This is a genomic window from Paraburkholderia sp. J41 (genome assembly GCF_905220235.1).
GTDB lineage: Bacteria > Pseudomonadota > Gammaproteobacteria > Burkholderiales > Burkholderiaceae > Paraburkholderia.
On the sequence record NZ_CAJMZE010000013.1, the window covers coordinates 1 to 111898 of the forward strand.

General features: G+C 64.7%; 113 protein-coding genes and 1 pseudogene (1 of these 114 cut by a window edge). 54 read left to right on the plus strand and 60 right to left on the minus strand.

Annotation, left to right across the window (positions count from 1 at the left end):
- Positions 1–715 (plus strand): endonuclease/exonuclease/phosphatase family protein (locus U5805_RS15355; RefSeq protein WP_322104338.1); only part of this gene is annotated, 715 nt, incomplete at its 5' end.
- An 11-nt stretch (positions 716–726) separates the two neighbouring features.
- On the opposite strand, the gene U5805_RS15360 is transcribed toward U5805_RS15355, so the two are convergent.
- Entirely contained in the window at positions 727–1869 is a 1143-nt protein-coding gene (locus U5805_RS15360; RefSeq protein WP_322104339.1) for a purine nucleoside permease, read from the minus strand.
- A 337-nt stretch (positions 1870–2206) separates the two neighbouring features.
- Here U5805_RS15360 and U5805_RS15365 point away from each other — a divergent pair, with 337 nt between their 5' ends.
- From U5805_RS15365 to U5805_RS15375, 3 genes are read left to right on the plus strand one after another with little or no spacing between them, the layout of a single operon-like run.
- Positions 2207–2824, plus strand: a complete 618-nt coding sequence (locus U5805_RS15365; RefSeq protein WP_322104340.1) for a DUF2760 domain-containing protein — start codon at positions 2207–2209, stop codon at positions 2822–2824.
- Complete coding sequence (locus U5805_RS15370; protein ID WP_322104341.1) at positions 2821–4662, plus strand: Hsp70 family protein; 1842 nt, start codon at positions 2821–2823, stop codon at positions 4660–4662. The genes U5805_RS15365 and U5805_RS15370 overlap by 4 nt, the downstream gene beginning before the upstream one ends.
- Before the next feature lie 18 nt (positions 4663–4680).
- Positions 4681–7566: an Hsp70 family protein gene (locus tag U5805_RS15375; protein WP_322104505.1), complete on the plus strand. Its 2886-nt coding sequence runs from the start codon at positions 4681–4683 to the stop codon at positions 7564–7566.
- On the opposite strand, the gene U5805_RS15380 is transcribed toward U5805_RS15375, so the two are convergent.
- Positions 7547–7699 (minus strand): hypothetical protein, encoded by a 153-nt coding sequence (locus U5805_RS15380; RefSeq protein ID WP_322104342.1) that lies wholly within the window; start codon positions 7697–7699, stop codon positions 7547–7549. The genes U5805_RS15375 and U5805_RS15380 overlap by 20 nt on opposite strands.
- Here U5805_RS15380 and U5805_RS15385 point away from each other — a divergent pair.
- Positions 7698–8438: a YceH family protein gene (locus U5805_RS15385; protein ID WP_322104343.1), complete on the plus strand. Its 741-nt coding sequence runs from the start codon at positions 7698–7700 to the stop codon at positions 8436–8438. The genes U5805_RS15380 and U5805_RS15385 overlap by 2 nt on opposite strands.
- A gap of 175 nt (positions 8439–8613) precedes the next feature.
- Here the strand turns inward: U5805_RS15385 and U5805_RS15390 are convergent, their stop codons facing one another.
- From U5805_RS15390 to U5805_RS15400, 3 genes are all read right to left on the minus strand, one after another.
- Positions 8614–9468, minus strand: coding sequence for an alpha/beta hydrolase (locus U5805_RS15390; RefSeq protein WP_322104344.1), 855 nt, complete (start codon positions 9466–9468; stop codon positions 8614–8616).
- Between the two features lie 128 nt (positions 9469–9596).
- Entirely contained in the window at positions 9597–9983 is a 387-nt protein-coding gene (locus tag U5805_RS15395) for an SgcJ/EcaC family oxidoreductase (RefSeq protein WP_322104345.1), read from the minus strand.
- A 21-nt stretch (positions 9984–10004) separates the two neighbouring features.
- Complete coding sequence (locus tag U5805_RS15400; protein ID WP_322104346.1) at positions 10005–11024, minus strand: D-cysteine desulfhydrase family protein; 1020 nt, start codon at positions 11022–11024, stop codon at positions 10005–10007.
- 227 nt (positions 11025–11251) lie between these two features.
- On the opposite strand from U5805_RS15400, the gene U5805_RS15405 reads away from it, so the two are divergent.
- Positions 11252–11461, plus strand: a complete 210-nt coding sequence (locus tag U5805_RS15405) for a hypothetical protein (protein WP_322104347.1) — start codon at positions 11252–11254, stop codon at positions 11459–11461.
- Positions 11462–11807: 346 nt separating this feature from the next.
- Here the strand turns inward: U5805_RS15405 and U5805_RS15410 are convergent, their stop codons facing one another.
- Entirely contained in the window at positions 11808–12446 is a 639-nt protein-coding gene (locus U5805_RS15410; protein ID WP_322104348.1) for an SDR family NAD(P)-dependent oxidoreductase, read from the minus strand.
- A gap of 93 nt (positions 12447–12539) precedes the next feature.
- Between U5805_RS15410 and U5805_RS15415 the strand changes: the two genes are divergently transcribed.
- Positions 12540–12698 (plus strand): hypothetical protein, encoded by a 159-nt coding sequence (locus U5805_RS15415; protein WP_322104349.1) that lies wholly within the window; start codon positions 12540–12542, stop codon positions 12696–12698.
- A 266-nt stretch (positions 12699–12964) separates the two neighbouring features.
- On the opposite strand, the gene asnB is transcribed toward U5805_RS15415, so the two are convergent.
- From asnB to U5805_RS15435, 4 genes are all read right to left on the minus strand, one after another.
- Positions 12965–14797, minus strand: coding sequence for an asparagine synthase (glutamine-hydrolyzing) (gene asnB, locus U5805_RS15420; protein ID WP_322104350.1), 1833 nt, complete (start codon positions 14795–14797; stop codon positions 12965–12967).
- Between the two features lie 1183 nt (positions 14798–15980).
- Positions 15981–16208 carry a hypothetical protein gene (locus U5805_RS15425; RefSeq protein ID WP_322104351.1) on the minus strand — a complete coding sequence of 76 codons (228 nt, stop codon included), beginning with the start codon at positions 16206–16208 and terminating at the stop codon, positions 15981–15983.
- 37 nt (positions 16209–16245) lie between these two features.
- Positions 16246–17025 (minus strand): dienelactone hydrolase family protein, encoded by a 780-nt coding sequence (locus U5805_RS15430; RefSeq protein WP_322104352.1) that lies wholly within the window; start codon positions 17023–17025, stop codon positions 16246–16248.
- Positions 17026–17193: 168 nt separating this feature from the next.
- Positions 17194–18672, minus strand: a complete 1479-nt coding sequence (locus U5805_RS15435; protein WP_322104353.1) for an HD domain-containing phosphohydrolase — start codon at positions 18670–18672, stop codon at positions 17194–17196.
- Positions 18673–18831: 159 nt separating this feature from the next.
- Here U5805_RS15435 and U5805_RS15440 point away from each other — a divergent pair, with 159 nt between their 5' ends.
- The gene (locus tag U5805_RS15440) at positions 18832–19416 is read left to right on the plus strand and encodes a DUF308 domain-containing protein (protein ID WP_322104354.1); all 585 of its coding nucleotides are present in this window, start codon (positions 18832–18834) and stop codon (positions 19414–19416) included.
- Here U5805_RS15440 and U5805_RS15445 read toward each other — a convergent pair.
- The 4 genes from U5805_RS15445 to U5805_RS15460 form a co-directional block, all read right to left on the minus strand.
- On the minus strand, positions 19375–19965 hold the full coding sequence (locus U5805_RS15445; protein ID WP_322104355.1) for a nuclear transport factor 2 family protein: 591 nt from the start codon (positions 19963–19965) through the stop codon (positions 19375–19377). The two genes, U5805_RS15440 and U5805_RS15445, sit on opposite strands and share 42 nt — an antisense overlap.
- A gap of 69 nt (positions 19966–20034) precedes the next feature.
- Positions 20035–20661 (minus strand): hypothetical protein, encoded by a 627-nt coding sequence (locus U5805_RS15450; RefSeq protein WP_322104356.1) that lies wholly within the window; start codon positions 20659–20661, stop codon positions 20035–20037.
- Positions 20662–21247: 586 nt separating this feature from the next.
- Positions 21248–22039, minus strand: coding sequence for an SDR family oxidoreductase (locus tag U5805_RS15455; protein ID WP_322104357.1), 792 nt, complete (start codon positions 22037–22039; stop codon positions 21248–21250).
- Positions 22040–22312: 273 nt separating this feature from the next.
- A complete protein-coding gene (locus tag U5805_RS15460) occupies positions 22313–23218 on the minus strand; it encodes a LysR substrate-binding domain-containing protein (RefSeq protein ID WP_322104358.1) in 906 nt (301 codons plus the stop codon).
- A gap of 102 nt (positions 23219–23320) precedes the next feature.
- On the opposite strand from U5805_RS15460, the gene U5805_RS15465 reads away from it, so the two are divergent.
- The gene (locus U5805_RS15465; RefSeq protein WP_415914606.1) at positions 23321–24508 is read left to right on the plus strand and encodes an alpha/beta fold hydrolase; all 1188 of its coding nucleotides are present in this window, start codon (positions 23321–23323) and stop codon (positions 24506–24508) included.
- Positions 24509–24534: 26 nt separating this feature from the next.
- Here the strand turns inward: U5805_RS15465 and U5805_RS15470 are convergent, their stop codons facing one another.
- From U5805_RS15470 to U5805_RS15485, 4 genes are all read right to left on the minus strand, one after another.
- Positions 24535–24840: an NIPSNAP family protein gene (locus U5805_RS15470; protein ID WP_322104359.1), complete on the minus strand. Its 306-nt coding sequence runs from the start codon at positions 24838–24840 to the stop codon at positions 24535–24537.
- A gap of 111 nt (positions 24841–24951) precedes the next feature.
- Entirely contained in the window at positions 24952–25461 is a 510-nt protein-coding gene (locus U5805_RS15475; RefSeq protein WP_322104360.1) for a DUF1697 domain-containing protein, read from the minus strand.
- Positions 25462–25473: 12 nt separating this feature from the next.
- Positions 25474–26196 (minus strand): Pr6Pr family membrane protein, encoded by a 723-nt coding sequence (locus tag U5805_RS15480; RefSeq protein WP_322104361.1) that lies wholly within the window; start codon positions 26194–26196, stop codon positions 25474–25476.
- A gap of 353 nt (positions 26197–26549) precedes the next feature.
- Entirely contained in the window at positions 26550–26966 is a 417-nt protein-coding gene (locus tag U5805_RS15485; RefSeq protein WP_322104362.1) for a hypothetical protein, read from the minus strand.
- 417 nt (positions 26967–27383) lie between these two features.
- Between U5805_RS15485 and U5805_RS15490 the strand changes: the two genes are divergently transcribed.
- Entirely contained in the window at positions 27384–27614 is a 231-nt protein-coding gene (locus U5805_RS15490; RefSeq protein WP_322104363.1) for a DUF3079 domain-containing protein, read from the plus strand.
- Positions 27615–27757: 143 nt separating this feature from the next.
- On the opposite strand, the gene U5805_RS15495 is transcribed toward U5805_RS15490, so the two are convergent.
- Positions 27758–28660: an SDR family oxidoreductase gene (locus U5805_RS15495; protein WP_322104364.1), complete on the minus strand. Its 903-nt coding sequence runs from the start codon at positions 28658–28660 to the stop codon at positions 27758–27760.
- A 254-nt stretch (positions 28661–28914) separates the two neighbouring features.
- On the opposite strand from U5805_RS15495, the gene U5805_RS15500 reads away from it, so the two are divergent.
- From U5805_RS15500 to U5805_RS15540, 9 genes are all read left to right on the plus strand, one after another.
- Positions 28915–29142 carry a DUF2795 domain-containing protein gene (locus U5805_RS15500; protein ID WP_322104365.1) on the plus strand — a complete coding sequence of 76 codons (228 nt, stop codon included), beginning with the start codon at positions 28915–28917 and terminating at the stop codon, positions 29140–29142.
- Positions 29143–29336: 194 nt separating this feature from the next.
- Complete coding sequence (locus U5805_RS15505; protein ID WP_322104366.1) at positions 29337–29873, plus strand: ferritin-like domain-containing protein; 537 nt, start codon at positions 29337–29339, stop codon at positions 29871–29873.
- A 43-nt stretch (positions 29874–29916) separates the two neighbouring features.
- Positions 29917–30837 (plus strand): manganese catalase family protein, encoded by a 921-nt coding sequence (locus tag U5805_RS15510; RefSeq protein ID WP_322104367.1) that lies wholly within the window; start codon positions 29917–29919, stop codon positions 30835–30837.
- Positions 30834–31343, plus strand: a complete 510-nt coding sequence (locus tag U5805_RS15515; RefSeq protein ID WP_322104368.1) for a ferritin-like domain-containing protein — start codon at positions 30834–30836, stop codon at positions 31341–31343. Before U5805_RS15510 ends, U5805_RS15515 begins: the two co-directional genes overlap by 4 nt.
- A gap of 317 nt (positions 31344–31660) precedes the next feature.
- Complete coding sequence (locus U5805_RS15520) at positions 31661–32830, plus strand: zinc-dependent alcohol dehydrogenase (RefSeq protein ID WP_322104369.1); 1170 nt, start codon at positions 31661–31663, stop codon at positions 32828–32830.
- A gap of 357 nt (positions 32831–33187) precedes the next feature.
- Positions 33188–34984, plus strand: a complete 1797-nt coding sequence (locus tag U5805_RS15525) for an ATP-dependent DNA helicase RecQ (RefSeq protein WP_322104370.1) — start codon at positions 33188–33190, stop codon at positions 34982–34984.
- A 143-nt stretch (positions 34985–35127) separates the two neighbouring features.
- Positions 35128–37635, plus strand: coding sequence for a DNA ligase D (gene ligD, locus U5805_RS15530; protein ID WP_322104371.1), 2508 nt, complete (start codon positions 35128–35130; stop codon positions 37633–37635).
- A 77-nt stretch (positions 37636–37712) separates the two neighbouring features.
- Complete coding sequence (locus U5805_RS15535) at positions 37713–38636, plus strand: Ku protein (protein WP_322104372.1); 924 nt, start codon at positions 37713–37715, stop codon at positions 38634–38636.
- Positions 38637–38665: 29 nt separating this feature from the next.
- Complete coding sequence (locus U5805_RS15540) at positions 38666–39472, plus strand: tetratricopeptide repeat protein (RefSeq protein WP_322104507.1); 807 nt, start codon at positions 38666–38668, stop codon at positions 39470–39472.
- Positions 39473–39617: 145 nt separating this feature from the next.
- Here the strand turns inward: U5805_RS15540 and U5805_RS15545 are convergent, their stop codons facing one another.
- Complete coding sequence (locus tag U5805_RS15545) at positions 39618–40013, minus strand: hypothetical protein (RefSeq protein WP_322104373.1); 396 nt, start codon at positions 40011–40013, stop codon at positions 39618–39620.
- A gap of 223 nt (positions 40014–40236) precedes the next feature.
- Positions 40237–40548 carry a hypothetical protein gene (locus U5805_RS15550; protein ID WP_322104374.1) on the minus strand — a complete coding sequence of 104 codons (312 nt, stop codon included), beginning with the start codon at positions 40546–40548 and terminating at the stop codon, positions 40237–40239.
- Positions 40549–40596: 48 nt separating this feature from the next.
- Between U5805_RS15550 and U5805_RS15555 the strand changes: the two genes are divergently transcribed.
- Positions 40597–40956, plus strand: coding sequence for a hypothetical protein (locus U5805_RS15555; protein WP_322104375.1), 360 nt, complete (start codon positions 40597–40599; stop codon positions 40954–40956).
- A 263-nt stretch (positions 40957–41219) separates the two neighbouring features.
- Positions 41220–41540, plus strand: coding sequence for a hypothetical protein (locus tag U5805_RS15560; protein WP_322104376.1), 321 nt, complete (start codon positions 41220–41222; stop codon positions 41538–41540).
- Here U5805_RS15560 and U5805_RS15565 read toward each other — a convergent pair.
- From U5805_RS15565 to U5805_RS15580, 4 genes are read right to left on the minus strand one after another with little or no spacing between them, the layout of a single operon-like run.
- Complete coding sequence (locus U5805_RS15565) at positions 41478–41861, minus strand: VOC family protein (protein ID WP_322104377.1); 384 nt, start codon at positions 41859–41861, stop codon at positions 41478–41480. The two genes, U5805_RS15560 and U5805_RS15565, sit on opposite strands and share 63 nt — an antisense overlap.
- Positions 41862–41892: 31 nt before the next feature.
- Positions 41893–42357 carry a helix-turn-helix transcriptional regulator gene (locus tag U5805_RS15570; protein WP_322104378.1) on the minus strand — a complete coding sequence of 155 codons (465 nt, stop codon included), beginning with the start codon at positions 42355–42357 and terminating at the stop codon, positions 41893–41895.
- A complete protein-coding gene (locus U5805_RS15575) occupies positions 42358–42615 on the minus strand; it encodes a helix-turn-helix transcriptional regulator (RefSeq protein ID WP_322104379.1) in 258 nt (85 codons plus the stop codon).
- A gap of 44 nt (positions 42616–42659) precedes the next feature.
- Complete coding sequence (locus U5805_RS15580; protein WP_322104380.1) at positions 42660–42827, minus strand: hypothetical protein; 168 nt, start codon at positions 42825–42827, stop codon at positions 42660–42662.
- Between the two features lie 63 nt (positions 42828–42890).
- Here U5805_RS15580 and U5805_RS15585 point away from each other — a divergent pair, with 63 nt between their 5' ends.
- From U5805_RS15585 to U5805_RS15600, 4 genes are all read left to right on the plus strand, one after another.
- Positions 42891–43580, plus strand: coding sequence for a YoaK family protein (locus U5805_RS15585; protein ID WP_322104381.1), 690 nt, complete (start codon positions 42891–42893; stop codon positions 43578–43580).
- Positions 43581–43618: 38 nt separating this feature from the next.
- Positions 43619–44914 (plus strand): Gfo/Idh/MocA family oxidoreductase, encoded by a 1296-nt coding sequence (locus U5805_RS15590; RefSeq protein WP_322104382.1) that lies wholly within the window; start codon positions 43619–43621, stop codon positions 44912–44914.
- Positions 44911–46725, plus strand: coding sequence for a glycoside hydrolase family 15 protein (locus U5805_RS15595; protein ID WP_322104383.1), 1815 nt, complete (start codon positions 44911–44913; stop codon positions 46723–46725). Before U5805_RS15590 ends, U5805_RS15595 begins: the two co-directional genes overlap by 4 nt.
- A gap of 173 nt (positions 46726–46898) precedes the next feature.
- Positions 46899–47189 (plus strand): hypothetical protein, encoded by a 291-nt coding sequence (locus U5805_RS15600; RefSeq protein WP_322104384.1) that lies wholly within the window; start codon positions 46899–46901, stop codon positions 47187–47189.
- Positions 47190–47454: 265 nt separating this feature from the next.
- Here U5805_RS15600 and U5805_RS15605 read toward each other — a convergent pair whose 3' ends face one another.
- From U5805_RS15605 to U5805_RS15615, 3 genes are all read right to left on the minus strand, one after another.
- On the minus strand, positions 47455–48201 hold the full coding sequence (locus tag U5805_RS15605) for an SDR family NAD(P)-dependent oxidoreductase (RefSeq protein ID WP_322104385.1): 747 nt from the start codon (positions 48199–48201) through the stop codon (positions 47455–47457).
- A gap of 35 nt (positions 48202–48236) precedes the next feature.
- Positions 48237–49103: an alpha/beta hydrolase gene (locus U5805_RS15610; protein ID WP_322104386.1), complete on the minus strand. Its 867-nt coding sequence runs from the start codon at positions 49101–49103 to the stop codon at positions 48237–48239.
- A gap of 222 nt (positions 49104–49325) precedes the next feature.
- A complete protein-coding gene (locus U5805_RS15615; protein ID WP_322104387.1) occupies positions 49326–50075 on the minus strand; it encodes a glucose 1-dehydrogenase in 750 nt (249 codons plus the stop codon).
- A 257-nt stretch (positions 50076–50332) separates the two neighbouring features.
- Between U5805_RS15615 and U5805_RS15620 the strand changes: the two genes are divergently transcribed.
- The gene (locus U5805_RS15620; RefSeq protein ID WP_322104388.1) at positions 50333–51217 is read left to right on the plus strand and encodes a LysR family transcriptional regulator; all 885 of its coding nucleotides are present in this window, start codon (positions 50333–50335) and stop codon (positions 51215–51217) included.
- A gap of 229 nt (positions 51218–51446) precedes the next feature.
- Positions 51447–51860, plus strand: coding sequence for a RidA family protein (locus tag U5805_RS15625; RefSeq protein ID WP_322104389.1), 414 nt, complete (start codon positions 51447–51449; stop codon positions 51858–51860).
- Positions 51861–51938: 78 nt separating this feature from the next.
- Here U5805_RS15625 and speB read toward each other — a convergent pair whose 3' ends face one another.
- The 8 genes from speB to U5805_RS15665 form a co-directional block, all read right to left on the minus strand.
- Complete coding sequence (gene speB, locus U5805_RS15630) at positions 51939–52871, minus strand: agmatinase (protein WP_322104390.1); 933 nt, start codon at positions 52869–52871, stop codon at positions 51939–51941.
- A 33-nt stretch (positions 52872–52904) separates the two neighbouring features.
- A complete protein-coding gene (locus tag U5805_RS31825) occupies positions 52905–53450 on the minus strand; it encodes a cupin domain-containing protein (protein WP_415914613.1) in 546 nt (181 codons plus the stop codon).
- A 378-nt stretch (positions 53451–53828) separates the two neighbouring features.
- Entirely contained in the window at positions 53829–54527 is a 699-nt protein-coding gene (locus U5805_RS15640) for an urea carboxylase-associated family protein (protein WP_322104392.1), read from the minus strand.
- Between the two features lie 46 nt (positions 54528–54573).
- Positions 54574–55839 carry a M20 family metallo-hydrolase gene (locus U5805_RS15645; protein ID WP_322104393.1) on the minus strand — a complete coding sequence of 422 codons (1266 nt, stop codon included), beginning with the start codon at positions 55837–55839 and terminating at the stop codon, positions 54574–54576.
- Entirely contained in the window at positions 55836–56732 is an 897-nt protein-coding gene (locus U5805_RS15650; RefSeq protein WP_322104394.1) for an amino acid ABC transporter ATP-binding protein, read from the minus strand. The genes U5805_RS15645 and U5805_RS15650 overlap by 4 nt, the downstream gene beginning before the upstream one ends.
- Entirely contained in the window at positions 56729–57382 is a 654-nt protein-coding gene (locus tag U5805_RS15655) for an amino acid ABC transporter permease (protein ID WP_322104395.1), read from the minus strand. Before U5805_RS15655 ends, U5805_RS15650 begins: the two co-directional genes overlap by 4 nt.
- A 16-nt stretch (positions 57383–57398) precedes the next feature.
- On the minus strand, positions 57399–58061 hold the full coding sequence (locus U5805_RS15660) for an amino acid ABC transporter permease (protein WP_322104396.1): 663 nt from the start codon (positions 58059–58061) through the stop codon (positions 57399–57401).
- 33 nt (positions 58062–58094) lie between these two features.
- Positions 58095–58949, minus strand: coding sequence for a transporter substrate-binding domain-containing protein (locus tag U5805_RS15665; protein ID WP_322104397.1), 855 nt, complete (start codon positions 58947–58949; stop codon positions 58095–58097).
- 421 nt (positions 58950–59370) lie between these two features.
- Between U5805_RS15665 and U5805_RS15670 the strand changes: the two genes are divergently transcribed.
- Positions 59371–59829, plus strand: coding sequence for an amidohydrolase family protein (locus tag U5805_RS15670; protein WP_322104398.1), 459 nt, complete (start codon positions 59371–59373; stop codon positions 59827–59829).
- A 39-nt stretch (positions 59830–59868) separates the two neighbouring features.
- On the opposite strand, the gene U5805_RS15675 is transcribed toward U5805_RS15670, so the two are convergent.
- Positions 59869–60642 carry a GntR family transcriptional regulator gene (locus tag U5805_RS15675; protein ID WP_322104399.1) on the minus strand — a complete coding sequence of 258 codons (774 nt, stop codon included), beginning with the start codon at positions 60640–60642 and terminating at the stop codon, positions 59869–59871.
- A gap of 57 nt (positions 60643–60699) precedes the next feature.
- Here U5805_RS15675 and U5805_RS15680 point away from each other — a divergent pair, with 57 nt between their 5' ends.
- The 5 genes from U5805_RS15680 to U5805_RS15700 all read left to right on the plus strand — a co-directional run bounded on the left by U5805_RS15680 (position 60700) and on the right by U5805_RS15700 (position 65087).
- On the plus strand, positions 60700–61431 hold the full coding sequence (locus tag U5805_RS15680) for an enoyl-CoA hydratase/isomerase family protein (RefSeq protein WP_322104400.1): 732 nt from the start codon (positions 60700–60702) through the stop codon (positions 61429–61431).
- Positions 61432–61465: 34 nt separating this feature from the next.
- Positions 61466–62872 carry an MFS transporter gene (locus U5805_RS15685; RefSeq protein ID WP_322104401.1) on the plus strand — a complete coding sequence of 469 codons (1407 nt, stop codon included), beginning with the start codon at positions 61466–61468 and terminating at the stop codon, positions 62870–62872.
- Positions 62873–62890: 18 nt separating this feature from the next.
- A complete protein-coding gene (locus U5805_RS15690; protein ID WP_322104402.1) occupies positions 62891–64402 on the plus strand; it encodes an aldehyde dehydrogenase in 1512 nt (503 codons plus the stop codon).
- Positions 64403–64600: 198 nt separating this feature from the next.
- On the plus strand, positions 64601–64717 hold the full coding sequence (locus tag U5805_RS15695; protein WP_415914607.1) for an SDR family NAD(P)-dependent oxidoreductase: 117 nt from the start codon (positions 64601–64603) through the stop codon (positions 64715–64717).
- Entirely contained in the window at positions 64704–65087 is a 384-nt protein-coding gene (locus U5805_RS15700; RefSeq protein WP_322104403.1) for an SDR family NAD(P)-dependent oxidoreductase, read from the plus strand. The genes U5805_RS15695 and U5805_RS15700 overlap by 14 nt, the downstream gene beginning before the upstream one ends.
- Before the next feature lie 21 nt (positions 65088–65108).
- Here U5805_RS15700 and U5805_RS15705 read toward each other — a convergent pair whose 3' ends face one another.
- Complete coding sequence (locus U5805_RS15705) at positions 65109–65753, minus strand: LysE family translocator (RefSeq protein WP_322104404.1); 645 nt, start codon at positions 65751–65753, stop codon at positions 65109–65111.
- 262 nt (positions 65754–66015) lie between these two features.
- Here U5805_RS15705 and U5805_RS15710 point away from each other — a divergent pair, with 262 nt between their 5' ends.
- A complete protein-coding gene (locus tag U5805_RS15710; protein ID WP_322104405.1) occupies positions 66016–66306 on the plus strand; it encodes a DUF4148 domain-containing protein in 291 nt (96 codons plus the stop codon).
- Between the two features lie 112 nt (positions 66307–66418).
- On the opposite strand, the gene U5805_RS15715 is transcribed toward U5805_RS15710, so the two are convergent.
- Genes U5805_RS15715 through U5805_RS15730 form a run of 4 tightly spaced genes read right to left on the minus strand, consistent with a single transcriptional unit; the run spans position 66419 to position 70820 of the window.
- A complete protein-coding gene (locus tag U5805_RS15715; protein ID WP_322104406.1) occupies positions 66419–67558 on the minus strand; it encodes a porin in 1140 nt (379 codons plus the stop codon).
- A 27-nt stretch (positions 67559–67585) separates the two neighbouring features.
- Complete coding sequence (locus U5805_RS15720) at positions 67586–68425, minus strand: ABC transporter ATP-binding protein (RefSeq protein ID WP_322104407.1); 840 nt, start codon at positions 68423–68425, stop codon at positions 67586–67588.
- Complete coding sequence (locus U5805_RS15725; RefSeq protein ID WP_322104408.1) at positions 68425–69591, minus strand: iron ABC transporter permease; 1167 nt, start codon at positions 69589–69591, stop codon at positions 68425–68427. Before U5805_RS15725 ends, U5805_RS15720 begins: the two co-directional genes overlap by 1 nt.
- 2 nt (positions 69592–69593) lie before the next feature.
- Complete coding sequence (locus U5805_RS15730) at positions 69594–70820, minus strand: ABC transporter substrate-binding protein (RefSeq protein WP_322104409.1); 1227 nt, start codon at positions 70818–70820, stop codon at positions 69594–69596.
- Between the two features lie 192 nt (positions 70821–71012).
- Here U5805_RS15730 and U5805_RS15735 point away from each other — a divergent pair, with 192 nt between their 5' ends.
- Positions 71013–71738 carry a response regulator gene (locus tag U5805_RS15735; RefSeq protein ID WP_322104410.1) on the plus strand — a complete coding sequence of 242 codons (726 nt, stop codon included), beginning with the start codon at positions 71013–71015 and terminating at the stop codon, positions 71736–71738.
- Between the two features lie 23 nt (positions 71739–71761).
- A complete protein-coding gene (locus tag U5805_RS15740) occupies positions 71762–73168 on the plus strand; it encodes an ATP-binding protein (protein WP_322104411.1) in 1407 nt (468 codons plus the stop codon).
- Here U5805_RS15740 and U5805_RS15745 read toward each other — a convergent pair.
- From U5805_RS15745 to U5805_RS15755, 3 genes are all read right to left on the minus strand, one after another.
- Positions 73165–73578: an ester cyclase gene (locus U5805_RS15745; protein ID WP_322104412.1), complete on the minus strand. Its 414-nt coding sequence runs from the start codon at positions 73576–73578 to the stop codon at positions 73165–73167. The genes U5805_RS15740 and U5805_RS15745 overlap by 4 nt on opposite strands.
- Positions 73575–74051: a VOC family protein gene (locus tag U5805_RS15750; protein ID WP_322104413.1), complete on the minus strand. Its 477-nt coding sequence runs from the start codon at positions 74049–74051 to the stop codon at positions 73575–73577. The genes U5805_RS15745 and U5805_RS15750 overlap by 4 nt, the downstream gene beginning before the upstream one ends.
- Before the next feature lie 162 nt (positions 74052–74213).
- The gene (locus U5805_RS15755) at positions 74214–75086 is read right to left on the minus strand and encodes an oxidoreductase (protein WP_322104414.1); all 873 of its coding nucleotides are present in this window, start codon (positions 75084–75086) and stop codon (positions 74214–74216) included.
- Between the two features lie 113 nt (positions 75087–75199).
- Between U5805_RS15755 and U5805_RS15760 the strand changes: the two genes are divergently transcribed.
- The gene (locus U5805_RS15760; RefSeq protein WP_415914608.1) at positions 75200–76153 is read left to right on the plus strand and encodes a LysR family transcriptional regulator; all 954 of its coding nucleotides are present in this window, start codon (positions 75200–75202) and stop codon (positions 76151–76153) included.
- A gap of 13 nt (positions 76154–76166) precedes the next feature.
- Here the strand turns inward: U5805_RS15760 and U5805_RS15765 are convergent, their stop codons facing one another.
- Positions 76167–76592 (minus strand): GFA family protein, encoded by a 426-nt coding sequence (locus U5805_RS15765; RefSeq protein ID WP_322104415.1) that lies wholly within the window; start codon positions 76590–76592, stop codon positions 76167–76169.
- On the opposite strand from U5805_RS15765, the gene U5805_RS15770 reads away from it, so the two are divergent.
- The 3 genes from U5805_RS15770 (at position 76591) to U5805_RS15780 (ending at position 80077) form a co-directional block, all read left to right on the plus strand.
- The gene (locus U5805_RS15770; protein ID WP_322104416.1) at positions 76591–76728 is read left to right on the plus strand and encodes a hypothetical protein; all 138 of its coding nucleotides are present in this window, start codon (positions 76591–76593) and stop codon (positions 76726–76728) included. The two genes, U5805_RS15765 and U5805_RS15770, sit on opposite strands and share 2 nt — an antisense overlap.
- Positions 76729–76758: 30 nt before the next feature.
- Positions 76759–78186, plus strand: coding sequence for a tetratricopeptide repeat-containing glycosyltransferase family protein (locus tag U5805_RS15775; RefSeq protein WP_322104417.1), 1428 nt, complete (start codon positions 76759–76761; stop codon positions 78184–78186).
- A gap of 259 nt (positions 78187–78445) precedes the next feature.
- On the plus strand, positions 78446–80077 hold the full coding sequence (locus U5805_RS15780; protein WP_322104418.1) for a tetratricopeptide repeat-containing glycosyltransferase family protein: 1632 nt from the start codon (positions 78446–78448) through the stop codon (positions 80075–80077).
- Between the two features lie 12 nt (positions 80078–80089).
- Here U5805_RS15780 and U5805_RS15785 read toward each other — a convergent pair.
- A pseudogene (locus U5805_RS15785) lies at positions 80090–80658 on the minus strand (transposase).
- Positions 80659–81100: 442 nt separating this feature from the next.
- Here U5805_RS15785 and U5805_RS15790 point away from each other — a divergent pair.
- Both U5805_RS15790 and U5805_RS15795 read left to right on the plus strand, forming a co-directional pair.
- Positions 81101–81631, plus strand: a complete 531-nt coding sequence (locus tag U5805_RS15790; protein ID WP_322104419.1) for a hypothetical protein — start codon at positions 81101–81103, stop codon at positions 81629–81631.
- 899 nt (positions 81632–82530) lie between these two features.
- On the plus strand, positions 82531–84366 hold the full coding sequence (locus tag U5805_RS15795; protein ID WP_322104420.1) for a tetratricopeptide repeat-containing glycosyltransferase family protein: 1836 nt from the start codon (positions 82531–82533) through the stop codon (positions 84364–84366).
- A 281-nt stretch (positions 84367–84647) separates the two neighbouring features.
- Here U5805_RS15795 and U5805_RS15800 read toward each other — a convergent pair whose 3' ends face one another.
- Together U5805_RS15800 and U5805_RS15805 are read right to left on the minus strand one after the other, a co-directional pair.
- On the minus strand, positions 84648–85577 hold the full coding sequence (locus U5805_RS15800; protein WP_322104421.1) for a glycosyltransferase: 930 nt from the start codon (positions 85575–85577) through the stop codon (positions 84648–84650).
- Between the two features lies 1 nt (position 85578).
- Positions 85579–86367: a hypothetical protein gene (locus U5805_RS15805; protein WP_322104422.1), complete on the minus strand. Its 789-nt coding sequence runs from the start codon at positions 86365–86367 to the stop codon at positions 85579–85581.
- Between the two features lie 296 nt (positions 86368–86663).
- Between U5805_RS15805 and U5805_RS15810 the strand changes: the two genes are divergently transcribed.
- Entirely contained in the window at positions 86664–87104 is a 441-nt protein-coding gene (locus U5805_RS15810; RefSeq protein ID WP_322104423.1) for a hypothetical protein, read from the plus strand.
- A gap of 219 nt (positions 87105–87323) precedes the next feature.
- On the opposite strand, the gene U5805_RS15815 is transcribed toward U5805_RS15810, so the two are convergent.
- From U5805_RS15815 to U5805_RS15825, 3 genes are all read right to left on the minus strand, one after another.
- Complete coding sequence (locus U5805_RS15815; RefSeq protein ID WP_322104424.1) at positions 87324–89357, minus strand: tannase/feruloyl esterase family alpha/beta hydrolase; 2034 nt, start codon at positions 89355–89357, stop codon at positions 87324–87326.
- Positions 89354–90463, minus strand: a complete 1110-nt coding sequence (gene opgC, locus U5805_RS15820; protein ID WP_322104425.1) for an OpgC domain-containing protein — start codon at positions 90461–90463, stop codon at positions 89354–89356. The genes U5805_RS15815 and opgC overlap by 4 nt, the downstream gene beginning before the upstream one ends.
- Before the next feature lie 474 nt (positions 90464–90937).
- Complete coding sequence (locus U5805_RS15825) at positions 90938–91435, minus strand: GAF domain-containing protein (protein ID WP_322104426.1); 498 nt, start codon at positions 91433–91435, stop codon at positions 90938–90940.
- On the opposite strand from U5805_RS15825, the gene U5805_RS15830 reads away from it, so the two are divergent.
- Complete coding sequence (locus U5805_RS15830; RefSeq protein WP_322104427.1) at positions 91434–91640, plus strand: hypothetical protein; 207 nt, start codon at positions 91434–91436, stop codon at positions 91638–91640. The two genes, U5805_RS15825 and U5805_RS15830, sit on opposite strands and share 2 nt — an antisense overlap.
- Positions 91641–91656: 16 nt before the next feature.
- On the opposite strand, the gene U5805_RS15835 is transcribed toward U5805_RS15830, so the two are convergent.
- From U5805_RS15835 to U5805_RS15845, 3 genes are all read right to left on the minus strand, one after another.
- A complete protein-coding gene (locus U5805_RS15835; RefSeq protein ID WP_322104428.1) occupies positions 91657–94455 on the minus strand; it encodes a putative bifunctional diguanylate cyclase/phosphodiesterase in 2799 nt (932 codons plus the stop codon).
- A 305-nt stretch (positions 94456–94760) separates the two neighbouring features.
- Positions 94761–95840, minus strand: coding sequence for a catalase family protein (locus U5805_RS15840; RefSeq protein WP_322104429.1), 1080 nt, complete (start codon positions 95838–95840; stop codon positions 94761–94763).
- A gap of 98 nt (positions 95841–95938) precedes the next feature.
- Entirely contained in the window at positions 95939–96310 is a 372-nt protein-coding gene (locus U5805_RS15845) for a hypothetical protein (RefSeq protein WP_322104430.1), read from the minus strand.
- A 167-nt stretch (positions 96311–96477) separates the two neighbouring features.
- Here U5805_RS15845 and U5805_RS31830 point away from each other — a divergent pair, with 167 nt between their 5' ends.
- Positions 96478–96918, plus strand: a complete 441-nt coding sequence (locus U5805_RS31830; protein ID WP_415914609.1) for a hypothetical protein — start codon at positions 96478–96480, stop codon at positions 96916–96918.
- A gap of 98 nt (positions 96919–97016) precedes the next feature.
- Here U5805_RS31830 and U5805_RS15855 read toward each other — a convergent pair whose 3' ends face one another.
- On the minus strand, positions 97017–97763 hold the full coding sequence (locus U5805_RS15855) for a GNAT family N-acetyltransferase (protein ID WP_322104431.1): 747 nt from the start codon (positions 97761–97763) through the stop codon (positions 97017–97019).
- A 429-nt stretch (positions 97764–98192) separates the two neighbouring features.
- Positions 98193–98969 carry a hypothetical protein gene (locus U5805_RS15860; RefSeq protein WP_322104432.1) on the minus strand — a complete coding sequence of 259 codons (777 nt, stop codon included), beginning with the start codon at positions 98967–98969 and terminating at the stop codon, positions 98193–98195.
- Between the two features lie 457 nt (positions 98970–99426).
- Between U5805_RS15860 and U5805_RS15865 the strand changes: the two genes are divergently transcribed.
- Positions 99427–100431, plus strand: a complete 1005-nt coding sequence (locus U5805_RS15865) for a hypothetical protein (RefSeq protein WP_322104433.1) — start codon at positions 99427–99429, stop codon at positions 100429–100431.
- 43 nt (positions 100432–100474) lie between these two features.
- Here U5805_RS15865 and icmH read toward each other — a convergent pair whose 3' ends face one another.
- The 3 genes from icmH to tssJ all read right to left on the minus strand — a co-directional run bounded on the left by icmH (position 100475) and on the right by tssJ (position 103333).
- A complete protein-coding gene (gene icmH / locus U5805_RS15870) occupies positions 100475–101260 on the minus strand; it encodes a type IVB secretion system protein IcmH/DotU (protein WP_322104434.1) in 786 nt (261 codons plus the stop codon).
- Positions 101257–102603, minus strand: coding sequence for a type VI secretion system baseplate subunit TssK (gene tssK, locus U5805_RS15875; RefSeq protein WP_322104435.1), 1347 nt, complete (start codon positions 102601–102603; stop codon positions 101257–101259). The genes icmH and tssK overlap by 4 nt, the downstream gene beginning before the upstream one ends.
- Positions 102604–102718: 115 nt before the next feature.
- Positions 102719–103333 (minus strand): type VI secretion system lipoprotein TssJ, encoded by a 615-nt coding sequence (tssJ, locus tag U5805_RS15880; RefSeq protein WP_322104436.1) that lies wholly within the window; start codon positions 103331–103333, stop codon positions 102719–102721.
- A 328-nt stretch (positions 103334–103661) separates the two neighbouring features.
- Between tssJ and U5805_RS15885 the strand changes: the two genes are divergently transcribed.
- The 8 genes from U5805_RS15885 to tssH form a co-directional block, all read left to right on the plus strand.
- Positions 103662–104351, plus strand: coding sequence for a tetratricopeptide repeat protein (locus tag U5805_RS15885; RefSeq protein ID WP_322104437.1), 690 nt, complete (start codon positions 103662–103664; stop codon positions 104349–104351).
- A gap of 85 nt (positions 104352–104436) precedes the next feature.
- Positions 104437–104988 (plus strand): type VI secretion system contractile sheath small subunit, encoded by a 552-nt coding sequence (gene tssB / locus U5805_RS15890; protein ID WP_322104438.1) that lies wholly within the window; start codon positions 104437–104439, stop codon positions 104986–104988.
- Positions 104989–105003: 15 nt separating this feature from the next.
- Positions 105004–106497 carry a type VI secretion system contractile sheath large subunit gene (tssC, locus tag U5805_RS15895; protein ID WP_322104439.1) on the plus strand — a complete coding sequence of 498 codons (1494 nt, stop codon included), beginning with the start codon at positions 105004–105006 and terminating at the stop codon, positions 106495–106497.
- Between the two features lie 211 nt (positions 106498–106708).
- Positions 106709–107212 carry a type VI secretion system tube protein Hcp gene (locus U5805_RS15900; RefSeq protein WP_322104440.1) on the plus strand — a complete coding sequence of 168 codons (504 nt, stop codon included), beginning with the start codon at positions 106709–106711 and terminating at the stop codon, positions 107210–107212.
- Between the two features lie 73 nt (positions 107213–107285).
- On the plus strand, positions 107286–107765 hold the full coding sequence (gene tssE, locus U5805_RS15905; protein WP_322104441.1) for a type VI secretion system baseplate subunit TssE: 480 nt from the start codon (positions 107286–107288) through the stop codon (positions 107763–107765).
- 37 nt (positions 107766–107802) lie between these two features.
- Positions 107803–109641, plus strand: coding sequence for a type VI secretion system baseplate subunit TssF (gene tssF, locus U5805_RS15910; RefSeq protein ID WP_322104442.1), 1839 nt, complete (start codon positions 107803–107805; stop codon positions 109639–109641).
- The gene (gene tssG / locus U5805_RS15915) at positions 109605–110690 is read left to right on the plus strand and encodes a type VI secretion system baseplate subunit TssG (RefSeq protein ID WP_322104443.1); all 1086 of its coding nucleotides are present in this window, start codon (positions 109605–109607) and stop codon (positions 110688–110690) included. The genes tssF and tssG overlap by 37 nt, the downstream gene beginning before the upstream one ends.
- 37 nt (positions 110691–110727) lie before the next feature.
- Positions 110728–111898: the 5' end (the start) of a type VI secretion system ATPase TssH gene (gene tssH, locus U5805_RS15920; RefSeq protein ID WP_322104510.1), read on the plus strand. 1508 nt of this gene lie beyond the right edge of the window; only the first 1171 of its 2679 coding nucleotides appear in the window; the start codon lies at positions 110728–110730; its stop codon lies off the right edge, out of view.

Sequence of the window (111898 nt, forward strand, 5' to 3'; positions counted from 1 at the left end):
CGCCGACCACGCCGACCACGCCGACCACGCCGACCACGCCGACCACGCCGACCACGCCGACCACGCCGACCACGCCGATCACGCCGACCACGCCGATCACGCCGACGTGCTGCGCGTGCTCGCCGACCAGACCGGCTGGCACGCCGTGGCCGGACCGACCATCGACACGCCCGCGCGCCGTTACGGCAACGCCGTGCTCACGCGCTGGCCGATCACGGAAACGCGCACGCTCGATCTCTCGTTCGGCAGCCGCGAGCCGCGCGGCGCGCTCGACGTCGACATCCTGCATCGCGGCGAACCGATCCGTATCGTCGCCACGCATCTCGGCTTGAGCCTGCGCGAGCGCCGCGCGCAAATCGCGCAACTGCTCGCCGCCTTCGACCGGCCCACGCTGCCCGTGATTCTCGCGGGCGACATCAACGAATGGCTGCTCTGGGGCCGCGCGCTGCGCATGCTCACGGCGCATTTTCGCGCCGCGCCCGCGCCGGCCACGTTTCCGTCGCGGCGGCCGCTGCTCGCGCTCGACCGCATCTGGATGCATCCGGCCGCTCGCCTGCTGAGCGTGCGCGCCTATCGCGACGGGCACGCGCGCGTGGCATCGGATCATCTGCCGTTAGTCGCGGAAATTCTCGCCGCCGACGCAACCGCGCCTGCCCCCGTGAGCGCCGCCGCCTCTGTCGTCACCGCCGCCGGCACCGCAGCACACAGCGCCTGAGACCGCGTCGATCAAGGCGCGGCGGGCACCCCTTCGCGCCACGCGCTCCAGTTTCCGGCGATGGCCGACACCAGCGGATAGCCCGCGCGGTAAAGATTTTCGAGCGCGGGTGCGAAGCCGCCCTGGCTCGCGTAGCCGAGCAGGTTCGCGGCGTTGCTTTCGCCCTCGTACGGCCGGTCGAAGTCCGACCCGGCGCGCAGCACCGCCACGCGGTCGAGGTCGACGCGCTGCGCCGCCGCCGCGCGCTTGAGCGCCTCGTAGGTCGCGTTGTCCTCTTGCTGCGTCATGCAGTAACGGCCCTGGCCGTCGGTGAGCTGGCGCGTGAATCCGGTTGCGCGCTCGCCGAGCGCCGTGCCGGAAAACCAGGTGTCGTCGGAGACGGAGTCGCAGCGGATCACCGTGGGCGCGCGGTTCGCGGGTGCGTAAGCGGGTGCGTAAGCGTATCGGGCGCGCGCGGTTTTCGCTTCGGCGCTGTCGGCGAGCGCGACGCCGCGCGAGAGTGCGAAGGCGGCATCGGCGAGCTTCGGGTTCAGGCGGAATACTTCGGTGCGATAGTCGAGCGGCGGCTTTTGCGCGGGATTTTTCGTGTTGATGCCGAGATAGCCGGTGGGCCAGCCGCGCGGGCGACCGTCGCCGTCGATCTCCCATTGCAGCCCGAAATCGACGAGCCAGTCGGCCCACGCCGCCGATCCCACGGTGCCCAGATGCGGATTCACGCCCGCGATGCCCGCGACGAGAAAATACGCGCGGCGCAAGTCGAACTGCGGCGCGAAGGCGAGCGCCATGGTCGAGGCGGCGGCGTTCGCGTGGCCCATGCCGGTCGTCATCACGCACACGTCGCTGGCGTTGCACCGCACCTCGGGATAGTCGGGCGACAAACCGGCCACGCGCACCGCCTGCCACGGCCCGAGCCGGTCGAGCCAGGTTTTGGCCTCGGGCGCGAACATCGTCACGATCATCACCTTGACCGGGCGCGGCGGCTGCGCGTCATCAGCTTTCGCGCCGGTTGGCGTCGCTTCGCCGGGTGTCGCATTGGTCTGCGCCGATACGGCGGGCCGTGGCCCGGAGGCGCAGGCCGCGAGCAAACCGGCAGCAGCGGCAGCGACGGTGAAGGCGAGGGCAACGGCCGATAAGGCGAACGGACGACTTGGCATCGGATAACTCCTTGTTCGATTGGCGGAATATTGCCTCGAACAGCCCGTTCGCGCCCCGAATGTGGCCCCGGATGTGCTCCCGCATGTGCCCCCGCATGTGCCCGAATCTGGCCTGAATGCGATCCGGATGTGGCCCGGCCCGAGGCTTGCCGGGACGCGAGGAAAGGGCCTTCGCACTTATCCGATCGTCCATTTTGTCCGGCTTCGCGCCGCGACAAGGCAAAATAACGGTTTCGAGCCCGCGCGCGGGCTCCTGATTTTTCCGCCGGGCCGCTTTCGTGCGCGGCGGATCGGCTGCCGCTCGCGGCGAGCCTCAGCGATATTTGGAGTCGTCTTCATGCCCGAATCGAACCTGTCTTTCTTCGGCCGCGTTTCCGTCGCGCTCGGATCGTTTTTCGCGATCCTCGGCGACGGCGAACTGGCCGCTAACGTGCGTCGCCTGCGCGAGGGCGCGTCGCTATCCTCGGCGCCCGCCGCCGCGCCCGCGCCCGCCGCCGCGGCGCCGGTCGCGAAGCCGGAAACGCCGCCCGTCGCCAAACCGGCGCCGCAGCCCGCGCCCACGGTAATCAAGGAGTCGAGCCCCGACGCCGCGCTGCAACTGCTCGGCCTGCTCCAGCGCAACGCGCGCTTCGTCGATTTCGTCGAGGAGGAAATCAAGGGCTATTCCGATGCCGATATCGGCGCGGCCGCGCGCATCGTCCACGAAGGCTGCCGCGCCACGCTGCGCGACCACTTCACGATCCGCCCCGTGCGCAGCGAGGCCGAAGGCGCGCGCATCACGCTCGCGCCGGGCTTCGACGCCGCCGCCGTGCGCCTGACCGGCAACGTCGTGGGCGAAGCGCCGTTCACGGGCAGCCTCACGCATCGCGGCTGGCGCGTCGAGGAAGTGAAGCTGCCGCAACTCGTCAAGACCCACGATGCGCGCATCGTCGCGCCCGCCGAGGTGGAACTGTGAGCGCGCGTTATTCGATCGGCGTCGATCTGGGCACGACGCATTGCGCGCTGTCTTATGTCGATCTCGCGAGCAGCGAGGGCGAGAAAACCCAGCAAGGCGTGCTTGCCGTGACGCAGCTCACGGCGCCGGGCACGCTCGAAGCGCCCGACTTGCTGCCTTCGTTTCTCTATCTGCCGCATCCGGGCGAACTCACGCCGGGCGACCTCACGCTGCCGTGGACGTCCACGCGCGATTACGCCGTGGGCGAACTCGCGCGCAGCCGCGGCGCGGGCACGCCCATTCGCCTCGTGTCGAGCGCGAAAAGCTGGCTTTGCCATCCGGGCGTCGATCGCCGCGCGGCCATTCTGCCCAACGACGCGCCGCCCGAAGTCGAGCGCGTTTCGCCGCTCGAAAGCTCGGTGCGCTACCTCACGCACTTGCGCGAGGCGTGGGACCACGCGCACCCGGACGCGCCGTTCGGCGAGCAGGAAGTCACGGTGACGATTCCCGCGTCGTTCGATCCGGCCGCGCGCGAACTCACGGCCGAAGCCGCGCAGGCGGCGGGCTACGCGAACATGACGCTGCTGGAGGAGCCGCAGGCCGCGCTCTATAGCTGGATTCAGAAAAGCGGCGGCGCGTGGCGCAAGGAAGTGAAGGTCGGCGACATCATCCTCGTGGTGGACGTGGGCGGCGGTACGACCGACCTTTCGCTGATCGCCGTGGTGGAGCGCGAAGGCAATCTCGAACTGCACCGCGTGGCCGTGGGCGAGCACATCCTGCTCGGCGGCGACAACATGGACCTCGCGCTCGCGCACGTGGTCGCGCGCAAGCTCGCGGCGCAAGGCACGCAAGCCGATCCGTGGCAGTTGCGCGCGCTGACGTACGCGTGCCGCTCGGCGAAGGAAACGCTGCTGAGCGACGCGTCCGTGGAGACGGTGCCGCTCGTCGTGCCTAGCCGCGGCTCGAAGCTGATCGGCGGGTCGATCCGCACCGAGCTTACGCGCGCCGAACTCACGCAGATCATTCTCGAAGGCTTTTTCCCGCAGGTGGAGGCGGCCGCGCGCCCGGCCGTGCGCACGCGCGTCGGTCTCACGCAACTCGGCTTGCCCTACGCGCAGGACGCGGGCGTGACGCGCCATCTCGCGGCGTTTCTCGGCCGCCAGGTGCAGGCGCTCGCGGAAGTGGAGGGCTTCGGCGCGCCGGAGGCGAACGTCACCTTCCTGCATCCCACGGCGGTGCTGTTCAACGGCGGCGTATTCAAGTCGCCGCTGCTCTCGCAACGCGTGATCGACATCCTGAACGGCTGGCTCGCGGCCGAAGGCGCGCCGGCGGCGCGCATGCTGAGCGGCGCCGATCTCGATCTGGCCGTCGCGCGCGGCGCGGCGTACTACGGTTACGTGAAGCGCGGGCGCGGCGTGCGCATTCGCGGCGGCACGGCGCGCGCGTACTACGTGGCGGTCGAATCGGCGATGCCGGCGGTTCCCGGCCTCGAGCCGCCGGTTTCGGCGCTGTGCGTGGCGCCGTTCGGCATGGAGGAGGGCAGCGACGCGGCCTTGCCGCCGCAGGAATTCGGCCTCGTGGTGGGCGAGCCGGTGCATTTCCGCTTCTTCGGTTCTTCGGTGCGGCGCCACGATCAGGTCGGCACGATGCTCGACTATTGGTCGCCCGAGGAGCTTCAGGAACTCGAAGCGATTCAGGCCACGCTGCCCACCGAAGGCCGCACGCCCGGCGAAGTCGTGCCGGTGCGCCTGCACGCGCGCGTGACCGAGGCGGGCACGCTCGAACTCGAAGCGATGCCGAGCGGCACGAACGAGCGCTGGAAAGTGGAGTTCGACGTGCGCGGCGGCGCGGCCGACTGAGTTGCGATGAAGCGAGCGATGCAGCAGTACCTCGTGGGCATCGACCTGGGGACGAGCAACACCGTCGTGGCGTATGCGCGCGCGCAGGCGGGCGGCCAGGGCGCCCCGAGCGCCGACGCCACCGAAATTCGCGTGTTCGACGTCGAGCAGTTGACGGGGCTGGGCGAAGTGCGCGCGGAACCGCTCTTGCCTTCGGCGCGCTATCACCCGGCGGCGGGCGAGCTTGACGCCGGCGATCTGCGCTTGCCGTGGCGCACCGGCGAGGGCGACAAGGGCGACAAGGGCGGCAAGGACGATACCGGCAACGCCAACGCCGACGCCAACGCCGACGCCATTACGGGCCGGCTGGCGCGCACGCTGGGCGCGCAGGTGCCGGGGCGGCTCGTCACCAGTGCGAAAAGCTGGCTCTCGCATGCGGCCGTCGATCGCCTCGCGCCCATCCTGCCGTGGGGCGCGCCCGACGACGTGCCCAAGGTCTCGCCCGTCGACGCCAGCGCGAGCTATCTCGCGCACGTGCGCGCGGCGTGGAACCATCGTTTTCCGCATGCGCCGCTCGAAGATCAGGACGTGGTGCTCACCGTGCCCGCCTCGTTCGACGACGGCGCGCGCGCGCTCACGCTCGAAGCCGCGCGGCGCGCGAAGCTGCCGAAGCTGCGGCTGCTCGAGGAGCCGCAGGCGGCGTTCTACGACTGGCTTTATCACCATCGCGAGTCGCTGCGCGAGGAACTCGGCGCGTCACGCCTCGTGCTCGTGTGCGACGTGGGCGGCGGCACGACCGACCTCACGCTCATCAAGGTCGCGTTTGCGGGCGACGACGCGTCGGGCGAGCCGCGCATCGAGCGCATCGGCGTGGGCAATCATCTGATGCTCGGCGGCGACAACATGGATCTGGCGCTCGCCCATCTCGCCGAAAGCCGGCTGGCGGCGGGCGGGCCGCGTTTGTCGGCGGCGAGTTTTTCGCAGCTCGTGGAGCGCTGCCGCGTGGCGAAGGAACAGTTGCTCGACGCCGATGCGCCCGAGTCCGTGCCGGTCACGCTGCTTGGCGCGGGCGCGCGGCTCGTGGGCGGCGCGCGCACGACGCAGCTTGCGCGCGAGGAAGTGGCGCGCGTCGTCGTCGACGGATTCTTTCCGCAGATTGCCGCCGACGAGTCGCCGCGCCGCTCGCGCGCAGCCATCGTCGAATTCGGTTTGCCCTATGCCGCCGACGCGGGCATCACGCGTCACGTGGCGGCGTTCCTGCAACGCTTCGCGGGACCGTCGCGCGAGGCGCTCGGGATATCGGATGCCGCCGCGACGGCCGTGCCGGTGCCCGACACGCTGCTGCTCAACGGCGGCGTGTTTCGCGCGCGCGCGCCGGGCCGCCGTCTTGCCGATACGCTCGGCGCATGGCGCGGCACGCCGCTCAACGTGCTGCAAAACGATCAGCCCGACATTGCCGTGGCGCGCGGCGCGGTGGCGTATGCGCTCGCGCGCGCGGGCCATGCGCCGCGTATCGGCGGCGGCTCGCCGCGCAGCTATTTTCTCGTGCTCGAAGAAGGCGCGGGCGTTCACGAAACGCGCGGCGTGTGCGTGCTGCCGCGCGGCACGGAAGAAGGCCGCGAGCTGCATCTCGAAGATCGCACGTTCGCGCTGCAACTCGGCCATCCGGTGCAATTCCATCTTGCCTCGACGGTTGCCGATACCGCGTGGAAGCCCGGTGAAATCGCCGATCTCGCGCCCGCCGACTTCGTGCGCCTGCCGCCGCTCGCGACGGTCGTGCCCGCGAGCGGCGACGCCGCGGCCGCGCGCGAGCGCGCCGTGAAGCTCACGACGTCGCTCACCGAAGTGGGCACGCTGGAAATGCACTGCATCGCCACCGACGACCCCGCGCAGCGCTGGCTGCTCGAATTCGCGTTGCGCCGCGCGGGCGGCGCGAACGAGGCGGGCGAAGCGAACGAGGCGGGCGCGCGGCGTCATCCGCAACTCGACGCCGCCATCGACGCGATCGAGCGCGTGTTCGGCGCACGCTCCGCAAAAGTGGACGCGAGAGAAGTCAAGCGCCTGCGCGCGCATCTCGAAGAAAAACTCGGGGCGCGCCAGCACTGGGACGGCCCGCTTTTGCGCGAGCTGTTCGGCGCGTTGTGGGAGCGCGCGGGCAAGCGCCGCCGCTCCGCCGATCATGAACGGCTCTGGCTCAATCTCGCGGGCTTTTGCCTGCGGCCGGGCTTCGGCTATCCGCTCGACGAATGGCGCGTGGCGCAACTGTGGACGCTGTTCGACGACGGCATCACGCACGTGAACGAAGGCCAGGTGTGGTCCGAATGGTGGACGCTCTGGCGCCGCGCGGCGGGCGGCCTCGACGAGGCGCAGCAGCACGGTGTGCTCGAAGCCATGACGTTTCTCGAAGAGGCGGCCGGCTCGAAGCGTCACAAGCTGCCGTTCGATCCCGCGAAACTCGCGCACGCGGACATGATCCGCCTCTACGCGTCGCTGGAACAGATCGCGGCCGGGAGCAAGGTGGAGATCGGCGAGCGGCTTTTGCAGCGGCTGCGAAAACCCGGCGAGAATCATCAGACGTGGTGGGCCGTGGGGCGCATCGGCGCGCGCGAGCCGTTCTACGGCAGCGCGCACGGCGTGGTGCCGCCCGAGACCGCCGCGCAATGGCTCGACGCGATTCTCGCGCTCGACTGGAAGAAGGTGGAACCGGCCATGTTCGCGGCCGCGCAGATCGCGCGCATGACCGGCGACCGTTCGCGCGACTTGCCCGACGATTTGCGCGCGGCCGTGCTGCGGCGGCTGGAAAGCGCGAACGCGCCGCCTGCGTGGGCGGCGATGGTGCGCGAAGTCGTCGCGCTCGATACCGCCGACACGGGCCGCGTGTTTGGCGAGGCGCTGCCCGCGGGGCTCAAGCTGATCGGCGCATGAAGCGCATGAAGCGCATGAAGCGCATTAGGCGCATGAAGCGCTTGAAGTGCGAGGCCGGCGCGGTGGCTTTTTGGCGCGCCGCGCGTATCATCGAACGCCTGATCCATCGACGAAGGTAATCGACGAAGCCCATGAATACTCCTGCCGATGCTTCCTCGCCGCGCACGCTGCGCGCGCTCACGCCGCTCGAGGCGCGCATCGTCGGTGTGCTGGCGGAAAAGCAGCACACCGTGCCCGACACGTATCCGCTCTCGCTCAACGCGCTCACGCTCGGCTGCAATCAGAAAACGGCGCGCACGCCCGTCATGAACGCGAGCGAAGCCGACGTGCTCGCCGCCATCGAAGAACTCAAGCTGCTGAGCCTCGTGTTCGAAGGCAGCAGCAGCCGCGTGCCGCGTTTCGAGCACAACCTGAACCGCGTGCTGAACGTGCCGAGCCAGGCGGCGGCGCTTCTGACCGTGCTGCTGTTGCGCGGCGCGCAAACGGCCGCCGAACTGCGGCTGAATTCGGCGCGTCTGCATGGTTTCGCCGATGTGTCGTCGGTCGAAAGCTTTCTGGAGGAACTGGCCGAACGCGAGCCGCCGCTCGTCGTGAAACTGCCGCGCGCGCCCGGCGAGCGCGAAAGCCGCTGGATGCACTTGCTGTGCGGAGAAACGAGCGTGACGGCCGCGGCTGCGGCCTATGCCGGCGATGCCGCGCCTCGCGAGACGGGCGGCGGCGCAACTATTTCTTTTGCCGATTTCGAGGCGCTGCGTGGCGAGCAGCAGCGTTTGAGCGACGAGGTCGCGCGCTTGCAGGCGCTGGTCGAGCGCATGGCGGCGGAGCTGGGGATTCCGATCGACACGCGCGCGAGCGATGCGTCGGCGGATTAGGCGCGAAGCCGTTTGGTGTGAGACCGGCCCGAGTCGATCGTGGCCGGCTGCTATCGTTCCAGATAGTTAGGAGGACGATATATTCGAAGCGCGAATTCTCGATATGTCGAACGCAGGGTTCGCGCACGCAATGAAGGCGCCCGTCATGCGTTCCGAAAGGCGCGCACCGAGCGCTTTACCCCTGCGTAATAAACGTGTGCAGATGGCTGTTGAAAATGTCGGGGTGCGTGCCGTTCATGCCGTGCGTCGCGCCCTTGATCGTCACGCGGCGCGCGTAACCGGTCCACTGTTCGAGCGCTTCCACGTTGTTGCGAAACATGAGCGGGCTGCGCTGGCCGTCGATCAGCAGCGTGCGGCACTTGATCTCGGCGGCCGCGCGCGGACCGTAGGCGGGCAGCGGGTCCTGCAACTGCTTCGGCAGCGTCGTCGCGTTGGCGATGGCCATCTGGCGGAAGCCTTCCGTGCTCTTCTTCCACGCGCCCGGCATGCTCACGGAATCGACGAACAATTCCAGGCCCGTTTCCACTTCGCCGCGATGGATGAAGTCGGCCGCGCGCGTGCGCAGCGCGTTGGTCGCGGGCGGCAGCACGGCGTTGTCCTCTTCGATGCGCGCGAGCGGGCCGCCCGGATCGGCGAGCACCAGCGAGCGCACGAGCCGCGGATAACGGCGCGCGAGATTCCAGGCGATCGACCCGCCGCGAGAATGCCCGACCAGATGGACCGATTCGAGACCCAGCGCCGCGATGAAATCGGCGAGTTCGGCAACGTGGCTTTCCCAGCCGAAGTCGCCCTGAATCACGGCGTCGGCGGCGGGCCAGTAGTGGCTCAGGCTCGGGGCGATGCAGCGAAAATGGCCGGAGAGACCGTCGAGCTGCGGCATCCAGTACCGGTAATCGCAGAGCGACCCATGCACGAACAGCAGCGGCTCGCCTTCGCCGCGTTCGAGGAACGGCAGGGCGATACCCGATTGCAGCGTGGCGTACGAAAGATCGGGCGCGGCGAGTAGGGAAGGATCGATGCGTTGATTCAAGAGAGTGCTCCGGCGTATGGCGTCACTTTGCCGCAAGCGCCCGATTAAGGGAAACTCAATAAATTGAACGGATCAATCAGTTTTTCTGATACCGGCGGAACTCGCTGACGGCGCCAGGGCTGGCGCCGCTACTTTTTCACGTCGACAAGATTGGCGTCGCGCGCGAGCAACCAGCGGCCGTCGCCGTTTTTGCGCAACAGCGTGAGCGTGTATCCGGCGCGGCGCAGCGGCTGCGCCGCGCCCGGCGGTGTAACGGCAATGTCGATGCGATTGCGGACGAAAGCCCAGTCGCCCAGCACCTGAAGCTCGACGATTTCTGCGGTGCCGTCCACGCGCATGCCCTGCTGCGCGCGCGACATCGCCGCAAATTCGGCTTTGCCGAACGGCTCGCGGCCGGGCACGCTGAACACCACGTCGTCGGTCATGAGGCCCAGCACTTTCTCCGTGTCGCCCGCGCGGCTGGCTTCCATCCACGTGTCGATCAGTTCGCGAATTGCGCTTTCGTCGTCGGTCATGGCGGTTCCTGGTTTGCGCGCTCAGAACGCGCTGCGGTAGGCGAACAGGCCGGGCACGCCGCCGCTCATCACGAACAGCACGTTCTCGCCGGGTGCATGGCGGCCCGAGCGCACCGCCGCGATCACGCCGGCGAACGCCTTGCCGCTGTAGACGGGATCGAGCAGCAGACCTTCCTGCGAGGCCATCAGGCGCACCGCTTCGCGCATGGCGTCGGTGGGCATGCCGTAGCCTTCGCCAAGCTGGCTTTCGTCGATGACAACCGCTTCCGCCGCGATGCCCGGCACGCCGCCGACGAGGCGCGCCGTGGCGTTGGCCTTGTCGAGCGTGATGCCGTGCGCGTGATCGGCCTTCGAATAGACGGCGTACGCATGCACGAGGCGCGGGTCGACGCCCAGCGCCGCGAAGCCCGCGACGAGTCCCGCGTGCATGCCGCCGCTGCCGTTGGGCACCACGACGCGCGCAAAGCCGGTGCCGAGCGCGTGCGCTTGCGCGAGGATTTCGGCGGCGCACGCGGCGTAACCCAGGCAGCCTACGGCACTCGATCCGCCGAGCGGGCACACGTAAACCTTGCGGCCTTGCGCGCGCAGTTCGTCGGCGCGGGCGTTCGCATAGTCGAGCGCGTCGGCCGTGCCGGAGAGGTCATGCACGCGCGCGCCGAACAACGCGTCGAGCACGATGTTGCCGTTTTCCAGGTAGTCGGCGTCGAAGCGGGGCACCGCGCGCGTGAGCACGAGTTCGCACTGCAAGCCCACGCGCGCCGCGGCGGCGGCCGTGAGCCGCGCGTGATTCGACTGCCGCGCGCCCACGGTGATGATGGTGTCCGCGTTCGCGGCCAGCGCCTCGCCGATCAGGAATTCGAGCTTGCGCAACTTGTTGCCGCCGCCGCCCAGCCCGTTGAGATCGTCGCGTTTGACGAACAGATTCACGCCGCCGCCCAGATGGGCGCTCAAGCGCGGCAACGGTTGAATGGGCGTCGGTCCTTCGAGCAGATCGTGACGCGGCCAGGCCGAAAGATCGAGCTGATGCGGTGCGTTATTCATTGCGGGCCTGTCGTTAGCGAAAGAGAAAGGCAGCGAAAGAAAGCCTCGCATTATCGCGACGAGTGTAACCGCTATGGGAGATGGCCGCTGGAAGCTCGCCGCAGCCTGTCTATTTCGAAGGTTCTTGCATCCACGTTAATCCGCATTGCGTCGCAGCAACACCGTTTATAGACTGCTTCCATCGACACAATCGTCCACGACGATATTCCCATTTCGGGAGGCTGCACATGAATATCTTTGACACGCCGTGCCAGGCTGCCGGTCCGAGGCTGCATGTATTTCAACAGGAAGGCGGCTGGCATTGGGGCATCACCATCGAACGTTCGACAGGCGGCGGCTTCAAAGTCATCGCCTATAGCGAACACACGTTTCCCGACGAAGACGAAGCCCAGAACGACGGCGATCGCGCCCTCGTCAATCTTTCGGACTTGAGTTGATGGAAAGGGCTTTGTCGCCCTTTCACATCGCTGCTTACTCGCCCGGCTTTATTCTTTCCCCATTGAAACGCGATCGCCCGATCGTGCGGCGCTTGAATGCCCGCTAATCCGCGACAACGCCAGGGCTATTGCTGCATGCACCGAAAAATTGCGCGGATTTATTTTATTTACCCATGCTCACGCGTTCCGTGCGGACGATGCATTAACGATTCAATATGTTTGCCGTCGACAATTGCTAATAGGTAACGGACGGCAAGCCTGCTGAATACTTTTAAAAGCGGTCGGGGCCGCGTTCGCGGTTTCCAATCGTAACCCTCGCAAGGTAAGGCAACGTCGATAAGCGGCGTCATGCGTTCGCGCCGGGCAAAGCATCGGGCATTACCGACACGGCCACGTCCGCCTGCGTTTGCACTTCCGCGAGCCGAGCGGCCAGGGCGTCGCGAATCGACGTGTGCGCCGAGCGGCCCAGCGCGAGCCGTAATGGCCGTGGCTCGCTGTCGAACGCGCGAATCATGGCGTCGACGGTTTTGTCCGCGTCGGCGAATTCGAACACGGCGCCCGAGCGGCCTTCGATGGCTTGACGCACTTGATCGACGGGCGTGCCCGCATAGGCGTCGTTCCACGCGCCGTGGTCGATGCCCGCGCCGAATTGCGTGGACGTGGGGCCCGGTTCGACGATCAGGCATTGAATGCCGAACGCCGCCACTTCCTTCGCCACCGCTTCGACAAAGCCTTCAATGCCCCATTTTGTCGCGTGATACAGGCTGAAACCCGGATACGCGATCTGGCCGCCTTCCGACGACACCTGCACGATGAGCCCTTTTCGTTGCGCGCGCAACGAAGGCAAGGCCGCGCGAACGACGGCGATGGAGCCGAGCAGGTTGGTGTCGATCTGGCGCCGGTGTGACGCCCGCGCGGACGCGAGCGTCGCGTGCCCGCTGACGAAGGGCGCCATCACGCAGTCCCAGACTATCGACGCGTCCATGCCGGGCGACCCGTGCTCGGTGAATGCCGACGCGCTGCTCAAGAAAAGAAAGCCCAACCGTTTGCGACGGCTATGTGCGCTGCCGGAGCGACGGTGACGATGGACAACGTGCAGGACTTCGCGCAATCCGCGTTGCCGCCACTCGGCCAGATCGCGGGCACGTTGCCTCTCGATCCGGCCACGCTGAAGGGGGTTCATTACGGACTGACGGCCGCCGAAACGGCGATAGGTGTGGCAGGCGTGAACACGTAGAACATCGCGGCTGCGCAGTCGTCCCAAGGGGTGAGCGGAGTTGAGGCCACGCAGTAGAGCGGCCAGAAATGACAAAAGCCTCAGGTTGTCGGAGCCCCAGGGCTTTGTGGCTGCTGCTTCGTGGGCACATCGCCGCGACGTGCTTTTACTTCTTCATCCCGGGGGGGGAGTTCATATTGAGCACCATCTGTGGTGTAGTGTGATCGGAAAGCTCAAGCGATCCACAGGAGTCAGTGCTCGTCACGCATTAATCTGAAAATTGGTGTTTACGTATCGATCTTGTCAAGCCAGCAGCTTAGACTGATCAGTAAAAAAATATGACGGGAATACCCCGATCCGCGTTTGAATAAACTAATCACGCGTTCAATTGTAGTTTTTGGAATAATCGAGTGAAGCGGATTTCCAGAATCTAGGAGGCGTTCTGAGATAAGACTATTTGAGAAAATCCATTTGTGTATCGGAGATTCGAAGCCTAGTTTCTTTCGCTCTACAATTTCCCTGGGAAGACGACGTTGAGCGAGCGCCTTGTGAACGATCTTGGATTTCGTAAATCCCAATTTGAATTTTGACGGAAGACTATCTATAAAATCCACCAAATCATTGTCAAGCATTGGGACTCTGCACTCAATAGAGTGGGCCATTGTGATCTTGTCTGTATACATCAAGAGATCGTCGGCCAAGCTCGTCTTCATGTCTAGACGCATCAGCGTTTCAGTAAGTGTACTATTTCTATTCGCTAAGGCATCAAGGTGATAGGACAAAAGCTCGCCAGATGGGTTGGCAGTGTGTTTCAAGATTGCCGAAATTTCGCGTCGGTTAAAGACTGCGTGAATAGCGCGAACCTTGTCGAGTTGGGTAGGGGACGCATATGTCTCCATAGTACGGAGCAAAGTTTCATTCGAGATCCCTAAAAATGTAAAGGCTGATCTGCCCAATCGCGCAGCAATTTTGGGGAAAACAGGATCCAGGATCGAACCGCGATATCGATTGTATCCACCCAGTTGCTCGTCTGCCCCTTGGCCTGATAGCGTCACTGCAACCTCTTTCGAGGCAGCTTTCGCGAGATAGTACATTGGGATGATCGACGTGGTTGCTATGGGTTCTTCAACGGTCTCAAGTATTGTAAATATCGAATTATCAAACTCATCCTGGCCAATCGTTACGGGGCGGTGCTCAAGACCTAGCTGATCGGCTGAAATCTTCGCTGCCAGGATTTCATCTACTGCTCCGCCTTCACGAAATCCAACAGTAAAGGCCTTGAGGCAATTGCTTGACGCTTGCGAAGCAAAACTACCTATCAGCGCCGAATCCAGTCCGCCACTAAGGAAGATGCCAACCTCCACATCGCTCATCAGCTGTCGTTGCACTGCAGCGGACAAAATAGACTCATAAGATTCGATCGCTTCCTCAAATGAGCCGGTGAACCGGTTCAAAAAATTCGCACTAAAAAAAGGTTGTTGAATTGGCGATAAGATCTTTCCGCGAAGTTCGATCTTAAGAAAGTGACCGGGGCGGAGCTTCTGAACGTTATCGTAGAGGGTTGCAGGCGAGGGGACGTACCGAAGCTCGAGAAGGCACGCCAGGTTCTCAAGTGACAATCGCCCTCGAGAAGGGGGCGGAATTGCCCTGATTTCCGAGCTGAAAACAAGGCCTTCGTTGGTTTGAGAATAATAGAGTGGCTTTACGCCAAACCGGTCCCGGGCAAGATATAGAGTCATCTCCTGGGTATCAACAATGGCCAGTGAAAATATACCATTGAGGTCTCTCAGGCTTTCCACGCCGTAGTGAATAAAATATTCGAGAACGGTTTCCGTATCGCTTTGCCCGCGCCAGATCACATGGGGTAGCCGCGTGCGAAGTTCGAGATGGTTATAGACTTCCCCATTGAAAATGATACTGAAACGCCCGTTGGCAGCTCGCATGGGTTGGGCGCCTGCATCGCTTAGCTCGACTATAGCCAGGCGCCGGTGCCCCAAATAGACGGTGTGCTCCGTGAAAATATGGCGCTCTAGCCCAGAACCGTCCGGCCCTCGGTGCGCAAGGGTTGCTAACTGCTGCTCGTCGAGCGCGATATCAATTGAGCCCAGAATTCCACACATTTTTGATCCTCGAATCAGCGTTTTGAGCGGACCTCGGCCGCGGCGCCAGCGTGCCACGATCCCAGGTGGTACTTTTTTGTTGCTCAACGCGGCGGGAAATGATGGGGCGGTGCGATCCGCTGAAAGACGAAGACCTAGCTTTGTGGGCCGGTATTCGTAGGGTAAGGCGGTGATCCTGCGACCGTCCGCTCTGAAGGAGGCGCGCAGCGTGCTACAAGATACCACCCGCGCTATTCCAAAATTGGGAGCCACAGCGCTAGTTGTTCGAGATCAAGTTTGTTTGGGTGATGAGTGAAAAAAGCATGCCACCGAATGGGTGGCTTCTGCGGGCCACCCAATCCGTTCCGTCTTTTAAATGCTGGCGCCGTCGTATGCGCGTTTCATTGGTTGCCCGTGCAGTCAAGTCACCGTGCAGGCATTCCGCGGCGGCACGAGCCTTGAGGCGCGCGAGGTCATGCCTCACATGTACCGCGACGGCGAAGAGATCACGTAGATTGTGCTGATCAATGGCTGCGACCCGGTGCACTGACAGAAATCGACAACGCATCGCTACCCGTTCCGAACCTGAGGATCATCCAATCGAGGGTTATCGAGGCGCTTCCCGCTTGACGCCGGTGCGGCCCGACGCGGCCTGAACTGGACAACGTTCGAAGCCAGTTCGCCGGCCGGCGGTGTACCGGAGCAGCAGCCCTCGATGAATCGCGCCCATGCTTCCATCGCGGCCCGGCGCTCCGGAATCTCTTCGCGGACATCGTAGGTGCCCTCGACACCGGGCAGCTAGTGGCTGAGGGCAATTTCGCTGATCTCGCGTGAGCAGTCAGGATTGCGTAATGTTCTTTCGCCATCGAGCGAGTGTCGTGAGGGTGAACGGCCGATGTCCCAAGCCGCGTCGATCAAACGCTTCCCGTAGGCTTCGAGCCAATTACGTCCTTCGAGATGTGGACAGTTTTGCGGCCGCGCTTTCTGGATGGACACGGCCAAACGGTGTCGCTCGTGAGCGCCATCAACTCCTTAATCCATCCCACGACCAGCGGCAGTAGCGGCATCAGAAATTCCTGCCGTGGCTTCGTTGCCTCCGCACGCACCTTCCACGCTCCGCGAGCAAGGTCGATCAACGCTCGTTCTGTCGTTATGAGCTCGCGAGCGCGAACGCATTTCACGAGGGAGGAGTCGGCGCATCAAGCTATTTCGTGACGACTGGCCGTTGCAGGAGCGCGCGAGCCGGATCCAGCACGTCGACTTTTTTCTTCGGCTTGTCGAACGATTTGTCGTGGCTCGCGTGGGCGCTTGGCAAACCCGTGGTGACGATCAGCGGCTTTACGCATCCACGATCGAATTCGAAATGCCGTGACGTGTGATCAATTGCCACGCGCGCACCACACGAAACACCGAGGCCGCTCCCCACGGCCATCGGCGTCGTGCGCGCAGCGACGCGCGAGGCCGCCGCTTCAGCCCAGCGTGCGCGCGTACAGCGCGAACAGTTCGTTCCAGCCGCGCTCGGCGCCTTGCGAATCGAACACGGGCATGTCCGGCTTCATCCAGCCGTGCAGCTTACCTTCGTAAATCTCGCTCGTGTGCTTGACGCCCGCTTCGGCGAGCGCGGCGTTGAAGCGCTCGGCCATTTCGGGCGGATAGTTCTGGTCCTTGTCCGCGCCCGCCACCAGCACTTCGGCCTTCACCTTCGGCAGTTGCAGATGGGGGCTAGTCGGTTGGTCGGTGGCGAGATTGCCGCCGTGGAAGCTGGCCGCCGCCGCAACACGCTCGGGATACCATGCGGCCGCCGTTAGCGCCATGCCGCCGCCCATGCAGAAACCCACGGTGCCCACCTTGCCGCCCTTCACGTCGTTGCGGCTGTCGAGATACGCGAGCAGCGCGGCGGTGTCGTCGGCGGCCTTGTGGTTGTCGGTGCTCGCCATCATCGGGCCGATGATCGCGCGGAAATCGCCCTTGAACACTTCCTTCGGATCGAGCGGGCCGTAGCTGCCGAAGCGATAGAACAGGTCGGGAAGCAGCACGATGTAGCCGCGCGCCGCGATGTGGCTCGCCATTTCGATCATGGCGGGGCGAATGCCGAACGCGTCCATGTAGAAGATCACGCCCGGCCAACTGCCTTCGCCTTCCGGCTTCAGCACCCAGACGTTGCAAGGACCGTCCTTGGCTTGCACGCTGATCTGGGTCTGATTGACGCCGTAAGCGTTCACCGACGCGACGGGATTCGAGTTTGACATTGAAAGAGTCCTGGTAATAAAAATGCAAGCAAGCCTGCAAGCAAAAAGACAAACAAGAGACGAGCGAACGCCTCGCGCGCGCGCTTTTCGTGCGGAGCGACAAGTTTAAGCGAGCTGGATGAACTGTGCTGTCGACATCGCCGGCGCGGCGTCATGGGCGAGCGCGCGTCAAAGCAGTCCCATCGACGAAGCCTTGAGCGTGGCCGCCGCGCGCGTCGAACATTCGAGCTTGCGAAACACGCTTTCCACGTGCGTGCGCACGGTGCTGGGGCTGAGCGTCAATTCGCGCGCGGCTTCCTTGTTGCTCGCGCCGCGCGAAATGGCGCGCAGCACCTCGATCTCGCGCGCCGAAAGACGCGCGCCCTGCGAGGCAACGCTTGCGGGCCGTTTGACGATGGCGCCCTCGGCGAGCAACGCCTCCACCGCTTCGCCGCACAGCCGGCCGTTGGCGGCCTCCTCGCGCAACTGCTGCGCCGCGCTTTCGGCGCTCATCGCCGCGCGCCACGGCCGCGCCGAACGCAACGCGACCCACGCCACCGCGGCCGCGAGCACGCGCGCCTCGGATGTCAATGCCGCGTCGCGCGCGCCGCGAAAATAGCCCGATCCGTCGAGCCGTTCGTACGCATACGAGGCGAGTTCGGCCGCTTCGCCCAGCGCGCCCGCTTGTCTGCCCGCGCGCGCGGTCCAGTACGGCACGAGCCGCACTTTTTCCCACGCGCTTTCCGGCAGGCGCGCGTTCGAGTTCCAGACGCTGTTGGGCACCGCCGCGCGGCCGATGCCATGAATCAGCCCCGCGCGATAGACGCGCGCGTGCGCGGCGCGGTCTTCGATGAGACGCGCGCAGCCCTGCGCCGCCGCGGCCGCCACCGTGCGCGAAAATCCGGTCATCCACGGCAGCTTCAAGTCGATGACGTCGGCGATCAGTTCGGCGGAGGTGTCGTGCTGCATGGCCGGCGTGGCGAGCGCGGCGTCGAGCGCGGCGGGCGGGAGCGCTTGCAGTTCGTCGAGCCAATGCGCTGCTTCGCGCGCGGCGACGGCCACGAGCCGCGCGGGATAGCGCGCGTCGGCGAGTTGCGCGACGAGGCCCAGCGCGCGCTCGATGCCATAGGCGCGGCTGAACGCTTCCAGGTCGCCGGCCAGCGCGACGACGAACACCGCGGCCGGCACCGCGTCGCCCGCCCGATGCTCGGGCAGGCCGTTGCCGTCCCACGTTTCGAAGATGTGGCGCAACGCCGTTTCGGTCGCGCTTGCCAGACCGAGCATGCGCGCCACTTCGCCCGACACCTCGCAATGAATTTGCGCGAGCGGCGCGAGCACCGTGCCCACGCCGCCCAGCGCTTCGAGCGGCGCGGCCCAGCCCGGCCGTCCTTCGACCATCGCGACGCGGCTCTGGATGTCGTCGCCGAACACGTCGGAGAAACCGGCGGCGTTCGCCGTGCAGCCCGACCAGCGCAGCAGCGAGGTTTCGCAAACCGTGTCGCGCACGGCGGCGTCGAGCCCGGCCGCTTGCGCGAGGCGCGCGGCGAGCCAGCCGGTGCGCGGCGAATGGTCGGTCGGCTGCCCCATGCTCAGATCGCCGATGAAGGCGAGCGCTTTCACGGCGTCGAACACGCGAAGCGGGGCGAGGCGGGCTTCGTCGTCGGTCATCGGAGAGGGCGGAAAACGCGTGGAAAAAGGAGCGACCACTATACGCCACAACGTTTTGGGCCGGGTCGGTCATTCGACCGATGCCGCTCGAGCGCGCGCGGTGCGATGCTGATCCTCGAAGACCGTTTTCATGTCGTTACGAACCGAAAAGGAGTTGCAATGAACGAACCTCACGTCGATATCGCCCGCGCTCAGGAGGCGCAGTGGCTCAAGCACTATTATTTTTCCCGCGGCGCGTTTTCCCTGCTCTGGGTCGCGCTCGCATTTTCCATCGGGCTGCATTCGGCGGGTATTGCCGCCGCCTTGTTCGTGGTGTATCCGGCGTGGGACGCGCTGGCCAATTTCGTCGATATGTCGCGCAGCGGCGGAGCGGCGGCGAATCGCACCCAGGCGCTCAACGTCGTCATCAGTCTCGTGACGACGATCGCCGTGATCGTGGCGCTCGGCGCGCAGGGCACGCACTGGGTGCTCGACGTATTCGGCGTGTGGGCCATCGTTTCGGGCCTGCTTCAGCTCGGCACGGCGCTGCGGCGCTGGAAGCGCTTCGGCGCGCAATGGGCCATGATCCTGAGCGGCGCGCAATCGGCGCTGGCGGGCGTGCTGTTCATCGTGCAGGATCATGCAGCCACGCCGCCCGCCATCGCCAAGGTGGCCGGCTACGCGGCCGTGGGCGCGATTTATTTCCTGATCTCCGCGCTGTGGTTATGGGTGGGGCAGCGCCGCGCCGCAGCCGCGCAAGCCTGAGTGCAGTTCGCTCAACCCCTGGCGCAAAAGCTCGCGATGCCCGTCCGATCCGTCGACGGGCAACAGCGTGCGCTTCTGGATGATCCACCGGTTGTTGCAGCGTTCGAGTTCCCAGCGGTTCACCACGGCGCGATGAATGCGGTATCCCGTGGAGACGCCGTGATTGGGCAAGTCGCGCGCTTCGCCCGCGTGGTCCAGATGGACGATGAGCAGGTACGACGTGACCACGGCGTGATCGCCGCGCAAGTCGATGAGCGGCAGGCCGGCGAAATGCGCCAGCCCGCCGCGAATCGCCTGTTCGTGCTCGGGCCGCTCGATGAACGCGGCAATCTCGCGCGCGCCGGTCGCGCCGTCCAGTTGAGGGCCGCGGTCGAACACGCCGTGCTCGGCGTACACCGAAATCGCATACGCGGCGGCGCCGGTATCGGCACTGGGCGGATGCGACGCGATGAGTTCGTAAATGGCGAGCTTGTCCTCGACAAGACTCAGCCGATGCGCGAGTTCCATCATTGCGGCATTCATCTTCGACCTGGTTTCACGTTGATTCATGATTGAGCCGATGCGGCGGCGCACGCGCTTGCCGCGCGCCTGCTGCATGCCGCCGCGCGGCCGCGAGATTTACATCGGCGGCACGACGCCGTCTTTCTCCACCACGATGAACTGACCCGCATAGCGACCCGCATTTCCGCCGCCGCTTTCGGGCGTGGCCACGACGAACACCTTCTTGCCCGCCGTCAGCTCGTCGCGCGTGGCCGGAATGAGCGTGACGACCGGCGCGTTCGCGGGCACGTTGACGGTGTTGTTGCCGCCCTTGTACGAAAGCTTGAGATCGCGGCCGCTCGTGCCTTGCACGATGGTGTCCACGTTGGCGTTGGTCATCGTGGAATTCGCGCCCAGATCCCATGCGTAGTGGCCTTCGCCCATGCCGCGCGCGGCTTCGGGGAACACCACCACTTCCTTCGCGGTGAGCTTGCCGTCGGGGCCGGGCATCGCCGCCGCGCCCACGTACGAACCGGGCTTGATATCCGAAAGCTGCATGGCCCGCACGGCGTTCAGGCGCGATGCGTCGGTCATGTCGATGGTGACGGTCTCGCCGCTGCGGCGATGCACTTTGAGCGTATTGCCCGCGAACGACACGATGTCGCCGCGAATGCGTTCGGGCTTGGCGGCCGGAGATTGCGCGAACGCGGCGCCGGCGATCGTGAGCGCGACGAAGGTCGCGGCGAGCTTGAAACGAGTGGGCATGAAAACTCCGTGAGCGAAACGTTGATGAAAACAGCGCGACACAAGCATTGCAGTTGCAATGGCGCGGCGGTACCGGTCAAATGACCGATAGGCACGCAACGGATATCGAATTCGCTTGAGAGGCGTTACGGAAGATGCGTTACGGGCGCGCGCGTGGAGACGCCGTGCCTTTCGCCGGTTTTCATCGAGGCGCGCGGCGAGTCATGAACACTCAGTGCGCCGACTGGAAGCGGTTGCGCGGCGCATGCGGGATCGAATGCGGCTCACCTGCGAGAGGCGCTGCGTTCGTGCATTGCATCGTGCGTGGGGTTTCGTCCGCAATGGCGCATGGCGCGAAGCGCGCGAGACTCGCATTCGCCCATGTGCGTCATCGCAATCGAATGCAATGTCGCGCCGCAGAGCTATGGACGTTGCGGCGTTGGTGGCGGATTTTGGGTGGAGCGGTGTGTGGCGAACGCGGCGCGTCCCTCGCGCATCGCCGAAGAAAACGCGCGCCGCGCTCATGCGGCAACGCTTTAAAGAAAGCGCCGCCGCCGTCGACATCAACGGCGCACGCCCGTCGCGCGCGTCGATGCGCTGCCGCGCTTCAGATACTGTCGACCACGCCGCCGTCCACGCGCAGCGCGGCGCCCGACGTGGCCGATGCTTGCGGCGAGCACGTGTAGACGATCATGTTCGCGACTTCCTCGACCGTGGCCGCGCGCTGGATCACCGAACTCGGGCGGTTCGCCATCACGAACCCGGCGGCGACTTCCTCGACCGACTTGCCGCTTTGCTTCACCTCGTCCTTGAGCATTTCGACGAGACCGTCGGAAAGCGTCGGCCCCGGCAGCACGCTGTTGACGGTCACGCCGCTGCCCGCCACGCGCTTGGCGAGGCCGCGCGCGAGCGACAGTTGCGCCGTTTTGGTGACGCCATAGTGAATCATGTCGCCGGGAATGTTCAGCGCCGACTCGGACGCGACGAACACCACGCGGCCCCAGCCCTTTTGCGTCATGCCCGGCAGATAGCCGCGCGACAGGCGCACGCCGCTCAGAATGTTGACTTCGAAAAAGTGATTCCAGAGATCGTCGGGCGTCTCGAAGAAGTCTTTCGGGCCATAAATGCCGAGATTGTTCACCAGGATGTCGCACGCCGGATGCGCGGCGAGCAGCGCGTCGCAGCCTTCGGCCGTGCCGAGGTCGCCTGCGAAACCCGTGACTTTCGCGGCGGGCAAGGCGCGCTTCACTTCGTCGACGGCGCTGTCCACCTTGGCCTGCGTGCGGCCGTTCAGGATGACGTGCGCGCCGCTTTCGGCCAGCCCTTTGGCCGTGGCGAGGCCGATGCCCGCCGTCGAGCCCGTGACGACGGCAGTCTTGCCGCTCAGATCGATTCGCATCTGCTGTTCTCCGCAATGTGGAGGTGAAGGGTGCCTTCGACGGATCGCGTGCAAGCGACATGCCGCGCCGCGACGGAAAGCCGCCGGACGGCACCGCAAAGCGCCATTTTCGCGCTTTTTCGCCGCGCGCCGCTCGCCAGCGCCGGGCGGCTCGTGCGCGAAAAAAGCGGCGCTTGTGCCGGCGGCCGCGAGGATGACGACGCGACGCGCGCCCGCCCGTTCATTGCGCCGCGTGCGCCGGCCCGCGACACCCTGCACTCGCATGCGTTAAGCTCATGTCATCGCACGGCTTTCCTCGCCGATCCATTCCATCACCGCGCGCACTTCGTCGCGCGGATCGTCGTCGGCCTGATCGAGAAAATACGCGTGCCCCGATTCGCGCACCGGCGTTTTCTTGCCGATCACGGCGAGGCGGCCGTCCGCGAGCATGGGCGCGATCAGCGGACGGCGGCCGAGCGCGAGGCCGCGTCCGGCCAGCGCGGCCTGAATCACCTGGTCATACTGATTAAAACGCAACATGCCCGCCGGCTGCACGCCGGCCAACGCGAGCGTGTCCAGATAGTCGGCCCAGCGCAGCAACGGACGGCGCGGCCCGTCGAATTCGATCAAGACGTGGCGCTTGAGCGTGGCCGCGTCGAGCCGCGCCACGCGCAGCGAAGGATGCGCCACGGGCACGATGGCCTCGTCGAAAAGACGCGTGGCCGACACCGCCGCGCTGCGCGCGCTCGCGTAGCGAATCGCGAGATCGACGCCTTCCGCGCGCAGGTCGAGCACCTTGTCGGTGGCGGCCACGCGCAGGTCGATGCCGGGGTGACGCCGCTGCAACGCGCCGAGCCGCGGCAGCAGCCAGAGCGCGGCCACGCCGATGCTGGCCGTGATCGTCACCGGCTGGCGCGCGGCGCCCTGGCGGATCGCGTCGATGGCCTCCTGCAATTGCTGCACCGCGCTGTTGGCCGTGCGAAAAAGCCGCTCGCCTTCGGGCGTGAACCCGATGGAGCGATAGCCGCGCTGAAAAAGGCGCACGCCGAGCGCTTCCTCCAGCGCCGCGATCTGGCGGCTTACCGCCGATTGCGTGATGCAGAGATCCTCCGCGGCGAGCGTGATGCTCATGCGGCGGCCCACGGCCACGAAGCCGCGAATCTGGTCGAGCGAGCCCAGCCTGGCAAGCGAGAGTGACATGCGTTTTCCTCATGCGAAAGACAAGAAAAGATTGATTGAGCGCGCCGCCGCAGTCAAGTGAAATGACGCTCAGTACCGCTTGTGTGTCAGGAGATGCGCCGCATGAACGAAACGCCCCCGTCAATGCCCGCGCCCACGCCCGTGCAAGCGCAAGCGCAAGCGCAAGCGCAAGCGCAAGCGCAAGCGCAAGCGCCTAAAGCGCCTAAAGCGCCTAAAGCGCCTAAAGCGCCTAAAGCGCCTAAAGCGCCTAAAGCGCCTGTTGCGCCGGTCGCGCTGACGATCACGGCCGCCGACGGCTACGCGCTGCGCGCCTTCATGTGGCGTCATCGCGCCGCCGATCTCGCCGCGGGTGCCGTGCCGCGCCCGGTCGTCATCGTGAATGCGGCGACTTCGGTGCGCTGCCGCTATTACTTCCGCTTTGCGCAATGGCTGCATCAGCACGATTGCGACGTGGTGGTGTACGACTATCGCGGCATTGGCGAATCCCGGCCGCGCGAACTCGCGCGCCTGTCGGCGACCTGGCTCGATTGGGGCGAACTCGATTTCGAAGCGGTGTTGCGCCACGTGCGCGAGACTTGCGCGGGCCAGCCCATCGACGTGGTTGCGCACAGCATCGGCGGGTTCGTCGTCGGGCTCGCGCCTTCGAATGGCTGCATCCGGCGCGTGTTCACCGTAGGCGCGCAATACGCGCACTGGCGCGATTACGCGCCGCGCCGCAGGCTTGCGATGCTGTGGAAATGGCATGTGGCGATGCCGGTGCTTGCGGCCGTGTTCGGCTACGTTCCTGCACGGCGGCTGGGCTGGATGGAGGACACGCCGCGCGGCGTGGCGCTTTCGTGGAGCCGCAGCGCCGCCAATTTCGAGGATACCTACCGGCGCGCGCCGATTGCGCGCTCACGCGAGGCGCGTGCCGCGCTCGTGGATCGCTTCGCGACGCTGCGTGCGCCGCTGCTCGCGTTCAGCGCAAGCGACGACGAATTTGGCACGGTGCCCGCCATCGAGCGGTTGCTGCGTTACTTCGTGCGCAGCCGCGTCACGCACGTGCGCGTGGCGCCGCACGATATCGGCGTGAAAAACATCGGGCATTTCGCGTTTTTTCATAGCCGCTTCGAAACGCAACTTTGGCCGGTGGCATTACGCTGGATCGAGCACGGCGTGCTGGATGCGCGCGCGCCCGGCCGTGTGGTTTCGGTGCGCGCCGCGAGCGACGAGTCGCCGGTTGACGAGCCGCCACGCGATGCCGGTTTCGCGCCGCCGCCCTATGTTCGGTGCGAGGAACCGGACGCCTGAACCTCGAACCCGTGCCCGGTTGCCGCTTACGCCAGAACGGGCCGCATGAAACTGCGCTCGTAGCTCACGATGCAACGCGTTTCCTCGGCATAACGAAATGCTGCCTGGCAGTCCGAATCTTTCATGGAATCGGCGCGATAGGTTTCATAAGCTGCGAGACTGGGAAACGAAAACAAGGCGAGCGCAACATTATTCGCGCCTTCGGACGGCAGAAAATAGCCGTGATGCCGGCCGCCGAATTTCTCGACAAGCGGAATCCACATCTTTGCATAGTGCTCGAATTGATCGAGTCGATAAGGGTCGATCACATAGCGCAGGTAACACGTAATCATGGCGCGTAATACCCCAGGAGTTGGATGAGCGGATCAATGTGTGGCGCTTGCAACGCATCGGGCAACGTTTTAAGCGAACGCGTTTCAAGCGAACGTTTTCAAGCGGGCGCTTCAGGCGCTCGCCGTTTCCAGCAATTTCGCGAGCGTGTTCATATTGCGCGCGGTGCCGTCTTTCGCGGCATGGAGCTTGAGTTTCGACCGGCCAATGCCGTCCGGGTAATGCACGTAGATTTCACGCGCGCCGAGCGCCATCGTTTCGGTTTGCACGCCGCTGGCGTTGGCGAGCGCGTCGGCGGGCGGCTTCGCGTTCAGAAAAATGGCGACGGTTCGATCGGGCGCGGCGTTGCCGAACGGATTCGCTTCGAGCACGGCGGCCAGTTCTTTCGTGGTGCGAACGATCACGCCGACCGGCTTTCCCGCATACGCTTCGAGCCGCGCTTCGAGTTTCCTTTTAACGGAGGTTTCCGCGAGCGCGCTTTCGAATACGACATTGCCGCTTGCGATATAGGTGCGCACGCGCGTAAAGCCCAGTGTCTCGCACATCTCGCGCAATTCGGGCATGGCGAGCTTGCCGGTTCCGCCGACATTCACGGCGCGCAACAGGGCGATATAAACGGGCATGAAATGGAAAAGTCAGTCGTTGGCGGAAAGCGCGTTGACGGGCGTTGCGGGCCGGCGCCGCGCATTGATCGCCGTGAACGCCGCCATCAACACGACGAATGCCGAGAACAATAACGCACTATTGACGACGACACGCGTATAACCGAGTTCACCGACGTCGATGAAAGGATACGGATAGAAGTCGGTCACGCTGCCGCGCCAGAACGTGACGACGAGATAACCGAGCGGATAAGCGAACCAGGCAAGGCGTTCGCGCCGCGAGAGGCGGAAATAAGGCACGAAACGCAGCCAGTAGGCGGCGCAAAGCACGGGCAGCACCGTGTGCAAGCTTTCGTTGACGAACGCGCGATAGCCGTGCGGCGTCCATAAATGCCGCAACAGCACGTTATAGGCAATGCCCACGAAGACCATGTAAACCGTGACCGCGCTCACGGCCGCCGGTCCCGCGAGAAACCGGATGGGCCACGCGCGCACGCGCAACGTCACGCAGGTGAAACTGAGCGCGACGAGAAAGACGGTGAGGTTGGTCAGATACGAGGCGAGCCGCAACACGGCGTCGAAGGTGTCGAAGCCGCGCAACAGCATGCGGTAGACCGTGATGTCGGTTTGCAGCGCGAGTGCGATCCACGCGAGCAGCGCGATCGCGCCGGCGAGCGCCGTGGCGTGAGGCGTGGGCGGCGGCGCCGGTTCGATCGGCGGCGCGGCTTGCGGGGCGGTGGGCATGCGTTCGGACATGCGACGATGGTAGCGCACAAGCGCGAGGCTTCGCTCGGTATGGGCGGCTGTCGCGATGGACGAGCCTCGCGCGTTGGCGGGTGTTGCGGCTGGCGCGCGGGTTGCAAGCTGGCGCGAGGCGATTAATGGGCGCGGATCGCAGGCGCGCTGCGGGTGCGCTGCGGGTGCATGAATGCGTCGAGCAATCGGCGAAAAAATGATTTTGCGAAAGCGCAAAAAACAGTTGCGGACGATACGGGAAAACCCTATAATTATTTCCGTCTCCTCCATGTCTCCTCCAGATATGGATTCAGCCCGCCTCCTTAGGCGGGCTTTTTGTTTTCGGCGCCGCTTTTCCCCTGGCTGCCATCCTCTCAAGACTTCACGAACACCAGATCGCAGCGGCGTCTCGTCGTACGGCTGCCGCTGCCCGATGCCGCGTCGAAGTGCGCGCTGACCTCGTAGGTGTAGGGCGTTTTTTTGTCGACGCGGCCGACCGTATAGGCGGGCGCGTTCGTCAGCCCTTGCGCCACGAGTGTGGCGGACCCATCCGGCTCGATTTTGCCGTCCAGTCTGAGCCAGCCGCCTTGGTCTTTTTCTCCGTGTTCGCCGTGCAGAACGTTTTCCTGGACTTGCGCGGGAAAGCGGAAGGTGTAGCCCCAGGCGCCGTCGGGCGCGGCGGGGCAAGTGAGCGTGACGTTCCAGATACCGTCGAAGCTGCCTGCGGCGCGCGCGTCGAACGCGACAAGCGCGCAAGCGAGGCCCGCGACGCAAAGTGCCGCACCTCGCATGGCGCGCCTCGATCCTGTTGCGTGCATGACGTCTCCTGATGTCCGGTGAGACCTCAATCATGCTGCAAGCGACATAACGCCGTGTATGGCGATTCGCGGGCGATTCGTGGCGGGCGGCCAGCCACGGGCGGTTAGCCACGGGCGGTTAGCCACGGGCGGTTAGCCACGGGCGGTTAGCCACGGGCGCAATCTCCCTTTGAAACGCAACTAACCGCCGATTCCGCTTCACATCGCCGGATTGGGCGAAGCTTATCGTGCATCAACAATGCGTCAACGAGCGCGAATCTGCGATGCATGTGGCGCGGCGCGAAATCGTCCAAGACGTTCGCGGCATCGGCGTGCGTGCGTCAATGCGTCTCTGGAAGATAGCGGCGGGCGGACTATATTTGGGACTTACATCAAGCAGTATCGCATCGCATGGCCAAGAAAATCCCCCTCCATCCCAAACACCCCGAGCGCATTTGCTGGGGCTGCGACCGCTATTGCCCGGCCGCTTCGCTCAGTTGCGGCAACGGTTCGAGCCGCACGCAACATCCCATCGAACTTCTCGGTGACGACTGGCTCGAGCATGGCGACTGGGGCTTCGAGATCGAAGCCGAGCCCGCAACAGAAGTCGCGGAAATCGCCGCAGTCGCCGCAGCGAACTGAGTGGAACTGAGTTCCACGCCGCGTTTCAACGCGAGCGAAGCCGCGCGCTTTCCCGGCGCGCGGCATGCGACGCTTCACGACACTTCTGCTTCGGCGCGAACGGCAACCCGCCACGCGCCACGCGCCACGATCGGCATGTCGCCTTACGGAAGATGATTGCCGCCGGTGACGCCATACACCTCGCCGGTCACGAAGCTGGATTCCTGCGACGCCAGCAACACGTAGATCGGCGCGAGTTCGGCGGGCTGTCCGGGGCGCTTCATGGGCGCTTCGGCACCGAATTTCTCGATCTTTTCCTGCGGCTGCCCGCCGCTCGGTTGCAGCGGCGTCCAGATCGGACCGGGCGCCACGGCATTGACGCGCACGCCTTGCCCGATCACCTGCTTGGCGAGCGCATGCGTGAAGGCGGTGATGGCTGCTTTGGTCGACGCGTAGTCGAGCAGCCCCGGGCTCGGCTGATAGCTTTGAATCGACGTCGTGTTGATGATGGTCGCGCCTGGCGGAAGATGCGGTAACGCCGCCTTGCAGAGCCAGAACATGGCGAAGACGTTGGTGCGAAACGTCGCTTCGAATTGTTCGGTCGTGAGGTCCGCGATCTGATCGACGTGCGTCTGTTTGCCCGCGACATTGACGAGAATATCGAGTCCGCCAAGTTGCACGACGCTCTCCTGCACCAGTTGCCGGCAGAACGATTCGTCGCTGATATCGCCCGGCAACGCAACCGCCTTGCTTCCGGCTTCCTGCACGAATTTCACGACTTCCCGCGCATCCTTCTCTTCGCTCGGCAAATAGTTGAGCGCCACGTCGGCGCCTTCCCGCGCGAACGCGATCGCCACGGCCCGGCCGATGCCGCTGTCCGCGCCGGTGATCAGCGCACGCCGTCCTTTCAACCTGCCTAAGCCTTGATAGCTGGTTTCGCCGTGGTCGGGCTTCGGCTTCATGTCCTGGGCGAGGCCGGGAGCGGGCTGCGGTTGACGGGGGAATTCCGGGCCGGGGTACTGCTTCGTCGGGTCCTGCATCGAATACTGATTGACGGTGGGTGCCATGCAAGCTCCTTTGGATTGACACGCGCGCGGCGCAAGAAAAGTACGAGCGAGCGCTCACGCAAACGACGTTCCGCGCTCCGGCGTCCTTCCGCGTTTTGCCGCCGCGTCCTGCGGTGATCCAACTTGGTGATTCAACTTGGTGATTCAACGCGGTGATTCAACGCGGTGATCCAATTCGTCACCCGGTATGTCGGGGAAGCGATTTTCGGCACAGCTATTGCGCGACTTCAGGCGCAACCGTCAGGAGAACCGTCATGACTTCGTCCAGCAATTCACGCGGAACGAATCCGCAAATCCGTCCGTTCGTCGATGTGCAGACAGCACTTAAGGGCGCGACTTATCCCGCTTCAAAAGATGAGCTATTGAGTGTCGCAAAACAAAACGACGCCAGCGAAGACGTCATGGAAAAACTGGCTGCGCTTTCTGGTAATTCGTTCGAGAGTCCGGCGGCCGTTTCGAAAGCGCTCGGCAACGAAGAATAAAGCGGGTTGCGTTCAAGAGTGTTCAAGAGTCGGGAACGCGCCGGCGCGGAAGGCCGGCAAAGCCTTCATGGCATCGGCGCTTTACTCTTTCGCGCGTACTAATTTTTCGTGAACGGGACCGCCGTAATTCAACTGCCCACGTCTCGTGGGAATGGCCGTTGCGGAATGATGGGCTCCCGTCCAAGGAGTCAACCATGAGCCAGCGAAAGACCATCGACGATCTTTTCATCCACCTGCTCTCGGATATCTACAGCGCCGAGAAACAACTGACCCGCGCGCTAGCGAAGCTCTCGCGCACGGCCAGCGCCCCGGAGCTTGCCAACGCGTTCAAGACCCATCTGGAAGAAACGCAGGGTCAGGTCGAGCGTATCGACAAGGTCGTGGAAGCCACCGGCTTTCGCTTGAAGCGCATGAAGTGCGTGGCGATGGAAGGGCTGATCGAGGAAGCGACCGAACTGATCGACGAAATCGAAAAGGGCCCGGTGCTCGACGCGGGCCTCGTTGCCGCCGCGCAAAAAGTTGAGCACTACGAAATTGCCGCTTACGGCAGCCTCTGCGCGATCGGCAAGCAAATCGGCCAGCAGGAAGCGGTGAAACTGCTGAAGGAAACGCTCGAGGAAGAAAAGGCGGCGGACCTCAAGCTCACCCAGTTTGCCGAGGCCGCCGGAAACCAGAAGGCGGCGGAAAAGGCAACTGCGAAGTCAACCGCGAAGGCAACGGAAAAGCAGTAAGGAGTATTGATGATAGTTCCCCATGACCTGAACAGGAGGCTCCATGTTCACGCATAACAAACGATTGCAATACACGGTGCGAGTCGGCGCGGGCAATCCCGGGCTCGCGAACCTGCTGCTCGAACAGTTCGGCGGCCCGCAGGGCGAACTGGCCGCGGCGATGCGCTATTTCACCCAGGCGGTCGGTGAAGAAGATCCGGGCCGCAAGGACATGCTGTTCGACATCGCCACCGAGGAACTGAGCCATCTGGAAATCATCGGCTCGCTCGTGGCCATGCTCAACAAGGGCGCGAAGGGCGAGCTTGCCGAAGCCGTCGACGAGCAGGCCGAGCTGTATCGCAAGCTCAACGGCGCGGGCAACGACAGCCACCTGACGCAGCTGCTTTTTGGCGGCGGCCCGCCGCTGGTGAATTCGGGCGGCGTGCCGTGGACCGCGGCTTATATCGACACGATCGGCGAGCCTACTGCGGACCTGCGTTCGAACATCGCTGCCGAGGCGCGCGCGAAGATCATCTATGAGCGCCTCATCAATGTGAGCGACGATCCCGCTGTGCGCGACGCGCTTGGTTTTCTCATGACGCGCGAGGTTTCGCACCAGAAGTCGTTCGAAAAGGCGCTGTATGCCATTTCGCCGAATTTCCCGCCGGGCAAGATGCCGCCCGTGCCGCAATTCGCGAATGTGTACTACAAGATGTCCGAGGGCGGCGAGACGGTGGCCGCGCCGTGGAATAGCGGTCGCGGTCTGGGCATTCGCCAGGGCGAACCGGCCGTGGACGGCGGCGACGGCAGCGCGACGGTGCAGCTCGACGCCACGCAGAAGGCGGCGTGCGTGGCGATGGAAACCCGTCTGATGTCGGACCCGACGATCGACCCCGAGACGGGCGCCGAGCTCGGCGCGGCGGCGGTGGACACCGACGTTGTCGACGGCGGCACGGAACAGCCGACGAAGGGAGGTGCGGTATGACGACGCCTCGCGACCATCTCGTCGACTGGCTGCGCGACGCATATGCGATGGAAAAGCAGGCGGAAACCATGCTCAAGGCGCAGTCGGGCCGCCTCGAAAATTATCCCGAACTTCGCGCGCGCATCGACCAGCATCTTGAGGAAACGCTCGGGCAGCAGGAACTGGTGGGAGCGTGTCTCGAACGCTACGACGCCTCGCCGTCCGCGATGAAGGACATGTCCGCGCGCATGAGTGCGTTCATGCAGGGCATGGGCGGCATGGCCGTGAGCGACGAAGTGGTGAAGGGCGGCATGGCCGGCTACGTGTTCGAGAACGTTGAAATCGCCGCCTATACCGCGCTGATTGCGGCCGCGCATGCAGCCGGCGACGAGCAAACGCGCAAGGTGTGCGAGCAGATTTTGCCGCAGGAAGTGGCGATGGCGAAGTGGCTGCTCGAACATCTGCCGGATACGGTGACGAAGTTCGTCGCCCGTTCGGCGGCGGACCGCGACGACGCCAAGCGCTAATGCCGCTCTGTGTGGGGCGAGGAGCGCGACTCCTCGCGCAGTGGTTTGAGCCTGCGAAAGCAGGCTCTTTTTTTGTGTGCGTTTATACGCGTCATGCTGGTAGAAGCCTGTTCGTAAGCATCGGGTTTCGAACAGAGCGCGCTCCCACGGTTTCCCCGCAGCGTGTGCCTTTCGCTTTGGCAACTCCGTCGAACCGCGCGAACTTCCCGCAACGCCCGGCACGCTCGATGCGGAGCCTGCAAAGCGGCAAAGGCGCCGCGTCGTGCTCCGCAGAGGTTATCGCGGCGCATCTTCCCAAGACCGACAGGAGAACCGCTATGAGAGCTTTACGCTGGCACGGCAAACACGACGTGCGCTGCGATACCGTACCCGACCCGATCATCGAAGACGGCCGCGACGCGATCGTCAAGGTTTCCTCCTGCGCGATTTGCGGCTCGGACCTCCATCTCTACGATGGATTCATGCCGACCATGAAGCACGGCGACATTCTCGGCCACGAGTTCATGGGCGAAGTGGTCGAAGTCGGACGCGACAACGCGGCGCTCAAGGTGGGCGACCGCGTGGTGGTGCCGTTCACGATTTTCTGCGGCGAGTGCGATCAGTGCCGGCGCGGCAATTTTTCGGTATGCGAACGATCGAACCGCAACCGCGATGAAGCCGCGAAGGCGTTCGGGCACACCACGGCGGGCCTGTTCGGCTATTCCCATTTGACGGGAGGCTATCCGGGCGGGCAGGCCGAATATGTACGCGTGCCGTTTGCGGATCGCACGCATATCAAGGTGCCTTCGTCGTTGACGGACGAACAGGTGCTGTTTCTCGGCGACATCTTTCCCACGGGCTGGCAGGCGGCGGTGCAGTGCGAGATCGAGCCGGAGGACACCGTGGCGATCTGGGGCGCGGGGCCGGTGGGTCAGATGGCGCTGCGCAGCGCGCTGCTGCTCGGCGCGCAGCAGGTGATCGTGATCGACCACGTTCCCGAACGGCTGGCGATGGCGCGCGAGGGCGGGGCGATCACCATCGACTTCGACAACGAAAGCGTGCTCGACCGGCTCAAGGATCTGACGAAGGGCAAGGGACCGCAAAAGTGCATCGACGCCGTGGGTCTGGAAGCGCACGCGACACGCTCGCTCGATTCGGCCTACGACCGCGTGAAGCAGGCCGTCATGCTCGAAACGGACCGGCCGCATGTATTGCGCGAAATGATGTACGTGTGCCGCCCGGCGGGCGTTTTGTCGATTCCGGGCGTGTACGGCGGCCTGCTCGACAAGCTGCCGTTCGGCGCGGCAATGAACAAGGGCCTGACGTTCCGCATGGGGCAAACGCACGTGAACCGCTGGACCGACGACCTGCTCGCGCGCATCGAGCAAGGGCAGATCGATCCGTCCTTCGTCATCACGCACACGGTGGCGCTGGAGGAAGGTCCGGCGATGTACAAAACCTTCCGCGACAAGCAGGACGGATGCATCAAGGTGGTGATGAAGCCGTAAGCGTGCGAAGGCGCTGTCCAATCGTTCAATCGTTCGCGAGGCCGTTCGCAAGGCGCGACGCGCGCTTTCGCGAACGCATGGGGCCGCGTGCGGCCCAGCCCTAGGGGGTGTTCGTCACGCAAGAAATACGCCGCGCGGCTCGTCCCGTCTGCCTTCGAACCCGCGCGGCACGTCCATTGCGAAGGGTGTTCGCGGCGGCGAACGGAACGCGGGCAAATGCGCCCGCGCCCGATCGCCGCGCCTTGAGAGAGCCTATAGCGCGGAACTTGTAGAGCGGCACAATTTCAGCAAGCCCAACTCGCAAGGCCCGATAACAACGACCAAAACGACAAAACGACAAAACGCGACAAAACGACCATGACGAACGAACGTTTGCTGCGTGCGCTGCTCAAGACGATGCGGGACGTTTTCGGCATTTCGCGCCTGCGCGGCGGCCAGGAAGCGATCATCCGCAGCGTGCTGGCCCGCCGCGACACGGTGGCGATGATGCCCGCCGGCGCGGGTAAATCGCTTTGCTATCAACTCCCCGCATTGCATCTCGAGGGCGCCACGCTGGTGGTGTCGCCGCTGATCGCGTTGATGAAAGACCAGGCGGACCGGCTGCGCAAGGCGGGCATAGATTGCCTCGTGTTCAACAGCACGCTCGGGCGCAAGGACGAGCGTGCGGCGTTGGCGACGCTTTCGCAAAGCGGCCGCCATATCGTGTTCGTCACGCCGGAGCGCCTTGCGCAGCCCGAGTTCGTCGAACGGCTCGCAAGCGGGGCCGGCGCGAGGTTCGAGCTGGTCGTCGTGGACGAGGCGCACTGCGTTTCGAAATGGGGACACGACTTCCGGCCCGCGTTCCTGGAGATCGCCTCGGCGGTCGCGCGCATCGGCGCACCGCCCGTGCTCGCCTTGACCGCGACGGCCACGCCGGACGTCGTCGACGACATCGTTCGTTCGCTCAAGCTGCGCTCGCCCGACATCATCCGCACGGGCACCTATCGTCCGAATCTCGCTTATCGGATCGTGCCGACCGGCGCGGGTCATGGGCGTCGCGAAGCGGCCCGAGGGCAGGAGCTGAAGCAGGAACGCCTGCTGGAACTGATCCGCGAACACGACGGGCCCGGCATCGTCTACGCGGCGACGATCAAGGACGTGGAACGGGTGTACGCGTCGCTGCTCGCGGGCGGCGAGCGCGTGGCGCGCTACCACGGCAGCCTGAGCGCGGGGCTGCGCCGCGACGAGCAGGACCGCTTCATGTCGGGCGATGCGCGCCTGATGGTGGCGACCAACGCGTTCGGCATGGGTATCGACAAGGCCGACGTGCGCTTCGTCGTGCATTACCAGATGCCGGGCAGCATCGACGCCTACTATCAGGAGACGGGCCGCGCCGGACGCGACGGGCAGGAGGCCGCGTGCGTGCTGCTGTTCGACCTGAACGACCGCCGCATTCAGCAGTTTTTTCTGGCCGGACGCTACCCGGACGAAACGCTGGCGCTGCGCGTGTTCGACGCCGTTGCGCGCGCGCCGGAAGCGGGCGGCCCGGTATCGCTGGCGGCGCTCGGCGAGACGCTGGGCGACGTGGCGGCGAGCAAGCTGCGCGCGGCGCTTTCCCTGCTGCACGACGCTGGGCTGCTGCGGCGCGACGCCCGCAAGCGCTATCGCGTGAGCGCGCGCGACAACGCGGCCGGCTTGCGCGATGCGGTGGCCAGCGCGGCCGCCGCGTTCGAGGCGATGCGCGAGCGCGACGCCGTGGCGCTCGAACGCATGGTCGATTACGCCCACAGCGCGCAGTGCCGGTGGCGCATCATGCTGGACTATTACGGCGACGAACCCGGCTTCGAACGCTGCGGGATTTGCGACAACTGCCGCAATCCGCCGCGCGTCGAGCCGTTGAGCGCGGCGGCGCAATCCGTCGATGCCGCCGCGCCGGAAGAACGCGCGAGCGCGCCGTCATGGTCGCGCGGCGACGCCGTGCGCGTGGCCCGTTTTGGCGAAGGCGTCGTGATGATGGCGACGGGCGAGCAAGTCGCGGTGCAATTCCCGGACGGCGCCACGCGCACGTTCCTCGCGCAGCGGGTTCGGCGCGCGTCGAAGCCGGCGCGAACAGAAAGCGCGCGCGCGGCCGCGCGCAACCCCGGCCGCCACAACCACTCCAGTCATTCGGGGTGAGGACCGCCGCGGGCGGCGGCGCGTGCCGTCGGGCATCACGTCACGGCATGCCGGTGCGCGCCGCACAGCGGCACGGCCTTTGCACACGCGGCGCGGTATGCTTTGCCACGACCGGCAACGGCTGTTATCTGTCTTGACGACACATGGCCACCGCGCACGACAACGCCGCCTCCCCGCTGTCCCGCTATCGAAAGAAGCGGAACTTCGCCGTCACGCCGGAACCGGCGGCTTCCGTCCCGGCCGACGCCGCGAGCGCGGCGCGCGGCTTCGTCGTGCAAAAGCACTGGGCCAGCCGTCTGCATTACGACTTTCGCCTTGAACTCGACGGCGTGCTGCTGTCGTGGGCCGTGCCCAAAGGGCCGTGCTACGACCCGAAGGAAAAGCGCATGGCCATTCATGTCGAAGATCATCCCGTCGATTATTCGAGCTTCGAGGGCACGATTCCCAGGCGCCAGTACGGCGCGGGAACGGTGATCGTCTGGGATCGGGGCACGTGGGAGCCGATTGGCGATCCGCGCGCGGGAATGCGCGCGGGCAAGCTGGTTTTCCGGCTTCACGGCGAAAAGCTCGCCGGGCTCTGGGAACTGGTGCGCATCGCCAAACCCGGCGACAAGCAGGACGCGTGGATGCTTTTCAAGAAGCGCGACGAGTGGGCGCGTCCGCTCGCCGACTACGACGTCGTCAAGGCGCTGCCCGACAGCGTGACGGTCAAGCCGCTCGGGCGCGTCGAGGAGCGGGAACCGCGGGCAGGCAGCGCCCGCGACGATGCGCGGCACGACGTCGATCTCGCGCGCGCCGTCGAGGCAGCGCTTCCCCTCAAGCTGGAACCGCAACGCGCCACTCTGGCCTCGGCGCTGCCGGCGGGCGGCGACTGGATCACGGAAGCGAAACTCGACGGCTACCGCATGCTCGCGCGCATCGACAAGACGCGCGTGCGGCTTTTCACGAGCAGCGGGCTCGACTGGACGGGCAAGCTGAAGAGTCTGGCCGTCGAAGTCAAAAAGCTGCCGCTGTCCAGCGGCTGGCTCGACGGCGAGATCGTCGTCATGAAAGACGGCCTTCCCAGCTTCGGCGCGCTGCAAGACGCGCTGGTCGGCACCGACAATGCGGCGATCGTCTATTTCCTGTTCGACGTTCCGTATCTCGACGGCAAGGATCTCAGGAGCGTGCCGTTGTGGTCGCGGCGAGCCGTGCTGGCGCGATTGCTGGACACCGCGCCGGAGCGCATTCGCTTCAGCCAGGATTTCACGGCGCCGCCGGCGCAGGTGTTCGAGGCGGCGGCCGGCCTCGGTCTCGAAGGCTTGATGCTCAAGCGCCGGGACGCGCCCTACGAATCGGGGCGCACGCAGTCCTGGCTGAAAGCCAAGTGCCGGTTGCGCCAGGAACTCGTCGTCTGCGGCTTCACCGCGCGCGGCGGCAAGGAAGGCGAAATTGGCAGCCTTTTGCTCGGCTACTACGAGCGGGGCAAGCTCCACGATTGCGGCAGCGTGGGAACGGGCTGGGACGCGCGCACGGCGCGTGATCTGTGGCGCCGCCTTGTGCCGATCGAAATCGGGGCGGCTCCGTTCGACGTGACCGTTGCGAAGTCGCGGCGCTGGGCGAGGCGCGCTGCGGGCAGCGAGCGCTGGGTGCGCCCCGAACTGGTCGTGGAAGTCGAATTCGCGCAATGGAGCGCGGACGGCGTGATTCGTCAGGCATCGTTCAAGGGATTGCGCGCCGACAAGCCCGCGCGCCGCGTCGTGCGCGAAGCGGGGCAGCCCGTGACGGCCGCCGCGGGACCGCAAATCAAGGTCACGCACCCGGAGCGCGTGGTCGATCCCGCCGGCGGCGCGACCAAGCTCGACCTCGTACGCTATTACGAAAGTGTCGCGCAGTGGCTGCTTCCGCACCTCGAGGACCGCCCGGTCGCGTTGGTCCGCGCGCCCGCCGGCATTGCGGGCGAGCTGTTTTTCCAGAAGCATGCCGAACGCACGGGCATGCCCGGCCTCACCTCCCACGACCCGGCGCTGTGGCCCGGCCATCCGCCGCTGCTCACCATCGACTCGACCGAGGCGTTGCTGTCGGCGGCGCAGATGAACGTGGTGGAGTTTCACACCTGGAATTCGACGGTGCGGCAGATCGACAAGCCGGACCGCGTGATTTTCGACCTGGACCCCGGCACGGGCGTGAAGTGGGGGCAGATTCAGGAGGCGGCGCTTCTCGTCCACGTCCTGCTCCAGGAACTCGGGCTCGCGGCGTGGCTGAAAACGAGCGGCGGCAAGGGTTTGCACGTGGTCGTGCCGCTGGCGGCGCGGCTCGACTACGAAACCGTGAAGGCGTTCTCGCGCGCCTTCGTCCGGCACCTCGCGAAGACGATTCCCGAGCGCTTTTCCGCGACCTCGGGCGCGCCCAACCGTATCGGCAAGGTTTATGTCGATTACCTGCGCAACGGCAAGGCGCAGACCACGGCCACGGCCTTCACCGTTCGCGCGCGGCCCGGCATGGGCGTTTCGGTGCCGGTTTCCTGGGCGCAATTGCCCGAGCTGAAAGGCGGCGACCAGTGGACCGTGCAAACGGCTCGCGATTATCTCAGCCTCCAGAGAGACGATCCCTGGGCCGATTACTGGTCGACGAGCCAGTCGTTGGCGCCCGCGATAAAGCGCCTAAAATGAAGTCTTGCATTGCCGGTGACGGCACGTCGTTTGCGTAGGGACGGGCCGAATGCGCACTTTGCGCAAGGAGACCGTCCATGGCCGCCCGCTCCATTGCCTCCCTGTCGCTCTCGTTTGGGCTCGTTTCGATCCCGGTGAAGCTGTACACCGCGACGGAAAGTTCGTCCGACGTGCGATTTCATCTGCTCGCGCCCGACGGCTCGCGCGTCAAACAGCAGTACATCTCCGAAAAAACGGGGAAAGTGGTCGAGCGCGCCAGCATGAACAAGGGCTACGAATTCGAGCGGGATCAGTTCGTGGTGTTCACGGGCGAAGAGTTGAAGGCGCTCGAGGACGGCGCGAGCCATGTCGTCGAAATCGTCGCTTTTATTCCGTCGGCGGCCATCAACCCCGTTTTCTACGACCGGGCGTATTACATCGCGCCGGACAAGCGCGGCGCCAAACCCTACAGCCTGTTGCAGCAGGCGCTCGCGCAAAGCGGCCGGTGCGCGCTGGCGAAATGGGCGTCGAAGGGGAAAACCCGCATCGTCCAGGTGCGTCCCGAAGAAGACGGTCTCGTTTTCCAGCAACTGCTTTATGCCGACGAAGTGCGCTCGCTGGCCGACCTCAATATCGAACGCGTGCAAGTTTCGGATAACGAACTAAAACTCGCCATGCAGATCATCGAACAAGGCGCGCAGGACGACTACGACCCGGCCGCCTACGAGGACGAAGAGAAGAAACGCATTCTCGCCGCCATCGACGAGAAGATCGAGGGCAAGCAGGTCGTGACGCACGAGCCGGTGGAGAGCGCGGGCGGAGGGCAGGTCATCGACCTCATGGATGCCTTGCGCGCGAGCCTGAAAGGTAGCGGCGCGAAACCGAAGCCCGCTTCCGCGCCAAGGCGCAAGACCGTCGAGCCGGTCGCGGAGCTGCCCGTGGCGCCGAAAACGCGCAAGCCGGCCGCGCGCGCGGCGAGATCTGCGGCGCAAGACTCACCGAAGGTCCGGGCACGCAAGTGACGCCCGAAGTCACAACGCGCGAGATCACGATGCGCGAGTTGCAGTCCATGCTGGGCGTGTCGCGCAGCGTGGTCATGGGCCTGATTACCGCGGGATTCGTGACGCCGGCTCGCGGGCCGCGCAATGCCTATCGTTTCGCGTTTCAGGACGTCGTGCTGCTGCGAACCGCGCTGATCTTGAGAGAGGCGAACATTCCGCCGCGCAAGATTGTTTCCGCGCTGTCGCGGCTGCGTGAAGAACTGCCCGACGACTTGCCGCTCACGGGAATGCGCGTGTCGGCGGTGGGCAGCGAAGTGGCGGTGCGCACGGGGCCGGCGCAGTGGAATGCGCTGACCGGGCAGTTGCTGCTCGACTTCGAGGTCGCCGAGATCAGGGGCGATGTTGTCTTTCTCGATTCGAAACCCGCGCGCAAGAACGTCGCGAATCAGGCGGACGAGTGGTACGAGCTGGCCGAGCAACTGCTCGCGTCCGACCCCGGCGGCGCGGAACACGCTTACCGGCGGGCGATCGCGCTCTCGCCGCAACCGTTTTATGCAGCCTATGTCGATCTGGGCGCGCTATTGTGCGAAATGGAGGCGCGGTGCAAGGACGCCCTGCATGTGCTCGACGAAGCGTTGGCGCATTTCCCTGAGGACAGCGTGCTGCACTTCAATCGCGCCGTGGCGCTCGAAGAACTGGGCCGCCTGCGCGAAGCGGAAGCGAGTTACGTGCGATGCCTCGAATTGAATCCGTCGTATGCGGACGCGCATCACAATCTCGCCATCCTGCTCGAAAAACGCGGCGATTCGCAGGGTTTGGTGCGGCACCTCAATGCTTACCGCAGGTTGACCGTCTAAAGCCGTGTCTGAGATCGCTTCTGCCGATGCGGCCCAGCGCGGCCCTATGCAGTTTCGATCGGACCCTCTGCGTGTGCTCTTTTCGACGTCGGCGAGCCCGCGCCCCGCAAGGCGACGCCGCCTTCAGGCGCGGAATTTTTCTCTCTCAATGGCGCGCGGCAGCCGACTCGACCAGCAGGCTCTCCAGGTGCGACGCGCGGCTTTCCACCACGGTGCGCGCCCATACGAGCGCCGCTTGCTCCGCGTGCCATCGGTCCACGCCGCTAACCGGCGCGGAGCAGACGACGGACGATACGTCGCCGTGCAGGAGATAGTCGAATTTCCTTGAGAAGCGGGCCAGCGCGGTCCAGCGGCCTCCCGTGTTTTCCAACGACACCTGCACAAAAAAGTCTCCTATCAGGTACACAGCACCCTCCGGTCGGGTCGGGCGTGCGGTGCGATCGGCGAAGTCGGCAATGGTTTTCCTTTGCGCAAGCGGGGCGGGGAAGCGTTCGCATCGGCCTTTAACGCAGCGCCGCCGTTGTTCGGCAACCTTCGGCATTCTTCGTCACCGTCTCGCGGTCCGGCATCGCGCGGCAAGAGCGCGCCGACGTAACCCGTCGCGCGGCAAGCGACCATGAAGCGCGTTGCGCGCGCGGGCTCGTGAAGCATTGCAGCGTCGAACGGGCTTGACCGTGTCGTCTAACTGCCGTAACGCGAAATGATGACCGTCGTTTTCGCGGGCGGGCGCGTGGCGGATTCGATTGCGGAGAGCCGGCCAGGCTTCAGGGCTTGCGCCGGGACGCTTTGCTCGCGGGGCGCTTGGGAACGCCGCGCGTTCCCACGGGCGCTTCAAGATCGGAAAGCAAACTGGCGAGCGCGGATTGCAGGTCGTCGCGCCCGAGTTCGTTGAGGATGCGAAGTTTGACGATCGTGCCGAGGTCGCTTTTCCCGTTTCGCCACGCCGAAATCTGGGCGCGCGTCACGCCAAGATGCTCGGCAAGCCGGGCGTCGCTTGAAAACTGGCCGACCTGCTTGAGTTCATCGAATAATGCAAACCAATCCCTTTTCATTTTCCGCCCTTGCGTTCGGCGCATGACGACCCAGACAACTCGGGATTGCGATTTGCGTAACTGCGTTTAGACGTGGGTCGCGCAAACGTTTTAGCGCGCGGCCATTCTCTCACTTTTTCGACCGCAGCGGAGCGCGACATGCCGGACTCTCGCCACACCCTCAAATTCCCCGCGCATCTCGCCGAAAAACCCGTGGATGCGTTGAGCCATGTCGTGCCCGAAAAAGAGATTCTCGCCATGCAAGTCAGTTTGATGCTGGCGATTTACAGCCGCGCCGACGAAGCGCGCGCTCAGGGCAGAAACGACGCGGTGGCCGACGGCTTCCTGCGACTGTTCGTAAATATCATCGACACGCTGGAGGCGAACGGACCCGACGATGCGCAGCATTGCATGGACAAGCTCAAAACCATCATTTCCGCGATCTATACTTGATTACGGGCTATCACGTTTTAGCCACGATCCGGTTTGCGTCGATAAAACCGTACAGGGTTTTTCCGGGCATCATGCATGTCAAATATATTTGACACGAGTCAAAACTTTTAATACGCTTTCATTGCCTTCCGAGGGCATTTAAAAAAAGGAAGAGCGTCCTTGTTCAAGGACGCGACTTCCGTTTTGCATCTGAATAAACGAGGCATTGCGGCCTTATCGAAAACATACGGCGCGGAGCAGCGTACAGCGGCGGGAGACGGGAGATGGAAACCTTTCTTGCGGAGATAAACGCTTCGTTTTCAGTGACTTTCGAAGCCGGTGGAAGAGAGTCGGGAACGCATCGTTTCAGAACGCTTCTTCCTTGCGGCAACGTTGGCCGGTTCAGGGACACGCTGATACGCGAAGCGAAAGCGATCATTGCGGCCATTCACGACGCCAAGGAAGAGAATGTCCGCATTGTCGATCTCGCGGTGCGTAATGCGGAGCGAGTTAGCGGCCCGCTGCGCGCGCGAAGCTTGTTTTCAACGAGCCGGGCGGGAAAACATATTGACGAGATTCCCGTCCGGGTCACGAAGCAGCAATGAGCGATTGCCCCACGGCATCACCGTTGCGGGCATGACAACCTGGGCTTCCGATGCGTTCGTCCCGTTCATGCGCTCGAGTGCGGCGTCCACGTCCTGCACTTCGAATTCGAGGATCGCCGAGCGGTTCGCGGCCGCGACGGCCGCGCCGCCGTTGAAACGTTTAATCAGGTGTTCTGACGAAATTGCCAGCGTGGCGCCTTCGAATCGCATTTCGGCGAATTCATCGGCCAGCCGGACGGCATCGAAACCGGCAAGCCTTTGATAAAACGCGATCAGGCTTTCGAAATTGCGGGTGACAACACGAATCGACGCGAATTTCATAGGAGTTTCCTGGCTAAAAAGGAAACCCAGTCTAGCGGTCCATGCTGTCAAGTTCTGGCAGTATGGTGCGGCTGGCGTCGCGATTGGCCTTGCGCCACTCGCGAAGCAGCGTCGAGCGCCTCCTGGGGTAGCGCGCTTGCATCGGCTCCACGCTCAAAATGCGGTCCGTGCGGAAGTTCCGAAAATCGGCGCGAAGTTCGCACCAGCACATCAGAACGCGGGCCTGGTCGAAATACACCAGCGCGAACGGCCAGACGGTACGTTGCGAGCGCACGCCTCGACTGTCCGCATAAGCGATAGCGAGCTTTCGCTCGGCGCGAACCGCGGCGCGCAACAAGTCGGGCGAAACCTGATGGACCGGTCGCGTCAGCGGCGCACCGATCAGCAACGCCGATTCCTCCAGTTCGCGGCGCAATTCGGCGGGCAGCACGGCGGCAATCTTCGCCAGCGCGCCAAGAGCGCCTTCGGATAAGGTCTTGTCGCCGCGGTCGGCCACTCAGCGCATGCCGAGCACCAGCGCGTCGAGTTCTTCGGAGCGGAACATCATCGGCGGCAGCATGAATCCGGGTTTCATCACGTAGCCCACGCCCGGCGCGCCCTCGATCATCGCGCCCTGCGCTTGCAGGCTGGCGATGTCGCGATAGAGCGTGCGTATGCTCACGCCCAGCTTCTGCGACAAGGTTTGAGCGCTCACCGGGCGCCGATAGCCGCGTAGCACTTGCAGGAGTTGAAGCAGACGTTCGGAGCGTGGCATACGGTTCCTGACTGGGCTGAGCTTGTTGACGCGTTCGTGGGCGATTATGGCGGGCCGGGAGCCGTAACGCCTACGGCATCTTGTCGGAGACATTCGGTCCAGCCGTCGGCGTTCCGTTTTTGTCGATGCGAGATCGTCATCACGCCGTCGATAAAACCGTCGATAAAACCGTCGATGAAGCGCTTTTCAAGCCCGTCCATTCCGTCGGGCATCGCACTTGCAGCACTGCCCTGGCTGCGCCGTCGCGACGCCGCGCCCGCTTACGGAATCCTTTTATGCCACTTCGCCGCGCGCCGCTTTGGCGCTGCCTCGCCGATTCGCCGTTGCCGGTTCTCGCGCTGATCGCACTCGCCGGCAACACCGACGCGCTCGTCATGATGCACGGCAAGCCCTTGCTGGCGGTCTACATGACCGGCGACTCCACGCGCCTCGGCGCGGCGCTGCTGCACGGCGCAGGGAAGGAGGTCGGCGCGCTGCTTTGCCTGATCGCCTGCTTCGTGGCGGGCACGACGCTCGCCGCGTGGCTCGGCGTGCGCGCGCCCGCATGGCGGCCCGCGATCGCGCTGACGCTCACCGCCGCGCTGATCGCGCTCGCGATTCCGCATGCGGGCGACGACTGGCCGCTGCGCTCCACCGCGCTGATCGCCGCCGCAATGGGCGCGCTCAACGAGGCCCGCGCCGACCAGCCCGGCGTCACCTTCATCACCGGCGCGTTGATCAAGGCGGGCCGCGATCTGGCCGTGGGCCGTGCGGGCGCGGCGGCGCGGAGCGTGGCGCGCTGGCTGGCGTGGCTCGCGGGCGCGATCGCGGGCGTGTCGCTCGATGTGCGCTTCGGCACGGGCGCGCTGGTGGCGTTGGCGCTCTGCGCGCTGGCGGGCGCGGCGATGGCGCTGCTGGGCCGCGCGCATCCCACAAGTCCCGCAAGTCCCGCCAATGCCAAAAAGGCCGCTCGAACGCTGTCGTAGCGCCTGCAACGCGCGCGCCCCGCAACCGGAGAAACATCATGTCTGCACAGGATCACGACGACAACATCAACGACGGCAACCCCGGCAACCACGGCAACCACGGCAACCACGGCAACTTCGGCGCAACCGGTCCCGGCACGCCCGGCGGCGCCGCGTTGCCGGTGGCGGGGCGCGCGCAGCCGCCCGCGTCGATCGACGTCGGCGCGGTCGAGAACGGCGCCGTGGTATTCGAAAACTGGCGCGGCGAAGCCGACCGGCCCGAGCCGCCGCCGCCCGCGCCCGCGCCGCCGCGGCGGCGCGTGGGGATGGCCGTGGCGGGCTTGGGGCGTCTTTCGCTCGCGCAGATTCTGCCCGCGCTGGCGCAGTCCAAACATGCGCGGCTCGCGGGCCTGATCTCCGGCAGCCCGGAAAAGGCGCGCGCGGTCGCCGCGCAATACGGTGTCGGCGACAACGCGATCTACGGTTACGGCGACATGGCGCGCCTCGCCGACAATCCCGACATCGAAGCCGTCTATATCGTCACGCCCAATGGCCTGCACCTGGAACACGTCAGCGCTGCCGCCCGCGCGGGAAAACACGTCCTCTGCGAAAAGCCGATGGCGAACACCGCCGCCGAAGCGCGCCGCATGATCGACGTTTGCGCCGCCGCCGGCGTAAAGCTGATGGTGGCGTACCGCTGCCAGTTCGAGGTGTTCAACAGCGAGGCGAAGCGGCTCGTGCAGTCGGGCGAACTGGGCAAGGCGCGCCTTGTCGAGGCCGTGAACGCGCAGGCCCAGGGCCCCGGCGAACAATGGCGGCTCAAGGGAGCGCTGGCGGGCGGCGGCGCGTTGCCCGATATCGGCCTCTATTGCCTCAACGGCGTGCGTCATCTGCTGGGCGAGGAGCCGGTCGAGGTGTACGCGCAAGTCGTCAATCCGCAAGACGACGCGCGCTATCGCGAAGTGGAGGAAACCGTGAGCTTCATGCTGCGTTTTCCGTCGGGCGCCATCGCGAACTGCGCGGCGAGCTACGGCGCGCACGAGTCGAAGGACATGCGCATCCGGCTCGAAGGCGGCTGGATCGATCTGGAGAACGCGTTTGCCTACGCCGGTCAGCGCATGCGGGTGGCGCGGCGCGCGGGCAGCATCGAAGCCGTCGAGGAACGGCGCCTCGCGTTCAAGGATCAGTTCGCGCTGGAGATCGATCATTTTTCGCGTTGCGTGCGCGAGGACCGCGCACCCGCGACCCCCGGCGAAGAAGGCTTGCGCGACCATCTGCTGATGGAAGCCCTGTATCGTTCGGCGCGCGAGGGAAGGCCGGTGCGCGTCGGCGCCGATGGAAGCGCGCAGGAATGAACGCGCGCCATCCAACGGGGGCGCGCGACGCCGAAGGCTTTCTTCCGCTCGATGCCTACGGCGTGCTCGGCGACGGCCGCTCCGTCGCCCTGAGCGGCGCGGACGGCTCGATCGACTGGTGGTGCGTGCCGGGCATCGACTCGCCGCCGCTATTCGACCGTCTGCTCGATGCGCAACAGGGCGGCTGCTACGCGGTCACGCCCGCGGCGCCGTTCGAGGTCGAGCGCCGCTACCGCGAAAGCAGCAACGTGCTGGAGACGATTTTCACCACGGCTTCGGGGCGCGCGATGCTGGTCGAGTCGCTCAACAGCGGCGGCGCGGGCCGCTTGCCGTGGGCGGAACTCGCGCGGCGCATCGTCGGCCTGGAAGGCTCCGTGCGGTTCGACGTGAGGATCGTGTTCGGGCGGCAGGACGATTCGGTCAGCCCGTACGGTTCGCGCATCGGCGGGCGCGACGTGTTTCATGCGGGGCGCGTGCTCGGGCTCTTTCTGCATGGCGCGCGGCTCGTGATCGAGGAACGCTCCGACGCGGGCCTGCGCGCGAGCGTGGCCGTGCGCGAGGGCGAGCGCGAAACGCTGGCGATCGTCGCGGGCAAGGACGAGCCCCTCGTCGTGCCGCCCATCGAGGATATCGACGCCCGTATCGACACCTCGGACGACGCCTGGAGAGCGTGGACCGCCAAGCTGCGCTACGACGGGCCGCATCGGCCGCTGCTGGTGCGCAGCGCGCTCGCGCTCAAGCTGCTGCTCTATTCGCCGAGTGGCGCGATCGCGGCGGCGGGCACCACGTCGCTGCCCGAGCGGATCGGCGGCAACAAGAACTACGACTATCGCTGCGCATGGGTGCGCGACGCGGGCTACACGATCAAGGCATTCTTGCGCATGGGCGCGCAGGAGGAAGCGAAGGCCGCGTTCACGTGGCTGCTCCGGCAGATCGACGCTCACGGGCCGCGCGTGCTGTATTCGCTGTGGGGCGATGTGGTGGACGACGCGCGCGCGACCGGCTTGCCCGGCTATCGCGGCTCGGCGCCCGTGGTGAGCGGCAACGTGGCGACGAACCAGCGGCAGCACGGCGTGTATGGCGATATCTTCGGGACGGCCGCCGTATTCGTGCGCGCCGGCAACATTCTCGATTCGCGCAGCGCCGAAATTCTCTCGCGGCTCGCGGATCAATGCGCCGATCAATGGCGCATCAAGGACGCCGGCATCTGGGAACTCGAGACGCCGCGGCATTACACGAGTTCGAAGCTCAGTGCGTGGCAGGCGCTCGCGCGCGCGGTCGAGCTGGCCGACAGCGGCCAGTTGCCGACCACCTGCCGCGACCGCTGGGCACGGGAGCGCGACCGCATTGCCGCGTGGATCGGCGAGCACGGCTGGTCGGAGCAAAAGGGCGCTTACGTGATGTATCCCGGCAGCGAGCGGATCGACGCTTCGATGGCGCTCGCGACGCGCTTTCGCTTCGACGGGCGCGAGCGCAACGAACGCACGCTCGACGCGATCCAGCGCGAACTGGGCGCGGGCGTGTATCACTATCGCTATTCGGGCGCGGCGCAGGAAGAAGGATGCTTCCTGGCCTGCACGTTCTGGGTGATCGAGGCGCGTGCGCTGCTCGGGCAACGGGACGCCGCCATGGCGGCGTTCGACGCGGTCATCGAAGCGCTTTCTCATGGCGTGGGCGTCTACCCGGAAATGGCGAGCGCCGGGAACGGCGAGTATCTCGGCAACCTGCCGCAAGGACTCACGCACCTCGCGATCATCCAGGCGTTGTCGGCGTTGTCGTCCCAAAATGGAGAAGGCGATGCCGATAACTGATTGCGCGGCGGTTTTTGCACCGCAAGCCGCGCATGGTTTACCTCAATCATGCGACGAGTACGCGTTCCAGACAGGCAACGTTTGGAGCGCGTCATCGTATGAAACCCTTTCCTGTGTTACCGTGAGTGCTCAGAGCCAGCACGACGTTTCAGCCGAACACCAGAGGAATGCTCATGGAATTCAATAATGGCGCCGTACTTGAAGCGCTTCGGCTTGTCTTGTATCGACAGATACCGTGGCACAAGCGCCCGGCCGTTTTCACGGCACTTCGCTCGCAGGGCCTGATCGAAGCCATCGACCAGAAGCCGCCGCTCGGCGCGAAATTCCTTCCGGCACTCCAGATCGCCGTCCTGACCGATAAGGGACAAAGGGAAATCCAGCGGATCGAAGCGTCGATGCATGTTGACGGATGGCTGGACGACGACTACTTCGCGACGTTTCTCGCGGACGTTACGTTCAACTGATTATCGCGTTGCCGCCGCGCTCCACGAGCGCAGCGGACCAGTACGAGTGCGGTTCGTTGCCGGAGAGCGGACGGCAAGCATTGCGCCGCCCGCCGCCAGGCAAGGGCAACGGTCGCGCAGGCGGACGAACCCGCTTTAGCCCGCCGTCTTTCCCGGGGCGCCAGCGATGAGAACGACGGGTCGGTTCATTCGAGACTCCCGTCGGTCAGGCGCACGGCACGGCACGGCATGGCACGTCGCGCTTGCGCGTAGCGCGTTTTAAGCATCAAAGCTTCGATCCGCCATCCACGCGCAATATGTCGCCCGTGACCCAGCGCGCGTCGTCGGAGGCGAGGAACACCGCGGCGCCCGCGATATCGTCGGGCTGCGCCACGCGCTTGAGCGCCTGCATGCCCAGCGTGAAGTCGCGGCCCGCGTCGGTTCTCGCGAAGTTCGACATGTCCGTTTCCACCACGCCGGGCGCGATTGCGTTGACGCGAATGCCGCGCTCGCCAAGCGCGGAGGCGAAATGGCGCACGAGCGTATCGACCGCGCCTTTGGTCGCCGCATACGCGGACAGGTTGTTGACGGACGCGCGCGCCGCCAGCGACGACAGCAGAACGACGCTGCTGCCAACGCCCAGCACAGGCAGCAATTGCTGCACGAGGAAGAACGGCGCACGCACGTTGACGGCGAACAGGTTGTCGAAGTCCTCGATGGTCGTCTCCTCGATCGGGGCGGCCTTCGAAATGCCCGCGTTCGCAACGAGAATGTCGAGCCGTTCGCCCGTCAGTGCGCGCACGCGCTTCGCGAGTTCGTGCGGGCCGTTCGCGTCGCGCAGATCGGCGGCCACCTTGTCGGCCTGTCCGCCCGCGGCGCGGATCGTCGCGACCACTTCTTCGGCGGCCTGCGCCGCATTGCCGTAGTGAACCAGCACGCGCGCGCCGGCCTTGGCGAGCGCGATGGCGGTGGCGCGGCCGATGCCGCGCGAAGCGCCCGTCACGAGCGCGGTCTTGCTTGTCAAAGTGGGCATGATGAAAACTCCAGTGAGCGACGTATGAAGGTGCGTTACGCAGCGGCCGCGCTCGCTTCCGAAAGAAACTGGTCCACGTGCGCGACGAAGCGCGCCGGGTACTGGTACAGCGAGCCGTGATTCGCATCCGGGTAGAGGATCAATTGCGCGTTCGGAATGTGCTGTTGCAGGGTCCACGAATTGATCGAATAGATGATCACGTCGTCGTCGCCGTTGACGACGAGCGTCGGTTGCTTGAGCGCGGCGAGATAGTCGTAAGGGTTCTCGCGCGGCGCGCCCCATTTGGCGAGCGCGGCGAGTTGCGCGGGCGCGACCTTGTCGTCGGCTTCGGGATCGCGATGATCGGTGCGCAAACGGAAACGCTCGATAAAGCCGCGGCCCGCCGCCTGGCTCGCTTCGGAGGGCGCGAAATGCACGCGCAGCCACAGGTCGTCGGGATGCGCGTAGGACGCGGCGAAAATGGCTTGTGCTTGCGGCGTGAGCGTCGCCATGCCTTCGCCGCTGCGCGGGCCGGTGCCGACAAGTATCACCTTGCGCACCCTTCGAGGATTCGCGATGGAGAGTTCCTGCGCGATCAGTCCACCCATCGAAAAACCGAGCACGTCGACCTGTTCCAGGCCGAGCGCTTCGATGAACGCGCCTGCATTGGCGGCCATCTCTTCGATCGACTCCGGCACCTCGCCCGAACTGCTCGAAATCCCGGCGTTGTTGAACAGAATCACTTCGCGGTGTTGCGCGAGCCCGTCGGTGACGGCCGGGTCCCAATGATCCATCGTGCCGGTGAAGTGAATGTTCATCACGAGCGGCACGCCCGTGGGATTGCCGAAGCGGCGGTACGCGAAACGGATGCCGTTGGCCTCGACGAAGCGGGTCGGCGCGCTCTGGTGGGTGTGGCGGGTCATGATCGTTGTCCTTACCGAAAGCCGTTGAAAGTCGTGCAGCGCGATATAGCTCGAACGTATGGGGCGAAGGCGGCTTTCGACGTTTTGCGCCGGCCCTTCGTGCTTCGTATCGCGCTGTCCCGAGAGGTAATGTAGGCGCCGCGCGTCGTCAGGAAAACGACTTTGCAGGCTTCGGGACATGCTTCGCAGGCATGTCTCGCGGGCATGCCGCCGAGGCAGCGCTCACGAGGCCGTGCGGCCGCCGTTCACACGCAGCACCTCGCCGGTCATGAAAGCGGCGGACGCCACGTACAGAATCCCTTCGGCAATTTCGTCCGGCGTGCCCGCGCGTTTGAGCGGCACGGTGTCGAGGAAGGCCGCCTTGCGTTCGGGCGTTTGCGTGAGCCGATCGAGCATCGGCGTTTGCACCGGACCCGGCGCCACCGCATTGACGCGCACGCCGAAGGCGGCCGCTTCGAGCGCGGCCGATTTCGTCAGTCCTTCGACGGCGTGCTTGCTCGCGACATACAGCGACGCACCCGCGGCGCCGCGCGCGCCCATCGTCGACGACACATTGACGATGCTGCCGCTGCGCTGCAAAGCCATCACGCGCAACTGGTGCTTCATCGCGAGCAAGGTGCCGAGCACGTTCGTGTCGAAAACGTCCGCGTAGCGCGCGGAGGTCTGGTCGATCACGGGCGTCGGTTCGCCTTCCGTGCCCGCTGCGTTCACGGCGACGTCGAGCCTCCCGAAGCGCGCGACCGTGCCGTCGATCAGCGCCCGCACGTCATCTTCCACGCGCACGTCGGCGGCAATGAACTGCGCTTGCGCGCCCAGCGAGCGAAGCGTTTGCGCGAGCGCCACGCCTTCGTCGGCGCGCCGCCCCGAAATCGCGACGCGGGCGTTCGCGCGCGCAAAGGCGTGGGCGGCCGCGCGGCCGATGCCGCTCAAGGCGCCCGTTACGAGCGCGGTTTTTCCGGCAAGGTCGTTCATGGCGAAGCTCCGTGGAGTGGGCGCGGCATCGGTCGGCGATAGCCGGCAGACATGGCTGCGAGCGCGCTTGCTTGCGCGCCGGCATCGAGCGATGCGGCTGCTGGCAGGAAATGTAGCCTTCGCTTGCAGGGCGGAAAAAGACTTTGTAGGCTGGCGGGCATGCTTCGCAAGCATGACGGCCGAATCGGGCCGATAGACGAATCAGGCGAATCAGGCGAATCAGGCGAATCAGACGAAGCGGGGAACCAGGAGAAGACATGGAACTGCGTCATCTGCGCTATTTCATAGCCGTGGCGGAAACGGGCAGTCTCACGGTCGCCGCCGGGCAGCGGCTGTACACGTCGCAGCCGTCGCTCAGCCGCCAGATTCGCGATCTCGAGGACGAAGTGCGCGCGGAGCTATTTCGCCGCAGCGCGCGCGGCGTCGAGCTGACGGCGTCCGGCAAGGCGTTTCTGGACCATGCGCGGCTCGCGCTCGCGCAGGTCGATGCGGCCGTGGAAGCGGCGCGCCGCGCCGCGCGGCCGGCCAAACAGGTTTTCGCGCTCGGTTTTCTGACCGGTCAGGAAATGACGTGGCTGCCGCGCGCGATGCAGGTCTTGCGCGACGAGCTGCCCAATATCGACGTGACGATATCGAGCGGCTACTCGCCCGATCTCGCCGACGCCGTCGCGCGCGGCAAGCTCGATCTGGCGTTCGTGCGCTGCGAGCCGGGGCTCGATCTCGACTACCGCGTGGTCCATCGGGAAAAGCTGATCGTGCTGATGCCGAGCGACCATCGGCTGACGGCGAAACCGGCGATCGCGCCGGCGGATCTGCAAGGCGAGACGTTGGTCATGGCGTCGAACAAGGCGCGCGTGCTGCACGACGTGGTCGCGCGCTATCTGCACGAGAACGGGCTGGATTTGAAGCCTGAGCATGGCGTCGACAACCTGGCCATGGCCATGTCGCTCGTCGCTTCGACACGCGGGTTGTCGCTGATGCCCGAGTACGCAAACAACTTGCTGCCGTGGTCGGTGGTAAGCCGCCCGCTGCAAGGCGAGGCGCCCAGCGTCGATCTCGCGATCGGCTACAGCCGTTCGAATGCATCGCCCGTGCTGCAATTGTTTCTCTCGCGAGCGGACGAACTGACGAGCGCCCCGTGAGCGAGGGCGAGTCGCCGCCGCCATGCAAGTGAGTGCGAGCCGAGCGCCAACCCCACGAACGAAACGGCCGCGCAATGCCGGCAGGCGATTCAACGCAAAGCCCCGCTTTGATGCCGGAATTGCACCATTTTGTCGCCGCATCCGTGGCGCGATAAGGACAATCGGGGCTGAAACCAATCTGGCATGGAGCTTGCAAAAAAGGACGCATCGTCCCTTTGGAGTCTTGCCGATGTCTCAGTCGCCCATCGCCTTTCACATGATTGCCGGCGGCCCCACGCCGGTCGCGCCGTTCAGCCACGCAACCGAAGCCGACGGCTTCGTGTTCGTCACAGGGCAGATGCCCGACAGTCCCGGAGCGCCCGGCGTGCTGCCCGAAGGCATCGAAGCCCAGACCGCCAACGTCATGGCCAACCTGCGCACCGTTCTCGCGGGGCTGGGCCTCGATTTCGGCGATGTCGTGGTCGCGCGCGCGTATCTCACGCGCTTCAAGGAAGATTACGCCGCCTTCAACGCCGCTTATCAACGCTATTTCGAACCCGGCCGGTTGCCCGCGCGCACGTGCGTCGGCGTGACGGGGCTCGCTTACGACGCGCTCGTCGAAATCGACTTCATCGCTCGCCGTCGCCCAGAGGCCGACCGCTGATTCACGGCGTCATTGCATTCTCGGGCCGGGCGGGCGCGCGCGGGAGCCGTCGTTCGCGCGCCGCGGCGCGTGGCATCGTCAGCGCCGCGCGAAGAGGCATAACATCTCGTACATCAGCGTCGCCGCCACGAGCGCCGTGTTGCCCGACGGATCGTAAGGCGGCGAGACTTCCACGACGTCGCCGCCCACCCAGTTCAGTCCGTCGAGGCCGCGAAGCAGCGCCAGCGTTTCGCGTGTCGTTAGGCCGCCGATCTCGGGCGTGCCGGTGCCCGGCGTGAACACCGGGTCGAGTCCATCGACGTCGAGCGACAGATACACCGGCGCGTCGCCCACCACGCCGCGGGCCAGCGCGGCCACCTGGGCGGCTCCCAGCGTTTCGAATTCCTCGACGAACACCACGCGCATGCCGTGGTCGATCGAATAGCGCCAGCCTTCGTCGGTGTTCTGCGCGCCGCGGATGCCGATCTGGATCGTGCGGCGAGGATCGAGCAGCCCCGCTTCGACCGCGCGGCGGAACGGCGCGCCGTGCGTGAATTTCGAACCTTGATAGGTGTCCCAGGTATCGGTGTGCGCGTCGATATGAACGAGGGCGAGCGGCTTCCTGGGCGCGATCGCCTGAAAGATCGGATAGGTGATCGAATGATCGCCGCCCGCGATCAGCGCGCGCTTGCCCGCGCGATACACCGGCTCGAAGAAGCGGCGGATGTCGTCGTGCGCGCGTTCGAGATCGTAGAGATGCGCGAACGGCACGTCGCCGATGTCGGCCACGCGGCAGGCTTCGAAAGGATTGAAGCGCGTGACGTGATGGATCGCGCGCATCATGGTCGACATATTGCGGATTTCGCGCGGGCCGAAGCGTGCGCCGGGACGCGCCGTCACGCCGCCGTCGAAGGGAACGCCGGCCAGCGCGATATCGTATTCGGCCGGGTCGCGCGCGAACGGCACGCGCATGAACGTGGGAATGCCCGCGAAGCGCGGCATCTGCATCTGCGAGAGATCGGTCGTGTTCATGGCGCGCGGCCGTCCGGCATTGTCGAGTGCGGGTTAGAAGGTGGGCGGCGTGTTGATCCACAACACGCGCGCGATGGTGTCGCCGGGATTGCGGTAGCTGTGCGGCTCGGTGCTCGGGAAGTAAAACGAGTCGCCCGCCTGAAGCCGCCAGGTCTTTTCGCCGAGCGTGAGTTCGAGTTCGCCTTCGAGCACGTAACCGAGTTCTTCGCCCGCGTGGCTGATCTGCTCGTCGCTGCGCACGTGCGGTTCGAGCACGTGGATATCGCCTTGCAAAAGCCGTCCCGGTCCCGGCACGACAAGGCGTTCCAGCACGATCGCATGCTGGGTGCGCAGGCGCTTGCCGGTGGCCGCGCGCTGTGCGGGAAAGCGCACGGCGGGCCGCTCGCTCGCGCGCTGCACGGGCGAGGGCGGCGCGGCGGGTTCGGACACGAGCGCCGCGACGTTGGTCTCCAGTGCGAGCGCGAGCCGGTGCAGCGTGGCGAGCGAGGGCGTGGCGTGGCCGCCTTCCACTTTCGAAAGCAGGCTTTCCGAGCAGCCCGCCTCGACGGCGAGCGCCTTGAGCGTCATTTGCCTGACCATGCGGGCATGCCGCAGCCGCGTGCCGAGACCGTCGGTGCCGCCCGGCGCGTCCTTCGGATCTTTGGCGTCTTTCGAAGCCTTCGTGCTTCTCGTGCTTTTTGTGCTTCTTGTGCTTCTCGTGCCCTTCGTGCCGGCCGTGCCTTTCTCGGCTTGGGCAGCGTGGGCGGCTTGAGCGGCTTGAGCGGCAACGGCGCGTGCGCCGGCGCGCACCGTGCGCGCGGGCGCCGCTGCCGTTGCGTCACGGCCGCGGGTGGGCGCGGCGGGCGTGCCGGCCTGCGCAGAAGCGGGTTTGGGGTTGGCCACTTGGGATTTTCCGTCGATGGGCGGGTGAACGGGCCAGCGGATCGCGGATCGCGACCCGCCGCGCCGGGCTGCGCATCAAGCCAGCACCGTGAACTCGATCTCGAGCGGGTTGAGCGCGTTGATCGGAATGATATCTTGCGGGCACGCCGACATCACCACCACGCAATCCATCGCCGCCTTGATATCCACGTAATCGCCGGCCTTCGAGACGGGCGGCAGCCAGTCGATCGAATAGTCGGGCTTCACGGGAATGTTCATCCACAGGTTGAACGGCTGCGGCACTTCGCGCGTGCGCAAGCCGATCGCCTTGAGGGCGAGGCGCAGATTGTCGGCGCAATTGTCGTGATAGTGCTCGACGCCCAGATTGCGATAGCGATACAGATCGCACGCGGCGATCAGCGTGTCGTGAACGCCGGGCGACGAGTCGGCCACGAGTTCCGCGATCGGCCGGCGCTGATTGGTCACGAGCGGGTCGCCCGGTTGCGGGATGATCTTGTCGAGATAGGCGCGCGTGTGCTCGAACGAGAGGAATTCGTTCAGATGCTGCGCGTTGAAGATCCACGTGTCGCACACCTGCGTGCCGTGGGGATTCGCAATGCGAATGGTCTGGCCGGCCTTCACGCGCACGGCGCGGCCGCAGCGCGCGGGCACGGTGTAGGTCTTGCCGGGCTCGGGCGTGCCGTCGGCCGAGATCGGTTCGCGCAGCGTGGCGTTGACGCCGGTTTCGTTGCCGTTGTCGTCGGCGAGCGGGGCGGTGGCAGCGGGGAAATTCATCGTCACTCCTGGTGCTTGTGTTGCGGATGGTGGCTGAAATGCACGCTCAGGCGGCTTCGCAGAGCGTGGTGAGACTGTGTGCGAGCGCGCGGGCGCCCAGCACGAGATGTCGCGCGTCGGTGGCTTCGGCCGGGTTGTGGCTGATGCCGCCTTTGCTGGGCACGAACAGCATCGCGCTCGGGCAATGCGCGGCGAGATACATGGCGTCGTGAAAGGCGCCGGACGTGAGCCGCATCGCGCGCGCGCCGAGCGCGCGGCACGCGCCGTCGAGCGTGGCCAGCACGCGCGCGTCGAACGCCACGGGCGCGTGTGCGAACAAAGCCTCGCAGCGCACGCCGTGGCGGCGCGCGAGCGACTGCGCGCGTTCGTCGAAGGCGGCCAGAACGGCGGCGTCGGGATGGCGGAAATCCACCGTGAAGCTCACCGCGCCGGGAATCGTGTTGATCGAGTTCGGTTCGACGCTCCAGCGCCCGAACGTCACGCGCGTGGACTCGCCGCCCAGACGGTGCGCCACGTCGTTCAGGTCGGCGCGCAGCGCGAGGGCGAGCGTCATGGCGTCGCGGCGCAGCGGCATGGGCGTGGTGCCGGCGTGGGCGGCCACGCCCTCGCAGTGCAGCGCGTACCACCGCACGCCCTGAATGCCGTTCACGACGCCAAGCGGCACCTGCGCGCTTTCGAGCAGCGGGCCTTGTTCGATATGCAGTTCGACGAAGGCATGCGCGCGAACGTCGCCGGCGCGCGGCGCGAGATCGGGGAACGCGGCGCGATGCGCGTCGAGCGCGGCGGCCAGCGTGACGCCTTCGGCGTCGCGCGCGTCGCGGTAATGCGCGAGGCGCGCGGGGTCGACGAACGCACTCGAACCCATCGCGCCCGGCGAGAAACGCGTGCCTTCCTCGTTGGTCCACACGACGGCTTCCACGGGGCGGCGCGTGCGCACGCCCGCGTCTTCCAGCGCGGCCAGATACTCCATGCCCGCGAGCACGCCGTAGCAGCCGTCGAGCTTGCCGCCCGAAGGCTGCGTGTCGATATGGCTGCCGGTGAGCACGGGCGCGAGCGTTCCGGTGCCCTCGCGGCGAATGAACAGGTTCGCGCACGCGTCCACGCTCACGCTGCATCCGAGCGCGCGGGCGCGTTCGACGAGATGGCGGCGCGCCTCCACGTCGAGCGGGCCGAGCGCCGGGCGGTTCACGCCGCCGTCGCCGCGCGCGCCAAAGCTCGCCAGCGTTTCGATCGAAGCGAGCAGGCGCGTTTCGCTGACGTGCGCCGCGACGCGAGCGGCGATCTCATGGGTTTCGGAGCGATGCGAGGTCACGATGCGCTCCCCTGGCCGGCGAACGCGGCGGCGGGCGCTTCCGGCGCGGCGGCCGCGACAGTCGCCACAGTCGCGGCACTCGCGGCAGTCGCTTGCGGCGCGCAGGCGAAATCGAGGCTGCGTTCGAGCCACGGCTTGAGAAACTGCTGCAAGCGCGGTGTGCGCGTGTTGCCGAACAACTGCGCGGGCGGCCCCGCTTCGACAATCTGGCCCGCCTCCATGAACACCACCTTGTCGGAAATGCGCGCGGCAAAGCTCATTTCGTGCGTGACCATCACCATGGTCATGCCGTCCTGCGCGAGCGAGCGGATCACGTTGAGCACTTCCTCCACGAGTTCCGGGTCGAGCGCGGACGTGGGCTCGTCGAGCAGCATGACTTCCGGTTCGATGGCCAGCGCGCGGGCAATGCCCACGCGTTGCTGCTGGCCGCCGCTGAGGCTCGCGGGCCACGCTTCGGCCTTGTGCGCCATGCCCACGCGTTCGAGCGCCGCGAGCGCCTTCGCGCGCGCCTCGCGCTTCGCGATCTTGCGCGTGAGCACGAGCGGCGCGGCCACGTTGTCGATCACGCTCATGTGCGGCCAGAGATTGAACTGCTGGAACACCATCGAAACCGGGCGGCGCACTTCGGCGATGCTCGCCTCGCTGTCGCGGTCGCGCGCGCTGCGTCCCGCCGAGCGGTAGCCGAGCAACTGCCCCTTGATCCACACTTCGCCTTCGTCATAGGCTTCGAGAAAATTCATGCAGCGCAGCGCGGTGGTCTTGCCGGAGCCCGAAGGCCCGATCAGCGTGACGATCTCGCCGCGCATCACGTCCAGGTCGATGCCCTTGAGCACGCGGGCCGCGCCGTACGACTTGCCGACGGCGCGCAACTGAAGAATCGGTAGGTCGCTCATGAGGTTTTACGCAGAAAGGGAATGCGGGCGGCGGCGCGGCGCGCGATCAGCGAAACGGCTTGCGTGAGCAGCCAGTAGCTCGCGATCAGCAGCGCGTATGGGCCGAGATAGGAATAGGTCGAGGCGACGATATCGCTTGCCGTCATCGTGAGTTCCGGCACGGTGATGATCGAGGCGACCGCGCTTTCCTTGATGACGAGAATGACCTGATTGGCGATGAGCGGCACGGCGAACGCGAGCGCCTGTGGCAGCTCGATCGTGCGAAACGCGTCGCGCCGGCTCACCCCGAAGGCTTGCGCGGCTTCGAGCTGGCCGCGCGGCACGCTGGCCCACGCCGCGCGGAAGATTTCCGCGAAATAGGCGCTGGCGTAGATCGCCAGCGACACCACCGTGGCTTGCACGGCGCTCATCGTCACGCCAATGATCGGCAATCCGAAATAAGCGATGACGAGCTGCGAAAGATAGGGCGTGCCGCGCACGAGCCAGATAAAGACCGCATAGGGCACGGCAAACGCGCGCCCGGAAAAAAGGCGCAGCGCGTTGAGCGCGAAACCCGCCGCAAGGCCGATCAGCGCGGCAAGCACGCTCACTTCGAGCGTGACGCCCATTGCGACGGCGAAGCGGGGAACGAGGGAAATCAGCGTATCCATGGGCGGCCTTGCGGACTCAAACGCGTTGCGCGGCGCGGCGCGCGTAGGCATGCCCGGCGCAGGCGAGCAGCGAAGTGATGACCAGGTAGAACAGCGCGGCGAGCGTGTAGACCTCGAGCGGCCGATAGCTCGACGACGACAACTGCTGACCCACGCGCATCAGATCCGTCACCGAGATCACGGAGACCACCGCCGACGCCTTGACGATGTCGATCATCTCCGAGACGAGCGCGGGCAGCGTGGCGCGCACCACCTGCGGCACTTCGATATGCCAGAGCACCTGGCGGCGCGTGAGGTTGAAGGTGAGCGCCGCCTCGATCTGGCCCGGCGCGACGGCGCGAAAACCCGCGCCCAGAATCTGCGATTGATAGGCGCCGGTGTTGAGCGAGAGGCCGACGGCGGCGGCCACGATGCCGGGCAATTCGATGCCGAGCGCCGAGGGCACGTAGTAGAACACCAGCAGTTGGGCGAGCACCGGCGTGCCGCGCAGCACGCTGACGTAGACGCTCGCCGCGCCGCGCAGCGAACGGCTGTGGCTCACCGACATCGTGTGGACGAACACGCCGACGAAGAAGCCGCAGCCCACGGCGGCGGCCGAGAGCCAGAGCGTCGTCAGCGCGCCGTTCAGCAATTGCGGCAGATAGCCGGCGCAGCGGGCGAGGAGGTCGGGAGCGTTCATGGTGCCGGTATTTCCGCGAGTGCGGGAAAGCGCTTAGAGCGTGGGCGCGGGCAGCGCGTCGGCGGGCACGACCATGGTCGAGCCGAACCATTTCTCCTGGAGCTTCTTCATGGTGCCGTCCTTGTTGGCGCGCGCGATGCCGTCGCTGAAGAACTTCACGAGCGAAGCGCTGTCCGCGTCCTTGCGCGCGACCCAGGCGAAATAACTCTTCGGTCCGATGGTTTGCGGCAGCACCGTGAATACGCCGGGGCGCGACTTCATGAGCGGCCCGAGATTGGCAACCGATTGCGCCACGGCGTCGAGGCGGCCCACGGCAAGGTCGGCGTAGGCTTCGTCGAAGGCCACGTACTGCTTGATCTGCTTGATGCCGGGGCCGCCCGCGTCCTTGAGCTTCTTGTCGAGCGCGACGAGCGCCTGCAACTGCGCGGAGCCGGTCTGCGAGCCGACGATCTTGCCGTTGAGGTCGTTCGGCGTCTTGATCGAGGTGTCGTTGGCGCGCAGCAGCACGCCGGTCGTGGCGTCGGCAACCGGCAGCGTGAACGCGAAGTGATCGGCGCGGTCCTTGTTGACGGTGACGGCGGTCACGACGATGTCGAAGCGCTTCGCGTCGAGCCCCGGCAGCAAGCCCTGGAACGGCAGATCCAGTTGCTTGACCTTCACGTCGGGCAACGACTTGAGCACGTAGGCCATGAGGTCGGCGTCGTAACCGACGATCTTGCCGTTATCGACGTATTCGAACGGTGCGTAACGCGCTTCGGTGGCGATGGTGATGGCCTTGTCCGACTTGATGCGCGCGAGCACGTCGTCTTGCGCGAGGACGGGCGCGGCGGCGCAAAGCGTGAGAACGCCGCTCAGGGCGACGAGGAGACGACGGGCTGACTGGTGCATGGGGTTCCCTGTGAAAGACCGTGGCGATGACGAAAGTGACCGGATTTATATTCAAGTAACTTGAATGAAATTCACTAAGCATGATGTGTGCCAGTCGTCGAAGGCCGGCGATGCCGGGGTTTTCGGTCACGGGCATGCACTGCGAAGGGGAGAGCGGCCGCCGCCTGCACCGCGAGCGCTGAGAGATGCACCGCGATGCACCGTGACGGGAGTTCGCTCATCTCCTCAAGCTCGGCGCCGACGGAATCGCGCTGCCCGGCAAGACGCGCACGGGCGTGGCGCACTGCCCGCGGAGCAACGGGCGGCCCGGTGCGGCATCGGTGCGCTGACCGGACTGGCGCAAGCGGGCGCAAGCGGGGCGCAAGCGGGCGCGCCGATATCCCTCTGCGTGGACGGCGCGGCACCCAACGAGGCAGCCGACATGATTTCGGAAGCGCATATGACGTGGCTCGCGCAGCGCGCCCGCGCGGGCATGGCGGCACGTCCGGCCTACGAGGGCGAGACGTGCGACGGCGGAACGTGCGAGGGCGGAACGTGCGAGGGCGGGACGTGCGACGGCGGCGCGCACGCGGCGAGCGTGGATGACGTGATCCACTGGGGGACGGCGGGCGGCGCGAACGTGCTGGGCTTGACGGAGCTGGGCCGCATCGCGCCCGGCGCGCCGGCCGATCTCGCGATCTACCGGCTCGACGACCCGCGTTATTTCGGCTTGCACCGCCCCGCCATCGGTCCCGTGGCAAGCGGCGGACGGCCCGTGCTGAAGGCATTGTTCGCGGCGGGCGAGGCCGTGGTCGTCGACGACGCGATTCCGGGGCTCGGCATGGAAGCGCTCGGCCGCGAAGCCCGCGCCGCCGTGCGCGCGCTCATGGCGCAGGCATGAGCGGGACGGCTCCGCCGCAGGCCGCTCGCCCTCGTTTCGTCAGTCGGCGGTGTTTTTCAGTACGTCGATCGCCGCCGCGCAGGCGGCGCGCAATTGCTCGCGCATCAAATCCTGAACCTCGGGCGAACGCGCGACGATCGCGTCGCGAATCCTTTTCGCCATCTCGAACGATGCGCGCATGCGCCCGCCGCGCGCCATTGCAATGCGCCGCAAGCGGCGCACGGGGCCGATCAGGCCCGCGTGATTGTCCTGCAACGTGCGATTGTCGGCAATGGTCATGACGATCGCGTAGTAGCGGTCGAGCGCATCCACGTAAGCCGAGGAATCGTCGGCATCCACGCTCGTTTGCATGGCCGCTATGACGTCGTCGAGCTGCGCCGTGCCGAGCGTCGTGATGCGCTCCGACGCCAGTTGCACCGCGAGGCATTCGAGCGCCGCGCGCACGGTGTAGATTTCCTCGACGTCGCGCAACGTCACCGCGCGCACGAACGCGCCGACGCGCGGCACGATATTCACCAGACCCTCGCGCTCGAGCTGCGCGAAAGCCTCGCGCATGGGCGTGCGGCTCACGTTCAGTTGTTTGGCGACCTGAACCTCGGAAAGCCGGCTTCCCGGCGTCAGCACCCCTTCCACGATCGCCTCCCGCAGCGCGGGCACGACCACGCCTTCGCTCAGGGAATCCGCCGAAGCCGCCACCGCGCGCAGGCGCGTGTGATAGCGCTCTGCGATGCCCTCCAACGTCGGCGCGGCGGCGGGACGGCTTGCCGCCTTGCGGCTTTCCTGTGGTTTGCGAGCAGTTTTTGCAGCAGGCATTGACACCTCGGTGGCTTTATGAATACGCTGTATACAGATTATACACGAGGAGATGTCATGGATCGAGATCCATTGCCGCAGCCTGTTCTGATCGAACGGGGCGATGGCGTACTGAGCTTCACGCTGAATCGCCCCGATCTCGGCAACGAGATTTCGGCTGCCATGTTCGACGCGATGTCGGCCGCGCTGCGCGCCGAAGCGCTGGAGCCGACCGCGCGCGTGCTGCGCATCCGCGCGACTGGCGCGGCGTTCTGCACGGGACGCGAACGCGCGGGCACCGACACCGTTTCCATCCGCAAGGAAGTCGCGCGCCTCATCGAGATGAAGCGGCTCGTGCGCAACACGTCGCTCGTTTCGATCGCGCAGGTGCAGGGCGACGCGCTGGGGTTCGGCTTCGGTCTTGCGATGCTGTGCGACTTCACGCTGGTCGCGTCGACCGCGTCGCTGGCGTTTCCCGAAATGCGCAAGGGCTTGCCGCCCGCCGCGATCATGGCTTACGCGGGCAACTACGCGCTGCCGAAGGCGCTGTTCCCGATGGTGCTGTTCGGCGACGCCGTCACGCCCGACGAGGCGCTGCGCGCGGGACTGATTACGCGAATCTGCGAACGCGACGCGCTGGAAGCGCAAGCCGACGAACTGACACGGCGCATTCTCGCGCTCGACGAGACCGGGGCGCGCCATTGCAAGGCGTTCTTTCAGGCCGCGCAGCAAAGCAGCGTGGAAGAGAACTTCCGCGCCGCCACCGACATGCTCACGGTCAGCGCCTTGCGGCTGATGCAAGGCCGCTGAGGCACACGAACGCGACGACAAGGAGGAGACAACCATGTACGTCAACGCAGGCCCGAGACTGGACCGTTTGCCGATGTCGCCGTTTCACCGCCGCATCATGTGGCTCATCGGCATCGGCATGTTCTTCGACGGCTTCGATATCTACGTCGCATCGACGGTGCTGGGCGCGACGCTGCACAGCGGCTTTTCGACACTCGCGCAGAACGCGCTGTTCGTGTCGGTGACCTTTCTCGGCATGATGCTCGGCTCGCTCGGCACCGGCTTTCTCGGCGACCGTTTCGGGCGGCGCTTCACGTATCAGGCGAACCTGGCGATTTTCGGGCTCGCGTCGCTCGGCGCCGCGCTCGCGCCGAACATGAGCGTGCTGGTCGCGTGCCGCTTCGCCATGGGACTCGGGCTCGGCGCGGAGAACGTCGTCGGTTATTCGACCTTGACGGAATTCGTGCCGCCGGCCAGGCGCGGCAAGCTGCAAGGGTTGATGGCCGTGTTCGTCGTGTCGGGCCTGCCGGTTGCGGGCTTGATCGGACTTTCGGTGATTCCGTTTCTCGGCTGGCGCGCGATGTTCGTGGTCGGCGGCATCGGCGCGCTCGGCGTGTGGTACGCGCGCAAGTCGTTGCCGGAGTCGCCGCGCTGGCTCGAATCGGTCGGCCGCGACGACGAAGCCGAAAGCATCATGACGCGCATCGAAACCGAGGTGATGCAGTCGCGCGGCGGCGAGCCGTTGCCGCCGCCGGTCGTCGTGAAAGCATCGAACCCGGCGCCGATGTCGTTCGGCTCGCTGTTTTCCGGCGCGATGCTTCCGCGCATGATCGTCGGCTGCGTGACGCTCGTGGTCATCAACACGCTGCTTTACGGCTTCGTGACGTGGCTGCCCACTTTCTTCGTCCACCAGGGCATGAGCATTGCAAGGTCGTTCGGCTTCGCGCTCGTGATGTCGCTCGGCGCGCCCATCGGCAGCGGCATCGGCGCGTTGACGGCGGACGCATGGGGGCGCAAGCCCACCATCATCGGCGCGTCGTTCGCGGCCATCGTGTTCGGTGCGATCTACCCGTTCGTTTCCAGCGCGACGTTGCTGCCCGTGATCGGGCTGCTGCTCACGATTCCCATCTACGTGCTCGTCGCGCTGCTGTTCGCCGTCTACGTGCCCGAACTCTTTCCGACGCCGGTGCGGCTGCGCGCCTCCGGCATCTGCAACACGCTCGGGCGCGGCGCGACCATCGTCACGCCGTTCATCGTGGTGGCGCTGTTCGCGCAGCACGGCATCGTCGGCGTGCTGGCGATGATGATCGGCCTGCTCGCCGTCCAGATCGTCGTGGTGGCGTGGCTGGGCGTGGAGCCGACCGGCGAGCGTCTCGAAGACCTTCAACCCGGCGCCGCCCGCACGGACGATGCACACGATGCGCGCGACGCAGGCCGCGCGCACGCTTCACCTTCGAAATAACCGCATTCAAGGAACGTTATGGACACAGTGAATCCGAACCATCTCGACGCACCGCTTTTCATCGACGGCGAATGGACCGATGCCGAAGGCGGCCGCACGCTCGACATCGTCAATCCGGCGACGGGCGCCGTGATCGGCGCGCTGGCCGCCGCGAGCGCGGCCGACGTGGATCGCGCGGTGCAGGCGGGGCATCGCGCATTCGAGGGCGGCGCGTGGCGCGACATGCCCATTCAGCAGCGGGCCCGCATTCTCAACCGGTTTGCCGACCTGTTCGAAGCGGACCTCGAAGCGTTCTACAAGCTGGAGACGCTGAACAACGGCCGGCCCATTTCCGAAACCCGCGCGCAGATTTCGCGTTTGCCGCAGTTTTACCGCTATTTCGCGGCGCTCGCCCTCACGCGCCGCAGCGACGTGATTCCGATCGAAGGCCCGTATCTCTGCTATACGCAACGCGTGCCGCTCGGCGTGGTCGCGTTGATGACGTCTTTCAATCATCCGCTGATGATTCTGTCGAAGAGTCTCGCGCCTGCGCTCGCGACGGGCAATAGCGTCGTCATCAAGGCGTCGGAGCAGACGCCGCTCACCACCGTGCGTCTCGTTCGGCTACTCGATGAAGCGGGCGTGCCCAAGGGCGTGGTGAACGTCGTCAACGGCGAAGGGCGCGAAGCCGGCGCGGCGCTCGCGAGTCATTCCCGCATCCGCAAGGTGGTGTTCACCGGCGGGACCGAGGTGGGGCGCTCGATCGGCGAGGCCGCGGCGCGCAACTTCGCGCTGACGACGCTCGAACTGGGCGGCAAGGGCGCCGTGATGCTTTTCGACGACTTCGACATGGAGCGCGCGGTGAACGGCGCGGCGTTCGCGGCATTCATCGGTGCGGGGCAAACGTGCGTGTGCGGCGCGCGCATTCTCGTGCAAAAGTCGATGTACGCGGAATTCCTCGAACGCTTTCGCGCTAAAGCATCGCGCATTCGCGTCGGCGATCCGGCCGAGGCGCAAACCCAGCTCGGCCCGGTCATCTCCGAGCGCTCGCGCCAGCGCATTCTCGCGATGCTGGAACGCGCAAAACAAACGGGTGCGAAAGTCCTCACGGGAGGCGTCGTGCCGCAGGCGCTGAAAGCGGGTTTCTTCATCGAGCCGACGGTGATGTACGACGTGCCGCCGGAATCCGAACTCGGTCAGGACGAAGTGTTCGGGCCGGTCACGGTCGTCATGCCTTTCGACGATGAAGCGGACGCCATCCGGATCGCCAATGCGACGCAGTTCGGGCTGGCCGCATCGGTGTGGACGCAGGACGTGGCGCGCGCGCATCGCGTGGCGTCCCGGCTGGAGTTCGGCATGGTGTGGGTCAACGACCATCACCGGCTCGATCCGGCCTCGCCTTGGGGCGGCTTCAAGAACAGCGGCGTGGGCCGCGAGACGGGCATCGAGTCGTTCGACCAGTTCAGCGAGCCGCGGGCCGTCACGGTGAACACGAGCGGCAAGACCGTGGACTGGTATGCGGACGACGGCGAGCTGAAGCGGCTCAACTGAGCGGCTCAACCGAGCGACGCAACTGAGTGACGCAACCGAGTGACGCTCGGTCTCGGTGGCGGATATCGAGGGATTTACGACCTTTGAGCCATTTCGTTCAACTTCCATAATTTGCGTGGGAATCAAGCCGGCGAGCCGAAGCGCGATTGCGCCTCGATCTCCGGCTTCCCCGATCTCACGCAAAGAAAGGAACAGAGAATGAGGCTCAGGAACAAGTCGGCTTTGATTACGGGCGGGACGAGCGGCATCGGTCTCGCAACCGCGAAACTTTTCATTTCGGAAGGCGCTCGGGTGGTTTGGCTTGCGCCCAATTGATGCACGCGCATGGCGCAACGGTCGTCGTCGTGGGGCGCGATGCGCGCAAGCTCGACGAAGCCACGAAAGCGATTGGCGAAGGGACGTGGGCATCGTCGCGGATGTCTCCAGCGTGGCCGACATAGATCGCGTCATGGCAACGGTCCGTGCCCGGCTCGGGCGCGTCGACGTTCTTTTCGCCAACGCCGGAACGTCGCACTCCCCAACGCTGGACCTGATCGACGAAACGGCGTTCGACGCCATGGTCGGACTCAATTTCAAGGGCGTGTTTTTCACCTGCGTGCGCGCCCCTTGCCGAACTTCTTGCCGGGCCTTTTGCCGGCCATCGCGCCGGCCGTTGCGGCGGCCATCGCGCCATCGCGCTGGATGACCCCCGCGCCGCCGCCAACCCTCACTGCCGCAACAACGCCATCATCGCGCCGAAGCCGACGAACACGCCGCCCGTCGCGCGATTGAACGCCTTTGCCACGCGCCGGCTCTTGAGCGTCGCGCCGATGCGTGTGCCGCAGCCCGCGTACACGAGATACCAGCTCACCTCGCACACGGCGAACGTGACCACCAGCACGCCGAATTGCGGCAGCACGGGGCGGCTCGCGTCGATGAACTGCGGCAGCAGCGCCGCCGCGAACAGAATCGCTTTGGGATTGCTGCCGCCGACGAAAAAGCCGTTGCGATACAGCGCGAACGCCGAGCGCGCGGGCATTTTCGCGGCGGGTTTTGCCACGGCCTGCGCGGGTTCGCTGGCTTCGGGCAGCGGCGCGCTCCACGCTTTCACGCCCAGATAGACGAGATACGCGGCGCCGATCAGGCGCAGCGCGTTGAACATCGCGGGCCACGCCTGAAGAAACACGCCGAGCCCGGCGGCGGAAACGGCCAGCATCAGCACGAGCGCGGAAAGACAGCCGGCCATGGTCGCGCCGGTGCGGCGCAGCCCGTACTGGGCGCCGTGCGACATGATGAGCAGCATGTTGGGACCGGGAATGGCACAGACGACAAAGACCGTGACGAGGAAAAGCCACCAGGTATGCAGGTTCATTGCGGATCGGGCGAAAGAGGCAAAAACGGCAGTAGCGAAAAACGCGATCTCAGGCGAAGCGTCGATTGAAATGTCGATGGAAACGTCGACTGAAACGCCGATTATGCCAGCCGCGCGCGCGCCGGCCGCGACTTCTTTCAGTTTCGGTAACGCTCTCTTATCGTATTCGGCATTTTAGTTGCAGAGCTAACTGTCTACACTCCGTCCATCGACCCGCATACGGCTTCGCGCGGGCGACTGAAAACAAACCGGACCCGCAAACATGAACACGTTCGTCAAACTGGCCGCCGTTTCGGCGCTCGTTCTTCCCGCCATTTCCTATGCGCAGTACGGCAACGACCGGCCGCTCACGCGCGCCGAAGTGCGTCAGCAACTGATCGACATCGAAAACGCCGGTTATAACCCGGCTATCGCCGACGATCTGAATTACCCCGCCGACATTCAGGCCGCGCAGCGCCGCCTCGCGCAATCGCAGGCGGCGGCTCAAAACGGCGGCCCCAACACGAGCGGATACGGCGCGCCCGCGCGCGGCGCCACGCAATCGGGGCAATGAGCGAGTCGATAAGCGGCTCGATGAGCGAGCCAATGAGCGAGCCAATGCGCCGGTCGATAAGCGGGTCGATAAACGGGGCAATGAGCGAGCCGATAACGGCAAACGGCGCGCTTTAAAACCGGTGCCGCATGCCCACGGCGACGACCGTCTGCTGATTCGTCGACGAAGCGGTCTGGCCGCTGATATCGGCGGTGAAGCCCGAGCCGTCCGCGTTCAGGTGCTGATAGCTCGCCTGCGCGTAAAGGTCGGTGCGCTTCGAAAGCAGATAATCGGCCTGCACGGAAACCCCATGCCATTTCGGCCGATGCGCGCCGCCCGCATTCGACATCGACGCATTCGTATAGGTGTATTCGGCGGTGAGGCCGAGTGTCGGCATGAGGAAGTAGCTCGCGTTGATTTCGTAGTTGCCGAAACTCATGCCGGCGCCGTTCATGGCGATGCCGAGGCTATTCGCGCCGTTGATCGTCGCGAGGCCGTCGAGCTGCGTGCGTGTCCACACAAAGCCGATTTTCGCCGCGCCCAGGCTGTAGGCCGCTCCCGCGCCGAACACGCGCTGGCGTGCCGCGACGAAGGTGCGCTCGGTGAGCGTGAGCGCGCCGTTGGTGTTGGCGCTGCCGCCGTTGTTCGCTTGCAGCCAGGCGGCCGCGAGGCTCAGCGGTCCCATGTCGTAGGCGGCGCCCGCGCTGTAGAGGCGGTTGTCGTCGAAACCGCCCGCTTCGTTCGAGAAGCTGTAGAGCGCGCCGAAACGCAGGCCCGCGACCGGCGCGCTCGCGTACTTGATGGCGTTGTTCACACGAAACGAGTTATTGAGGTTGTCGTTGTCGAACGGATGCGCCGAGAGATTGTTGCCGCCGGGGCGGCGTCCCGTAAAGCTTAGCGGTGCCAGGTAATCGACCACGGAGTCGTACTGGCGGCCGAGCGCGACGGTGCCGTAGCGCGGGTTCGCGAGTCCCGCATACGCTTGATAGCCGAACAGGCGGCCGCCCTGGCGCAAGCTGCCGTTCATCACGCTAAAGCCGTTTTCGAGCTGGAAAATGGCCTGCGTGCCGCCGCCCAGATCCTCGTGGCCAAGCATGCCCCAGTGGCTGCCCGTTACGTCGCCGCTGCCCGCCTGCCAGGCGCCGTGGCCTTTCTCGTTGCTCGTGTAATAGAGACCGGCGTCGATCACGCCGTAGAGCGTCACGCTCGATTGCGCGTGCGCCGCGCAGCTCAAGACCGCGGCGCATCCCGCCGCAAACCATGCAGACTTCATGTTTTCCCCTGTTGTCGTTAATGCGAATCAAACGGCTAGTCCGTCGATCAGGACTTGATGCTGGCCGCGCGAACACGTTTCGATGCGCGCGAGCACGCCGAACACGCTTTCGAGCGCGGCGGGCGTCACCACTTCCGCGGGCGCGCCGAACGAGACGATGCGCCCGCCCGCGAGCAGCATCGCGCGGTCGCAGGCACGCAGCGCGACGTTGAGATCGTGCAGCACCACGACGGTGACGATGCCGCGTTCGCGCGTGATGTCGGCGAGCGAGCGCATCACGTGAAACTGATGATTGAGGTCGAGCGCCGAAAGCGGTTCGTCGAGCAGCAGCACTTGCGGATCGCGCACGAGCGCCTGCGCGATGCCCACGAGCTGACGCTGGCCGCCCGAGAGTTCGTCGAGCGGGCGGCTTGCGAGAGGCGCGATACCGAGGCGCCGCAGCGCGTCGTGCGCGATGTCGAGATCGTCGGTGCGCCGCATGGAGTGGCCGTGCAATCCCCGCAGGCCGCCCGCCGAACGCGTGGCATGCAGCGCCACGCGCACCGACTCGAGCGCCTGCATGCGCACGCCCGCCGGCAGCGTTTGCGGCAGATAGACCACGCTGTGCGAGCGCGCGCCCGCGGCCGTGAGCGCGAGCGCTTCGCCGTCGAGCGAGAGCGCGCCCGCGTGCGCGCGCGTCAAACCCGCGAGCGCGCGCAGCAAGGTGGACTTGCCGCTGCCGTTGGGGCCGAGCAGCGCCGTGATCGCGCCGCGCGGCAACGGGCCGGCCGTGAGCGAGGCGAGCACGTCGCGGCGTCCGTAGCGCACGCCAAGATCGTGAATGCGCAGACCATTTTTCGTTGCGGTCGCCGTTGCTTTCGCCGTCATCACACTTCCCCCTGGGCGCGCACGACAATGCCGAGAAACAGCGGAATGCCGACCAGCGCCGTGACGATGCCAACGGGAATCAGCACGCCCGGCACGATGATTTTCGAAGCGATCGACGCAAGCGACAGCATCAACGCCCCCGCGAGCGCGCTGCCCGGCAGATAGAAGCGATGATCCTCGCCGAACACGGTGCGTGCGATATGCGGCGCGATCAGGCCGATAAAGCCGATGGTGCCGACGAACGACACCGCGAGCCCCGAGAGCACCGAAACGCGCAGCAGCGTGCCGAGCCGCACGCGCCGCACGTCCACGCCGAAACTCGCCGCGCGGTCCTCGCCCAGGCGCAGCGCGGTGAGCGTCCACGCATTGCGCATCGCGAGCGGCAGCGCCACGGCCAACGCGGCCGCGAGCACGCCGATCTTCGGCCAGTCGGCGCGCGCGAGCGAACCGAGCGTCCAGAACACGAGACCTTGCAGCGCGTCGGCGTCGGCGACGAACTGCATCAGCGAAGTCAGCGCGTGGAAGGCGAACACGAGCGCGATGCCCATCAGCACGACGCCCGTGGTGCTCATGCCGCGCCAGCGCGCCACCGCGTCGAGCAGCAGCGCGCAGCCGAGCGCGAACAGGAAGGCGTTGGCGGAAATGAGCCACGTTTGCGCGATGCCGGGCAGAGCGAGGTTCAGCACGATGGCCAGCGACGCGCCGAACGCCGCCGCCGCCGAAACGCCCAACGTGTACGGGCTCGCGAGCGGATTGGCGAGGATCGTCTGCATTTCCGCGCCCGCAAGGCCGAGCGAGGCGCCCACGAGCAGCGCCATCACCGCGTAGGGCAGGCGAATCTGCCAGACGATCACGCGGGTCGCGGGGTCGGCCGTGGCGTGCTCGAACACCGTGTGCAGCAGCGTGGAAACCGGCAAGCCCGAAGGCCCCGAGCGCAGATCGAAGCCGAGCGAAACGAGCGTCAACAACGCCGTGGCCGCGAGATACGCAACGCGCTTTCTCGTGAGCCGGCGATAACGCGCGATGTCGGCGGCGGTTCGCGCGTCGAGGTCGGCGGCGGCGCGTGCGGCGGCTTCGGCAGAGGCGGCTTCGCGAGATGCGGCTTCGCGTGGGGCGGCTTCGCGTGCGGCCGCGCCGGGGCCGGCCGCGTGCGTGATTTCGGCCATCGTCAGCGCACCGTCTGGCCGAGCGGCGCGTCCACCCAGTACGCGCCGTCCGGCGGCACCGCGAGGAACTGGCGGTACAACTGCGCCTGCGTTGCGGCCACGTCGAGATCCTTGAACCGCTGCGGATAGAACCACTTCGCGAACGCCTCGATCGCCACGATGTTGTACGGCGAGTCGTAATAGTTGTGCGAGATGCCGTGTACGCGGCCGTCGTGGATCGCCTTCACCGCGTCGAAGCCGGGACGCGCGACGAGTTCGGCGAGGCTCGCCTGCGCGTCGTGCGCGCTCGTTTGCGCGCCCACGCGCAGCGACGGAAAGCCCGGCTTCGTGTGGCTGCCGGTGGCAATGTAGACGTCGGGCCGCGCGGCGATGATCTGCTCCATGCTCACGTCGCCGAGCGCGCCCGGCACGAGTTGCGCGGCGATATTCACGCCGCCCGCCGCGCCGATCAGATCGCCGAAACTGCCGTTGCCGGCCGTGTGGCAACAGCCGCCGGCCCATACGCCCGCGAGCAGGTCGATGAACACTTTCGGGCGCTGCGCCGCCGGAATTGCCGCCACGGTGCGCTGCACGCGCGCGAGATGCTGCTGATAGAACGCGATATACGCATTGGCTTCGGGCTCGCGATGCAGCACCGCGCCGAGCAGGCGAATGCTCGGCACCGTGTCCTCGAGCGGATGCACGCGGAAATCGACGAACACGACCGCCGTGCCCGTCGCTTCGAGCTGCTTGACGAGCGCGTTGTTGCGGCCCGGCCCTTCGCCCGCGACGCTGAAGATCGCCACGTCGGGCTTGAGGCTCAGCGCCTTTTCCGCGCTGATGCTGTCCTCGGAAGCGTTGCCGATCAGCGGAATGCGCTTGATGCCGGGAAAGCGCTGCGCGTACGCGTTGTAGGTCTGCGGGTCCATGAGCGGCAAGTCGCCTTGCCAGCCGACGATGTTCGCGAGCGGTTGCGCGCCTTGCAGCAGCGCCACGGCGGTCAGCAGGCGGCTTTCGCCGAGCAGCACGCGATGCGGCTCGGCGGGAATGCGCACGGTGCGTCCGGCCAGATCGGTGAGCGTGGCGGGCGACGAACCGGGCGACGAACCGGGCGACGAACCGGGCGACGAACCGGGTGCCGCGCCGGAAGCCGGGGCGGGCGCGGCCGCCGCCTCGGGTGTCGTCTGCAACGCGCCGATCAGCGCCGCCGCCATGAGGGCGCCGCGCGCCGCAAGCCGGAAAATCGCCATGATATACTCGTAAATGAGAACGATTGCTATTAACGCCGCACACTTTACCGATGCGATGTAATGGCGATGTGTTGGGAAGCGGCCGTTTTGTAATGGAATGTGTTGGCCGCGCGCGGCGGCGCGTTGCCGGTTGACGCGCCGCCCCGACATGCCCGACGATCCGCATTTTCCGCATCGCCGCGACTGGAAACGATGGACCACATACTGATCGTCGACGACGATCCGAGCATTCGCCATCTGCTGCGCGACTATCTGCGCGAGATGGGCTACGAGGCGAGCGTCGCCGCAAACGGTGCGCAAATGCGGCAGGTGATGCACGCTTCGCGCGTGGACTTGATCGTGCTCGACCTCATGCTCGACGGCGAGGACGGTCTCGAACTCACGCGCGAACTGGCCCGCGGGCACGGCGTGCCGATCGTGATCCTGAGCGCACGCGGCGCGCTGCTCGACCGCATCATCGGCCTCGAAATGGGCGCCGACGACTACTTGCCCAAGCCGTTCGACCCGCGCGAGCTGCTGGCGAAGATCAAGGTCGTGCTGCGCCGCACGCGGGGGCAGCCGGGCGCGGCGCCCGCGCGCGCACGCACCGACCGCTATTCGGCCGTGATCTTCGACGGCTGGCGGCTCGACACGCAGATGAAGCAGATTCTTTCGCCCGAGGGCCTCGTGAAATCGCTCGGCGGCTCCGACTATCGCGCGCTGCGCACGCTGCTCGATCATCCGAACCGGCCGCTCTCGCGCGAATTCCTGCTCGATCAGGTGTTCGGCAAGGAGCTTTCGCCGCTCGACCGCGCCATCGACGTCTGCATCAGCCGTTTGCGTCAGCAACTCGGCGATTCGGCGCGCGCGCCCAAACTCATCCGCACCGTGCGCAACGAAGGCTATTTGCTGGCGGTGCAGGTTCGCTACGAACCGTGAGGCGCGAACCGAGGGAATCCGCGATGACATGGCGCCTCTGGCCCGACACGCTGTTCGGGCGGCTCGTCCTCATTCTCGTGATCGGCATGTTCGGCGGGCAATTGCTCACGAGCACGATCTGGTTTCAGGTTCACGACGCGCGCACGCTCGAAATGCCCGCGCGCCTCTTCGCGAGCCGTCTTGCCGATGCGGTGCGGCTGCTCGAACACAGCGCCGGCAGCGAAGGCGGCAACGCCGCCGCGCTGCAACGCGCCGCCGTCGAGGCGCTCAACGACGAGCGCTTCCAGCTACGGCGCATCGACGCGCCCGCGCCGCCCGGCGATCTGCCGCTCGCGCAGCGCGCGGTCGGCGAACTGATCGCGACGCTCGTGGCGCGGCGTTTGCACGAAGCCACGCCGGTGCGCGTGCTCGACGCTCAATTGCACGACGAAAGCGGCCAGCGTAACGGCATCCTCAGTTTGTTCAGTTCGCGCATGCCGTTCGGCGTGTTTCATGCGCAGGCGCGGCTGCGCGACGGCACGTGGATCGACGTGCGCGCCACCGAAACGCAGGCCGGCTTGCGCATGGAGCCGCGCCAGCTCGTGATGGATTACCTCGTGCGCATTTATCTCGTGCGCTTTGCCGCCGTGCTGCTGCTCGCGCTGCTCGCCGTGCGCTTCGCGGTGCGTCCGCTCAAGCGGCTCGCGGGCGCGGCGCGCGCGCTGGGCCACAATCTGCACCGGCCGCCGCTCGACGTTGCCGGGCCCGCCGAAGTGCGGCTCGCGGCGCAATCGCTCAATACCATGCAGCAGCAACTGCTCGACGGCATTGCCGAGCGCACGCGCTTTCTCGCGGCGGTCTCGCACGACTTGCGCTCGCCGCTCACGCGCTTGCGGCTGCGCGCCGAAATGCTGCCGAATCCCGAATGGCGCGAGCGTTTGCGCGGCGACCTCGACGAAATGGAAGCGATGGTGGGCGCGACGCTCGACGCCGTGCGCGGCGTAGAGATCACCGAAACGCGCCACGCGATCGACGTCGATTCGATGCTCGAAAGTCTCGCCGGCGACGCGCGCGAAGCGGGCCGCGACGTCACGGTGCAGGGGCGTGCGAGCGCGCCGCTCGCGGGGTATCCGCGCAACCTGAAGCGCTGTTTGCAGAACCTGCTCGACAACGCGCTGCGTCACGGCAACGCCGTGGAAATCGCGGTGCGCGACGACGGCCGCATGCTGCGCATTGCGATTCGCGACGACGGCCCCGGCATTCCCGCGGCCGAAATCGACAAGGTTTTCGAGCCGTACTATCGCGCGAGCACGAACGCCGCCGCGCACGATTCCGGCGCGGGTCTCGGCCTCACGATCGCGCGCAGCATCGCGGGCGCGCACGGCGGCACGCTTGCGCTGCGCAATCGCGAAACGGGCGGCGTGGAAGCCGTGCTGTCGATCGCGCGCTAGGAAAGCTGCGCTTCGATGGCGGCGGTGTCGATCACGGACCAGACTTCGACGATCTTCGCCGCCCGACTTGCGCCGCCAAAGCGATAAAACACGTTCTCGCCGAATCGCACGCGCCGGCCGTTGATCGGGAGTCCGAACAGGTTGCCGCGCGGCGTGCAGTCGAACGTCAGGCGGCACGCGAGCAAGGGCGGCTCCACGCTCAGCAGTTCGATCTGGAAGCGCAGGTCCGGGATTTCGCGCACGTCGTTTTCGAGCATCGCGCGATAACCGGCAAGACCGAACGGCCGCGCGTTGTGTACCACGGCGTCGTCGACGAATTGCCCGAGCGCGGCCCAGTCGCGGCGGTTCAGGCAGGCCAGGTAATCGCGGTAAATCGTGCGCAGCGCGGCTGCGTTCGCGGCGTCGCTCATGGCTGCGCCGCCGCGCGCTCGATGGTCGCGATGTCGATCTTGCGCATCTGCATCATGGCGTTCATCGCGCGCTTGCCCACTTCCTTGTCGGCGCTGTTGACGAGTTCGAGCAGGCGCCGCGGCGTGATTTGCCACGAAAATCCCCAGCGGTCCTTGCACCAGCCGCACGCCGATTCCTGGCCGCCGTGGCTCACCACGGCGTTCCAGTAGCGGTCGGTTTCTTCCTGCGTTTCGGTGAGCACCATGAAGCTGACCGCCTCGTTGGGCGTGAAGTTGTCGCCGCCGTTCAGCCCCACGTAGCGCTGGCCGAGCACGGTGAATTCCACCAGCAGTTCGTCGCCCTGGCCGATGCCTTCGATGGGCGAGACATGGCCGGGGCCCACATGGCTGTCGGGGAAGGTTGCGGCGTAGAACTGCGCCGCTTCGCGCGCTTTGCCTTGAGCGAACCACAGGCACGTGACGAGTTCGGCCATCGCTTGTCTCCGGAAAACGAAAAGGGCGCCGCCGGGGTGGCGACGCCCTCATGCTGACACGTTCGATCAGGGCGAAGTTTCCTCGATACTTCCCCTGACTTTCCCGATGCGGGTAAGCCCGCACCCGCAGCGAGGCGGGGCGGGGCGCGCGCGGCCGATGCCTCAGCCTTGCCTGCCGATGGCGTCGAGTTCGGCGAGCGCGGCGGCGTCGAGTTCGAGTTGCGCGGCGGCCACGTTCTCGCGCAAATGCGCCACCGACGACGTGCCCGGAATCAGCAGGATATTGGGCGAGCGGCGCAGCAGCCAGGCGAGCGCAAGCTGCATCGGCGTGACTTCGAGGCGCGCGGCGAGCGTGGAGAGCGACGACGACTGAATGGGCGAAAAACCGCCGAGCGGGAAAAACGGCACATAGGCAATGCCTTGCGCGGCGAGCGCGTCGATCAGCGCGTCGTCGGCGCGATGCACGAGGTTGTAGTGGTTCTGCACGCCCACGATGGGCACGATGCGCTGCGCCGCCGCAACCTGGGCGAGCGTGGCGTTCGAGAGGCCCACGTGGCGCACGAGACCGCGTTCGCGCAGCGCGGCGAGCCTTTCGATCTGCGGTTCGAGCGGACCGTCCTTGGGCGCGTGGACGTCGCCCATCATGCGCAGGTTCACCACGTCGAGCGCGTCGAGGCCCAGATTGCGCAGATTGTCGTACACGGCGCGTTCGATGTCGTCGGGCGTGAACGCGGGCAGCCAGCCGCCCTGGTCGTCGCGCATGGCGCCCACCTTGGTGACGAGCGTGAGACCGCCGGCGTTCGTGGCGTAAGGATGCAGCGCCTCGCGAATGATCTGGTTGGTCACGTGCGGGCCGTAGAAGTCGCTCGTGTCGATGTGATCGACGCCGAGCGCCACGGCTTCGCGCAACACGGCCACGGCGGCGGCGCGGTCTTTCGGCGGCCCGAACACGCCGGGCCCGGCAAGCTGCATGGCGCCGTAGCCCATGCGGTTGACTTCGCGGCCGGCGAACGAATAGGTGGAGGTGCGGGGCATGGCGATTTCCTCGGTTGATCGTGGATTGACAGCGCTTTGGACGACTGCCCGCAGTATGGCCGCGTTTAAATTGTCCGATAATCCCATTCGATACGAACGGGTTGTGCGAAAAAATGAACAATGAGCGAAGTGTGCCGGCCGACATTCCGACCGACATGAACGATCTGGCGGCGTTCGTCTCGGTGGCGCGCGCGGGCGGTTTCCGCGACGCGGCGCGCGCAGGCGGCGTGTCCGCCTCGAGCCTGAGCACGGCGGTGCGGCGGCTCGAAGTGAAACTCGGCTTGCGCCTTCTGAACCGCACCACGCGCAGCGTCGCGCCCACGGAGGCGGGGCAGCGCCTGCTCGACGCCATCACGCCGCTTTTCGGCGAAATGGCGGCGGCGCTCGACGTGCTCAACGGCTATCGCGACCGCCCCGCGGGCACGCTCAAGCTCAACGTGCCCGCGAGCGCGGCGCGCACGATTCTGCCGGGCGTGCTCGCGCCGTTTCAACGCGCGTATCCCGAGATTCGCGTGGAAGTGGTGGTGGAGGACGGTTTCGTCGACGTGTTGCAAATCGGCTGCGACGCGGGCATTCGCTACGACGAACGGCTCGAGCAGGACATGATCGCGATTCCCATCGGCCCGCGCACGGAGCGGTTCGCGACGGCCGCTTCGCCCGCTTATCTCGCGGCGCGCGGGCGGCCGCAACATCCGCGCGAGCTGATCGCGCATGCGTGCCTGCGCGTGCAGTTTTCGGGCGGCGCGATGCCGCTCTGGCATTTCGAGCGCGACGGCGAACAGGTGCAGATCGACGCGCCCGCGACGCTCGTGGTGCGGCCCGGCGCGGCGGCGCTCGATCTGCTCGTGCGCATGGCCGTGGACGGCATGGGCGTGGTGCATCTGTTCGACGACATGCTGCGGCCGCACTTCGAAAGCGGCGCGCTCGTGCCCCTCTTCGCCGACTGGCCCGCGCCGTTTTCGGGGCCGTTTCTCTACTATCCGGGGCGGCGGCATCTGCCCGCGCCGCTGCGTGCTTTCGTCGATTTCGTCAAGGCGCACGCCTCGCCGGATAGTTCGGCATCCTGACGATATGGCGGTGCTACGGCCGGGGCGGCGCCCATTCGGCGTAATGCGGCGTGCCCGGAGCGTCGGGCGCAGCGGGGGCGTCGGTGAGCCAGGGCACGTCGTGCGAAGTCCAGATGTGCGATTCGGGCCGCACGCCGGGGTCGTCGTCGAGCGTGGCGACGCGCAGGATCAGATGCGGTTGCGCGGGCCGATCGGCGAGCACGTGCGTGCCGCAAATCGAGCAGAAGTATCGAAACTTCCCTTCCGACGATTCGTAGCGCGAGAGCCGCGCTTCGCCCGCAAGCCAGCGGAAGCTCTCGCGCATCACGCGCGCCGTGCTCGCGTAGGCGCTGGCCTGGGCCTTGCGGCAGGTCGTGCAATGGCAATGCACGATGGGCGAGGCGAGCCGGTCGGCTTCGTAGCGAACGGCGCGGCACAGACAGCTTCCCTGGAGCGGCATGACGACCTCGGGCGGCGAACATGGAGCCGCACAGTATAAGCGCCGCATCGGCATCGGCATCACTGTGCAAGGCCGCCGCGCCGGCGCGGTTCAGGACTTCGCCAATGGACGGAATTTCGCGACGCGCCTACATTGAATAGCTCGTCCCCATCGCTTTACCGCTCCCATGACCGCTCCCTTGCCCGACGTCGCCGCGCTTTTCAACCAGGGCATGGCGCTGATGCAGGCGGCACGCCTCGAAGAAGCCGCTGCCGTTTTCACGCAAGCGCTGGAGCGCGATCCGCATCATCTGGGCGCGCGGTTGAACCTGGGCGTGACGATGTGGCGGCTCGGCCGTCTCGACCAGGCCGAAGCCGCGTATCGTGACCTGCTTGCGCGCGAGCCAGGCGCCGCGGCGGCGTGGAACAACCTCGGTTTGCTCTACAAGGACATGAACCGCCTGCCCGAAAGCGAAGCGGCGTGCCGCCGCGCGCTCGCGCTCGACGACAGCCAGGCCGAGATCCACAACAATCTCGGCAACGCGCTCTGGCAACTCGGCAAGGTGGAGGCCTCCATCGAAGCCTACCGGCGCGCGCTCGCGCTGCGTCCCGACTACGCGGCCGCGCGCACGAATCTCGCGCTGCCGTTGCTGTACCTTGGCGATTACGAGGCCGGTTGGCCGCTTTATGAAGCGCGGCACGATCCCTCGATGGGCGCGGAAGGCATCGCGCGGCCGCCGGTGCCGTATCCCCAGTGGCAGGGCGAATCGCTCGCGGGCAAATCGGTGCTCGTCTGGCCCGAGCAAGGTCTCGGCGACGCGCTGCAATTCTGCCGTTACGTGCCCATGCTCAAGGCGCTCGGCGCGGCGCACGTTAGCCTTGCGTGCGCGCCCGTGCTGCACCGCCTGTTCGAAACGCTCGAAGGCGTGGACCTGGTGATTCCGCTCAACGGCGAAGGGCGCATCGAGCGTCACGACTACTGGGCGCTCACGATGAGCTTGCCGTTTCGCTTCGGCACCACGGTCGCGTCGATTCCGGCGCGCGTTCCGTATCTGCATGCGAATCGCGCTGAAGCCGACCGGTGGCGCGCACGGTTGCCGCAAGGGCCGCTGAAAGTGGGGCTCGTGTGGGCCGGCAATCCGCGCGCGGACCAGGCGAGCGCCTACGCGATCGACCAGCGCCGCTCGCTGAACGCGCGCTCCTTCGAGCCGTTGCTGGGCACGCCTGGCGTGCGCTTCGTGAGTCTGCAACTGGGCGCGGCCACGCGCCCGCAGCTTGCCGAACTGCCGCCCGGGCTGCGGCCGTTCGATCCCATGGGCGAGGTCCGCGATTTCGCCGATACGGCCGCCATCGTCGCGAATCTCGACCTCGTGATTACCGTCGATACGTCGATGGCGCATCTCGCGGGCGCGCTCGGCAAGCCGGTGTGGGTGCTCTCGCGCTACGCGGCGTGCTGGCGCTGGTTCAAGGACCGCGAGGACGCGCCGTGGTATCCGAACATGCGCGTGTTTCGCCAGACGCGGCGCGACGATTGGAGCGAAGCGCTCGCGCGCGTGGAGGCCGCGTTGGGCGTGTTGGCCGCGCGGGCGGGGGCGGTGGGAGGCGCGGGCGGTTAGCGATTCGGCGGAAGTTAATTGGCGGAAGTTAATTAATCGAAGCGGATTTCGTGCTGTACACAATGCTCGTCCGAGTCCTAATGTTCCGACATAGACAGAATCATCCTGTTTTAAGGGTTGACCGGGAGCCAGATTGCGCGGTGACAAATCTTGCACCTGCCCAACGTCTATTTTTAAGTTCAGTGAACACGACATATTTATTATCTTGCGAAGCGCGATTTATTCCCGCCGACCGTGCGCTACCCGTCGAGGTGAATCCATGATTGCAGAGGTTCAAGATGGTGATTGCCTGCCCGAAATGCGCCAGACCGCTGCAACGCTCTACCAAAAGGGGAGATATGAGGAAGCAGTCGCCCTTATAAAACCACTGCTCACATCGCCACATGTTGATGCACAGCTTTTGAACCTGGCCGCCGCATGTTGTTTGTCGATGGGGCGAGCGCAGGAGGCTGCGGGACTTTGGCAACAAATGCTGGACCGGCAACCCAACCATTACGATGCGCTGAACAACCTCGGCGTTGTGCTCAGTGAGCTTGACCGAATGGAAGATGCCGAAGCATGCTTTCGGCGCGCGCTCGCCGTCACACCCGGCCACCCCGGCGCGTACATCAACATCGGACGCCTATTTGCGCGGCTTCGCCGTTTTGAGGAAGCCGAGCATGCCTACCGACATGCAATCGTCCTGCAACCTCAATCCTTTGAGGCCTGGCAGAATCTCGGTGTGATGTATCGAGAGCAGCGGCGGTTGCCGGAAGCAGCATCGGCATTGGGACACGCACTCGCGGAAAATCCACACGACGCCAGCACGCACTTTGATCTTGGTGTCGTACTCACGCTGCAAAAGCGCCTCGACGAGGCGGAAACTTCGTATCGACAGGTTTTGGCGCTTTCACCGCATCATTTCGAAGCAAAACAAAATCTCGCTCATCTACTGCTCTCGCTCGGAAAATTCGAGGAGGGGTGGGAACTCTATGAAACCCGATACGATCCCGCCTGGCCCCAGCGAGTTGTCACACCGCCGGCAGTCGATTATCCAGTCTGGCGCGGAGAGGATCTGTCGGGTAAATCGCTCCTCGTTTATTCGGAGCAAGGACACGGCGATAGTTTGCAGTTTTGCCGTTATCTGACCGCGTTAAAAGCTTGTGGTCTCTCGAAACTTACCGTTGTCTGTTCTGAGGAATTGCAGCCACTGCTGGAACTTATAGCGGGCGTTGATTTATGCATATCGCCCGAGAGGTTGGATAGCGCTCCACGGCATGATTACCTGTGCCTGATGATGAGCTTGCCGTGTCGGTTCCGAACTACGCTCCATTGCGTTCCCGCCTCCACGCCATATCTGCGGGTACCACGTGAACGGATCGCGAAGTGGGCAGGCCGGCTTCCTGGCAATCGTTTCAAGGTAGGTCTTGTCTGGGCCGGAGCGCCACGCGTGCACCGGCCAGAACTAAACGCTGTTGACCGCTTGCGCTCCTTCGACGCGATCACTTATATACCGCTGCTGCGCATTCCCGGGATTACGTTCGTGAGCCTTCAAAAAGGGGAGACGACACAGATGCAGATCAATGCGATACCCGCTGATTTGCGCCCCCTGGATCTCATGCATGACGTACACGACTTTGCGGATACGGCCGCCATAATCGAACAACTGGATTTGGTTATAACCGTCGACACGGCAATCGCGCATCTAGCCGGCGCCCTGGATAAGCCTGTCTGGATTCTTTCACGCAACGATGCTTGCTGGAGATGGTTGAATGACCGCGACGATTCCCCTTGGTATCCGAGCGCTCGCCTGTTCCGCCAGCCTTCGCCAGGTCATTGGGACGAGGTGATTAGCCGAGTAACGTGTGAACTCGCGAATCGAGCATTCGAATTTAGTCGTCGTGTCGGTTAAGCATTTGAGCGGCTAACACCAGTCATCAACGAAGCGGAACGGATAACGGCAGCAGCCAGTGAGCGCGACGCAACACGAATGCCGAGACGACGCTCGAAACGAATGCGCAGTTTGCGGAAATCGGTAAACCAGGCATGCGTGCGCTCGACTACCCAGCGAGCGCTGCCTTAGGTAATGAAGGCGGTGTGCAAAGTCATAACCTTTGTCTGCATGAAGCTTGCCCGGACGTTTGCGAGGCTGTCCGTTCAGGCCCGGTACCGCCGGAATGGCATCAAGCGTGCGTTCGAATGCCGTCGAATCGTGCCGGTTGGTACCCGTGACCGTGATGGCCAACGGAACGCCGCGCGCATCTACGACGATGTGCGGGGTTGGAAACACTGGCGGCATCATCCCGCTGCCGAAGCCCAATTCTTTCGGCAAGTGTTCCCATGCAATGCCTGTTTGCAGGACATACTGGATGCCGTTCAATGCTGCGCGGTCATCCACCGTCCGGCGGCGGCCCCTTTGGGCGACGGCGTGAATACCGGAATCAGCGGCTCCAGCATCGCCCATAACTCGTTATTGATTTTTCGTCTGGCCATGCCGCCACGATATGGCTTTCATGGCGTCACGTCCAGGTTGTGTTAGCTGCTCTTACACAATCTATAGAAAACATGCACGACATGGACCGACATGTAAGTTAACCCACAACTTCGCTCGCGTAAATCGCGCACAAGCATTTCCAAATGTGCTTCTATGCGTCTGTCTGCATTTCTTCACGGCGAAACATGCACGCGCCTGACAGCGTGCCAAAACATCACCTCTCTGCTTTACCAATTCAGCATGACCAGGCTCACGAGCCACTGGATAACGCGGCCGGTAAAACATTGTCAATTCCGCTGAGAAGTATTTGATTCGCTGTACCTGAGTCGCCGAGAATCAGCCGGCGCACTCATCGGTGCGCACCCTGCCGGGTGGCCGCAGGATCATTTGGTCGATTAGACCCGCCATCCCAGAATGGGAATTTAATCAAGGAAAAATAAAATGAAGAAACAAAAGCGCATCTGGGCAACGTTGTTCGCGGCAGTATTTTGTGTCGTAAGCACGTCGTTCGCCGGCCATGCCTATGCAGAAGGGCAGCAAGCCCAGGGGGAGTACATACCTGTGGCAAAGGACTTCTTTGGTAAATGGAAGCTTGTCGGCGCCGGTATTATGCAGCCACAGGATTTCCATGGAAAACCGTCCCAAAAGCAGGAAAAGGCGGCGGACCTATATCAACAGGGCAAGCTCGCGTTCTATCAGAGCTTCGATTATCTGGAGATTACGGCCGACGGCCACTACAACTTCCACCAGCCCGGCGATCCCGCAGGCATGTGCGTGTGGTGCGGAACATGGTCCTTCAAGGGTGGTTCGTTGTGGCTCTCAACGAGCACGAATCACTGGGAATCGCGAGACACGGCCCCCAGGCTGGATGAATACGCCAAAGGGGGGGATATCCAGATGACTTTTACCAAGGAAAGCAACAAGACTTCCCTAGACCGATGGCAAGCTTTTGGCTGGAAAAAGCTTAATTAATCAAATCGGCGTTGTCAGCAGTGGGCCGGATTCCGCAGCAAGTCCGGCCGCCGCTTCATCAACTCGGAATGCTGGCTAACCGACAACTGCTTCTCGCGGAAAATGCATGCATTGGCTTGCCAGATGCGCTTCGGAGCGTTGCGTAGTCCGCAATAAGTTTCTCACCAAGGCGGTCCACAACCTGGCATGGCATCTCGATGCCGAAGCGACAGATTTGCTTCCACTCGGATCGCAATAAAAATATCGCTTCGTCTCAGTCCGCATTAAATCTGACGCCTCACGTCGCAGCACGGCCGATCCGAATTTCAGCGGCTCGATCAGCGCAAGCGCAGTTTTGCTGAAAAATGCAGCCCTGTCGCTAACATCTCTTAGCGACAGGGCTGCATTAAAAGTGACTTTGTTCATCACATGTCCCCGTGCGCACCCTCTCTGACGGATTTTGCTTGCGCGCAGCTTTCGAGGGTGGGCAACATTTGATCAATCTTGAATTCAGCCCAGAATACCGGGAAATTTCTGCGGTTTTCTGCCGGAACTGGGTTCCCCTGTAAATAGGGATCGACTATTCTTCCGGCGTTGTTCGGCGATCACTTAAATCGTATGCCGTGTCCCGGCTGCGGGTGATCCCCGGCGGCGCGCCTTTCACGATCCGGTCCAGGTTCGGGTAGCCCACATTGGCATCAGTGAGCCGGTTGTCGAGAGAAGATCAGTGCTTTGCCTTGTTACCCGGCAATTGAATGGCAGTTAATTAGTTATCCGAAAATCAATAAAAATATAAAGTTTAAATGGGTTTAACTGGTTATTCAGCATAGAGTTTGAATGAAAATCCCATCTAAACTCTGTGTCAAAGGCATAACTGCCACCGTTGATTAAATTTCGCTTGAACTTGCCAATTAATTTCCATGCCTGACTTTCAGAATGCACTTGAAGCTCATCGGAGCGGCGCTTTCGACGAGGCACAACGCGGCTACCACCGCGTTCTACAGAACCATCCTCAGCACGCGGATGCAATCCATCTTCTCGGGTTGATCGAGTTTCAGCACGGTCGACTAAGTGCGGCGGAGTCTCTGATTCGGAAAGCGCTATCCATCGGGGAGTCGGCAATATATTATGATAATTTGGGCAACGTACTGACAGAGAAACGTCATCATGATGCGGCCGAGGCGGCATATCGGCGTGCAATAGAGCTTGATTTTCACTACGCGTCATCGCACTACAATTTCGGCACTCTGTGCCTGAACACAGGGCGCGTTGACGGCGCGGAAGAAGCATTTCGTCGTGCGATCGCGTTACAGCCCGGGTTCATCGAGGCCTATCACAATCTGAGCTTTGTCCTCTCCACAACGGGGCGTCACGCAGAGGCAGAACAGACGTTGCAAACGGCGCGAGAATTCAATCCAACGTGTGCTCGCACATACCGGCGTCTTGGTAGATTGAAATTGCTGTCCAAGGACTATCGTGAAGCAGAGGTCCTTTTTCGTCGGGCGATTGAGCTTGAACCCAATGATGCTGCATCGCTGAGCGGTCTTGCCGCTGCGCTCACCGGACAAGGACGGATCGAGGAGGCGCTCGTTGCGAGTACATCAGCGCTCGCAATTGATCCTCGCCATGTCGACGCGTTGATCAATCGGGGCGCGGCGTTGCTCATGGCAGATCAACTCGATGGAGCTGAGGTCGCACTGCGATCGGCACTGGCTTTGGAGGGTAACCACTCAGTAGCCAAGTTTAATCTTTCTGTAATACTGCTTAAGCGCGGTCGATACGAAGAGGGGTGGGAATTGCATGAAGCACGCAACGATCTCGCCCAAGATTGCGTGAGCACGAGACCATTTCCGATTGACTTCTGCGAATGGCAAGGCGAATCGCTGCTGGGAAAATCGTTGCTTGTTCTCGGGGAGCAGGGATGCGGCGACATTCTACAGTTTTGTCGATACCTACCGATGCTAAAAGAGCTTGGTGCGGTGCGCGTGACAGTGGTCTGCCCAGAGAGTTTGAGGCGCCTTATTGAAAAGATGGATGGCGTAGATTCTTGTATGCGCCCCGAGAGCATGCGCGATCTCCCGCGGCATGATTTTTGGTGCTTCATCTCAAGCCTACCGTTGCGCTTCAAAACAACACTCTGTTCGATTCCGCGGAAGATGCCCTATCTCACCACTTCGATGGAGGCGCTGGCACGTTGGAGGGCACGTTTACCCGCAGGTGGGTTTAAGGTTGGCCTGGTCTGGGCCGGCGATCCGCGACAGCATATGCCGGATGCGAACCTCGTAGATCGCCGCCGCTCGCTTCATGCACGCGATTTCGAACCTTTGCTAAAGCTGCCTGGGGTGACTTTCGTCAGCCTGCAACTCGGCACGACCACGCGTCCACAGATCGAGGCAATCGAGCCGCATTTGCGTCCCTTGGACCCGATGGGAGAAGTTGCCGATTTCGCAGACACTGCCGCCATTATCGAATGCCTGGATCTCGTCGTCACGGTTGATACTTCGACAGCGCATCTCACGGGTGCGTTGAATCGTCCGGTATGGATTCTGTCGCGTTTTGATGGATGCTGGCGATGGCTTATCGGTCGTGACGACTCGCCTTGGTATCCATCAGCGCGGTTGTTCCGGCAAGAGCGTCCCGGAGAATGGGGCGACGTAATTGAACGTGTAACGAACGCCTTGGCGGTAGAGGTTGCACAATTTTCGCCTGTCCTCGACCAGCGACATCCAAGCGAAGATCCCGCCGGTGGAAGGTAGGGTGTGCGGGCGTCGTCTGGCGATCATGGGCGGCGACTGATCTGAAAATGCCTGCATGTTTTCGACGGAGCCGGGCACATGACGGACTGTTCACAGAGCTCGACGGCACTGATTTTCCGCGATTACCACGCGCCGACGGTGTATCGGTATATTGCTGCGCTGCGTGCAGCCTGAGTAAAGGTAATCAGTAATTACTAAGGATTGCTTCCCGATAGTCACGGGGATGGGCGGAGGCATTTGTCAGTGCGCGCGCGTCGCGAGTCGCGAATCCTGGCCGGGCGTTACAGCAATCCCCGCAGGTAGGAGTTCCACTCCAGGATGCGGCGGTCCCACGCGTAAAAGTGGTTGAAGTAATCGACTTGCTGTGCGCGCAAACGCTCGTTTTCGGCCCTTCGTTCCCGGATTGAACGGATTTCGTGATCCAGTACATGCGCGAAACGGCTTGCGTGGACCTGCATGTCTTCCGCAAACGGGTAGAGACGTGCAAAATTCGCGCAAGTTTCAGGCAATCCTCCGTACGCCGCGCAGACCGTAAGACACCCTGCGGACATTGCCTCGATGGCCGCGATACAGCTCGTCTCTGGCTCGAGATTGGGATACGCGAAGATATCGCTCTCACACAGCGCGAGACGCACCGTCGCGTTGGACTGTGCTCCGTGATAGCGGATACGAGGGTGAGCCACACAGCGTTCAAATAGCGAGCGATAGGGTTCGTCGCGTTTAGCCCAGCCATAGAGACTGAAGCTCGAAAAGACGTCGAGTTCGATGTCGGTATGGTGTGCCGCCAGATGCTCGAATACCGGTACAAGGACCGCGAGTCCGCGATCCGGCGCGCTGTGATAGATTAGCCGGACGCGATCAGCGCGCCGAGAGCGAAATGACCCGAACGGCTCAATCGCGTTTTGTAGGACCGTCATGTCCGCATACGGCACACCCGGGATCAGGTGATACAGCATCGCCTGGTAGTGCGATACGCAAACGATGCCCGCAAACATCGCACGATTGGCAGCCTGTTCGAGCAAGCCGGCTTCTTCCCGGCAAGGCTTGTTGTGCAACCACAGGATGCGCTTGCGGCGTGGATCGAGGTTCCGAACTCGACCCGGGATGATCTGAAAATGCTTCGCAAGTTCCGGATCCAGCCGAGCGTGCAGTGCATCCAGCATCAGTTCGGTGCCACCACGCGAGATTACGCTCTGTTCATTTGCTTCCATGTTAGCGGTCACCGCCGATGGCCGTTTCGGGAGTGACCGCAAGGGATGCACCAAAATCGCCGTGCCATGTGTACATACCCTGGTGGGACAATTTTGACTGGGTATCGACATAGACGCGACCGCCGATATCGCGCCAGCGACGGCAGAACGCGTAGTCTTCCGAAAGATATCGGCCCGTCGACGGCTCTACCATGACGTCGAAAAAGCGGTAGCAAAGATCGTGCATTTGGGTATTGTGCGGCCCATCTGGCACATATTTAAGCTCGGGTAGCCGTTCTACCATGGATTCGATCACAGTTCGCCGGATGCACATAAATCCCGTCGGCGCTTCGCTTACTTCGAGGAATCCGTCACTGTCGACATTGGTCGATACGCCATCGTGCGCGTTTACCGGGTAGCGTAAGTATCGCTGGGTGAAAGTCTCTCTGGTGAGACCAGCCGGAAGTTCCACTGGCCAGTCAAAGCGCTTGATAGGGTAGACCCCGGCAACGACATCCCGATCGGCCAACAACAGGCGGAAAACCTGATCGACGGAAAAACCGATATCGGCGTCGATCCAGAACAGATGTGTCAGGCTGGCGTCGAGCAGGAAGCGTGCAACGGCCTCGTTGCGTGCCCGCGTGATCAGGCTCTCGCCCGATTCTATTCGCACGACGCCCCGCATGCCGCTTTCCCACAGACCGTTGTTAAGTGCGAGCAAACTGTTCGCGAAGTTCGCTCCAACATTTCCGGCATAGCAGGGCGTCATGAACAGCGGCTTCATTGAGGAAAGGGCGGAGGGGTCAAGCATGATTGAATACCCGTTGTGGCGACATAGCAGGGCCTCGTGCAATATCGCGACAAGAAGAGGCCTGCAAAAGGAGACTGGTGGAAAACTCAACGCGAGGTAGCTTCGCAAAGGCCAGAGACCATATCGGTCAATGCATTTGGCGTCTATCGAAAAACCTGATCGGGTTGACGCACGTCTTGTCACGAATCATGGTGTACCACCCGGACGAACCCGCCGTGACGTCTCGAATCAAAGCAACATGCTGGTGCCGATCTTGGCGCCAATGGTTTTCGCTTATCTGCCTAAGGAACATGCAAATGAATCAATCTGCGGTAGCTGACGTCTACCGTCGATTCGCCGAACGGCGAGACCCCGAACTTTTTCGTTCCGAGGTCAAAATGACGATGTACTCGGATGCCATCCTTTTGACTTCACGCGAGTTGCCCCCATTATTAACGACATTGCAGGTGCTCTGGTTCACCGCTCTCAGCGAAGATTTGATGCTTCGAGGTGGTGTCTCGTATGGTCGCTACTGGGAACGTAGACACGGCGATCACTTGATGGTCGTTAGCGACGCCCTCGTTGCAGCGGTAAAAATCGAAGGAATGATCGGCGTACCGGCTATTGCCCTTGCGGACGACATTGAAATCCCGCTCGACTTTTGGGTCCCGAGATTCGCTCATGGACCATATGCCGTACCGCTGTTGCACTTTTGGAAACTGTGCCAAAGACGCTACCGGCGTTTTCAACAGAGGTAGGGAGCAGCACGTGAAAGATAGCGAGAATGACCCGCACAGCTTGATGCAATTCACAGGCGCAACGTGAACCTCGCAAGGTTGCGCGAATACAATTTCCCTTAAATCGACGAACTTAATCGACGAAAGTCAACCAGCAAAAAGTCAATCCGCCAACGCGAGCGTTCCACCACATCGCATTCTTCGCGATCGCGCGCGCGCCACCTCTCCGTCTCGCTCTCCTCAAGGCGAGGCAATCTCCGAACTCTCGCAAACAAAGCTGCTCGCCCGGTTCACATTGCCCTTGCCCACATAGCGCGCGAACGCCGGATAGCGGCACAGCGGCCGCGTGCGGCCATTGCTCGCTTCCGTGAGGTCGGTCATGAGCAGCGTTTCGGGCGCGACGCCGTGCGCGACCCAATCGTCGAGCGCGCCCAGCAAATCGACGGACGGAATGAATACGCCGTTGCCGTGCTGATAACCGGGCACCATGTAGAGACGCATGAAGCTGTCCACGCGCGCCTCGCCGTAACGCGCGACCAGCCCGTTGTAATAGGCGATGGTCTGGTTCGGGCTGATGACTTCGTCGGCGAGACCTTGCAGCGTGATGAGCTTGCCGCCGCGCGCCATGTAGTGCGACATGTCCGGGTTCATCGCGCCGATGGTCGCGGAAAGCGTCACGAGGCGCTGCTGATAGCGGCCCGGATGCGCCACGTCGAAATGCGACGAGTCGAAGGTCGGGTCGTGCGTGACGAAATACTTCACGTAGGCGTCGCCTTGCGCGTACAAATAGCCGTTGGCGATGAATTCGGGCTGCGGCAGCGGTTGCGGCGAATGCGCGAGGCCCAGGCCGCTCGTGAAGCGCGTGCCCTGAAACACGTTGTAGCCGTGATAACCCGTCACGTTCCATGCGAGCGCATAAGGCAGGCGCAAACCGTCGCGCAACTGTTCGAGCGTGGCCAGTTGCGGCGGCGTGAGGCAGTTGTCGATGTTGGACGGATCTTGCAGCTTGCAGCGCAGCGAGTCGACGATTTCCGGCTCTTTCGCGCGGCATGCCTGCACGTCGCTGATGAGACCGTCGGCCGCGCCGTCGAGCGCGTCGCAGGCCGCGAGCGTGCGCGCGTACACGCGTTCCAGCAGATGCGGCGGAATGAAGCCGCCCGGCGTGCGATATTCGTCCTGGCCGACTTCCACGCCCAAGAGCCGCACGCCCGAGAAGTTGAGCGCAGGCGCGTTGGCGATCACGCCGTCGTAGTCGTCGGGGTAGCGCTGGATTACCGTGTAGCCCTCGCGGCCGCCCGTCGATCCGCCGGCGAAATACATGTACTGCGGCGCGCGCCCGTAGCCGCGCTCGATCAGCGCGAGCGCCACGTCGTGCGTTTTCTTCAGATGCGCGTAGCCGAAGTTGGTCACTGCTTCGTCGAGCAGGCCGAAGTTCGCCTGCGAGGAATCGCCGATATGGCCCGAGTCGTCGCCGAAGGTGGCATAGCCGCGCGCGAGCGGCGCGCGGTCCGGCGAGAACGGCACGGGGCCGGTGCCCGTCACCACCACGCCGCTGTAGCCGCCGCCGCCGAATTGCAGCGCGCGGCCGTTCCAGCGGCTCGGCAGATTGATTTCGAAGCGGATATCGGGCGTGCCCGCCGTTTGCGGCCGGATCACGCCCGTGAGGCGGCAATAGTCGCCGTTCTGGTTGCCGGTGGCCGTGGCCGGAATCATGGCGGCGGTTTGCACGAGCGCGCCGCCCGTCGGCAAGCCGATGGCGGCGCTCGGCAGCAGCGCGCCCGCGAGATCGGCGCAATGCAGCGGCAGCGCGGGCGTGCGTTGCGCATGCGCGTGCGCGCTCGCCAGAAGCGTGAGCGTGGCGAGCGTCAGCGTGCGCAGCGCCGCGCGCGCGTGGAGCACAGGAAGCGCAGGAAGCGCTTTGTACAGCGCTGAGCCAGCCGCGACCGATGCGACCGGCTCGACCGAACCGCCCGACGCGCTCGAACCGACCGACCCGCCCGACCCGCCCGAATCGACTGAATCGACCGAACCGACTGAATCGACCGAACCGCCCGACGCGCCCGACGCGCCCGACGCGCCCGAATCGACCGGCGCGACCGAATCGACCGAATCGACCGACACGCCCGAATCGACCGAATCGACCGGCGCGCCCGAATCGACCGGCGCGACCGAACCGCCCGAACCGCCCGAACCGCCCGAACCGCCCGAACCGCCCGAACCGCCCGAACCGCCGGAAGCAATCGGCGGGCGGGCTTCGCCCGTCCCACGCCTCATCGGCAGCCGGCGCCGTTGACGGCCGCGCGCGCCTTGTGGCGTCCGAGCGTGCCGCGCCACGCTTTCGCGAGCATGAGCGTCGCGCCGATCGCCACGGCGTCGCCCGCGAGCGCCGCCGCGAATCCAGCCGCGCCGTGCAGCGCGCGCGGCGTGGCCGTATCGACGAAAAGCGAGATCATCGTGCCGCCGACGAAGCACACGAGCCCCGTGCGCCCCACGGTCACCACGGCGGGCAGGCGTTCGGCAAGGCGCGCGATCGTGCCGCGATGGACGAAATACGCGGCGAGGATAGCGATGCCGATAAAGTTGACGACGCGCGAGAAGGCGAGATGCTGTTTCATGGCACCGGGCAAAGGTTGAGTCAGAACGAGCAGCTTGACCGCCGCGAACGCCGCGACGGCCGCGAGCGCCGCCCGCAAGATCCAGCGCGCCGTGGCCGAAGCCTTGAAATCGGCGCTCATCGGATGCAGCCGGCAAAGTATGCCGAACACGAACATCAATTGCCAGGCGAACGGGTTGAACGACCAGTCGGGCAGATCGCTCACGCGCAGCAGCGCCGCGAGTTGCGGCGCGAGCGCCCAGATCACGAGGCTCGCGGTGAGCGCCGCGAACGGCGCGCGGCGGGCGAACGGCACCGCGGCTGGAATGCAGAGCGCAAATATGACATACATCGGCAGCACGCTCGACAAATAGGGCTGGCGCGCGAGCGAGAGAATATGCAGCGTTTCGCGCACCGGATGCGCGGCAAACGGCGCCCAGCCGCTCAGGTTTGCGGCGCTCGCGTTCAGGTGCAGCGCGGCGAGCAGCGCGCCGGAAAGCAGCGTGAGCACGGCGGTGAGCAGATACGCGCGGTAGATTTCCCAGCCGCGCTTGAAAAAGCGCCCTTGCGCCGCGCCCACGCCGCGATGCGAGAGCACCGCTTCGTACGCCGCCGCCGAGGCATAGCCGCCGAGAAACACGAACACTTCGGCGGAATCGCACAGCGCATAGGCGTGCAGCGTCAGATGCGAGAGCGCGCTGCCGGGAATGTGATCGAGCACGATCACGATCAGCACGATGCCGCGAAAAAAGTCGACTTCGATCGAACGTCCCGGACGGGATTCCATGTGGCCCTCGCGAAGCGTGCGGGCCGCCGCAGGTGTTGCCGCGACCGCGCGATGAAAGGAGAAGGCAAGCCAGCCGCGCTTGCTCTTTCCTCTCCGAACGGCAGTCGCAGATATTGTTCCCCGGAGATCGCGGCGCGGCCCGCAAAGTGTCCGTAAAAGCGGGAGATGGCGCGCGAGCCATTTCGTTGTCACGAACGCGCCAGATTGCGAACTGCGTTTCGGGAAATGCGGGCAGGGCGGGCAAGCGGGCAGGGAAGCGGGCAGGAAAGCGGGCAGGGAAGCGGGCAGGAAAGCGGGCAGGGAAGCGGACGCGAGACGAATGAAAGCGCAATGAAAAACGCGCCGTTCCGCATGAACCGAAACAGCGCGTTGGCACGATATTGGACCGGACCGGACCGGACCGGATCACGTCGATGCGGCCGGGCGCAAAGCCCGCGGAGAAAGCCGGCGGCAGTGCGAGACGTGCGAGACGCGTCAGCCGCGCTTCCAGCCGTATTGAATGAAGGTGCGGCAGAGCAATTCCATGCCCTTGGCGTCGTCTTCGTCGAAGCGCGCGAGGTGCGGGCTGTCCACGTCCCAAACGCCGATCAGTTCGCCCTCGGGCGTGACGAGCGGCACGACGATCTCCGACTGCGAAGCGGAGTCGCAAGCGATATGGCCGGGGAACGCGTGTACGTCGCGCACGACCTGGGTTTCGCGCGTGGCCGCCGCCGTGCCGCACACGCCCTTGCCGAGCGGAATGCGCACGCAGGCAGGTTTGCCCTGGAACGGGCCGACCACGAGTTCGGCACCGTCGAACGAATAGAAGCCGGCCCAGTTCAGGCCGTCGAGCGAGTGGAACACGAGCGAGGCGAAGTTCGCGGCGTTCGCGATGACGTCGGATTCGCCTTCGATGAGCGAGCGCGCCTGTGCGGCAAGCGTTTCGTAACGGGCGGCTTTTTCGGCGGGCAAGGAATCGGAAATCGTGAACATGAGTCGGTCGATCGAGTTAAGGCGCGCCCGCCCGAACGGCGAACGCGTGGTGGAGCGAACCGCGATTTTATCAACATTGCGAAATTGCGCTGCGCTGTTCTACGCCATGTTTTCGCGCTTCGCTTTCGTGCCTTGTTTTCGTGCCTCGCTTTCGTGCCTTGTTTTCGTGCTTCGTTTTCGTGTCTCGTTGCGTGCCGCGCCGTGACCGGCCGGCATACAACTCAGTCCGCCCACGTATTCGATAAGGAATCCGAAGCTTGACGGCTCGCTTCGAACCAGGCGAACGCGTTGGCGGCGTCGGCGGGGCGCGCGTACCAGTAGCCTTGCGCCTCGTCGCAACCGTTTTCGACCAGGAAGTCGAGCTGGCGGCGCGTCTCCACGCCTTCGGCCACTACGCGCATGCCGAGCGTTTGCCCGAGCGCGAGCACGGCTTTCACGATCACCTCGTCCGCGTGCGAGCGGCCGATGCCTCTCACGAACGACATATCGAGCTTGAGCCGGTCCGCCATGAAGCTGCGGATATAGCCGAGGCTCGAATAGCCGGAGCCAAAATCGTCGATGGCGATGGAAAGGCCCATGTCGCGCAGCGCGCGCAGCGTCGCGAGCGAGCGCGGCGCCATCAGCACGCCTTCGGTGATCTCGAGTTCGATGTTGCGCGGGCTTACGCCGGTGCGCGCGAGCGTGGCCGCGACCATGCGCGGCAAATCCGAGCGCGCGAACTGCACGGGCGACACGTTCACGGAAACCACGATGTCGGGATAGTGCTGCGCCCACGCGCGCGTTTGGCGGCACGCCGCCTCAAACACGAATTCGCCGATCGGCACGATCAGCCCGTTTTCCTCCGCGAGCGGAATGAACAGCGCGGGGCTCACCGCGCCGCGCTCCGCGTCGTGCCAGCGCACGAGCGCCTCGAATCCCGAAGCTTCGCCCGTATGCGGATTCACGCGCGGCTGATACGCGAGCGTGAAGTCGCGCTGCGTCACCGCGCGCCGCAGCGCGTTCATGAGGCTCGTGCGTTCGAGATTCTGCGCGGCGAGATGCTCGTCGAACACCTGCATGCTGTTCGGGCCGACCGACTTCGCGCGGTACATGGCCGAATCGGCATATTTGAGCAAGGTGTCGGGGTCGCGCGAGTGGTCGGGGAACACGGCCACGCCCACGCTCGCCTGGGTCGCGACGACCTTGTTGCCGATGAGAAAGCCGTGGGTGAGCGACTCCTTCATCGCGGCCGCCGCGTCGACGAAACTGTCGAGGCCGCCGCGCCCGTACAGCACGGCCACGAATTCGTCGCCTGCATAGCGTGCAACGATTTCGCCGCTCGCGACGTGGTCCAGCAGGCGGCGCGCGACTTCGCAGAGCACTTCGTCGCCGGCGGCGTGGCCGAGCGAATCGTTGATCTCCTTGAAGTTGTCGAGGTCGAAGAAAGCCAGCGCCATTTTCTGGCGCTCCTTCATCGCGAGCTGAATCGTTTCGTGCAGCCGCGCGGTGAGGCCGAGCCGGTTCGGCAAATGCGTGAGCGCGTCCTCGCTGGCTTGCGTGCGCAACTGCTCCTGATAGCGGATGCGCTCGGACACGTCGCTGAACACGGTGACGCAATGCGTGGGCCGTTGATGCTCGTCGAGCACGGGCGCGACGTGCAGCGCGATCCAGTAAGGCGCGCCGTCGGGTTTGAAGCATTGCAGCAAGCCGGTCCCCTCGCTGGCCGATTGCATCGCAGTCCGAATGGTTTGCGCTTGCGCCGAAGCCGGGTCGATGCCGAGCATCGCCCAATGCTCGGCGCCCGTTGCGTCGCGCACGCTGCGGCCCGTGATGCGCTCGAACGCGCCGTTCGCATAGGTGATGGTGTTCTCGCCGTCGATGCGCTGCGAAATCACGACCGCGTTGTTGGTCGCTTCGAGCGCGCGGCTGCGAACGCGCAATTCGTCCTTCGCTTCTTCGTGCGCGGTGACGTCGTGCGCGGTCACGAAGCACGCTTCGCGGCCCGCATAGTCGAGCAGGTGATACGCGATATCCACGAAGAGGATGGAGCCGTCCGCGCGCTTGTGGCGGCGCACGCCGCCTGGGCCGCTGCGATGTCCCGATTCGACGGAGCGCTTGAGGTCGCGGCGGAATGCCTCGACGTCGGCGAGCGGGCGCAGTTCGTCGATGGACATCGCGCGCAATTGCTGCAACGTCGCGCCGTACTGGCGCTGCGCGGCCGCGTTGGCGGTAAGTATGGCCAGGTCGCGAACGTCGAATATCAGCATTGCAATGGGATGCTGCTCGAAATACTCGCGAAAACGCCGCTCGCCCTCTAGCGCGACGATCTTCGCCGCGTTGCGCGCGAGCGCCGCGCGGTGGCTCGTGTACAACGCGAAGATCAGCAACAGCGCGCCCGCCGCCGACGCCGCGATCAGCGACATCTTCTGGCGCGCGAGCTGCGCCTGCGCACTCATCTGCATCGCGCGAATCTGGTCGCGCTCCTGGCTGCGCAGTTCGGTGAGCAAGGTCATGATCGAACTGAGCGTGTCGTTGGCGTGCTGCAAGAGCGCCGGTTCGAGTTTCGAGCCGGCGTCGGCGAGCGCGATGTTGCGCGCGGCGGCGTCGAGCTGCTCGGGCCACACGGCGCTCAAGGTGCGCAACTCGCGGATCATGCGGGCGATGTGCGGGCCGCCCGCGAAGTCGCTTTCGAGCCGGTCATAAATGCCGGCCACGGCGGCGGCGCGTTTGATCGGCCACGCGCGCGACGTATAGCCGGCGATGCCCACGCCTTTGAGGAAGTCGGTATTGGCCGCCATGTGCAGCGTGAGCAGACCTTCGAGTTCGGTCGTCACGTTCAGCGCCTGTTGCAGCCGCTCGTCCTGCGCGCTGCGCGAGAGCGCGGCATTGATCGCCGCGCCCACGGAAAGGCACAGCACGATCGCCACGGCCAGCGCGATAAAAGGCGACTTGCCGATATAGCGGCGTGCTTTCCACGCCTTCGGCTCTCTCAATGTTCTGGTTTGCACTACGTTCATTGCCGCGAAAACGGGGAACGCCATGCCGTTCGCCTGACGCATTCGGTCGGCATGGGCGAAGGGAGATTTGCGGCGGTCTGCGCGCACCGTGGCGTGCGCAGACCCGGACGTTCAGCGCCCGTTCGACGCAAAGGCGGCGAACGGGCTTTCCAGCGTAATAACGGTTAGTTCGAGTGGCGCTTGAGTCAGTGTAAATACCTGGCTATCGCTTGGATATTCTTTACGCACGATGGACGGCCGGTAAAACGGGGATCGGTCATTTGTACTCGCATTGCATCGAAGATGCCGAAAAGAAGTTGGCATCCGCAATGTTGCGCTTCACCATGCGTTTAACCGTGAATCGGGCAGCCGTTGAATTGCCCGCGAAACGCGGCCGATATCTCATAAGCGGGCTTGCGCGAGCGCATGACGCCGCCAATCGGCCGGTGCGCGGCAATGCCATGCCATGGGCTGAACACCATGCCGTCGTCGATCGCTTTCGAGCGCGCCTCGCTCCATGCGGGTTGAGGCGCCGCGCGAATACGCGCCACGGCCACGTACGGGCTTTCTTCCTCGGGCCAGCGCACGGAGGCGTCCTCCACCGGCATGCGCTCGATATCGGTGGCGAGCTGCACGCGCACTTCCCACTCCGCGCCTTGCGTGGCGAAGAAAGTGCTCACGGCGTCGCGCAATGCGTTGGGATGACCGTTCGTGTCAAGCGGCGCATTCGTCAACGCGGTCAGTTCCGGCGAGACCGGCACAATGCTGAGTTTGGCGAAATAAGGACCGTAGAGCACAGGCACGGCGGTGTAAAACGTCTCGCCGAGAATATGTGTTTCGGGGTGGCCGCCCAAGCTCTTGAGCTTGCCGCTTTCGCCGCCCAGCGCTTCCACGACTTTCTCCACGCCGCGCAATACGCTCGAAAGGGCCTTCTTGCCGCCTGGCGCGCGGTCGGTGGTTTTGGCGAGCAGCGCAAGGTTCGAGGCGAATGCCTTCGGCGTGGGCGCCGTGAACATGGGCGCGTTGATCATCACGAAGTCCTGGCTCGTGTGCGACTCGCTGCCCGGCAGGCGCGCGCCTTCCACATCGGCAATCTTGACGGCAAGGCCGCGCGGCGTGGACACGCTGTCGTCGAGCACGTCGCCGGGATTCGTGGAAAGCCGCATGACGACGCGATAAGTGCGCGCCGTCGCGAACACGCCTTGCGCCAGTGGCGCGGGCAGATCGTCCAGCACGGTGAGTTCGCCGTCGAGCAGGCCGTGAGTTTTCGCATGCACGCTGCGCACCGCATGATGGTAGTCGTTCGCGGTGGTTTGCTGGATTTGCTGCAATGCCTCCACCAGGCGCTCGATTGTGTCCACCTCGTCGTCGGCAATATGTTCGAAGGTCGGGTCGAAGCGAAGCGGTTCGATGGCGAGCGGCGTGGACATGGCTGTCTCCGGTGGTGATATCGCTAAGAGATATCGCTAAGTGCGCGCCAGGCGCGCGCTGATGCACGCTGGTGCGCGCGGGTGCATATTCCCATGCATTACTGGCCGCCGCCCTTGATTTCGACGGAGCCGGTGCAGTCGATCAGCGCGGTGAAGTTCTTGTCGCCGGGCTGTTGATCGGGAGTGCGAAACGGTACGACCCAGTCGCGGTCGTCGCCGTCCCAGCGCGCGCCGTCCTGGATCGTGAACGACTTGCTCTTGAACGCGGGACCCGCTTCGCCGTCGATCTTGCCCTTGAGCGCGGTCTGTTGCCATTGCACGGTGTTGTTGGGGCAAACGCCGGCATCGGCGGGTTTGCGCGACCACGGCTTCATTTCGGCGAGCACGAAGGTCAGCACGATGAAGGCGGCGCATACGAGCGCGGAAAGCGTAACGGTCTTGCGCGGGCGACGTCGGGCGGCTTGCTGCATGGCGACTCCTGTTTAAGAAACACGTTTGCAGTCGATGACGCAAGCGCGGTGCCCGACGGCAAATCGGCCGGGAGCTTTCGTTGGTGCGTCCAGTTGGTGCGTCGGATTTATGCGTCCGGTCGGTGCGTCCGGTCGGTGTGCCCGCGCGAACGGCGCATGAGGCGTGATTGCTTCGCTTTGGTGCGCGTTTTGTTCGACGGTTGTTCGATGGAGCGGCGGGCGCGGCCTTTGCGCTTTCGCCGTCGAGAGCATTCCCACTGCGCTTTGGCTGCGCCACCAGGAGAGAAGAGATGAACGGACATCGCACCTTGCTCGCTACCGTCGCCGCTGTTTCCACCATGGTTTCCGCCATGCTGGTAGCGGAACCCGCGCTTGCACAAAACGCTCCGGCGGATACGGCCGGAGCGGCGGCGAGCACGACCACCACCGCGCCGACCAAGGCGCAACGCAAGCAGGCGCGCAAGGACGCCCGCGCACGCAGGAATGCCGAGTTGAGCAAGCTGGAGAAGAACGGCTATAACCCGGCCACGGGCAACGATGCGAATTATCCGGAAGACATCCAGAACGCGGAAAAGAAGGCCAATGCGGGCCAAGGCGCGAGCCAGTAATTTTTATGCACGCTAACTCCGGTTGCGCGGTTGCAACCGGAGTGCCGGACTCATTCGAGTTAAATGATTCGCGCAGGAACCCGATAATTCCGGAGCCGTTATTTCAAACGACGCGCGATCAGACTCGCCAGCTTTCGAACCACACGCTTCGATTGCGTCAACAACAATTTCGCCTCCACACAGCGCCCGCGAAGCGTGAGCACGATCACGCGCGTTTCGTGCAAGGTTTGGCGGTCGGCCCAGCGTGCCTTATAGTCGCCGTGGAGCGGACGAAAATCGAAATCCCGGCCGTGTGCGTGCGCCCAGCGCGCCACATATTCCACCAGCAGATTGCCGACTGAATAGGCGCTAAAGGCGTCGTCATAAGTCGTGATGAAATATTCGACCTGGCGCGCGCCCACGAGATTGACCGACGCGGCCACCGTCTGCCCGTTCACTTTGACACACGCGACCAGCGGCGTGCGTAAAAGGTCGATTTGCCCGGCAAGTGCGATAAAAAAGTCGCGCACGTCGTCACGCATCAAATAAGGCGTTTCAATGCCGCGTTTAATCGCCCACGTCCGTTTATTTGCGAACAGCCAGGTCAATACCTCGCGCGTATCCTCCACGCTTTCGCACCAGCCGCAATGCAGGTCGCCTTCACGAGCGAGACGCCTGGCGCTATAGCGCAGCGCGGATCGAAACGCGGAAGGGCGCGTGGCCAGAAAGTCGTTCCATGACGCGTAATTCCGCAAGCCGATTGCGTAGCCTGGCAGGACGCGCGCGCGAGCGGGCAGCCAGCGCGACGCCCATGCTTGCGGCGCGCGATCGAGGGCGACGGCGAGCGCGCTGCCCTGCGCGAGCATGGGTATGTCGAGTAAATCCGCGTGAACATGGCGAATCGAATCGACCGCGGCCGCATAAAGGTCCGCGCGCCGTGCGTCTTTCACGATGGGGCCGCCGTATTCCTCGCCGCAGCCGCAGCCCAAAGGCCGCGCGACGCGCAGCAAGCCTTCGGACGCGATGAAAACAGGCCATAGCGCGACGAGTTCGCCGGCTTCGAATACACGGGCAATTTCCACCACGGCGCCATTTGCGAGCGCGGTCGCAAACGCGAGTTCGCCGTATTCGAAACAGGCAAACGGCGAGCCGGATTCCGGGGCGCCGCTCAACGCGAGCCATTGCGGCTCCAGCGCGCGAAACGATTCGAGCGAATCGCAGCGCACCAATTCGTTTCGAAACGACGTTGCGGCAGCGTCGAGCGCATTTGACGCGAGGGTTGTGGTCGTCATGACTTATTCGAGTGAGGCGCTCAGGCTATCTTTCACAGCGATGCGGCGCGCTCGGTCCATAAACACGTCGGGCCGCGCCCCGCGGCGGCTTTGCCAGATCACCACGCTTTCCTCGATTTCCGGGCCATAGCCCACTTCGCGGCGATCGTAAGCGAACACGCCCGCAAACCAGCGCTGCAAATACGTGGAGCGATCGAATACCGCGCCGCAAACCGGATTGTCGTAAATCACGAAGAGATGCTGGATTTCGCCGCTCGCCAGGCCCGCTTCGAGTTTATCGAGCAGCGTAGCCATGAGGTCGGGGCCGAACGGGTTGAAGAGAAACACGGCCACGTGTCCGGCGGGCAATTGCAACTCGCTTACACCTTGCGCGAACGCGCGCATGGGCGGCCGATAGGGAAAACGCTGCGCAATCTTCATGGCGTTGGCATTGGCGACGCGCACGAGATTGGCGCTGATGTCGTACCCCAACGCGAGCGCGAACGAATATTCGGAAGCGACGATGAGCGGCCGGCCCTTGCCGCAGCCGATATCGACGAACGTATAGCCGGTCACGTTGCCGAGCGTGTCGAGCGCGCGCCGGATGATGGTGGGCTGCGAACCCATGTAGGGACACAACTGGCCGGCGAACCGCGCGTCGCGTTGCGTGGGCGCGTCGACGAGGCCGCTCGTGTCGGTGCCGTATTCGAGGTCGATGGGATGGCGGCGCAGACAACCCGAGTACACGGCGCGCAGCAGCGGCACGCGCGTGCAGACGCGCCGGATGGGCGGGGCGAACATCGCGCGCTGCACGCGGTCGGGCAGTCGCGCAACGACGTTCAGCAACGTCCGTTTAAGCACGGGTTTGAGCGCGAGACGGGGGCCGTTTTTCGAGCCGCTTCTCGTCGGTTCGATGGCTGGCCCGCGATCTTTTCCACTATGGGGTTCGTCGGTCGTCGTTCGCATGGATTCGTCCGCCTGCAAGGTAGCGCCAATGCCAGGAGCCAATAACGGGAGCCCATACAAGGGTCCGCGCAACAGCATCGCGCGACGCACCGCGGTGGTGCCGCCAAACATCGGTTGAATTACGACAAACCGGCGATATCGCGGGCGCACCGCTTCGCCTGCGCGAGCCGCGCGTCGTTCGCCAGCTTCTAGTGCGATTCCGCCACGCGACGTGTCCCCTCATTGATCTTCGCGGTGAACTAGCCCATATTCAAAACGTCTTGATACGTCCATTGAAGCTGCGGCTCTCCTCATGTTCGACGAATCCGGCCCCGGCGACGAGGCCCCCGAGCAATGCCGTTACTGCGGCGCCCGCATGAAAGTGCCGCTGATCTTCTGTCCTCAGTGCGGCGCGAATCTGCTTGCCGCGACACCGGCGTTTCCGGGCGAGTCGATCGAGCCTCCGCCATCGCAAGACGGTCTTGCGCAGCGCGTATTCAGTGCGCTGCCGGGCATGGCGCCGAAAGCGGGCATGCCCGGCGATGCCCTGGCTTTCGACTACGCCTCGCACGACGAAAGCGAACTGCGCCGCCCGCGCGTGCCGGGCTATGCGTGGGCCGCGTTGGCGGCGATTGGGCTGGCCGTGATCGCGTATGCGATGTTTCATCGCGGCGCGTCGGCGCCGGCGCCCGGCGTTCAGATCATCGAAGGCGCGGTGCAGCGGCCGCCAGGCGCGCAGGCCTCCGCCACCGCGGGAGCGCTTGCTGTGCAGCACAGCGCGCCGCCCGCGCAAGCGGTAAGCGCCCAGCGCGACGACGTTGCGCTGCCGAAAAATTCGTTCGTACAACGTAGTATTGCGGTGAGCAATAACGCCCCGAATGCGGGCAACCTCACTACACGCGCATCCCTCGCGCGCAATCTGGCGAACGCCCGCGCCAGTCTCGACCGCAATAGTCTCTGGCCCGCGCGCAAGTCGCTGATGAGCGCGCTTGCCGTGCAACCGGGCAATGGCGAGGCGCAGCAGTTGCGCGCCGAACTCGCGGCGCGCGAGCAGCAGCGCGACGTCTTGCTCGCGGACGCGCGTCAATGCGCGCGTTCGCAGCAGTGGTGGTGCGTGCGGCAAAGTGCGGGCCGGGCCGCAAGCGTCGACGTTTCGAGCCGTGAAGCGAAGCGCCTGCTCGCGCGCGCTTCCGCGCAGCCGGTGCGCGCGTCGAATCCGGTGCGCGCCATCATGAACTGGTTCGAGGCGCATGCGGCCGCGCCGCAAGCCGCAACGGACGACCGCGCGCGCAGCGACAACTCGCTCTATCAGCATTGAGGTCGCGCCTTGGCCGGTGCGCGACCTCATTCGAGAAAAATAGTTAGGGTAGCGAAATAGTCAGATTCGCCGATTGCGGCCCGAGCTTGATCAATTGCGTGTAGGGCGCGAGCGTGTGCAGCGTGTTGTCGCGCAGCCACGTGCTGAGGCCGAGCCAGGTGAGCACGCCCACGAGCGCGAACACGGCGCCGATGCTCCAGAGCGGCACTTCGCGTTTGAGCCGGTGCGCGACTTGATCGGGCAGCGGCCAGTGCGGCGCGAAGGGCGCGCGCTTGCCCTTCATGTGCGCGATTTCGTCGCCGAGGCGCGCGGTGAGATACGCGAGCTTTTCCGGGCCTTCGAGCATGTATTTGCCCTGGAAGCCGAGCAACAGGCACATGTGGAAAACTTCGAGCGATTGCAGGCGCGCCGCGCCCTGTGCGCGGCAATCTTCGAGATACTGAAAAAACTTTTCGCCCGCGAGTTGTTCGCCGAACAGCACGAGTTGCAGCGGGCGCCGCTCCCATTCGCCCCGAATGCGAAACGCGGACGACAGCACCGATTCGTCCACCGCCGCGCAGAACGCGAATTTCGCCGCGTACACATCTTCGGCGGCGACGTTGAGCTTTTTCGCGCCGCGCTCGAAGTCGCCCAGAAACTGCTGAACGCGCGCGCCAAATTCGGCGGCCTCGCCGGGCTCACGGCCGTTCTTGAGCAAAAACAGCATGAAAAAGCCGTCGTACAGCAAGTCGAGCAGCGAGCGCACCTGATAAGCGGGTTCGGCGTGGCTCGCGGGCGGCGTCGCGGTGGAAGGCGCGGCGCTGCCGAACAGGGAAGGGGCGTGGCTCATGACGTCACCGCGATCAGTTCGAGTTTAAGATCGTTGATGCCCGAGGGCGCATACACCATGGCCGATTGCGATTGCACCATGCGCTCATAAAGCGCGCCGCGCGATTCGAACGAGAAGTAGCACGCACCGGGCCGCACCGGGATTGCCGGCGGCACCTGCGGCGTGTAGACGAGCCGCACGCCGGGCATGGCCGAGAGCACGAGCTTGTCCACGTCGTCGGGGGCGCCCACCTTGAAGCGCGCAGGCACCGCATCGACGAGATCGACGGCCGGCATGTCCGCCGAAACCGCGAGATAGAACGTGGTCTTGTCGTCGATCTTGCCCGAGTCGAGCCGGCCGATATGAAACGACGGCCGCACTTCCTCCAGCGCGATGGCGAAGTACTGCGTGGAGATCACGGTTTCGAGCAGGTCGCGCAGGATCTGGTCGAGGCGCGCGAAGCCGGGGCCCGGATCGTCGTGGCGATACGCGGGCAGGTCGGCGAGCGTGTACCCCTTCGAAAACGTCATCAACTGGCCCGCGAGGCGCAGCAACTCGTGAAAGAGCCGCTCGGGATGCAGCGAGGCGTGCTGGTACAAATGCGCGAGCGTGGCGAACGCGCCGCTCGCGGTATGCAGCAGCCAGAACGATGCGATGTCGCCCGAACGGAATTCGATGATGTTCTTGGTGGGCTCGCGATGAAAGCCGTAAAGCGCGTTGACCTTGGCCTGCAATGCGTCGATCAGGCGGCGCAACCGCTGATGCAGCAATGGCGACGCTTCGATCGCGAGGCTCGGCGCCACGAAACTCTCGTCCACCTCGAAACCCGAGGTGGCCGTGCGGCGCACGCGCACGAGCGGCACCGCGAGCAGTTGATCGCGCGGCTCGCTATGCGCGATGAGCTTCACGTTGGTCTTGAGAAAGGTGACGTCGGCTTGCGCGGCGTCCGTGTAATGGTCGGCCACGCTCGCCTGTTCGCTCACGTAGCGCGCGACGAAGCCCGCGTTGCGGTCGGCCGCGTAATTCGTACCGGTCTCGCGCACGGGATGCAGCGCGAGGTAGAAGGTGAATTCGTTGATGCCTTCGGGCAGCGTGTCGAGCGCGACGGGCGGCGGCAGGTCGTCGGCTTGCGGCGCGCTGTAGAGCGTGCCGTCCGGGAACACCAGCGAAATCTGGCTCATGTGCAGCATGTTGCTGCCAAGCGCGTCGTGATCGAGCCGCGCGGTGCGCACGCCCCAGTTATACGGCTGAATGGCCTGAATCGATTCGAACAGGCGCGCCTCGTGATAAGCGTCCTGCCGCTGGAAGTGCTGAGGCCTCAGAAAAAGGCCTTCTCCCCAAAGCACTTTCGATGAATAACTCATGACAATTATGTTATCAGTGTGATTCGGGTCGCGCCGCGCCGCTCATCAGCGCCTGCTTTAAATAATCCGCTTTCGCGCTATTCATGCGCTTCTGGTACGGCTTTCGATCCGGGGTTCATCCGCAACTCACCGAGGACAGTAAATTCAGCGATTGCGCCGGCAAACCCTGTTCCGCCGGGATCACGGCGCCGCTCGTGACCGTCATTGCGCAATTGTGAAGGCCGACCATTATGCCGGATTTTTCCGATTTCGCCGGATCGAAGGCAAATTTCCAGCGCTGCATGGCCGGATCGCGAAATAGCGCGACGATTCCGAATGCCTGCGCCTCACGCGAAACCTTTTCGGTGGCGTTATAACGCTGGCCCGGAATCACCGTAATCTCGCGCACGTTCAGCAGATCCGCGCCGAGTGCGCTTTTCTCTTTCGCCGGGTCGGTAAAGGTATCGAAGGGCGCTTGCTGGAACGAAGTGGGGTCCTTCAGCACGTAAAGGCGCACGACGAGTGCGAGCGGCTTGCTGTCGTTCGCGGCATTGAGATTTTTGGCCGCAAAGAGCGTAATGGCCACGTTGCGCGGGGGTTTCTGGGCATCCGGCACGTCGGGCTTGCCGAAGCCGGCAAGCTGCATGGCGGCCGAGGCGGCGCTGCCGAGCGCGGGCACCGCCGCCGCGCAGCCGGCCAGCGCCGCGCTCGCCATCGACACGCATGCAAGCTGAATAATGCGCGCCTTCATTATCGGCACCATGCCGCCAATACCGGCTTCTTCATGAGCGAATGCGCGATGCATTGCATGGTAATCCCCCGTCGATACGAACCCGATTATATGGGCGGAAATTTTTTCCACTCAATTGTTAATTCAATCCAGCGATCGAGAAATAATTTCCTTATTGTCCGCCGTTGCGCCGTCAACTCCGTTTGACGATTTTATTTGGAACGCACAACTTGTAATGAGAAGTTGAATTATCGAAATTTGGCCTGTACTATACCCGCGCATTGGAGCTAAAGCAAAAGAACTCTGGTTCCTTCCTCCGAATTAAAAATTACACGCTGGTGAAAGAACGATGATAAACAGGTTCATTTCCAGGCTTTCCGGGGTGGTGCTGGCATGCGGAGTGGTCGCGGGCTGTGCTACGCAGGACAAAAACCTCGCCGCGTCGCCGGAGATATACAACAAGGCGTTAGCCGATGCCGACGCCGCATCGAAGAACGGCGACCAGGATAAGGCCGTCGCGCTTTATCAGAAACTCGCCGAAAGCGATCCCACGCGCGAGGAGCCGTGGTCGCACATCGCGCAGATCCAGTTCCAGCAGCAGCATTACGGTCAGGCTATCGTTGCCGCGCAGGAAGCGCTGCAACGCGATCAAACCGATCGCGCCGCGAAAAGCGTGCTGGCGGTCGCGGGTTTGCGCGTGGCCACGGAATCGCTCGGCGAACTACGTCAGGACGCCTCGCTGCAAGGCGACGCGAAGTCCGACGCGCAAGCGCTCGCGAAGCAGTTGCGCGACACGCTCGGCGAAGATTCGCTGTTCCCGCCCGAGCAGGCCGAAAAGCCCGTGCCGAAGAAGCGCCGCATCGTGCGACGCGCGGTCAGGCCCGCGCCGAAGGCAACCGAAACCGCGGCCGAGACGAGCGCGGGCGCGAGCGCGAGCGCGAGCGCTACCGCGGCGGCTCCGGCCGCGCCCGCACCGGTCAAGCCGGCAACGCCGGCGAAGGCGGGCGGCGCGTCCGATCCGTTCAGCGCCTTGCGTTGATCCGTATGCGCGGCGCGCGCCGCGCAGCGATTCGCTTATTCATGACCGGTCGTGACCGGTCGTGACCGGAACAGGGGAACCCTCGATGGCCAAGAAAGAAAGTATCCAGAAGCGCTTGCAGAAAGTGCGGCCGCCGCGCGTGCAGTTGACCTACGAGGTCGAGCGCGGCGATGCGATCGAGGTAAAGGAGCTGCCGTTCGTGGTCGGCGTGATGGGCGATCTCGCGGGGCAATCGGAAGTGGAGCAGCCGCGTCTGCGCGATCGCAAGTTCGTGAGCATCGACCGCGACAACTTCGACGACGTGATGAAGGGCATCGAGCCGCGCGCGGCCTTCCAGGTGGAGAATCGCCTGAGCGAGGCGGGCGGCAAGTTCGCCGTGGACCTGCGTTTTCGTTCGATGTCCGACTTCAACCCCGACGAAGTCGTCGAGCAGATCGAACCGCTGCGCCGCCTGCTCGAAGCGCGTTCGAAGCTCGCCGATCTGCGCAACAAGCTCGCCGGCAACGACAAGCTCGAAGACCTGCTGAGCGAAGTGCTCGCGAACACGCAGCAGTTGCAGACGCTCGCGGGCAGCGGCGAAGCGGCGGGCAACGGCGCGGACGCCCGCGCGAACGATCCCGCGAACGACGGCGAATAAGCTTCGGAGACCGAAATGAATCAGCAGACTGGCGCGGCACGCGCCGTGGCCGTGGAAGAAACGCAAGCCATGCCTTCGCTGCTCGACGAGATCGTCGAAAAAAGCAAGGTCGCCAAATCGGAGTCGGAACACGCCCGCGCGAAAGACCTGATCGGCGAACTCGTGAATCAGGTGCTCGAAGGCACCGTGGTGGTGTCGAACAATCTTTCGGCGACCATCGACGCACGCGTGGCCGAACTCGACCGCCTGATCTCCGACCAGTTGAGCGCGGTGATGCACGCGCCGGAATTCCAGCGTCTGGAAGGCACCTGGCGCGGGCTGGATTATCTGTGCAAGGAAAGCAATACCGGTTCGACCATCAAGATCAAGGCCCTGCACGCGCCCAAGCGCGATATCGTGCGCGACTTCAAGACGGCCGTCGAATTCGATCAAAGCGCGCTCTTCAAGAAAGTGTACGAAGAGGAATTCGGCACGTTTGGCGGTGCGCCTTTCGGCACGCTGATCGGCGACTATGAAATCACGCGCCAGCCCGAGGACATGTATTTCATCGAGCAGATGTCGCATGTCGCGGCGGCCGCGCATGCGCCGTTCATCGCCTCGGCATCGCCGGAATTGCTCGGTCTGGAATCGTTCGCCGATCTCGGCCGTCCGCGCGATCTGGGCAAGGTGTTCGACACGGTCGAATACGCGAAGTGGAAGTCGTTCCGCGACGCCGAAGATTCGCGTTACGTGGGTCTCACGCTGCCGCGCTTCCTCGGCCGCTTGCCGTTCAATCCGAAAGACGGCGCAACGGCGGAAGGCTTCAACTTCGTGGAGAACGTGGACGGCACCGACCACGGCAAATACCTCTGGTGCAACGCGGCGTGGGCATTCGCCGCGCGCCTCACGGCGGCATTCGACGACTTCGGCTGGTGCGCCGCCATTCGCGGCGTGGAAGGCGGCGGTCTGGTCGAGGACTTGCCCACGCACACGTTCAAGACCGACGACGGCGAAGTCGCGCTCAAGTGCCCGACCGAAATTGCCATCACGGACCGCCGCGAAAAGGAATTGAGCGACCTCGGCTTCATTCCGCTCGTGCATTGCAAGAACTCCGACTACGCCGCGTTCTTCGCCGCGCAATCGGTGCAAAAGCCCCGGAAATACAGCACGGACAGCGCGAACGCGAACGCGGTGCTTTCCGCTCAGCTTCAATACATTTTCTCGGTTTCGCGGGTCGCGCATTATCTGAAGGCGATGATGCGCGACAAGATCGGCAGCTTTGCTTCGGCGCAAAACGTCGAAGTGTTCCTGAACCGCTGGATTTCGCAGTACGTGCTGCTCGACGACAACGCCACCCAGGAACAGAAGGCGCAATTCCCGCTGCGCGAAGCGTCGGTGCAAGTGGCGGAAGTGCCGGGCAAGCCGGGCGTGTATCGCTCGGTGGCGTTTTTGCGGCCGCATTTCCAGCTCGACGAACTGTCGATTTCGTTGCGCCTCGTGGCCGACTTGCCGAAGCCCGCGAATTCGTAACGGCGCGGGAGGCGCGTCGCCGCGCCGGCGGCGTGGCGCACCAGACCCCCCGCGAGCGGAGTTGGGGCTGGCGAACGCCGCGCCATAAGTAGTCCGAACCAAGCAGTCCGAACGAGCCGATCCGCCGCCCGGCGGTTCGCTCCGATAAGCGTGCGAGTGAAAAGGGCTCGCAGGCACCGTGCAAACCACCTCTCTGGGGAGTCGAGGCATCATGAAGGACATCTATCTAAAATTCGGTAATCCGGCGATCAAGGGCGAGTCGCAAGACAAGGACCACGCGGGCTGGATCGAAATCGATACGTGGAATCACTCGATCCTGCAACCTCGCTCCGCAACGGCTTCGACGGCGGGCGGCCACACGGCCGAGCGCTGCGAGCACGCCGACATGCGCTTCACGAAGGACATCGACGTCGTGAGCCCGCTGCTGTACCAGCACGCCTCGGGCGGCACCACGTTCGATGAAGTCACGATCGACTTCATGCGCTCGGACGGCGAAGGCAACCGCATCAAGTACCTCGAAATCAAGCTCAAGTACGTGATCATTTCCAGCATCACGCCGGAAGTCGTGGGCGAAGGCCTGCCGAGCGAGCAATTCTCGCTCAAGTACGCCGCCGTGCAATGGAAGTACACGCAGCAGAAGATCGGCGGCAATCAGGGCGGCAACGCGCAAGGCGCCTGGAGCCTCACGAAGAACGACAAGACGTACGCGGTATGACGCGCACGTTCACGCATGACGAGGCGGCCTTGGCCGCTTCGCCGTTTGCCTGACCGGTTCGACGCGGCACGCCATGAAGCGTTTCGAACCCGGTTTGCTCGACAAGCTTTTCGACGACGATCCGCACTCGCCCGCGGCGGCGGTCGTGCGGCAATTGTCCATGGACGAGCTGAAGGCGACCGTGGCGCGCGATCTCGAATCGATCCTGAATACGCGCATTGCGTTCACCGAGCACGAGCTTGCCGCGTTGCCCGAGTGCCGCCGCTCGATTCTCACGTACGGGCTCAACGATTTCGCGGGGCTGAGCCTCGCGAGCCACTACGACCGCGCGTTCATCTGCAAGTCGATCCAGCAGGCAATCGAGCGGCACGAGCCGCGCTTGCAGCGCGTGAGCGTGACGCTCGAACTGAACGAAGCGTCCACGAGTTCGCTGTACTTCGCGATTCAGGCGCTGCTGGTGGTGCATCCGGCCGAGGAGCCGGTCAATTTCGACGCGATGCTGCAACCTTCCACGTTGCAGTATTCGGTCACGCGGGCCCGCGCGAAGGCATGACGCGGCGCGCGAATAGCGTTTAGGGGCGGGGGAGTGCATGGAAGCGTTGTTGCCGTACTACGAGCGCGAGTTGTCGTTTCTGCGGCGCTACTCGCGCGAATTCGCCCAGCGCTATCCGAAGATCGCGGGCCGTCTCGCGTTGACCGGCGAGCATTGCGAAGACCCGCACGTGGAACGCATGATCGAGTCGTTCGCGCTGCTCGGCGCGCGCATCAACAAACGGCTCGACGACGATTACCCCGAATTTACCGAAGCGCTGCTCGAAGTGCTGTACCCGCATTATTTGCGGCCCTTTCCCTCGTGCTCTGTCGCGCAACTCGGCGACGCGGCGTCGTTCGGCAATCTGACCGAGCCCGCGCTGATCGAGCGCGGCACCGAACTCAAGTCGCGGCCCATACGCGGCGTGCAGTGCCGTTTTCGCACGGCCTACGACGTAACGCTCGCGCCCATTCGCATCTCGGAAGCGCGCTTCATGCCGGCCGCGATTGCGCCTGGCGCAACCGTCCTGCCGCAGAACGCCGCCGGCGTGATTTCGATCACCTTCGAATCCACGGCACAGCAATTCGATCTGGGCGCCTTGAAAAGCGGCCCATTGCGCGTGTATCTGCAAGGCGAACAATCGTTTATCGCGGCGCTCGGCGACAGTCTGTTCGTCAATGCGATTGCGGCGTACGCCGAGCCCGAGCGCAACGGCCGCTGGCGCGCGCTCTCTTCGCTGCCGTTCGCGCAGGCGGGTTTCGACGAAAGCGAGGCGCTCATTGACTACCCCGCGAAGTCGCATCCCGCTTATCGCTTGCTCACCGAGTATTTTGCGTTTCCCGAGAAGTTCGATTTCGTCGATTTCGATCTCGACAAGATGACGCGCGCCGTGGGCCGCTGCCGCCGTCTCACGCTGCACATCGTGCTCAAGGACGTGCGCAGCGACTCGCACGCGGCGCGCCTGCTCGACTCGCTGGCGGCGCATCATTTGCGGCTTTTCTGCACGCCGGTCGTCAATCTGTTCAAGCAGCACGGCGAGCCGATCCGCCTCGATCATCATGCCGTGTCGTATCCCGTCGTGGCGGAGGCGCGCCGTGCGTTCGCCTACGAAGTGTATTCGATCGACTCCGTGCAGCTCGTGCGCCAGCGCGCGCATGACGAGTCGGTGATCGAGTTTCGGCCGTTTTATTCGTTGCGTCACGGCGAATCCACGCGCGCGGGCCATTACTGGTTTTCGCGGCGCGACGAGTGGGTGGCGCAAAAAAGCCCCGGCTACGAAACGGAAATCTCGATTGTCGATATCGACTTCGATCCCGTGCAAGAGCAGACGGAAACACTGAGTCTCGACCTCACCTGCACGAATCGCGATCTGCCTTCGGGGCTTTCGATCGGGCTGGAAGGCGGCGATCTGTTCATTGATGGCGGCACGATCACCAACCGCATCGCGCTGCTGTTGCGCCCCACGCCGTGCGTGCGTTTCGAGCGCCGCCAGGCCGCGCATTGGCGGCTCGTTTCGCATCTCGCGCTCAATCATGTTTCGCTCGCGAGCGAAGGCGCCACGACGCTCAAGGAAATGCTCGCGCTCTACGACTTGCGGCGCTCGGCGGTTTCGGCGCGGCATGTGGACGGCATCGTGAATGTCGAGCAGCGCGCGGCCGTGCAGTGGCTGCCCGGCAAGCCGTTCGCGACCTTCGTGCGCGGACTCGAAATACGGCTCACCGTGGACGAGGACCATTTTGTCGGTGCGAGCCTGGGAACGTTCGTGCGCGTGATCGACGTGTTCTTCGGTCTTTACGTTCATATCAATAGTTTCGTGCAACTGGTGGTCGTCTCGCGGCGCACCGGCGAGGAGATCATGCGATGCTTGCCCCGCAGCGGCGAATCGATTCTGGCGTAATCGGGCGGCTGCTCGACGAGCCGCATCGCTTCGGTTTTTTTCAGGCGGTGCGGCTGCTCGAACGCTGGTTCGTCGACAACACCGACACGCGCCAGCGCGATGTGCTGCCGCGGCGCATTGCGTTTCGCAACACGCTTTCGCTCGGTTTTCCGCCGAGCGAAATCGAGCAAGCCACTTCTTACGATGCCGCCGGCGACGCGCTCGGCAATGCGGAACAGCGCGCGGCCGCGCTCGCTTCGGGCGAGTTCGAGCGCGTCGATCTCACGCCCGCGTTCTTCGGCTTGCTCGGTGCGCAAGGCGCGTTGCCGCTGAGCTATACCGAGCAGATTTCGGCGCGCGAGCATTTGCGGCGCGATCGCGCGGCGCGCGAATTCTTCGACGTGTTTTCGAATCGCGCCACGGCGCTGTTCTATTCGGCGTGGAAGAAATATCGTTTGCCGCTGCATTACGAACTCGATCGCGACGAACGTTATTTGCCTTTGCTGCTGGCGCTCGCGGGCGTGGCCGGCGAGTCCGCGCGCGAGGGGCTGCACGAGGGCGAGGGGGCGATCTTCGACGAATCGATCGCGGGTCATGCGGTAGCGGCGCGCCATCAGCCCGTTTCCGCCGCCTGGCTGCGCAACACGCTTTCGGAGTATTTCGACGTGCCCATGCGCGTCGAGCAGTTCGTCGGCAAATGGTACGACGTGCCGCCCGATCAGCTTTCGATGCTGGGGCGGCGCAATGTCGTGCTGGGCGCAACGGCGCTCGCGGGCGAACGCGTGTGGCAGCGCGACATGCGCGCGCGTCTCGTGATCGGCCCGCTTTCCAAGGCGCAGTACGAAGCGTTCCTGCCCGGCGCGGAGCACGCGGTTGCGCTGGAGCGCATGCTCACGCTGCTCGCGCGCGTGACGCTCGAATACGAGGTGCTGCTTGTCCTGCGCCGCGAAGAGGTGAGCGGCAGCCGACTGGGCGCGGGCGCGCGACTGGGCTGGGATGCGTTTCTTTCGACGCATGAAGCCGATTGCGATCGCGCCGACGCGCGTTATGAATTGCACGTGATTCACTGACCACGATGACAAAATCGACGAGGCCACAGCGCACATGATGAGCACGCCCTTGAAGACCCTGATCGCGAAGCTCGATACGACTTGCCGGATTGCCGCCGAACGCGCCGCGAGCCTGTGCCTTTCGCGTGGCCATTACGAGGTGGATCTCGAACATCTCTTTCTTGCGTTGCTCGAAGCGCAGAGAAGCGACTTCGTGTGCGCGCTGCGTGCGTCGCGCGTCGATGCGCATGCGTTGCGCGCCGATCTCGAACGCGAATTGCAGCAGCTCAAATCGGGCAATACCCGCACGCCGGTGTTTTCGCCGCATTTGATCGCGCTGTTCGAACAGGCGTGGCTGATTGCTTCGCTCGATTCGCGCATTGCGCGCATTCGTTCGGGGCATTTGCTGCTCGCGTTGTTGAGTGCGCCGGATCTCGCGCAGTTCGCGCAACGCATGTCGGCGCGTTTCGCGGAGGTATCGGCGGCGGATCTCAAGCATCGTTTCGACGACGTGACGGAAGGCTCGGAAGAAGCGCTGCAACCGGAAACGGCGCACGCCGCCTCGCACCATGCCGGCGATGCAAACGACGCAATGCCGGGCGCGGCGAACGGCGCCTCGAAAACGCCTGCGCTCGACACCTATACGACCGATCTCACGCAACGCGCGCGCGAAGGGCATCTCGATCCGGTGATCGGTCGCGAGGCCGAAATCCGGCAGACCATCGACATTCTCATGCGCCGCCGCCAGAACAACCCCATTCTCACGGGCGAGCCGGGCGTGGGCAAGACGGCGGTGGCCGAAGGGCTCGCGCTGCGCATCGCGGCGGGCGACGTGCCCGAACCGTTGCGCGGCGTGGCGTTGCGCGTGCTCGACATGGGCCTGTTGCAAGCGGGGGCGAGCGTGAAGGGCGAATTTGAAAACCGCCTCAAGAGCGTGATCGACGAAGTGAAAAAGAGCCCGCAGCCAGTCGTGCTGTTCATCGACGAGGCGCATACCATTATCGGCGCGGGCGGTCAGGCGGGTCAGAACGATGCGGCGAATCTGCTCAAGCCGGCGCTCGCGCGCGGCGAATTGCGCACGATCGCGGCAACCACGTGGAGCGAGTACAAGAAGTACTTCGAAAAGGATGCGGCGCTTGCGCGGCGCTTCCAGGTGGTCAAGGTGGAGGAGCCTGACGAAACCATCGCGGCGGCCATGCTGCGCGGCATCGCGCGTTTGATGGAGCGCC

Bases quoted from the DNA above. Each gene is read 5' to 3' on its own strand.
- U5805_RS15430 (WP_322104352.1), bottom strand. From the start codon at position 17,025: ATGTCAAACTCGAATCCCGTCGCGTCGGTGAACGCTTACGGCGTCAAT.
- tssC (WP_322104439.1), top strand. From the start codon at position 105,004: ATGAATCAGCAGACTGGCGCGGCACGCGCCGTGGCCGTGGAAGAAACG.
- U5805_RS15450 (WP_322104356.1), bottom strand. From the start codon at position 20,661: ATGCCCACTCGTTTCAAGCTCGCCGCGACCTTCGTCGCGCTCACGATC.
- U5805_RS15775 (WP_322104417.1), top strand. From the start codon at position 76,759: ATGACCGCTCCCTTGCCCGACGTCGCCGCGCTTTTCAACCAGGGCATG.
- U5805_RS15845 (WP_322104430.1), bottom strand. From the start codon at position 96,310: ATGCAGCAAGCCGCCCGACGTCGCCCGCGCAAGACCGTTACGCTTTCC.
- U5805_RS15425 (WP_322104351.1), bottom strand. From the start codon at position 16,208: ATGGCCGTGGGGAGCGGCCTCGGTGTTTCGTGTGGTGCGCGCGTGGCA.
- U5805_RS15680 (WP_322104400.1), top strand. From the start codon at position 60,700: ATGGATCGAGATCCATTGCCGCAGCCTGTTCTGATCGAACGGGGCGAT.
- U5805_RS15720 (WP_322104407.1), bottom strand. From the start codon at position 68,425: ATGACGGCGAAAGCAACGGCGACCGCAACGAAAAATGGTCTGCGCATT.
- icmH (WP_322104434.1), bottom strand. From the start codon at position 101,260: ATGAGCCACGCCCCTTCCCTGTTCGGCAGCGCCGCGCCTTCCACCGCG.
- U5805_RS15795 (WP_322104420.1), top strand. From the start codon at position 82,531: ATGCCTGACTTTCAGAATGCACTTGAAGCTCATCGGAGCGGCGCTTTC.
- opgC (WP_322104425.1), bottom strand. From the start codon at position 90,463: ATGGAATCCCGTCCGGGACGTTCGATCGAAGTCGACTTTTTTCGCGGC.
- U5805_RS15835 (WP_322104428.1), bottom strand. From the start codon at position 94,455: ATGGCGTTCCCCGTTTTCGCGGCAATGAACGTAGTGCAAACCAGAACA.
- U5805_RS15855 (WP_322104431.1), bottom strand. From the start codon at position 97,763: ATGCTCGCGCAGGGCAGCGCGCTCGCCGTCGCCCTCGATCGCGCGCCG.
- U5805_RS15780 (WP_322104418.1), top strand. From the start codon at position 78,446: ATGATTGCAGAGGTTCAAGATGGTGATTGCCTGCCCGAAATGCGCCAG.
- U5805_RS15695 (WP_415914607.1), top strand. From the start codon at position 64,601: ATGAGGCTCAGGAACAAGTCGGCTTTGATTACGGGCGGGACGAGCGGC.
- U5805_RS15495 (WP_322104364.1), bottom strand. From the start codon at position 28,660: ATGGCACCCACCGTCAATCAGTATTCGATGCAGGACCCGACGAAGCAG.
- U5805_RS15520 (WP_322104369.1), top strand. From the start codon at position 31,661: ATGAGAGCTTTACGCTGGCACGGCAAACACGACGTGCGCTGCGATACC.
- U5805_RS15810 (WP_322104423.1), top strand. From the start codon at position 86,664: ATGAATCAATCTGCGGTAGCTGACGTCTACCGTCGATTCGCCGAACGG.
- U5805_RS15665 (WP_322104397.1), bottom strand. From the start codon at position 58,949: ATGCACCAGTCAGCCCGTCGTCTCCTCGTCGCCCTGAGCGGCGTTCTC.
- tssK (WP_322104435.1), bottom strand. From the start codon at position 102,603: ATGAGTTATTCATCGAAAGTGCTTTGGGGAGAAGGCCTTTTTCTGAGG.
- U5805_RS15470 (WP_322104359.1), bottom strand. From the start codon at position 24,840: ATGATTACGTGTTACCTGCGCTATGTGATCGACCCTTATCGACTCGAT.
- U5805_RS15670 (WP_322104398.1), top strand. From the start codon at position 59,371: ATGATTTCGGAAGCGCATATGACGTGGCTCGCGCAGCGCGCCCGCGCG.
- U5805_RS15660 (WP_322104396.1), bottom strand. From the start codon at position 58,061: ATGAACGCTCCCGACCTCCTCGCCCGCTGCGCCGGCTATCTGCCGCAA.
- U5805_RS15690 (WP_322104402.1), top strand. From the start codon at position 62,891: ATGGACACAGTGAATCCGAACCATCTCGACGCACCGCTTTTCATCGAC.
- U5805_RS15365 (WP_322104340.1), top strand. From the start codon at position 2,207: ATGCCCGAATCGAACCTGTCTTTCTTCGGCCGCGTTTCCGTCGCGCTC.
- U5805_RS15840 (WP_322104429.1), bottom strand. From the start codon at position 95,840: ATGTCCACGCCGCTCGCCATCGAACCGCTTCGCTTCGACCCGACCTTC.
- U5805_RS15375 (WP_322104505.1), top strand. From the start codon at position 4,681: ATGCAGCAGTACCTCGTGGGCATCGACCTGGGGACGAGCAACACCGTC.
- U5805_RS15585 (WP_322104381.1), top strand. From the start codon at position 42,891: ATGCCACTTCGCCGCGCGCCGCTTTGGCGCTGCCTCGCCGATTCGCCG.
- tssF (WP_322104442.1), top strand. From the start codon at position 107,803: ATGGAAGCGTTGTTGCCGTACTACGAGCGCGAGTTGTCGTTTCTGCGG.
- U5805_RS15455 (WP_322104357.1), bottom strand. From the start codon at position 22,039: ATGCGAATCGATCTGAGCGGCAAGACTGCCGTCGTCACGGGCTCGACG.
- U5805_RS15860 (WP_322104432.1), bottom strand. From the start codon at position 98,969: ATGTTCGCCCCGCCCATCCGGCGCGTCTGCACGCGCGTGCCGCTGCTG.
- U5805_RS15755 (WP_322104414.1), bottom strand. From the start codon at position 75,086: ATGCCCCGCACCTCCACCTATTCGTTCGCCGGCCGCGAAGTCAACCGC.
- tssG (WP_322104443.1), top strand. From the start codon at position 109,605: ATGCTTGCCCCGCAGCGGCGAATCGATTCTGGCGTAATCGGGCGGCTG.
- U5805_RS15770 (WP_322104416.1), top strand. From the start codon at position 76,591: ATGACGACCTCGGGCGGCGAACATGGAGCCGCACAGTATAAGCGCCGC.
- U5805_RS15545 (WP_322104373.1), bottom strand. From the start codon at position 40,013: ATGCCGAAGGTTGCCGAACAACGGCGGCGCTGCGTTAAAGGCCGATGC.
- U5805_RS15640 (WP_322104392.1), bottom strand. From the start codon at position 54,527: ATGAATTTCCCCGCTGCCACCGCCCCGCTCGCCGACGACAACGGCAAC.
- U5805_RS15725 (WP_322104408.1), bottom strand. From the start codon at position 69,591: ATGGCCGAAATCACGCACGCGGCCGGCCCCGGCGCGGCCGCACGCGAA.
- U5805_RS15745 (WP_322104412.1), bottom strand. From the start codon at position 73,578: ATGAGCGACGCCGCGAACGCAGCCGCGCTGCGCACGATTTACCGCGAT.
- U5805_RS15395 (WP_322104345.1), bottom strand. From the start codon at position 9,983: ATGACCGACGACGAAAGCGCAATTCGCGAACTGATCGACACGTGGATG.
- U5805_RS15710 (WP_322104405.1), top strand. From the start codon at position 66,016: ATGAACACGTTCGTCAAACTGGCCGCCGTTTCGGCGCTCGTTCTTCCC.
- U5805_RS15740 (WP_322104411.1), top strand. From the start codon at position 71,762: ATGACATGGCGCCTCTGGCCCGACACGCTGTTCGGGCGGCTCGTCCTC.
- U5805_RS15760 (WP_415914608.1), top strand. From the start codon at position 75,200: ATGAACAATGAGCGAAGTGTGCCGGCCGACATTCCGACCGACATGAAC.
- U5805_RS15565 (WP_322104377.1), bottom strand. From the start codon at position 41,861: ATGAAATTCGCGTCGATTCGTGTTGTCACCCGCAATTTCGAAAGCCTG.
- asnB (WP_322104350.1), bottom strand. From the start codon at position 14,797: ATGTGTGGAATTCTGGGCTCAATTGATATCGCGCTCGACGAGCAGCAG.
- U5805_RS15805 (WP_322104422.1), bottom strand. From the start codon at position 86,367: ATGCTTGACCCCTCCGCCCTTTCCTCAATGAAGCCGCTGTTCATGACG.
- U5805_RS15475 (WP_322104360.1), bottom strand. From the start codon at position 25,461: ATGCCCGTTTATATCGCCCTGTTGCGCGCCGTGAATGTCGGCGGAACC.
- U5805_RS15405 (WP_322104347.1), top strand. From the start codon at position 11,252: ATGAATATCTTTGACACGCCGTGCCAGGCTGCCGGTCCGAGGCTGCAT.
- U5805_RS15485 (WP_322104362.1), bottom strand. From the start codon at position 26,966: ATGCGAGGTGCGGCACTTTGCGTCGCGGGCCTCGCTTGCGCGCTTGTC.
- speB (WP_322104390.1), bottom strand. From the start codon at position 52,871: ATGAACACGACCGATCTCTCGCAGATGCAGATGCCGCGCTTCGCGGGC.
- U5805_RS15580 (WP_322104380.1), bottom strand. From the start codon at position 42,827: ATGCCCGACGGAATGGACGGGCTTGAAAAGCGCTTCATCGACGGTTTT.
- U5805_RS15685 (WP_322104401.1), top strand. From the start codon at position 61,466: ATGTACGTCAACGCAGGCCCGAGACTGGACCGTTTGCCGATGTCGCCG.
- tssB (WP_322104438.1), top strand. From the start codon at position 104,437: ATGGCCAAGAAAGAAAGTATCCAGAAGCGCTTGCAGAAAGTGCGGCCG.
- U5805_RS15830 (WP_322104427.1), top strand. From the start codon at position 91,434: ATGAGTCGGTCGATCGAGTTAAGGCGCGCCCGCCCGAACGGCGAACGC.
- U5805_RS15400 (WP_322104346.1), bottom strand. From the start codon at position 11,024: ATGAATAACGCACCGCATCAGCTCGATCTTTCGGCCTGGCCGCGTCAC.
- U5805_RS15385 (WP_322104343.1), top strand. From the start codon at position 7,698: ATGAATACTCCTGCCGATGCTTCCTCGCCGCGCACGCTGCGCGCGCTC.
- U5805_RS15380 (WP_322104342.1), bottom strand. From the start codon at position 7,699: ATGGGCTTCGTCGATTACCTTCGTCGATGGATCAGGCGTTCGATGATA.
- U5805_RS15575 (WP_322104379.1), bottom strand. From the start codon at position 42,615: ATGCCACGCTCCGAACGTCTGCTTCAACTCCTGCAAGTGCTACGCGGC.
- U5805_RS15440 (WP_322104354.1), top strand. From the start codon at position 18,832: ATGAACGAACCTCACGTCGATATCGCCCGCGCTCAGGAGGCGCAGTGG.
- U5805_RS15615 (WP_322104387.1), bottom strand. From the start codon at position 50,075: ATGAACGACCTTGCCGGAAAAACCGCGCTCGTAACGGGCGCCTTGAGC.
- U5805_RS15610 (WP_322104386.1), bottom strand. From the start codon at position 49,103: ATGACCCGCCACACCCACCAGAGCGCGCCGACCCGCTTCGTCGAGGCC.
- U5805_RS15865 (WP_322104433.1), top strand. From the start codon at position 99,427: ATGTTCGACGAATCCGGCCCCGGCGACGAGGCCCCCGAGCAATGCCGT.
- U5805_RS15735 (WP_322104410.1), top strand. From the start codon at position 71,013: ATGGACCACATACTGATCGTCGACGACGATCCGAGCATTCGCCATCTG.
- U5805_RS15590 (WP_322104382.1), top strand. From the start codon at position 43,619: ATGTCTGCACAGGATCACGACGACAACATCAACGACGGCAACCCCGGC.
- U5805_RS15595 (WP_322104383.1), top strand. From the start codon at position 44,911: ATGAACGCGCGCCATCCAACGGGGGCGCGCGACGCCGAAGGCTTTCTT.
- U5805_RS15525 (WP_322104370.1), top strand. From the start codon at position 33,188: ATGACGAACGAACGTTTGCTGCGTGCGCTGCTCAAGACGATGCGGGAC.
- U5805_RS15515 (WP_322104368.1), top strand. From the start codon at position 30,834: ATGACGACGCCTCGCGACCATCTCGTCGACTGGCTGCGCGACGCATAT.
- U5805_RS15605 (WP_322104385.1), bottom strand. From the start codon at position 48,201: ATGCCCACTTTGACAAGCAAGACCGCGCTCGTGACGGGCGCTTCGCGC.
- U5805_RS15410 (WP_322104348.1), bottom strand. From the start codon at position 12,446: ATGGACGCGTCGATAGTCTGGGACTGCGTGATGGCGCCCTTCGTCAGC.
- tssE (WP_322104441.1), top strand. From the start codon at position 107,286: ATGAAGCGTTTCGAACCCGGTTTGCTCGACAAGCTTTTCGACGACGAT.
- U5805_RS15480 (WP_322104361.1), bottom strand. From the start codon at position 26,196: ATGTCCGAACGCATGCCCACCGCCCCGCAAGCCGCGCCGCCGATCGAA.
- ligD (WP_322104371.1), top strand. From the start codon at position 35,128: ATGGCCACCGCGCACGACAACGCCGCCTCCCCGCTGTCCCGCTATCGA.
- U5805_RS15675 (WP_322104399.1), bottom strand. From the start codon at position 60,642: ATGCCTGCTGCAAAAACTGCTCGCAAACCACAGGAAAGCCGCAAGGCG.
- U5805_RS31825 (WP_415914613.1), bottom strand. From the start codon at position 53,450: ATGGTCAGGCAAATGACGCTCAAGGCGCTCGCCGTCGAGGCGGGCTGC.
- U5805_RS15560 (WP_322104376.1), top strand. From the start codon at position 41,220: ATGGAAACCTTTCTTGCGGAGATAAACGCTTCGTTTTCAGTGACTTTC.
- U5805_RS15600 (WP_322104384.1), top strand. From the start codon at position 46,899: ATGGAATTCAATAATGGCGCCGTACTTGAAGCGCTTCGGCTTGTCTTG.
- U5805_RS15790 (WP_322104419.1), top strand. From the start codon at position 81,101: ATGAAGAAACAAAAGCGCATCTGGGCAACGTTGTTCGCGGCAGTATTT.
- U5805_RS15730 (WP_322104409.1), bottom strand. From the start codon at position 70,820: ATGGCGATTTTCCGGCTTGCGGCGCGCGGCGCCCTCATGGCGGCGGCG.
- U5805_RS15500 (WP_322104365.1), top strand. From the start codon at position 28,915: ATGACTTCGTCCAGCAATTCACGCGGAACGAATCCGCAAATCCGTCCG.
- U5805_RS15540 (WP_322104507.1), top strand. From the start codon at position 38,666: ATGCGCGAGTTGCAGTCCATGCTGGGCGTGTCGCGCAGCGTGGTCATG.
- U5805_RS15815 (WP_322104424.1), bottom strand. From the start codon at position 89,357: ATGAGGCGTGGGACGGGCGAAGCCCGCCCGCCGATTGCTTCCGGCGGT.
- U5805_RS15435 (WP_322104353.1), bottom strand. From the start codon at position 18,672: ATGACCGACGACGAAGCCCGCCTCGCCCCGCTTCGCGTGTTCGACGCC.
- U5805_RS15825 (WP_322104426.1), bottom strand. From the start codon at position 91,435: ATGTTCACGATTTCCGATTCCTTGCCCGCCGAAAAAGCCGCCCGTTAC.
- U5805_RS15465 (WP_415914606.1), top strand. From the start codon at position 23,321: ATGAACGAAACGCCCCCGTCAATGCCCGCGCCCACGCCCGTGCAAGCG.
- U5805_RS15715 (WP_322104406.1), bottom strand. From the start codon at position 67,558: ATGAAGTCTGCATGGTTTGCGGCGGGATGCGCCGCGGTCTTGAGCTGC.
- U5805_RS15535 (WP_322104372.1), top strand. From the start codon at position 37,713: ATGGCCGCCCGCTCCATTGCCTCCCTGTCGCTCTCGTTTGGGCTCGTT.
- U5805_RS15765 (WP_322104415.1), bottom strand. From the start codon at position 76,592: ATGCCGCTCCAGGGAAGCTGTCTGTGCCGCGCCGTTCGCTACGAAGCC.
- U5805_RS15505 (WP_322104366.1), top strand. From the start codon at position 29,337: ATGAGCCAGCGAAAGACCATCGACGATCTTTTCATCCACCTGCTCTCG.
- U5805_RS15800 (WP_322104421.1), bottom strand. From the start codon at position 85,577: ATGGAAGCAAATGAACAGAGCGTAATCTCGCGTGGTGGCACCGAACTG.
- U5805_RS15705 (WP_322104404.1), bottom strand. From the start codon at position 65,753: ATGAACCTGCATACCTGGTGGCTTTTCCTCGTCACGGTCTTTGTCGTC.
- U5805_RS15625 (WP_322104389.1), top strand. From the start codon at position 51,447: ATGTCTCAGTCGCCCATCGCCTTTCACATGATTGCCGGCGGCCCCACG.
- U5805_RS15445 (WP_322104355.1), bottom strand. From the start codon at position 19,965: ATGAATCAACGTGAAACCAGGTCGAAGATGAATGCCGCAATGATGGAA.
- U5805_RS15510 (WP_322104367.1), top strand. From the start codon at position 29,917: ATGTTCACGCATAACAAACGATTGCAATACACGGTGCGAGTCGGCGCG.
- U5805_RS15750 (WP_322104413.1), bottom strand. From the start codon at position 74,051: ATGGCCGAACTCGTCACGTGCCTGTGGTTCGCTCAAGGCAAAGCGCGC.
- U5805_RS15655 (WP_322104395.1), bottom strand. From the start codon at position 57,382: ATGGATACGCTGATTTCCCTCGTTCCCCGCTTCGCCGTCGCAATGGGC.
- U5805_RS15550 (WP_322104374.1), bottom strand. From the start codon at position 40,548: ATGCGCCGAACGCAAGGGCGGAAAATGAAAAGGGATTGGTTTGCATTA.
- tssJ (WP_322104436.1), bottom strand. From the start codon at position 103,333: ATGAAGGCGCGCATTATTCAGCTTGCATGCGTGTCGATGGCGAGCGCG.
- U5805_RS15885 (WP_322104437.1), top strand. From the start codon at position 103,662: ATGATAAACAGGTTCATTTCCAGGCTTTCCGGGGTGGTGCTGGCATGC.
- U5805_RS15490 (WP_322104363.1), top strand. From the start codon at position 27,384: ATGGCCAAGAAAATCCCCCTCCATCCCAAACACCCCGAGCGCATTTGC.
- U5805_RS15460 (WP_322104358.1), bottom strand. From the start codon at position 23,218: ATGTCACTCTCGCTTGCCAGGCTGGGCTCGCTCGACCAGATTCGCGGC.
- U5805_RS15900 (WP_322104440.1), top strand. From the start codon at position 106,709: ATGAAGGACATCTATCTAAAATTCGGTAATCCGGCGATCAAGGGCGAG.
- U5805_RS15620 (WP_322104388.1), top strand. From the start codon at position 50,333: ATGGAACTGCGTCATCTGCGCTATTTCATAGCCGTGGCGGAAACGGGC.
- U5805_RS15650 (WP_322104394.1), bottom strand. From the start codon at position 56,732: ATGAGCGACCTACCGATTCTTCAGTTGCGCGCCGTCGGCAAGTCGTAC.
- U5805_RS15360 (WP_322104339.1), bottom strand. From the start codon at position 1,869: ATGCCAAGTCGTCCGTTCGCCTTATCGGCCGTTGCCCTCGCCTTCACC.